The sequence below is a fragment of the Shewanella sp. SG41-3 genome (assembly GCF_014164545.1).
In the GTDB taxonomy this organism is placed as follows: Bacteria; Pseudomonadota; Gammaproteobacteria; order Enterobacterales; family Shewanellaceae; genus Shewanella; species Shewanella vesiculosa.
This window is the reverse complement of record NZ_JACJFJ010000004.1, coordinates 1-115,343: the sequence shown is the minus strand read 5'-3', so window position 1 is coordinate 115,343 and position 115,343 is coordinate 1. Positions and strand designations below refer to the sequence as shown.

The 115,343-nt window shown below is 41.3% G+C and carries 91 protein-coding genes, 1 pseudogene and 2 riboswitches (1 of these 94 running past the window's edge); of the genes and pseudogenes, 51 read left to right on the top strand and 41 right to left on the bottom strand.

Going from position 1 to position 115,343, the window contains the following annotated elements:
- On the bottom strand, positions 1–506 hold the 5' end (the start) of the coding sequence (locus H5164_RS08955; RefSeq protein WP_182755698.1) for a lipopolysaccharide assembly protein LapB. The gene continues 670 nt to the left of window position 1, outside the view; the window shows 506 of its 1,176 coding nt (coding positions 1–506); the start codon lies at positions 504–506; the stop codon falls past the left edge of the window.
- Positions 507–726: 220 nt separating this feature from the next.
- On the bottom strand, positions 727–1,719 hold the full coding sequence (locus H5164_RS08950; RefSeq protein WP_124017305.1) for a class 1 fructose-bisphosphatase: 993 nt from the start codon (positions 1,717–1,719) through the stop codon (positions 727–729).
- Between the two features lie 174 nt (positions 1,720–1,893).
- Between H5164_RS08950 and H5164_RS08945 the strand changes: the two genes are divergently transcribed.
- Positions 1,894–4,197, top strand: a complete 2,304-nt coding sequence (locus H5164_RS08945; protein ID WP_182755696.1) for a S9 family peptidase — start codon at positions 1,894–1,896, stop codon at positions 4,195–4,197.
- 95 nt (positions 4,198–4,292) lie between these two features.
- Here the strand turns inward: H5164_RS08945 and arcA are convergent, their stop codons facing one another.
- Positions 4,293–5,009, bottom strand: coding sequence for a two-component system response regulator ArcA (gene arcA, locus H5164_RS08940; protein ID WP_124017307.1), 717 nt, complete (start codon positions 5,007–5,009; stop codon positions 4,293–4,295).
- 677 nt (positions 5,010–5,686) lie between these two features.
- On the opposite strand from arcA, the gene H5164_RS08935 reads away from it, so the two are divergent.
- The 3 genes from H5164_RS08935 to H5164_RS08925 all read left to right on the top strand — a co-directional run bounded on the left by H5164_RS08935 (position 5,687) and on the right by H5164_RS08925 (position 9,224).
- Positions 5,687–6,133 (top strand): DUF3293 domain-containing protein, encoded by a 447-nt coding sequence (locus H5164_RS08935; RefSeq protein ID WP_124017308.1) that lies wholly within the window; start codon positions 5,687–5,689, stop codon positions 6,131–6,133.
- Positions 6,134–6,400: 267 nt separating this feature from the next.
- A riboswitch (Lysine riboswitch) is annotated at positions 6,401–6,575 on the top strand.
- A 134-nt stretch (positions 6,576–6,709) separates the two neighbouring features.
- Positions 6,710–8,104: a lysine-sensitive aspartokinase 3 gene (gene lysC, locus H5164_RS08930; RefSeq protein WP_124017309.1), complete on the top strand. Its 1,395-nt coding sequence runs from the start codon at positions 6,710–6,712 to the stop codon at positions 8,102–8,104.
- Between the two features lies 1 nt (position 8,105).
- Positions 8,106–9,224 (top strand): succinylglutamate desuccinylase/aspartoacylase family protein, encoded by a 1,119-nt coding sequence (locus H5164_RS08925; RefSeq protein WP_182755694.1) that lies wholly within the window; start codon positions 8,106–8,108, stop codon positions 9,222–9,224.
- Positions 9,225–9,316: 92 nt separating this feature from the next.
- Here H5164_RS08925 and H5164_RS08920 read toward each other — a convergent pair whose 3' ends face one another.
- The 10 genes from H5164_RS08920 to H5164_RS08875 form a co-directional block, all read right to left on the bottom strand.
- A complete protein-coding gene (locus H5164_RS08920; RefSeq protein ID WP_182755692.1) occupies positions 9,317–10,453 on the bottom strand; it encodes a site-2 protease family protein in 1,137 nt (378 codons plus the stop codon).
- 199 nt (positions 10,454–10,652) lie between these two features.
- Positions 10,653–11,027, bottom strand: coding sequence for a DUF4144 domain-containing protein (locus tag H5164_RS08915; RefSeq protein ID WP_124017312.1), 375 nt, complete (start codon positions 11,025–11,027; stop codon positions 10,653–10,655).
- 38 nt (positions 11,028–11,065) lie between these two features.
- Positions 11,066–12,733, bottom strand: coding sequence for a DUF342 domain-containing protein (locus H5164_RS08910; RefSeq protein WP_182755690.1), 1,668 nt, complete (start codon positions 12,731–12,733; stop codon positions 11,066–11,068).
- A 194-nt stretch (positions 12,734–12,927) separates the two neighbouring features.
- Positions 12,928–13,965 (bottom strand): class I SAM-dependent methyltransferase, encoded by a 1,038-nt coding sequence (locus H5164_RS08905; RefSeq protein ID WP_124017314.1) that lies wholly within the window; start codon positions 13,963–13,965, stop codon positions 12,928–12,930.
- Positions 13,966–14,083: 118 nt separating this feature from the next.
- Positions 14,084–15,436, bottom strand: coding sequence for an alkaline phosphatase (locus H5164_RS08900; RefSeq protein WP_182755688.1), 1,353 nt, complete (start codon positions 15,434–15,436; stop codon positions 14,084–14,086).
- Between the two features lie 8 nt (positions 15,437–15,444).
- Positions 15,445–16,398 carry a glutathione synthase gene (gene gshB / locus H5164_RS08895; protein ID WP_124017316.1) on the bottom strand — a complete coding sequence of 318 codons (954 nt, stop codon included), beginning with the start codon at positions 16,396–16,398 and terminating at the stop codon, positions 15,445–15,447.
- A 39-nt stretch (positions 16,399–16,437) separates the two neighbouring features.
- Positions 16,438–17,178, bottom strand: a complete 741-nt coding sequence (gene rsmE, locus H5164_RS08890) for a 16S rRNA (uracil(1498)-N(3))-methyltransferase (protein WP_182723391.1) — start codon at positions 17,176–17,178, stop codon at positions 16,438–16,440.
- A gap of 48 nt (positions 17,179–17,226) precedes the next feature.
- Positions 17,227–17,991 carry an endonuclease gene (locus H5164_RS08885; protein ID WP_182756072.1) on the bottom strand — a complete coding sequence of 255 codons (765 nt, stop codon included), beginning with the start codon at positions 17,989–17,991 and terminating at the stop codon, positions 17,227–17,229.
- A 74-nt stretch (positions 17,992–18,065) separates the two neighbouring features.
- Positions 18,066–18,674: a SprT family zinc-dependent metalloprotease gene (locus H5164_RS08880; protein WP_182755685.1), complete on the bottom strand. Its 609-nt coding sequence runs from the start codon at positions 18,672–18,674 to the stop codon at positions 18,066–18,068.
- A gap of 82 nt (positions 18,675–18,756) precedes the next feature.
- Entirely contained in the window at positions 18,757–19,941 is a 1,185-nt protein-coding gene (locus H5164_RS08875) for a hypothetical protein (protein ID WP_182755683.1), read from the bottom strand.
- Positions 19,942–20,531: 590 nt separating this feature from the next.
- On the opposite strand from H5164_RS08875, the gene H5164_RS08870 reads away from it, so the two are divergent.
- From H5164_RS08870 to H5164_RS08845, 6 genes are all read left to right on the top strand, one after another.
- On the top strand, positions 20,532–21,848 hold the full coding sequence (locus H5164_RS08870) for a sigma-54 dependent transcriptional regulator (protein WP_182723394.1): 1,317 nt from the start codon (positions 20,532–20,534) through the stop codon (positions 21,846–21,848).
- Positions 21,849–22,080: 232 nt separating this feature from the next.
- Complete coding sequence (locus tag H5164_RS08865; RefSeq protein ID WP_182723395.1) at positions 22,081–22,698, top strand: hypothetical protein; 618 nt, start codon at positions 22,081–22,083, stop codon at positions 22,696–22,698.
- A 25-nt stretch (positions 22,699–22,723) separates the two neighbouring features.
- Positions 22,724–23,824 carry a hypothetical protein gene (locus tag H5164_RS08860; protein ID WP_182698587.1) on the top strand — a complete coding sequence of 367 codons (1,101 nt, stop codon included), beginning with the start codon at positions 22,724–22,726 and terminating at the stop codon, positions 23,822–23,824.
- A 55-nt stretch (positions 23,825–23,879) separates the two neighbouring features.
- Positions 23,880–24,578 (top strand): C39 family peptidase, encoded by a 699-nt coding sequence (locus tag H5164_RS08855; protein WP_182723397.1) that lies wholly within the window; start codon positions 23,880–23,882, stop codon positions 24,576–24,578.
- A gap of 10 nt (positions 24,579–24,588) precedes the next feature.
- A complete protein-coding gene (locus tag H5164_RS08850; protein WP_182698589.1) occupies positions 24,589–25,302 on the top strand; it encodes a hypothetical protein in 714 nt (237 codons plus the stop codon).
- A gap of 29 nt (positions 25,303–25,331) precedes the next feature.
- Entirely contained in the window at positions 25,332–26,660 is a 1,329-nt protein-coding gene (locus tag H5164_RS08845; protein WP_220492681.1) for a transporter, read from the top strand.
- 166 nt (positions 26,661–26,826) lie between these two features.
- Here the strand turns inward: H5164_RS08845 and H5164_RS08840 are convergent, their stop codons facing one another.
- The gene (locus H5164_RS08840; RefSeq protein ID WP_124017320.1) at positions 26,827–27,738 is read right to left on the bottom strand and encodes a LysR family transcriptional regulator; all 912 of its coding nucleotides are present in this window, start codon (positions 27,736–27,738) and stop codon (positions 26,827–26,829) included.
- A gap of 129 nt (positions 27,739–27,867) precedes the next feature.
- On the opposite strand from H5164_RS08840, the gene H5164_RS08835 reads away from it, so the two are divergent.
- The 3 genes from H5164_RS08835 to fusA all read left to right on the top strand — a co-directional run bounded on the left by H5164_RS08835 (position 27,868) and on the right by fusA (position 36,516).
- Entirely contained in the window at positions 27,868–32,421 is a 4,554-nt protein-coding gene (locus H5164_RS08835) for a biotin carboxylase N-terminal domain-containing protein (RefSeq protein ID WP_124017321.1), read from the top strand.
- 157 nt (positions 32,422–32,578) lie between these two features.
- Positions 32,579–34,030 (top strand): diguanylate cyclase domain-containing protein, encoded by a 1,452-nt coding sequence (locus tag H5164_RS08830; protein ID WP_259395310.1) that lies wholly within the window; start codon positions 32,579–32,581, stop codon positions 34,028–34,030.
- Between the two features lie 392 nt (positions 34,031–34,422).
- Positions 34,423–36,516: an elongation factor G gene (fusA, locus tag H5164_RS08825; protein ID WP_124017323.1), complete on the top strand. Its 2,094-nt coding sequence runs from the start codon at positions 34,423–34,425 to the stop codon at positions 36,514–36,516.
- A 105-nt stretch (positions 36,517–36,621) separates the two neighbouring features.
- Here fusA and H5164_RS08820 read toward each other — a convergent pair whose 3' ends face one another.
- Positions 36,622–37,506, bottom strand: coding sequence for a LysR family transcriptional regulator (locus H5164_RS08820; protein WP_124017324.1), 885 nt, complete (start codon positions 37,504–37,506; stop codon positions 36,622–36,624).
- Positions 37,507–37,600: 94 nt separating this feature from the next.
- Between H5164_RS08820 and H5164_RS08815 the strand changes: the two genes are divergently transcribed.
- A complete protein-coding gene (locus tag H5164_RS08815) occupies positions 37,601–37,756 on the top strand; it encodes a hypothetical protein (protein ID WP_165870140.1) in 156 nt (51 codons plus the stop codon).
- Between the two features lie 199 nt (positions 37,757–37,955).
- On the opposite strand, the gene H5164_RS08810 is transcribed toward H5164_RS08815, so the two are convergent.
- The 5 genes from H5164_RS08810 to serA form a co-directional block, all read right to left on the bottom strand.
- Positions 37,956–39,122, bottom strand: coding sequence for a lipocalin-like domain-containing protein (locus H5164_RS08810; protein WP_259396780.1), 1,167 nt, complete (start codon positions 39,120–39,122; stop codon positions 37,956–37,958).
- On the bottom strand, positions 39,119–41,698 hold the full coding sequence (locus H5164_RS08805; protein ID WP_182755681.1) for an ABC transporter permease: 2,580 nt from the start codon (positions 41,696–41,698) through the stop codon (positions 39,119–39,121). The genes H5164_RS08810 and H5164_RS08805 overlap by 4 nt, the downstream gene beginning before the upstream one ends.
- Positions 41,699–41,701: 3 nt before the next feature.
- A complete protein-coding gene (locus H5164_RS08800; protein WP_124017326.1) occupies positions 41,702–42,406 on the bottom strand; it encodes an ABC transporter ATP-binding protein in 705 nt (234 codons plus the stop codon).
- A 147-nt stretch (positions 42,407–42,553) separates the two neighbouring features.
- Positions 42,554–43,516, bottom strand: coding sequence for a tRNA-modifying protein YgfZ (gene ygfZ, locus H5164_RS08795; protein ID WP_182755679.1), 963 nt, complete (start codon positions 43,514–43,516; stop codon positions 42,554–42,556).
- 164 nt (positions 43,517–43,680) lie between these two features.
- Positions 43,681–44,910, bottom strand: coding sequence for a phosphoglycerate dehydrogenase (gene serA, locus H5164_RS08790; RefSeq protein ID WP_124017328.1), 1,230 nt, complete (start codon positions 44,908–44,910; stop codon positions 43,681–43,683).
- Positions 44,911–45,090: 180 nt separating this feature from the next.
- Between serA and H5164_RS08785 the strand changes: the two genes are divergently transcribed.
- From H5164_RS08785 to H5164_RS08765, 5 genes are all read left to right on the top strand, one after another.
- The gene (locus H5164_RS08785) at positions 45,091–45,711 is read left to right on the top strand and encodes a DUF2238 domain-containing protein (RefSeq protein WP_124017387.1); all 621 of its coding nucleotides are present in this window, start codon (positions 45,091–45,093) and stop codon (positions 45,709–45,711) included.
- A gap of 79 nt (positions 45,712–45,790) precedes the next feature.
- Positions 45,791–45,934 (top strand): hypothetical protein, encoded by a 144-nt coding sequence (locus H5164_RS08780; protein WP_165870141.1) that lies wholly within the window; start codon positions 45,791–45,793, stop codon positions 45,932–45,934.
- Between the two features lie 259 nt (positions 45,935–46,193).
- A complete protein-coding gene (locus H5164_RS08775; protein WP_124017329.1) occupies positions 46,194–46,862 on the top strand; it encodes a response regulator transcription factor in 669 nt (222 codons plus the stop codon).
- A 144-nt stretch (positions 46,863–47,006) separates the two neighbouring features.
- Positions 47,007–47,444 carry a PaaI family thioesterase gene (locus tag H5164_RS08770; protein WP_124017330.1) on the top strand — a complete coding sequence of 146 codons (438 nt, stop codon included), beginning with the start codon at positions 47,007–47,009 and terminating at the stop codon, positions 47,442–47,444.
- A gap of 184 nt (positions 47,445–47,628) precedes the next feature.
- A complete protein-coding gene (locus H5164_RS08765; RefSeq protein ID WP_124017331.1) occupies positions 47,629–47,871 on the top strand; it encodes a YgjV family protein in 243 nt (80 codons plus the stop codon).
- 189 nt (positions 47,872–48,060) lie between these two features.
- Here H5164_RS08765 and H5164_RS08760 read toward each other — a convergent pair whose 3' ends face one another.
- Entirely contained in the window at positions 48,061–49,539 is a 1,479-nt protein-coding gene (locus H5164_RS08760; protein ID WP_182755677.1) for an inorganic triphosphatase, read from the bottom strand.
- Positions 49,540–49,775: 236 nt separating this feature from the next.
- On the opposite strand from H5164_RS08760, the gene H5164_RS08755 reads away from it, so the two are divergent.
- The 4 genes from H5164_RS08755 to putA all read left to right on the top strand — a co-directional run bounded on the left by H5164_RS08755 (position 49,776) and on the right by putA (position 56,059).
- Positions 49,776–50,456 carry a TIGR00153 family protein gene (locus H5164_RS08755; protein WP_124017333.1) on the top strand — a complete coding sequence of 227 codons (681 nt, stop codon included), beginning with the start codon at positions 49,776–49,778 and terminating at the stop codon, positions 50,454–50,456.
- Between the two features lie 25 nt (positions 50,457–50,481).
- Positions 50,482–51,750, top strand: coding sequence for an inorganic phosphate transporter (locus H5164_RS08750; RefSeq protein ID WP_182698596.1), 1,269 nt, complete (start codon positions 50,482–50,484; stop codon positions 51,748–51,750).
- A gap of 140 nt (positions 51,751–51,890) precedes the next feature.
- Positions 51,891–52,472 (top strand): TIGR04211 family SH3 domain-containing protein, encoded by a 582-nt coding sequence (locus tag H5164_RS08745; RefSeq protein ID WP_182698597.1) that lies wholly within the window; start codon positions 51,891–51,893, stop codon positions 52,470–52,472.
- Between the two features lie 392 nt (positions 52,473–52,864).
- Positions 52,865–56,059, top strand: a complete 3,195-nt coding sequence (gene putA, locus H5164_RS08740; RefSeq protein WP_182755675.1) for a bifunctional proline dehydrogenase/L-glutamate gamma-semialdehyde dehydrogenase PutA — start codon at positions 52,865–52,867, stop codon at positions 56,057–56,059.
- Positions 56,060–56,150: 91 nt separating this feature from the next.
- Here the strand turns inward: putA and H5164_RS08735 are convergent, their stop codons facing one another.
- The gene (locus H5164_RS08735) at positions 56,151–56,435 is read right to left on the bottom strand and encodes a hypothetical protein (RefSeq protein ID WP_182723404.1); all 285 of its coding nucleotides are present in this window, start codon (positions 56,433–56,435) and stop codon (positions 56,151–56,153) included.
- A 433-nt stretch (positions 56,436–56,868) separates the two neighbouring features.
- Between H5164_RS08735 and H5164_RS08730 the strand changes: the two genes are divergently transcribed.
- The 3 genes from H5164_RS08730 to H5164_RS08720 all read left to right on the top strand — a co-directional run bounded on the left by H5164_RS08730 (position 56,869) and on the right by H5164_RS08720 (position 59,836).
- Positions 56,869–58,212: a Na+/H+ antiporter NhaC family protein gene (locus tag H5164_RS08730; protein ID WP_182723405.1), complete on the top strand. Its 1,344-nt coding sequence runs from the start codon at positions 56,869–56,871 to the stop codon at positions 58,210–58,212.
- A 184-nt stretch (positions 58,213–58,396) separates the two neighbouring features.
- The gene (locus H5164_RS08725; RefSeq protein ID WP_182755673.1) at positions 58,397–59,080 is read left to right on the top strand and encodes a hypothetical protein; all 684 of its coding nucleotides are present in this window, start codon (positions 58,397–58,399) and stop codon (positions 59,078–59,080) included.
- Between the two features lie 48 nt (positions 59,081–59,128).
- Complete coding sequence (locus H5164_RS08720) at positions 59,129–59,836, top strand: 23S rRNA pseudouridine(2604) synthase RluF (RefSeq protein ID WP_182756066.1); 708 nt, start codon at positions 59,129–59,131, stop codon at positions 59,834–59,836.
- 19 nt (positions 59,837–59,855) lie between these two features.
- Here H5164_RS08720 and H5164_RS08715 read toward each other — a convergent pair whose 3' ends face one another.
- Together H5164_RS08715 and H5164_RS08710 are read right to left on the bottom strand one after the other, a co-directional pair.
- On the bottom strand, positions 59,856–62,012 hold the full coding sequence (locus H5164_RS08715) for a S46 family peptidase (RefSeq protein ID WP_182755671.1): 2,157 nt from the start codon (positions 62,010–62,012) through the stop codon (positions 59,856–59,858).
- A 204-nt stretch (positions 62,013–62,216) separates the two neighbouring features.
- On the bottom strand, positions 62,217–63,419 hold the full coding sequence (locus tag H5164_RS08710; RefSeq protein ID WP_182698603.1) for an aromatic amino acid transport family protein: 1,203 nt from the start codon (positions 63,417–63,419) through the stop codon (positions 62,217–62,219).
- A gap of 236 nt (positions 63,420–63,655) precedes the next feature.
- Positions 63,656–63,765: riboswitch (yybP-ykoY riboswitch) on the top strand.
- A gap of 98 nt (positions 63,766–63,863) precedes the next feature.
- Between H5164_RS08710 and H5164_RS08705 the strand changes: the two genes are divergently transcribed.
- The 3 genes from H5164_RS08705 (at position 63,864) to H5164_RS08695 (ending at position 66,510) form a co-directional block, all read left to right on the top strand.
- Complete coding sequence (locus H5164_RS08705) at positions 63,864–64,418, top strand: TMEM165/GDT1 family protein (protein WP_124017342.1); 555 nt, start codon at positions 63,864–63,866, stop codon at positions 64,416–64,418.
- 11 nt (positions 64,419–64,429) lie between these two features.
- Positions 64,430–65,839 (top strand): multidrug transporter subunit MdtD, encoded by a 1,410-nt coding sequence (gene mdtD, locus H5164_RS08700; protein ID WP_182755669.1) that lies wholly within the window; start codon positions 64,430–64,432, stop codon positions 65,837–65,839.
- A gap of 290 nt (positions 65,840–66,129) precedes the next feature.
- Complete coding sequence (locus H5164_RS08695) at positions 66,130–66,510, top strand: STAS/SEC14 domain-containing protein (protein ID WP_124017344.1); 381 nt, start codon at positions 66,130–66,132, stop codon at positions 66,508–66,510.
- A 131-nt stretch (positions 66,511–66,641) separates the two neighbouring features.
- Here H5164_RS08695 and H5164_RS08690 read toward each other — a convergent pair whose 3' ends face one another.
- Positions 66,642–66,836, bottom strand: coding sequence for a cytoplasmic protein (locus tag H5164_RS08690; RefSeq protein ID WP_124017345.1), 195 nt, complete (start codon positions 66,834–66,836; stop codon positions 66,642–66,644).
- Positions 66,837–67,000: 164 nt separating this feature from the next.
- Between H5164_RS08690 and H5164_RS08685 the strand changes: the two genes are divergently transcribed.
- The 6 genes from H5164_RS08685 (at position 67,001) to lysS (ending at position 74,902) form a co-directional block, all read left to right on the top strand.
- The gene (locus H5164_RS08685; protein ID WP_182755667.1) at positions 67,001–67,492 is read left to right on the top strand and encodes a MarR family winged helix-turn-helix transcriptional regulator; all 492 of its coding nucleotides are present in this window, start codon (positions 67,001–67,003) and stop codon (positions 67,490–67,492) included.
- Positions 67,482–68,618: a 23S rRNA (uracil(747)-C(5))-methyltransferase RlmC gene (gene rlmC, locus H5164_RS08680; protein ID WP_124017347.1), complete on the top strand. Its 1,137-nt coding sequence runs from the start codon at positions 67,482–67,484 to the stop codon at positions 68,616–68,618. Before H5164_RS08685 ends, rlmC begins: the two co-directional genes overlap by 11 nt.
- Before the next feature lie 322 nt (positions 68,619–68,940).
- Positions 68,941–70,092, top strand: coding sequence for a chromate efflux transporter (gene chrA / locus H5164_RS08675; RefSeq protein ID WP_182741941.1), 1,152 nt, complete (start codon positions 68,941–68,943; stop codon positions 70,090–70,092).
- A gap of 138 nt (positions 70,093–70,230) precedes the next feature.
- Positions 70,231–71,895 carry a methyl-accepting chemotaxis protein gene (locus tag H5164_RS08670; RefSeq protein ID WP_124017349.1) on the top strand — a complete coding sequence of 555 codons (1,665 nt, stop codon included), beginning with the start codon at positions 70,231–70,233 and terminating at the stop codon, positions 71,893–71,895.
- A gap of 351 nt (positions 71,896–72,246) precedes the next feature.
- A protein-coding gene (prfB, locus tag H5164_RS08665; RefSeq protein ID WP_165870142.1) for a peptide chain release factor 2 occupies positions 72,247–73,345 on the top strand; the annotation gives its coding sequence in 2 pieces (ribosomal slippage) (positions 72,247–72,321 and positions 72,323–73,345; 1,098 coding nt in all).
- Between the two features lie 54 nt (positions 73,346–73,399).
- Positions 73,400–74,902: a lysine--tRNA ligase gene (gene lysS / locus H5164_RS08660; protein ID WP_124017351.1), complete on the top strand. Its 1,503-nt coding sequence runs from the start codon at positions 73,400–73,402 to the stop codon at positions 74,900–74,902.
- 136 nt (positions 74,903–75,038) lie between these two features.
- Here the strand turns inward: lysS and H5164_RS08655 are convergent, their stop codons facing one another.
- The 4 genes from H5164_RS08655 to H5164_RS08640 all read right to left on the bottom strand — a co-directional run bounded on the left by H5164_RS08655 (position 75,039) and on the right by H5164_RS08640 (position 78,671).
- Positions 75,039–76,748 carry an FAD-dependent oxidoreductase gene (locus tag H5164_RS08655; protein ID WP_182698607.1) on the bottom strand — a complete coding sequence of 570 codons (1,710 nt, stop codon included), beginning with the start codon at positions 76,746–76,748 and terminating at the stop codon, positions 75,039–75,041.
- A 45-nt stretch (positions 76,749–76,793) separates the two neighbouring features.
- Positions 76,794–77,234, bottom strand: a complete 441-nt coding sequence (locus H5164_RS08650; RefSeq protein WP_124017353.1) for a transcriptional repressor — start codon at positions 77,232–77,234, stop codon at positions 76,794–76,796.
- A 41-nt stretch (positions 77,235–77,275) separates the two neighbouring features.
- Entirely contained in the window at positions 77,276–77,560 is a 285-nt protein-coding gene (locus H5164_RS08645) for a DUF134 domain-containing protein (RefSeq protein ID WP_124017354.1), read from the bottom strand.
- Positions 77,561–77,765: 205 nt separating this feature from the next.
- The gene (locus H5164_RS08640; protein ID WP_259395681.1) at positions 77,766–78,671 is read right to left on the bottom strand and encodes a WD40 repeat domain-containing protein; all 906 of its coding nucleotides are present in this window, start codon (positions 78,669–78,671) and stop codon (positions 77,766–77,768) included.
- A gap of 289 nt (positions 78,672–78,960) precedes the next feature.
- On the opposite strand from H5164_RS08640, the gene pyrC reads away from it, so the two are divergent.
- Entirely contained in the window at positions 78,961–79,998 is a 1,038-nt protein-coding gene (gene pyrC / locus H5164_RS08635) for a dihydroorotase (protein WP_182741946.1), read from the top strand.
- A 148-nt stretch (positions 79,999–80,146) separates the two neighbouring features.
- Here the strand turns inward: pyrC and H5164_RS08630 are convergent, their stop codons facing one another.
- The 6 genes from H5164_RS08630 to H5164_RS08605 form a co-directional block, all read right to left on the bottom strand.
- On the bottom strand, positions 80,147–83,557 hold the full coding sequence (locus H5164_RS08630) for an EAL domain-containing protein (protein WP_182755665.1): 3,411 nt from the start codon (positions 83,555–83,557) through the stop codon (positions 80,147–80,149).
- Between the two features lie 243 nt (positions 83,558–83,800).
- Positions 83,801–85,249 (bottom strand): OmpA family protein, encoded by a 1,449-nt coding sequence (locus H5164_RS08625; RefSeq protein WP_182755663.1) that lies wholly within the window; start codon positions 85,247–85,249, stop codon positions 83,801–83,803.
- Between the two features lie 237 nt (positions 85,250–85,486).
- Positions 85,487–87,301, bottom strand: coding sequence for a hypothetical protein (locus tag H5164_RS08620; protein ID WP_182755661.1), 1,815 nt, complete (start codon positions 87,299–87,301; stop codon positions 85,487–85,489).
- 147 nt (positions 87,302–87,448) lie between these two features.
- Positions 87,449–88,081, bottom strand: coding sequence for a response regulator transcription factor (locus H5164_RS08615; protein WP_182755659.1), 633 nt, complete (start codon positions 88,079–88,081; stop codon positions 87,449–87,451).
- Positions 88,082–88,437: 356 nt separating this feature from the next.
- Positions 88,438–89,319: a 23S rRNA pseudouridine(2604) synthase RluF gene (rluF, locus tag H5164_RS08610; RefSeq protein WP_182755657.1), complete on the bottom strand. Its 882-nt coding sequence runs from the start codon at positions 89,317–89,319 to the stop codon at positions 88,438–88,440.
- A gap of 132 nt (positions 89,320–89,451) precedes the next feature.
- The gene (locus tag H5164_RS08605; protein ID WP_182755655.1) at positions 89,452–90,300 is read right to left on the bottom strand and encodes a DUF72 domain-containing protein; all 849 of its coding nucleotides are present in this window, start codon (positions 90,298–90,300) and stop codon (positions 89,452–89,454) included.
- 267 nt (positions 90,301–90,567) lie between these two features.
- On the opposite strand from H5164_RS08605, the gene H5164_RS08600 reads away from it, so the two are divergent.
- On the top strand, positions 90,568–93,615 hold the full coding sequence (locus H5164_RS08600; protein ID WP_182755653.1) for a transglycosylase domain-containing protein: 3,048 nt from the start codon (positions 90,568–90,570) through the stop codon (positions 93,613–93,615).
- Between the two features lie 80 nt (positions 93,616–93,695).
- Here H5164_RS08600 and H5164_RS08595 read toward each other — a convergent pair whose 3' ends face one another.
- On the bottom strand, positions 93,696–94,136 hold the full coding sequence (locus H5164_RS08595) for a DUF3429 domain-containing protein (protein WP_124017362.1): 441 nt from the start codon (positions 94,134–94,136) through the stop codon (positions 93,696–93,698).
- A gap of 313 nt (positions 94,137–94,449) precedes the next feature.
- On the opposite strand from H5164_RS08595, the gene H5164_RS08590 reads away from it, so the two are divergent.
- The 6 genes from H5164_RS08590 to H5164_RS08565 all read left to right on the top strand — a co-directional run bounded on the left by H5164_RS08590 (position 94,450) and on the right by H5164_RS08565 (position 102,761).
- Positions 94,450–94,935, top strand: a complete 486-nt coding sequence (locus tag H5164_RS08590; RefSeq protein WP_182723418.1) for a GNAT family N-acetyltransferase — start codon at positions 94,450–94,452, stop codon at positions 94,933–94,935.
- A 461-nt stretch (positions 94,936–95,396) separates the two neighbouring features.
- Entirely contained in the window at positions 95,397–96,653 is a 1,257-nt protein-coding gene (locus tag H5164_RS08585) for a DEAD/DEAH box helicase (protein WP_182755651.1), read from the top strand.
- 227 nt (positions 96,654–96,880) lie between these two features.
- Positions 96,881–98,950 carry a PhoX family phosphatase gene (locus H5164_RS08580; protein WP_182755649.1) on the top strand — a complete coding sequence of 690 codons (2,070 nt, stop codon included), beginning with the start codon at positions 96,881–96,883 and terminating at the stop codon, positions 98,948–98,950.
- 186 nt (positions 98,951–99,136) lie between these two features.
- Positions 99,137–99,523, top strand: coding sequence for a VOC family protein (locus H5164_RS08575; protein WP_124017366.1), 387 nt, complete (start codon positions 99,137–99,139; stop codon positions 99,521–99,523).
- Positions 99,524–99,735: 212 nt separating this feature from the next.
- Entirely contained in the window at positions 99,736–102,066 is a 2,331-nt protein-coding gene (locus tag H5164_RS08570) for a TonB-dependent receptor (protein WP_404948421.1), read from the top strand.
- Between the two features lie 14 nt (positions 102,067–102,080).
- The gene (locus tag H5164_RS08565) at positions 102,081–102,761 is read left to right on the top strand and encodes a Fe2+-dependent dioxygenase (protein ID WP_182755644.1); all 681 of its coding nucleotides are present in this window, start codon (positions 102,081–102,083) and stop codon (positions 102,759–102,761) included.
- Positions 102,762–103,012: 251 nt separating this feature from the next.
- Here H5164_RS08565 and nrfD read toward each other — a convergent pair whose 3' ends face one another.
- The 4 genes from nrfD to H5164_RS08545 all read right to left on the bottom strand — a co-directional run bounded on the left by nrfD (position 103,013) and on the right by H5164_RS08545 (position 105,644).
- Positions 103,013–103,954, bottom strand: a complete 942-nt coding sequence (nrfD, locus tag H5164_RS08560) for an NrfD/PsrC family molybdoenzyme membrane anchor subunit (protein WP_182755642.1) — start codon at positions 103,952–103,954, stop codon at positions 103,013–103,015.
- Positions 103,951–104,637: a 4Fe-4S dicluster domain-containing protein gene (locus tag H5164_RS08555; protein WP_124017370.1), complete on the bottom strand. Its 687-nt coding sequence runs from the start codon at positions 104,635–104,637 to the stop codon at positions 103,951–103,953. The genes nrfD and H5164_RS08555 overlap by 4 nt, the downstream gene beginning before the upstream one ends.
- Positions 104,638–104,639: 2 nt before the next feature.
- Positions 104,640–105,104 (bottom strand): cytochrome c3 family protein, encoded by a 465-nt coding sequence (locus H5164_RS08550; RefSeq protein ID WP_182742970.1) that lies wholly within the window; start codon positions 105,102–105,104, stop codon positions 104,640–104,642.
- Positions 105,105–105,179: 75 nt separating this feature from the next.
- Complete coding sequence (locus H5164_RS08545) at positions 105,180–105,644, bottom strand: hypothetical protein (protein WP_182698618.1); 465 nt, start codon at positions 105,642–105,644, stop codon at positions 105,180–105,182.
- A gap of 489 nt (positions 105,645–106,133) precedes the next feature.
- Between H5164_RS08545 and H5164_RS08540 the strand changes: the two genes are divergently transcribed.
- From H5164_RS08540 to H5164_RS08505, 8 genes are all read left to right on the top strand, one after another.
- Positions 106,134–107,093, top strand: coding sequence for a LysR family transcriptional regulator (locus tag H5164_RS08540; protein ID WP_124017373.1), 960 nt, complete (start codon positions 106,134–106,136; stop codon positions 107,091–107,093).
- A gap of 1,060 nt (positions 107,094–108,153) precedes the next feature.
- Positions 108,154–108,993 carry an AzlC family ABC transporter permease gene (locus H5164_RS08535; RefSeq protein ID WP_310736179.1) on the top strand — a complete coding sequence of 280 codons (840 nt, stop codon included), beginning with the start codon at positions 108,154–108,156 and terminating at the stop codon, positions 108,991–108,993.
- On the top strand, positions 108,990–109,292 hold the full coding sequence (locus tag H5164_RS08530) for an AzlD domain-containing protein (protein ID WP_182755639.1): 303 nt from the start codon (positions 108,990–108,992) through the stop codon (positions 109,290–109,292). The genes H5164_RS08535 and H5164_RS08530 overlap by 4 nt, the downstream gene beginning before the upstream one ends.
- A 97-nt stretch (positions 109,293–109,389) precedes the next feature.
- Positions 109,390–110,829: a UDP-N-acetylmuramate:L-alanyl-gamma-D-glutamyl-meso-diaminopimelate ligase gene (gene mpl / locus H5164_RS08525; protein ID WP_182698619.1), complete on the top strand. Its 1,440-nt coding sequence runs from the start codon at positions 109,390–109,392 to the stop codon at positions 110,827–110,829.
- Positions 110,830–110,855: 26 nt separating this feature from the next.
- A complete protein-coding gene (locus H5164_RS08520; protein WP_124017376.1) occupies positions 110,856–111,515 on the top strand; it encodes a flavin prenyltransferase UbiX in 660 nt (219 codons plus the stop codon).
- A 7-nt stretch (positions 111,516–111,522) separates the two neighbouring features.
- Positions 111,523–112,053 (top strand): hypoxanthine phosphoribosyltransferase, encoded by a 531-nt coding sequence (gene hpt / locus H5164_RS08515; RefSeq protein ID WP_124017377.1) that lies wholly within the window; start codon positions 111,523–111,525, stop codon positions 112,051–112,053.
- Between the two features lie 67 nt (positions 112,054–112,120).
- Positions 112,121–113,056 (top strand): ABC transporter ATP-binding protein, encoded by a 936-nt coding sequence (locus H5164_RS08510; RefSeq protein WP_124017378.1) that lies wholly within the window; start codon positions 112,121–112,123, stop codon positions 113,054–113,056.
- Entirely contained in the window at positions 113,056–113,826 is a 771-nt protein-coding gene (locus H5164_RS08505; protein ID WP_124017379.1) for an ABC transporter permease, read from the top strand. Before H5164_RS08510 ends, H5164_RS08505 begins: the two co-directional genes overlap by 1 nt.
- An 83-nt stretch (positions 113,827–113,909) precedes the next feature.
- Here H5164_RS08505 and H5164_RS08500 read toward each other — a convergent pair.
- Positions 113,910–114,866, bottom strand: a pseudogene (locus tag H5164_RS08500) (integron integrase).
- Positions 114,867–115,343: the final 477 nt, after the last annotated feature.

Here is a 115,343-nt window from a genome sequence, read left to right as displayed (position 1 = left end):
TGCTGTGGATGGACCTGTTGATTAATTAACTCGGCTGCAGTGAGCAATGCTTGCTCTATGCTCGCTACATTAACGACATCACTTTCACTACTGTGTTGTTGGTGTAGTGTAAAGGCTAATTGGTATTGATTATTAGTGCCTTTAATACTTGATTCAATCACCAAGACTGCGCCAGAAATCGCCATAATTTGCTGAATATCGGCAGCTTTATCTGAGTGCTTTCTAGAGATAAGCGAGATGATATTGATAATATCCTCAGTTTGCAGCAAGGGGTAATTAACCCCTAGATTGAGTTGATGGATAAGCATATCCATCGCAGCATAGCGATTCCATTGTGGTTCAATCTTGTCTGATGTGAGGTTTACCGGGAGCACTAAAACCGTACCATTTTGTAAATATGCTGGTTTAGTTAACGTGAGATAGACATAACATCCTAGGCTGATAAGCAGTAATACTACAATAGCTGCAATATATGTCTTTTTATTCGATGAGCTGACTTGCTGCATCGCTATAGTCCATTATCAATATTGAATAAATTAACTTAGAGGTTATTTAAGTTATTGTAAAGAAATGCTTCTTTCTCTCCGTACTTAGGGGGTGAACTTAAGGTTTTATCGATGGTAAGTATCTAATACTCAGACTTAGAAGATTGATGCTGATGGACTTTGTTTACTTAGCGCCCCAGACTAAAAAACCGCCCAAAGGCGGTTTTTTTAATGGCTCAATTTAGTCGATTGATGGCTCTTCGCTGTAATCAATACCGTGGTAGCTCAAGCAAGTATCGACTTCGTTGGCGCTACCTAAAATCACCGCAACACGCTGATGAATGGCTGTTGGCTCAATATCCAATATGGTTTCGTAGCCTGTTGAAGCCTTGCCGCCCGCTTGCTCAACGAGCAATGCCATTGGGTTCGCCTCGTACATTAAGCGTAACTTAAAAGGTTTTTCAGGGTTTTTATTGTCTGTTGGGTAAGTAAAAATACCACCACGGCATAATACGCGATGCACATCACCTACCATGGCGGCAATCCAACGCATGTTAAATGATTGCTCGCGTGGACCAATTGAACCGAGTAATAAGTCGGCTATATAGGTTTGCATTGGGGCTTCCCAAAAACGTTGGTTTGACATATTAATGGCAAACTCCGCAGTGTCTGGGGTGATTTGTACGTTATCGTCGGTCAGTAAAAACTCTTGGCTGTCGGGAGCTAAAGTATAAAACTGCGTACCATTACCCGTCGTGAGTGCCATCATGGTTGATGGTCCATATAATACATAACCGGCTGCCACTTGCTTGCGACCAGCCTGTAAAAAACTTTGCTCGTTTAAGGCTCCGTCTGGTGCTGGTAATACAGAGAAAATGGTACCGACCAATGAGTTTATATCAATATTTGATGAGCCATCGAGTGGATCAAAACACACCAAATATTCTCCATTAGCACTCACTTCAACCACATAATCTTCTTCTTCAGAGGCTAAACCACGAACGTGACCGTCGGTTTTTAGCGCATCTTTAAGCATGTCATTAGTGATGACATCGAGTTTTTTCTGAGTTTCGCCTTGAATATTTTCTTGTTCTGTCGCGCCTAAAACACCGGCTAATGCACCGTGACGAACAGCAACACTAATGGCTTTTGAAGTGTCAGCTAAGGTTAACAGTAATTGTGCTAAAGACGTATTTACGGCTTGTGCGCTAAGGGTTTGTGCCAAAGTCTGCATGATTTTTCCTATGAGATTTTGCGAAGTTAAGGTCGAGGTAATTCATTCTTATCAGTTATATGCAAATCATACCCCACAATGACGCTAATTTCAGCGATTGTTATCTGGGGTTTTGGTTTTGCTGTAAATTAAGGCAGAATGTGGGCGGATTGAATTGCCCAAGGATTAATAATAATGACAATAACATGGAAGCATCATGCTTTAGCGGCAGTGTCTGCCGTACCATTCCTTTTGACCAGCGCGGTTTTTTCCGCAACAGCAACCGCTAAAGGCAGCATCATGAACTCATCGACTACCGCAACATTGACGGCGATACAAGGTAACACTACGCCACTCACTATTGAGCGTATTCATGCCTCTCCCGCATTGGCGGGTTCAAGCCCTCGTGGATTAGCACTATCCCCAGACGGCAAGCGAGTTACCTATTTATCGAGCCGAGCAGATAATCAGCATTTTTATGATTTGTGGCAAATGGATATTGCTAGCGGCAGACGTAGCATCTTGATTAATGCAGACCAATTAGAAGGGGGAGAACTGTCTGATGAGGAAAAAGCCCGCCGTGAGCGTCAACGTATTTATGGTCAAGGGATCATGGAGTATTTTTGGTCGCAAGATAGTGCAAGTATTTTAATTCCTGCCGCAGGTAAGTTGTATTTATATCATGTTGCCAATAATAAAGTCGCTGAATTAGCTACCGGAGAAGGCTTTGTTACCGATGCTCGTTTATCTCCAAAAGGTCACTTCGTGTCGTTTGTGCGCGATCAAAATTTATATGTGTTGTCGTTACAGACGCAAAAAGTGATCGCTTTAACCACCGACGGCAAAGGGCCGATAAAAAATGCCATGGCAGAGTTTGTCGCCCAGGAAGAAATGGATCGCATGACTGGTTATTGGTGGGCGCCAGACGAGTCGGCGATTGCTTTTACTCGCATTGATGAATCAGGTGTCGAGTTAGTCACTCGTAATGAAATATATGCCGAAGGGATTAAATTAACTGAACAGCGTTATCCTTATGCAGGTAAAGCCAATGTTGAGATAGCACTTGGCGTCGTGACCTTAAAAGATCGTAGTATTAACTTGATCGATTTAGGCAAACAAAAAGACATGTATTTACCTCGTGTCGATTGGTTGCCAGATAGCCAACATGTGTCATTTCAATGGCAAAGTCGCGATCAACAAACGCTCGATCTTCGCATTGCTTCGATAAGTACACCGAAACAAGCTGAAACCGTGATTGAAGAGCGCAGTAAAGCGTGGATTAACTTAAACAATGATCTGCACTTTCTAAAGCAACAAGCTGCCTTTATTTGGGGATCTGAACGTGATGGTTTTAATCATCTGTACTTATTTGACTTGCACGGTAAGCAGCTTAAACAATTAACCCAAGGTGATTGGGCTGTAGATGCACTTGAGTTTGTTGATGAAGCTACTGGGTGGGTGTATTTTTCTGGTCGTAAAGACAGTGTGGTTGAGCGTCACTTATACCGCGTTAATCTTAATGAAGGCATGGATTCAATTGAGCGAATTAGCCAAGCATCGGGTATGCATGAGGCGGTCTTTGCGGATAAAAAACCCGTTTATTTAGATTACTTTAGTAGCTTGCAGCAACCACCACAAATTAGTTTACACAACGATAGCGGCAAACAACTCGCTTGGGTTGAGCAAAATGAGATTGATAAAAATCATCCGCTTTATGATTATGCCGGATTATGGCAAATGCCTGAGTTTGGCCAACTAAGTGCTGAAGATGGTCAAGCACTCGAGTACCGATTGTTTAAACCAGTGCCTTTTGATGCCGCTAAACAGTATCCGGTTGTTGTGCGCGTATATGGTGGACCGCATGCTCAGTTAGTGGTCAACAGTTGGAGCGAAGCCGATTATTTTACTCAATATTTACTGCAGCAAGGTTATGCAGTATTTCAATTAGATAACCGTGGTTCGGCGCACCGAGGCACTCAATTTGAACATGTGATTTATCAAAACATGGGTGATGCCGAAGTGAACGATCAAAAGGTAGGTGTTGATTATCTGCGTAGCTTACCCTTTATTGATGGGGACAAGGTGGCTATTTATGGTCACAGCTACGGTGGTTACATGGCGTTAATGAGTCAGTTTAAGGCACCAGGTTATTTTAAAGCGGCGATATCGGGTGCGCCAGTAACTGATTGGCGTTTGTATGACACTCATTATACCGAGCGTTATATGGGCAACCCTGAAACTAACCAACACGGTTACGATGCCAGTAGTATTCTACCTTATGTGAAAAACTATCAGTCGGGTTTGTTGATGTATCACGGCATGGCAGATGACAACGTCTTGTTTGAAAATAGTACCCGAGTCTATAAAGCATTACAGGATGAAGGTAAATTGTTCCAAATGATGGATTATCCTGGGTCTAAGCATTCTATGCGCGGCGAGAAAGTCCGAAATCATTTATATAAAACATTAGCAGCGTTTTTAGATCAACAGTTGAAATAATCGTTTCGCTGACTATTATTTCATTTGCTAAAAAAATAAACATAAAAAAAACCAGGTGATTAACCTGGTTTTTTTATTGTGTAAACTTAACAATATTACGCTTCTAAGTCACCACAAAAACGATAGCCTTCACCGTGGATTGTTGCGATGATTTCTGGCGTATCAGGTAAGCTTTCAAAATGCTTACGGATACGACGGATTGTCACGTCAACAGTGCGGTCATGTGGCTTTAATTCACGGCCAGTCATTTTTAACAATAAGTCAGCACGGGTTAAAATCTTACCTGGGTTTTCAACAAAGTGAAGCATTGCACGGAATTCACTGCGTGGTAACTTGTAAGCTTCACCTTGTGGGTTAACCAAAGAACGGCTGTTGATTTCTAAGCTCCAGCCATTAAAGCGATAAAACTCAACAGAACCTTTTTCTTCGGTTTCTGCTGCAGCATTATTTACGCGGGTTAACAAGTTGCGAGCACGGATGGTTAATTCACGAGGATTGAATGGTTTAGTGATGTAGTCATCTGCACCAATTTCAAGTCCAAGAATTTTATCAACTTCGTTGTCACGACCCGTTAAGAAAATAAGGCCGATGTTATTAATTTCACGTAATTCACGTGCTAATAACAAGCCATTTTTACCGGGTAAGTTAATATCCATAACAACAAGATTTATCTTATTGTCTTGCATCGCTTTATGCATTTCTGCACCGTCATTGGCTTCGGTAACAACGTAACCTTCAGCTTCAAAAATACTGCGCAATGTATTACGAGTTACAGCTTCATCTTCAACAATTAAAATGTGCGGATTTTGCATGATATTTACCTGATTTTATAAAATTCGATTCTAGCCACTTTGTGCTAATAGGTTGCAAAAGCGCTTGGGCTAATGCACTAATATTCCGATATTTCTTTGGTGTTTATCTATGTCTACCCTGAATTAAACACTCTCTATAAACTCTATTTCGTAACGGTTAATGCTGGTTACTGAGTCTGCTTGCGTCTATTTATTATCATGACACTATGATGTGCGTTTGCACTTAAAGCATGATGATGTAAAAAGTGGTGTAAATTTGTTGTAACTAAGCTTACTTACTATGAATGCCATTTAGAAAGATAGTTCCTTCTATCGCAAACTTATTTAATCGTATGAATGTTTTATCAAATGTAGAACAAATTTAGTACGACTGTAAACTTTACATCAATAAATCATCACACTCTCAACAATATTTGCTGAGCTTTTGAGGTGTATGTAGCCAACTTCGCTAAAGTGATTTATTAATGAGTAGAGGGTATTGTACTCGTTTTAGGTATTTGTTAACAAATTAAATGTTAAAAAATTAATATACCAATGAAGTACATAAAAGATTAATGTTGATAACATTATAATAGTTAATGATTTTTAAATATTATTCTTGTGATCTAGATCTCAAACCTTTTAGATATTTAAGCTATCTGATAGACTATTTTTGGCTTAATTGACGAAAATTTACTATGAAAAATGTTATAGATTCATTGTGGGATGACTATCAAACAACTCATTTTTTGTTCACTCAGCGTCTTTCTGATGATTTCCCATTTGCAATTGTTACTGCTCATAACCCCCTCGGCACTAGGCTCTCTCCTAGTCAAAATCGCTTACTTGATCGCCAGCTTCAATCTAAAATCCAACAATATAATCGTCCCTATCGCGCACTAGTCGGTGCGGCACCTGATTTGTCGCATATGGAAAAGAGCTGGGCTATTTTTATTGATAAAGAACAGGCTGTTGAGCTTGGTCGCGAGTTTAATCAATATGCCATTTATTATGTTAATAGAGGTTTAATATCCTTGATTGCATGTCTTGATACCATTAAACCGGAAGTGGCTATGGGGGCGTTCAATCACCGACTGCGTTTGGTGTATGAACTGCCAGAGTGCGGTCATATCCGTGATGAGTGATAAGTTATTCAAGCAATTAAACGGTTAAACAACACATTGCACTATAAAAAGATACAATACAGTGGCAATTGTCTCGACATTTTGCGTTAATGATGTTTTTTAGCTTGATATTGGCTTTTATTTCGTAATTTAGAACAATTATATAACCGCTATTGCTGTGCCTGAATTATCAAATATTCACGATTTTTAGCAGAACTGTGTTTTTTACTGTTTTTGCTGATTGACTTGATAGGGTATTTGTTGCTATTTTCAACTCCCTCCTTAGGGAGGAACAGAAGAGGAGCGTTAACTAGGTAGTAAGTGAGAGGATGCCAGTCCAATGACCACTTATGATGGAGATTAGCGCCGAGGTATCAGTTTGTTTGGCAAACATTGATATCGGTCGTTTAGGCTGAATCCTAACGATTGTCACCTATTTTTTTGGTGGAGAGCTTCTGGTGATGATTGCTGTTTCCCTTCTATAAGGGTGCGTTATCTTAGCACCAGGCTCTTCGAACGTAGTGTGTTCGGAGCGTATATCATGTTAGTAAATCACATCTTATTTTGTTGTCTTTCGCAAACTGCGGAGGCGTCTGTATGAACCTTGCCCCAGATAATGTTGCGCCTGAGAGTCATCGCTCAGAATTAGTGGTTGCCAAATTTGGTGGCACGTCAGTGGCTGACTATGCCTCTATGAGTCGTTGTGCCGATATCGTTTTGGCGAATCCTGCTACTCGTTTGGTGGTGGTGAGCGCCTCCAGTGGTGTGACTAACTTATTAGTTGAGTTAACCCAAGCGAATGTTAATGATGAACGTCGTTTGATATTGCTTAAGCAAATCGCCAAAATTCAATATGCGATCCTAGACGAATTAGGACGTCCTCAAGACGTGGCCGCCAGCATTGATAAAATTCTCAGCCGGATGTCGGTATTAAGTGAATCGCTAGAGCTGGATCGTAGCAAAGCGGTGATGGACGAATTACTGTCGACGGGCGAGCAATGTTCTTCGATTTTATTTTCAGCCGTTATCCGTGAAAAAGGCACCGCATCCGATCATTTTGATGTACGTCAAGTGTTACGTACCGACAGTCATTTTGGCCGTGCAGAACCACAAATTGAAGCTATAGCAACATTGTCAGGTGATTTTTTACAGCCGTTACTTGCACGTTATGTCATTGTCACTCAAGGTTTCATTGGCGCAGATGACAGTGGTAAAACCACGACATTAGGCCGTGGAGGCAGTGATTATTCTGCAGCTCTACTTGCTGAAGCCCTCTGTGCTACAGCGGTTGAAATTTGGACTGATGTTGCCGGAATTTATACCACTGACCCTCGACTTGCGCCTAATGCTCGCCCTATTGCAGAAATTAGTTTTAATGAAGCGGCTGAGATGGCCACCTTCGGCGCTAAAGTATTGCATCCTGCGACCATTTTACCGGCAGTTAGACAAAAAATTCAGGTGTTTGTAGGATCCAGTAAAGCACCTGAGATGGGGGGGACTTGGATCCGTCATCAAGTGGAAGATACCCCCGTTTTTAGAGCTGTTGCATTGCGCCGCGATCAAACTTTATTGAATCTTCATAGTTTACAAATGTTGCATGCTCAAGGCTTTTTAGCAGAAACGTTTGCAACCTTAGCAAGGCATAAAATATCGGTTGATTTAATCACCACTTCTGAAGTAAACGTATCGCTAACGCTGGATAAAACGGGTTCTGATTCTAGTGGGCAAGGATTATTAAGCGAATCGTTATTACAAGAACTATCGCAGCATTGTCGTGTCAGAGTTGAAGAAAATTTAGCCTTAATCGCCATTATTGGTAATCGTATCGCCTCGACGGCGGGTATTTGTAGCCGGGTGTTTAAAGTGCTTGAAAACCATAATGTACGGATGATTTGTCAAGGTGCTAGCCCACATAATTTATGTGTGTTGGTGGCTGAATCTGAGGCGGCGCAAGTGGTTAATGCCTTACATCAAAATCTGTTTGAGTGTTGAGATGACTAAAGCAATCCAATCGTCTGTACAGGTCGGGGAGTTGGCGACAGGGCAAGCATTGACAGTGCCGCTATATTCATTCATTGGTAGTGAGAGTTCTGCGCCTAGTGTCTATATTCAGGCCAATGTTCATGGTGCAGAAGTGCAGGGCAATGCGGTAATTTATCAACTGATGACCTTGTTGGAAGGTTATCAGGTGTTAGGTAATATTACATTTGCGCCATTAGCTAATCCGCTAGGAATTAATCAGAAGAGTGGCGAGTTTACCTTAGGACGATTTGACCCTATTACAGGTGTTAATTGGAATCGAGAGTATTTTGATCACCAAGTGGATGTTCAAGCTTGGTATCGCGAACACCAACATTTAACCGATAACGCTTTGTTTCAGGCTTATCGCTCGATGTTAGTGGAAGCATGCCAAAAGCGCTTAGCGCAACCTTTTGGGATCTCAACAGGTCATCGTCTGGCGGTAAATTTACAGACCATGGCGCACCAAGCCGACATAGTGCTTGATTTACATACTGGCCCTAAATCGTGTAAACATCTTTATTGTCCTGAGTATGATATCGATGCCGCGAGATATTTTTCAATACCCTATACCCTCGTTATCCCCAATAGTTTTGGTGGCGCGATGGATGAAGCTACATTTTGTCCATGGTGGCAATTAACTCAATATGCAGCGAGCCAGGGCCGAGATTTTTCGGTACCCATGTCGGCATTTACCTTAGAGCTTGCCAGCCAAGAACGCATTGATCTTGATGACGCACTCGTGGATGCTAAAGGTATATTGGCTTATTTAAGCTATCGCGGGGTGATAGCTGAGAACGTTAGCCCAGCGAAAATGGCGCGATTTGCTTGTTATTTACGAGATTATAAAAAGTTTCATGCACCTAAAGCGGGCTTGATTGAATATTGTGCTGTAGTCGGTGAGCCATTAGCTGCAGGGCAGCCATTGGTCAACATTTTACGTATTGACCTTTATGGCACTGATCAGGCTTTTCAAGCGATTAGTTTGCCCATGGATTGCGTGCCGATTTTACATTTTGCCTCCGCCTCAGTTCACCAAGGTACTGAGTTGTATAAAGTCATGACCAAGGTATTTGCTTTACCCTCAGTATAAAAGAGATATTCAAATAAAAACGCCTGCAATATGCAGGCGTTTGTATGTGGTCAGTCATCAGACTCGGTTTTATTGGTATTCAGGCAATAGGACTAACTACCCAGAATTTGCAATGGAATAGCTAACATTTCATCGCCAGAGCCTGCAAAGTACCAAATGATGCCCACTAAACCTGCCACTGTGAGCAAATACCATATAGTAGAGAAAATCTGTCCATAGCGATCTAAAGGTAATAAGTGGCTCTGATGTCGTCCGCGCCACTCAAAGATAATCTCGACACTGCCAATCAGCAATAAAAAACCGAGTAAAGCCAAGCCTAAGCTGTAGCTAATGAAGACGCCTATGGCCGCGCCTAAAATGCAGGCGATGAGGCCAATCAAGCTGTTCATCGAAAAGCTAATGCTTTTTAATATATGTCCGCCATCGAGAGGTAAAATAGGCAATAAATTAAACAGGTTCAGCAGAGCATTAAATGCCGCTAATCCGGCAAAGAATACGTTACCTGTTATCCAATAAAGTCCGACACAGATAATCGATAAAATCAGCCCAAAAGTGGGGCCCATTATTGAAATATACACGTCTTGCCAACGGGTGTTGATCCGCTCATCGCTCAAGGCTAAACCGCCAACAAAAGGGATTAAATAGATCCCTTTGGTTTTCATGCCGAAATGTTTCATCGCTCGAATATGACCATATTCATGAAACACTAAGCAACCGATAAGGGCTAAGGCAAATTGAAATGAAAATAGCCAAGAATAGGCGGCAACACTGGCTCCTGCAAAAAGAACCTTAACTACCTTAGCGCTTTTTAGCAGTTTAAAACCTAGTGAGGCAAGGCCTACAACACTGATTTTTTGGTTTTTTACCACGGCAACTTCAGGGGTTTGACGCTCAATATCTTTAACTGTGCGTTGTCCTTGAGTAATGGACTCATCATCAATTAACAAACAATAATCAAGTTGAAATGGTTGCCAGTTAACATCGATTTCTAATCGTACTGGGAGTGGCGTGACACTTAGATTAGCGCTTATATTTTCGCTATTTTCGGTTTCAGTCGCGATAGATGTTTGCCTGGTCAGTTCAAATGAATGGATGTGAAAGGCTTGGTCGGCGGCACTGGCAGACTTTTGTGATACTAGCTGATTGTCCCAATAAAGTTGCTGCCAACCCGCAATCGAGCCTTCTAGTCGCAAACGTTTACCTAGACATTCAATATTTAGTAATTCCATTAAGGATTCTCAGGGGTTAAGAGCTGTGAGCATAGAGGGCATTTTGCCAGAGCGATGGGTGTTGCTCAATGGGGGAGGCCATTATATTGGTTAATTTTAGTTTTGACTTATTTAACAAAGGCCATCAAGGATAAGTGTTTAACTTAACCATGATGGCGTCAATGAGTAGGCGGTAAAGGTCTTATTTAGGAGAGCGGGTTTAATAGAGCTGCTCTAACTCAGCTACAGTCGCGATACCTTGTTCAATGGTGGTAAAGATAATTTTTGAGCTGCAGCAATGGCCTTGAAATTGGCCATACTGACGAACAAGAGGCAATAGTTGTAATACACTCATATCATCACCGAGCTTGAGCAACGAAGGCAGCTCTGCCACGCAGCTATTCACTGATGCGAGCTGTTGCGATTGTGTTTGAATACCATAGACATGACCTACACTATCGATAAGTTTATCGTTAGCATCAAGGGTAAATTGATTTGCACAAATAAAGCTTAACCAATCTTGATGATTAACTAGGTACATTAACTCATCATCTTGATCAAACTTGAGTATTGCAGGCCAATGTACTGGTTGCATAGTGTATATTTCTACCTATATTTGCTGTGTTGAATTCGCTAGCGATTGCTGTAATCGAATGATATTTCTTGATTGACGTTTTTGGCAATGCACGGACCATGTTCACGTTGGGTGCGATTAAATGCATTGCCAATGTGGATCTCGACGTTGATGAATATGTGTTTTTCAGCTTGAATAACATAATTATTGTAATAGTTTTCAACTTCATTAAGGTGTTGTGTGTATTCAACTTCTTCTTTAATACGTTCTGCATCTATCTGGTTTTTTTGCTCGAGCATCATTTTAACTTGTTCAATCATGCCAGCATCACTTTGCCATTCTGCTTTAGGCGGTAGTTTACGCAATCTCGCCTCTAATTCTAAGCTCGCGACAACCATGCCTTTGATACTGTCATCTAATTCTTTAAGCTCTTGCTTTAACTCACCTTGATGCATAGCACAAAACAGTTCGGTTTTAGTACTGGCCGTAGCGCCAAATGCAATAGCCCTAATCCCTTTAGCAGCAGTGGCAATGCCGCCGACCAAGTCGCCTCGTTTTCCTTGAGCATCGCTGACCGTTATAGTGTCACCAGATGTCGAATGACTGTGAAGCAACTGCTTAGTGACTAAAATATTACCCAGCGCTTCTAGTTGTGAATATTGTACAAATTGGGCACAAATTTGTCCGGTAGCTTTAATTTTAGTACTCAGTTCATGCTCTTTAATCAAGCGACCAATGACACCTTTACTGACAATCACATCGCCTTGAGCTTCAATAGTGGCAGACTCAACAAAGCCCATCACGGTGACATCACCACTGGCTTTAACTTCCATACCTTCGTGCACATCACCAGTAATTAATATACTGCCTTTAAAATTAACGTGGCCACAGCGAACATCAACATCTTTAATTTGCAGAATGTCGTCAACTTGCATGCCAGTACGGTTTTCCACTGGCTGACCAGGAACTGTGGCGATGAGTTGGTTGGGATCTTGAGGATGAAAGCTCGCGCCAGTGCCGGGCTCCATGGATTTATCTTTACCTGGAATTTGTTGCAGTACATCACCGTGGATATTAAACCCCGGAGTCCCTGTCGTTAATGGCGTTTTAATCATTAATACATCGTTGGGTTTGACGGTAATCAGTGAGCCTAAATCACGCATATCAACAGAGCCGTCTTCGCGTTCTTGTGGTTGCAATAGACGCTCGCGAGCTAAGGCAACTTTACGGGTTAATATTGCATCTTCGCCATTAACGGCTACCTTACCTGAGGCTATGATCCCCTCACAGGTTTCACCTGGGGGCAATATCGATAAACGCTGTATCAATGCCATAATCTTAGGTTTGCTGAGTCCCATTTTGATTTTTTGAGTTTTCAGGGTATTGAGTATGTCTGGTAGGGTGATATCTTTGCCGCCCCAAGCTGAAGTGATTTTCATGCTTGCTTGCATTTTATCGTCACTGACACTGATGCTCACAGAGCCATCTTTGCGCTCGGCAATCGTAAAAAAGAGTTCGTGTCCGCCAGGCGTTTGGCCACAAAGTGCATTGACTTCAGATACGGCTTTATTAATCGCGGGGATAATCGGAAATAACATCGTAAAATCAGCCTGTGTCAGCAAGGCATTAATATCATCCTCCGACACGGGGCCATGGGTATTGGGAATTATACGTAATTCCGCTTTGCTTTTATCTGCACTTAATGCGACGAGTGATGGCGTTAACATAACATCCTTTATTTTTATTTTTATATTCGGTCATTAGACGCCAGTACCATACCAACGAAACAAAGCCGAAAATGTGCGTTATTTTGCCTTTTCGTTAATTTAGCTGATATTTAGCTGTAATTCCAGCCGTAATGAGCTTTGCTGCCCATGAACTAAGCCAGTTGAGGTGAGATTTGGCGGGCTTTTAGGAGGGATTAACCTTGATGGGAATATAGCTTATATTTATTGTTTTCAGCTAACACTTCTACTTTGCCAAAATGAGTCGCAATAGTCTCTGAATAAGGTAAGTGGCGATTAGCGACAATTTGCCATATGCCTTTGCTGGTTAGTCGAGTTGCGCTTTGTTGGACAAATTGTGTGGCGATATCTGTAGTGTTGGTTAACCCATCATGAAACGGTGGGTTGGAGATAATACCGTCAAATTTACCGACAATTTGATTGAATCCGTCTGAAGGGTAAATTTTTGCGCGCATATTATTGGCTGCAAGGGTTAATTCGCATGAGAGTAGTGCCATCGCATTGATATCAATACATTCAATAGTTAGCGTCGGGTTAGCTTTGAGTAACGCCGCTGTAATGACCCCTGCACCACAACCAAAGTCGAGAACTCTGCCGTGTAAATTTTCTGGTAAATGCGACAGTAATAATTCAGTGCCCTGATCGAGACGTTTTTCGCTAAATACACCAACAAGATTACAAATCTGTAATTGCCCTTGCGGAGTCTCTAGTGAGTACTGGCTTACCCAATCACTAAGGGTTAATGCTGGCGCTGCTTGGGTTAAATAACTGACATACACTAGACAATGGCGGGCATTATCTTGTTTGATTGGTGGCGAGTAATAATCAGGTGTGAGCTTAGCAATCGACTTTATTCCCCCTTTATTTTCACCGACAATGATCAGCTGGCCATCAATAGATAAATGCTGCGCAGCTAGTTGCAGTAAATAGCCCATTAACGGTTTAGCTTTGGGAAAATAAATAATCACACTATCAAATTTTGAACTTGCGAGTGAATCAGGTAATTGATGACCAAAATAGCACTGTAATTTGTCATTGGTACAAGAGGACAATATCAGGTGATGATTAAAATCCAACGCTAGGGCGGTAACATGATGAGCAAACTCAAGACATTGATGTGCAAAAGTATCAGCTTCATAATTAAGCACTAACACATTTTGCTTTTCAAAATAGTGGCTGTTTCTGATTAAGGCTTGAGAAGGATTTGTTAACACGTCAGTTGCTCATAATGCTAGTGATAAGGTAAACACGCTGATATTAACACAATCCCCGCTGATAAGGGCGGGGATTGTGTGGGTCATCGTCGTTCGGCATTGATTAAGGTATTTATCTCTATTGTGGTAATAGGCTAAACATTTTAGTCGCGATATCAATGTTGTCTTGATGGCCGCTAAACAACCTTGCGCCAGGGCCTGCAGCGAATACTTGAACATCCATCGCGGTATGTCCGCCAGTTGTCCAACCGGTATTAGACTGAATATCAATTAATTTACGCAGTGCGACAGACAGTGGTTCGTTACCTTGCATGCGAGCTGCTTGTAATTGGCTGTATTGTGCGTCGCTTGGAGTAAAACCCAAAAGTGTTGCGGTTAAAGGCTGCCAGTTATCTTCGGCAATCGCGCGCGTAGCAATTGCATCTGGGCTGGCTTTAACCTTATGTAGCACCTGTGGATTCCACTCATATTTGTCATTTGCGCCAATAGATAACCCACCAGTATTATGATCGGCTGTTACCACCATAAGTGTGTTTTTACTTTGACGAACAAATTGTTCAACCACTTCAATTGCTGAAGCAAATTCATCCATTTCACCCATGGCCGTAGCAATATCGTTACTGTGGCCAGCCCAATCAATTAAGCTACCCTCTACTAATAACACAAACCCTTGGTTATTTTGTGACAGTAAATCTAGGGCTTTCTGGGTCATATGACTCAGGTTATGCGCTTGGTTATCGTTAATTACCCAAGGTAACTGGACATCAGCAAATAGCCCTAATACTTTTGGTTGAGTAACCGATTCAAGCTGGGCGAATTCAGTAATGTGTTGATAACCTTTAGCGTTAAACTGCTCAAGTAGTGTTGGGGTGAAATATTGCTGACCCCCACCAAGAATCACATCTGCATCTGAGCTTAAATAAGCCTCTGCAATATCAATATAATTTCGACGGCTTTCATTATGAGTCAGAAATGCCGCTGGTGTTGCATGGTTGACTTGCGAGGTGACAGCTACGCCAGTTGATAAACCTAATGTTTTGGCTTTTTCCATTAAGGTGGTCAGCGGACGTTTTTCGGTATCAACGGCAATGGCTCCATTATAACTTTTAATCCCTGTTGATAACGCAGTTGCTGATGCCGCTGAATCGGTAACATAACCGCTTACAGAGGCTGGGTAGGTGCTTGCCATCCCCACAAGTAAACGATCAAAAACCGTTTGTTCAATCTCTTCGGTCTCAGGATTATCTTTGTAATAACGGTAGGCTGTGGTGTACGCCGGTCCCATACCATCGCCAATCATAATGATAATATTTTTCGGTCTTGATGGACCGACCGTTGGCACATTATTGCTTACGGCGCTGTCTACAGTAGGGGACACTATGACTTCATCAGCCATTGCTCCAGTTATAATCAGGCTAGATACCAATATTAATCTGCTGACTATTTTTGTGTAGATAGATAAATAATGCATGAATAATCCTATTTTTGCTGGCTTATACGGGCTTCGATGGCATCCATGAGCATACCAGTAATGCTAACGTCAAATGCTGCTTCGATTTCTTTAATGCAGGTTGGGCTAGTCACATTGATTTCAGTTAATTTATCGCCGATGACGTCTAAGCCGACAAAAATAAGGCCACGTTTTTTCAATTCTGGACCAATTGCCCGAGCAATTTTCCAATCACTTTCAGATAATGGTTGAGCCACGCCACTGCCGCCAGCTGCTAGGTTGCCGCGAGTTTCACCTTTCATCGGAATACGCGCTAGTGCATAAGGTACTGGTTCACCGTCAACCACTAAAATACGCTTATCGCCTTGGGTGATTTCTGGGATAAATGCCTGAGCCATTGCGTATTGTTGACCATAACTGGTTAAGGTTTCGATAATCACTCCCACGTTAGGATCATCTTTTTTCACACGGAAAATCGAGGTGCCACCCATGCCATCTAAGGGTTTTAAAATGATGTCTTGTTTTAGCTGGTGGAAAGCTCGGATACGTTTAGCATCACGAGTCACAATAGTGTCTGGGGTAAACTCAGAAAACCATGCGGTAAACAATTTTTCATTGGCATCGCGTAAGCTTTGTGGTTTGTTAACGATTAATACGCCTTCTTCTTCTGCACGTTCAAGCATATAAGTGGCATAGATAAATTCAGTATCGAACGGTGGATCTTTACGCATTAAAATAACATCAAGTTCTGCTAGCGGAGTATCGACGGACTCGCCTAAGGTAAACCATTGACTAGCATCTTGCTTAACTGATAATTCACGCATGTTGGCCATGGCTTTGCCGTTGACCATAGCAAGATCATGCATTTCCATGTAGAACAATTGGTAGCCTCTTGCTTGCGCTTCTAATAACATCGCGAAGCTCGAGTCTTTTTTGATATTAATGTCGCTAATAGGGTCCATAACAATGCCGAGCTTAATCATGTGTGTATCCTTAATAATGTGCAGAGAGGTATCGGTATGTTAACCAATATCGCCAAATTTAACTTGTAATGCCGTAATGGCAGTCAATGATGCAGTTTCTGTACGCAGCACCCTAGGGCCTAATAAAATATCGGTAAAATGCTGGGTTTCTGTCATGGCAATTTCTTCGTCAGATAAACCGCCTTCTGGGCCAATGAGTAATCTTACTCTTTGATGTTGGCCGTCTAACTGTAAGCCATTAATGCCATGTGAAGCTCTTGGATGCAAATTCAGTTTTAATGCTTCAGTGGGTTCTGCACACCACTGTGCCAATGTCATTGCCGGGCGAACAATAGGTACGATACTGCGGCCAGATTGTTCACAAGCACTGACCACAATTTTTTGCCATTGCTGCAGTTTTTTCTCTAAACGCTCACCACTCAGTTTGACACCACAACGATCGGAAAATAACGGCGTAATCGTGGTTACGCCAAGCTCAACCGATTTTTGAACGGTAAATTCCATGCGGTCACCACGTGAAATCACCTGGCCTAAGTGTAAGTTTAATGGCGATTCACTGTGGTTTTTTTCACAACTCAATAGCGTGACAGTGATAGATTTCTTACTGGTTTCAATAATCTCGGCTAAGTAATCATTACCGTCACCATTAAACAAACTGATGTGATCGCCCATTCCCATTCGCAATACTCGGCCGATATGAGCAACACCATCTTCATCTAATTGAAGTGTTTGCCCTTGCTGTAAATTGTCTTGGGGCTGAAAAATGCGTGGGACTCTCATCAGTGTTGACCTTATTTAATCAATTGTTCAAGGTAGCTTGATCGCCAATTATCGAACTAAGCCGTTATTTTGGCATTGTTTGAATACAAAATCATTATGATTACCTTGGTTAGCTGCGATTAAGCTGTCGCGTTGACATTCTGTGGTGCTAACCGGTTGAATTTTGTTCCATGCATTAAACAATTTTTGTTGGCTACTGCTGATTTGTAGACCATAGGTTTGTTGCATATAAAGATAAGTTCGAGCGATCGGCCCTCTTGCACCTTTTGGTGGCTGCACTTTACGGCCTTTAAAGTCGACAATCATCTCGCATTGTCCGTACTGATCTGCTTTGCCGCCCCAATCACTAAACCTAAAGTTACTGCGGTCGCCATTGACCTCACCGACAGCAGGTACAAGGTTATGTAAATCGGCTTCCATTTTTTTAAATTGCGGGTTGTTTTTACCACAATTTTTACGTCCGCCATCTTGCCAACATTGCAGTTGATGACCAAATTCCCAGGCGGGGACTATGTGTTCCCATTCGATACGGTTGGCTCTAATAATTTGTTTTCTAACCAGATAGCCACAGCTAGCATGATCCGCCTGCCATAATTTACCTGCTATGGCGATATCACAGCCGCAATAGAAGGTGTTGAGTGGCAAGTGTTGCTGATAGATCTTTTTGGCAATGGTTTTGGCTTTACCGAAACTACTGGGGTGTTCTGCCGCAATAAGTGTTGATGAAAAAATGCCGCACAGTAGCGACACCCCAAATAACCAAGAATGAGTGGATGATAAGCGCAAAATAAACCCTAAAATTAACAAAAACATCATTACAGCGCAGGCTTAGCCTGTCATTTGGGCAGATGTTAAGCCATCGAATGCGATGACGCAATTGATAATATTTAAGGAGAAAAAGGGCTTAATGTTTGTTGGCAGCGGCGACAGCGATATTGAGTTTGGCCGCGGACAATTCTGTTATGACGTCTTATGGTTAAGTGGATGCTGCCACAGGCGCAAAAATATTCGAATTGTTGGCCACTGACAGACTGAGTATTGAGTTGGTGAGTGGTCTTGGGGGCAATATTAAATGTTGTCAGCATAACGCTTTGCCATTCTTTACCATGAGGTTTTACTTTACCAAACAGATGAAAACACACTAAATGGCTAATTTCATGTGGCACAACTTCGTTAATAAAAATATCGGGGTTTTCTGCCAGTAACACCGGGTTAAAGCGTAATTTATTCGCTTGTAAATGCGCTGTGCCGGCGCTTTTTCCACGTAAGCTGAAATGCACACAAGGACGGGGAAATTTGCGTTTGAAATGCAGCTCGGCTAACTGGTAATCGGCTTCTACTTTGGCCAAGATCTGCAGTTGTAAGGGGTTACTAACGCTCGTGTTTAGTGGTTGCTTGGTGCGAGGGCGCGCTGATAATGAAGATTCCTTAGTATGGATATCTTGTGTTAACGCTTGGTGCGCGCGTTGGCTGATATTAAAAATACTTTTAAACATTTTGGGTAGCTTCACTTGCTTGAATGATTAACGAAAGATTCAGGCAAGTAAAGTATTGGCCTGTTAATTTAGTGTATCGATATTATAGTGTGCTCGCTGCCGCAGCTATCATGGCTCGTATTTGCTCAACAATGTCTGATTCTACTTGCGAGTCGTAACCTTTAATGCGTGGAGTATGAATGTGTCCTACCGGTAAATTCAAGTTAAATTGATCTCGAAGTAAAATACTGCGATAGGATATTTCGTTAGATAAATAGCCACCACCAGAGCCTTCTACAGAAATTTCATTTTGTAATTCAGCCAGTGATGATGCTTTAAATTGGCCCCGAGATAAGCTGCTAACTTGATTGTTATCATTAACACTCCAGTGACCTTTTACCGCTGCCATCGCCTCTACAGGTAATGAGAATTGCACAAACTCAGGACCATTTAATATCCCATCGTTTGAGGTGCCACCGTTAAATAGCGGCGCTTTTGGATTGGTGCGACTTGCTCCAGTTAATACATTTAAATTATCTGGCGCCTCTGCACTGCGGTTACGTCCAGGAAAGCGTTCAATATCAAAATTATCACGACCCATGCTAATGGTAAATACCATGTCAACACTGTTCTCTCGATAAAACGGTGTCAGTAACGATTCGATAATACCATTATCAAAATCACTAAATCTCACTGGGATCATCACAGTTTCAATCTGTACTTTTTTTCCATTAACTTCAAAATGATAACCGTCGAGAGCTAAAGCTGCTAAACCTGACGGATTACTTTGGCCGATATCCTTATCAAGGAAAAAAGGATCAAAACCAGTGACCAAGATATTAATTTGGCTGTCGGAAGAAAATTCAATATCACTAAAGCCACGGGAGGATTTCTCCACCGCTTTGACCAAAATCTCGCGTTGCCAGTCGGCAAGATTAAATCCTGCTTTGTCTTGTTTTAAGACCTTACGCATGCTTAATCGACTCCAGTACAAGGAGCGATCATCACTATGTCCAGACTGAACATCCCTAACAGCTTGTTGCCATAATCTACGCCCTTGATGGGCTGCCATTTCTGTCACCGCTAATTCATCGGTGGATTGAGCTAACTTGACCTCCAAGGTATCACTAATGGCTTGATAACGATTAACCACCTGAGGTAGGGTTTGTTCCGCCTTTAATACGCGAATTTCTTCAACATTTTTGGGGAGTTGTCCTGCGTTAACTGCAGCAGATAAGGTGACTAGTGCCAATGAACTTAACATTATACAAGCATTGTATTTAATCATGACGGTTCCTTTAGGACTCCTAGATATCTATCTTTAGGTTGCGTTTAACGACTTTACTGCCCGTGAGACGGACTAACGATTAGTCTAGGTTATATTTATAACACAGTTGTTTAGGTGGTTTAAGAGCACGGTTAACTCTTGTGCACGAGTAAGCTGTTTTTGAGCGCCGATTTATGTGGATATTTGGGGTAATAGTTAAATGTTGCATATATGTCAATTTAATTACTGCTTTTTGTATACTATTAACACTTCTGTACCATACTATGGTCATAAGAAAGATGTAGCTGAGATAACAGATACATTAAAGTTAGTCATCATTACGATCAATCTGGGGTGATTAGTCGATAAAAAGATGATTAAAACGTACAAAGTGTGGTTCTGAGTGGGTATCCATATTGAATCCAATAATGATACTGCTCATGAGTAACTACATTACTTAACTTATGTATTAAGTTACCGATGATATAAACGATTAACATGTCAGCAGGGTTTATATTCAAGTAATATTGTCCGGTTATATCTATAGATAAGATGCACGGGCTAGCCTTGTGTTAGCCCTTTTGTGATTTCTTTATCGAAAGGATATCAACATGAAAACGTTACTCATAGCAGGTTTTCAGTGTAAGGAGCTAAATGAAGTACTTTCTCGATTAGATTTTAAGCTGCATTACATTGATAAGTATGATCAAAATAATATACCTAATAATTGTGCCCTATGCTTAATCGATCTTCGAAAAGGAAATATTGAAAATGAAATCAGCCACTTAGTTAAAAGTTTGGTCCCCAAGATCCATATTATTGTACTGATCAATAAATCACAACTCGAAATAAAAAATATTACTACCTTCATTGCGCAATATGCCTGGGATTTTTGCACGAGTCCAATCGATCCAGAAAGGTTAGAAAAGTGTCTAGGTCATGGCATCGGCTTGTCTAAATTAAAACAGCAGCATCATGCGCCAAAGCTTGAGCAAACTGGCAAAGAAACTGAGCCATCAGTGTACCAATCAGACGTCATGCAACAGTTATTTCGTCAAGTTGAGCGAGTTGCACCAACAGATATTCCAGTGCTTATTCGTGGTGAATCAGGCACAGGTAAAGAATTAGTCGCCACTAAGTTACATCAATTATCTTCCAGAAAAGATAGACCTCTTATTACCGTTAATTGTGGTGCTATGGCGGCAGGTTTAATTCAGTCAGACTTATTTGGTCATGAAAAAGGTGCTTTTACAGGAGCAACAAGTAACCGGAAAGGCAAAATTGCATTGGCTGATGGCGGTACATTATTATTAGATGAAATAGGTGATTTACCCGCGGAATTACAAGTCAATTTATTGCGTTTTTTACAAGAGGGTTTGTACGACTCTGTGGGTGGCGGTAAATCTCAATCGGCTGACGTGCGTATTTTAGCGGCGACTCATGTTGATTTAGAAAGTGCTATTGATAAAGGTCGTTTTAGGTTAGATCTCTATTATCGCTTGAATGGCATAACCATTAACACCCCAAGATTAGAAGAAAGGCGTGATGATATCATCGGTCTAGCTAATCGATTCATTCGAATGTATTCGAATGAATATGGACTGGTGGCGAAGCCATTATCGCAATCTGCATGCCACGCATTATTAAACTATTCATGGCCAGGCAATGTCCGCGAGTTAATTAATCGTGTTCGTCGTGCTGTGGTACTGTGCGACATGCCGCAGATCAGTGCACAAAACCTAGAGTTAGCTAATATTGATAAAAAGCGTCACATCGCGCTCTCGCTTAAAACCTTAAAAGACAATGCCGAAAAACAAGCCTTACAACAGGCCATTCTTATTGCTGATGGCCAAGTTGAGCTTGCAGCAAGTTATTTAGATATTTCAAGGGCTACCTTTTATAGACTCATGGATAAACATGATTTATAGCTGATTTAATTTGGTTTAATTTAGCCATCCGTATAGTTCGCTTATCGAGTCTTAACATTAAGATTAAGTCTAAAAATATAATTAATTTTTATATCAATAACCTAGCTATTTTCATTCTTAACTTTAAGAATATCTCTGTATTAAAAAAACACTATCTATTTGAAAATTATTAACTTTCAAATTTGGCATAAGGGTTGCTATATCCTTATATCAGGTATGGAAGGAACATCTTATGGATATCATTAGCAAATCACATTACGACATATTGCAATTGTCATTAATACGAGGAATACAGCTCAGTGTATTATTGCTGGTTGCCCCCTCTTACGCTGATGATTCCACTGTTATTGGTTCGCATGTGATGCAAGGTGCTGGTCGAGCAAGTATCAATCAAGCGGCTGGCGATTTTAATATTCAGTCTAACAGTCATGTATTAGGCCAGCGTACATCGATCCAAACGATTAATTACAGTTTATTACCTCAACCAACATCATTGTCAGAATCCAATAAACAACTTACTGCAAGAATAGACAGCCAAGCTTTCGCTCAGTTTCAAGGCTTAGCAAGTATTAATCAAGTCAGCGGTGAGCAAAACATACAAGCTAACATCGGCAGCATTGCCATCGATTCGAGCCTAGCAACCATAGTGGGCCAGGGATTGAATGATGAAGCGTTAACTCAAGTGACGAGCCAAATGGCACCGTCATCTTATCAATTATCATACTATCAAGCCGACATCGCGCCAGACAGTTTTTTGGATGCGCAGGGCGTGATGCAGGTAAATCAGATTTCTGGTGACAATAATGTTGCCATTAACCAGTTCTCGTTGCAGTTACCAAGCGGGAATTAATAATCATCGATCGGAGGAATGGAAGATGAAAAAACTCACTCTAGTGCTAAGTATTGCAGCAATAATGAGTAGTTCTGCATATGCAAATGGACCAGGAAATGGACCAGGAAATGGAAATGGAATGAATGATTCAGACAGTAGTGTTGAATTAACTAAAAAAGTAGATGTATCTAAAGACCTTGAATATAAAGGTAAAGTGGCCATTGAAGGCACTATAACTGCTAATGGGTTAGGCATGGCTGTAGTTGAAAACGTGCAGGAAACTAGCGCGAATATGGTTGAAAATTACTATCACGATAATGACGCTAAGATATCCGGCAGTGCATTTGAAAATGCCAGCGGTAACATTGGTGTTAACCAAGCAGCAGGTGATTTTAATGCTCAAAGTAATTCTGCTGCGTTAGCCTCTATTGATGCCGGTTTTGCTTTTGGTTCTGGTGATGCTGAAATCTTTAGTACTCAGGTGGGTGGCTTCAATGGTGTGTGGAATGAAGCATCAACTAACACATCAACCATTAATGGCGCGTCATTCATGAATGCCACGGGTAATATTGGTGTCAACGTTGCTGCTGGTAACAATAATATTCAGGCGAATAATATGGCCGCGTCTTCATACAATGGTCGTCTAGGTGAAGCAAGCGTGTCTAATGTGCAAAATACTGGACATAACGGCACGATGAATATTGGGGTTGTTCAGGATAACGTTGAATATGTTGATGTTAATCTAGCGTTAAACGCCAATGGCGGATATGAAGGTACATCAGCACTTAATGATGCTTACTATCCAGAAGTTATTCTTGAAGGTAATGGTTCTCACGATGTCCCACCTGGAACCGTTGTGGGACACATTGACTTTGATACTGAGAATCCAACTGGTGCCGAAGTGATGACCTTTGATGAAGAAGGTGATTTAGCGCTTAATGGTACTGTGAGTGGTCAATTACCTTTCTTCGTGCAAACTGTACTGCAGAAGTCTAATAACTCTTCATTATTAGCTGGAACAGCCTTCCAAAATGCCTCGGGTAATATTGGGGTTAACTTGGCAAGTGGCACAGGTAACTTACAGTCAAACAATTTAGCCTTGACCAGTATTACCGGAGCAGCAGAAATTATCTCTGGTGAATAAAACTAAATTGATCATTATGAATAAGGCAGGGGGGTAAGCCCCCCTGATTCATCTTATGCGCAACATTAGCCAATTGATTATCTCTGTATTGATCATTTTCAGCTTTACTCACTACAATTATGCCGCCGAGATCCCATTAACGGGTGTTGTGCCTGGCATGGGAACTTATACAAAATCTATTCAGAGTATACGTGAGCGAAAATTTGAACATGTTATAGAGCAAAAAACCGACTTTTCGTGCGGTGCGGCTAGTTTAGCTAGTCTGTTGAAATATGCCTATGACCGTCAAGATATTAGTGAACAAAAAGTGTTGATTGGCATGTTAGAGCATGCTGATTTGACTCTGGTTCAAGAGCAAGGATTTTCACTGCTTAATATGAAACGGTATCTACAATCTCAAGAATTAAGAGGGCGGGGATATAAAATCGGTGAAGCTGAAATATCCTTGCTCAAAATACCTGCCATTGTGTTACTCAATGATGGTGGTTATAGCCATTTTGTGGTGTTTCGTCGCCAGGATGGTGGAAACGTCTATTTAGGCGATCCAGCATTAGGTAATCGGATTATGACAATGGCTGAGTTTACTCAAAAGTGGAATGGGGTTGTATTTGTGGTTATTGGGCAAGAATATCGACGCGATAATCCATTACTGCATCCAAGAGCAAAACTAACGTTTAAGACACTCGATCCGCTCTCACCTATGACGGATGCTGAGTTACTTGAATTTGGTTTTTCATATTCAGATATGCTTTAAGGAGGAAGATATGAAACTAAGCATGATGCTATTACTGGCTATCGCAGCACCTGTGATGGCCAGCTCGCCTTCATTGACGGTATTTCAGCACAGCCAAGTTCTGACAGACTTTGAATTGGAATCAATGAAAGGTAAATACACTAACAACGGACAGGATTATTACTTTGGCTTGCAGATGCAAACACAGTTTATTCAAGATAATGGCGTCCAACAGCAAGTGGGAATGCAAATTGAGTTTACTCAAGTCAACAATCAGCCTTCTGTTAATATTACTATCAGTGATCCTAATGCCATTAGTAGTAATAATGGGTTTCAGTTGGATGCTTTGGGGCAAACAGCAGGGTTACAACAACGAATTCAAATCGCTGGGAGTGAAAATTTAGCGATAAATGAATTGGATATGGCTCAGGGGCGATTAACACCGCTAGTGCAAGGAATTAATGTTACCGTCGGTACAACGCTTGTAAGCAACAATGGCAATACCACGTTTTCAGCCAATGGTAACACAGTTGGCTATCAGGTCGAACTGGCTTCGGGCAGAGCAAGTCAAGGAATTAGCTATCAAAATGGCAATGGACAGTTAGTTCAGAGCATTTTTATTGATGGGCTTAGCCATGGAGTAATAAACCAGTCTACACTAAGATATGAGGGTATGCCTGTTGGACCAATTGAGTCAAATATACTTGGTAGGCAAATCAGTGATTTAACCACACTAGGATTTTAATTCATTTTGTACAAGCCAAGGATGTATTTATGAATAATAAATGGACCTCAGCTGTTGCAGTGATACTGCCAGGAATATTGGCAGTACCTGCGTATTCTGCAGATACAGATCCTCAACCAGCTTTAGAATCAACCTTATCTGAACAAGATATTGCAGTACTTAAACAAAAACTGATTCAGTTGAATCAACAAATTAAATTACAACAACAGACCATTAATCAGATGGCTCAACAGGTGCTCAAACAAGAGGCTTTAAACAGACAAGCCAGCACGAAAGATGTTACCTCAACACAGCAACCAGTCTCTGCATCAACACCGTCATCTGCACCACCATCAGTCGAGCGACAAAAAGCTCAATCAAGCCAGCAAGCTGCAATCGCCAGTGACGCTGCAGAGCGAAAAAAAGCGCCAGACAGAGCAAGAAGTACTGACGATGTATTGCAAGAAGCACATAATGTCTTTTCTCGGAAATTTACCGTAGAGCCCTCATTTACCTATAGTTACTACAGTCGAAAAGATCTTATTCTTAGAGGTTTTTTAGCCCTTGATGCTATTTTTTTGGGTAACTTAAACCTAGACCGTATTCGCACTAATACAACACGATTGGATCTCACCACTCGCTATACGCTAAATGACAACTGGCAATTCGAGCTCAGTTTGCCGTATCTGTATCGTTGGACTCAGTATGATTCGGTGGGTGAAGGCAACTCTAGTCAACGATATGAAACTGCCGATATTAGTGGTGGTCAAATTGGTGATGTCAGTGGCGCGGTTTATTACCGAATAAATGCAGAATCAGTTGATTGGCCTGACTGGGTGTGGAATGTCAGAGTTCGCGCGCCAACGGGAAAAGATCCTTTTGGGATCCCACTCGAAACATCTGATACCGGTAATTTGACGTATCCGACTGAAATGGCAACGGGCTCTGGTGTTTGGGGAGCATCTACAGGGTTTAGTTTAGCAAAAACCTTTGATCCAGCGATTGTATTTTTCAATTTAAATTACGGTGTTAGCTTTACAGAGGCGTTTGATGACCTATCAGGTTCGCCAGGATTAAGCCCTGGTGAAATTGATTTAGGTAATTATCTGGATTACAGCGTGGGATTGGCTTTTGCTGTTTCTGAACGCATGAGTTTGAGTATGAGCTTTAATCAGCGCTTCTACAGTAAAACAAAACAAAGACCAGAAGGTGGAGAATGGGAGAAAATACCTCGTACTGACACCAATACTGCAAGCTTGGGCATTGGGGCTACGTTAGCCTTATCACCTAATTTGTCGATGGTGACATCAATTGGTAGCGGATTAACAGAAGACTCACCAGACTATCAAATTAGTTTGCGATTCCCTTATCGATTTTAGTGTTAGTCACAAAGTTTCGCATTATGCGTCTCTAAAACGAGATAACCTCAAACGGCTAGTTTAGTCCATTTGAGGTTATTTATTCAGTTAATCGCCCTGCTGTTGGGGCTAAATCATATCAGTAATAATCAAGAGTTGCTGGCGACATGTTTTTAAATATATAACTTTAACTCATCATTGAATGTAATGATTCTTGGCTGGTATATCGTTTGGTGAAGAAGTCTAAAAAAGCACTAATGTTACTGGCTAGCTGACGGCGACTTGAATAGACCCCATAGACTTTAAAGGGTTCCATTGGCCATTCTTGTAAAATTGGCACTAAGCTTCCGGTTGCAAGCTCTTGTTTACAACTCGTGTTCGACAGCATAGCAATACCATAATCATCTAACGCTAAACGTTTGACCATGCTGGCGCTGTTCACTCGCACTTTACGTTTGAAGGTCGCCATTATCTTACGGCTGCCTTTGCCTAAAGCCCAAATGGGTGCCGACAAGGTGGTGCCGAGTAAAATACCATTGTGCTGAGTTAATTCTTGTGGCGTGGCAGGGCTACTGAATTTTTTAATGTAACCCGGACTTGCGACCAAAATAGGCTGGCGTTCAAATAATAACCTGGCCACAAGATCTGATGACTGCAGCGGCCCATATTTTATGGCGATATCGTAACCTTCACCGACTAGGCCAACATCGTTGTCGGTAAATTGAATATCCAGTTCTATATTAGGATAAAGTCGCATAAAACTTGAGCATAAATGACCAATGACATCTTGTGAAAATGACACCGGAATGGCGATGCGTAATGCGCCCGAAATATCATTATGGGTGTTTTCTATTGTTGCTTTAGCCGCTTCAATTTCATGACTAATAGAATCACAGTGCTGAAAAAATAATGCTCCAACTTGAGTCAGGCTTAAATTTCGGGTGTCTCGTTGCAGTAACCGCACTCCGAGTTGTTCTTCTAATTGGGCAACTTTACGACTAATGGTTGATTTAGGTTGTCCGATCTCTCGTGCTGCCTGAGAGAATCCTTTTGCTCTAACAACGGCTGCAAACAGCATCATACCGTTCAAATCGGGCATTCAAACCTCACTGTCTCATTTATGGAACAAAGCGTCCAAGCTAGTTTATATGGTAATTTACCCATTAACAAAGTTATATTTACAAGCTAAAAAAAATTTTCAGAGGCTATATAAGCAGAGGATCTAAGGATGACCAGCAAAAAGCAGCCCGCTAACAAGACTCAAGCACTATCGGCTGACCCACTTTTTTTACAAGCTGAACACTTGGCTAAAGACTTTTCATTATTTCCTGCTCATAACAAGCAGAGTTTATCTGAAGAAGTGAAAGGGCTATTAACAGAAGATGCGATTCAATCAAACTTGAAAAGTTTGGCATCTCTAGACGTTGACGGTTACGTCAATAAAGTTATCCAACCAACCTTGGATAAAACCCGCCCGGGTGCGAAGCGTATGATCGCTGACTTAAAAGGCAAGATTATTGCCGAAAGTCACATCGGACCGTTTTATCGTGCTGAAGTGGAACTTAACTTTGGCACGCGTACTCGCCGTATTGGTTTTATCGCGCAGGAACGAACTACCGCCAATGGCGCATGGATGCCAGAGCATCATCTTGCAGCCTGTAAAGCGATTCGCCATTTCGCCGAATTGTCTATGCCTATTGTATATCTTATTGATACTCCTGGTGCTGATGCTGGCGAAATTGCCAATAGTCAAAACCAAGCGCATACCATTTCTAAAGCGATTGCTGAAAGTGCCAATGTTGATGTGCCGACAGTCGGTATTGTGATTGGTGCAGGTTACTCAGGTGGTGCTATTCCATTAGCGGCAGCTAATATTTTATTGTCTGTACGAGACGGTATTTTTAACACTATCCAGCCACAAGGTTTGCAAAGCATTGCACGTAAGTACAACTTGTCATGGCAGGAATGTGCTAAGTCTGTTGGCGTTTCTCCAGAAGAGTTATATACCGCAGGCTGTATTGACGGCATTATCGATTTCACTCCATCAGATAAAGATGAGCGTCAGCATAATTTCCGTCGTGCGATTATCAGTGCTATTGAAGCTGTTGAACGTGCAGCAATGAATTTTGTGCGTGAATCTACCGATTTAAAAGATCATTACGATCGTAGTTTGCAGCGTTTTTTAGCGCCGTCGGCTAATTTACTGACGCTTGAAAATAATACTCGCTTGTCTGTCGCCAATAACCCGACCATGTACCACAATATTTTTGGTAGTGCATATCGTTATTTACGTTATTTGACCTTGCGTAGCCGTATTCATTCAATCTCACAAGAACAGTATGGTCGCTTATCAAAAGTGAGCGTGCCAGAAGGTGACTTGTTAGCGCGCATTAAGCAAGAGCAGGAACGCGTGTTCCAAGCGTGGTTAACCAACCCAGATAAGTTAGTTTATGATGAAGAACTGAATAAGCTTTGGGGTACCTTTAGCGCTAAACGTAAAGATATTTCTGCCGAGCGTAACGTCATTACTCGTTTTATTTTGGGTGAACCAAAAGAGAACTATAAAAAAGCGCGTAAAGCGTTGTTATTTAACATTGGTTGGTCGTTATACCATCGTTGGAAAAGTAATGCTGCTAACAACTTCAATGGCTTAATTAAACATTTAGAGTCATTGCCTAAGTCTACAACACAAGCGCCGTGGCCTGAGCTTAGCCAACTTACTGTGTTAGATATTGTGGTTAATGATGAATTACGTGCAGACTTTATTTGGCAGTGTCATAACGTGCTTATTTTTAATGCGTTATATGACAATGTTGTAGGTAGCTTGGCGTCAATTTCGAAAGAAGCCATGATGTCAAAAAGCTTATCTCGCGAGTCGGTGGATAAGTTACTGCACAAATCTATTGATAACGCATTATCGACAAGTGACAAAGCTAACGACAAGAGTAAGTTCTATAAGTGGTTAAAATACTTCATGGATCAATCGAATCGTGCAGAATTGTTAACGCGTGTAGAGCAATGGAAGAGTGTCGGTTTCCCTCAGTTAAACGATTCTTTATTTGTTATTTTGACGTACTTCTTCGAACGTTTATTGCCTGAATATTTCGACAGTGAAGACGATCATGACAAATATACCGGCACCATTAACCCTGTGCGTATTGGCCGTCGTAAGGATTTCTGGAACCGCTTAACCATGGGTTACCAAGACTTACTGATCCTAAAAGTGCTTCGTGAAGAGAAAAAACAAGGCAAGATGGCATGGGAAAATATCATCAAACAATTCTTTAATAAGTTTGATGAAATTGATGCCGACAAAATGTCAGCTAACATGCTTAACTTCCCAGGTTTCCGTTTATCGATTGAAGACGCTATTGATAAAAAGATCCGTCCTTGCGGTTTAATTACCGGTCTAGCTGATTTTAATAATAACGGCAGTAAGTTACGTGTTGGTGTTGCGGTTTCAAATACCGCATTCCAAGCCGGTGCATTTGATATGGCCAGTGCTGAAAAATTCAGTTCGCTACTCATCGAATGTGCCAAGCGCAAACTTCCGGTTATTTGTTTCATCAGTTCTGGTGGCATGCAAACCAAAGAAGGCGCGGCGGCATTGTTTTCAATGGCGGTTGTGAATGACCGTATTACACGCTTTATTCGTGATAACGAATTACCGGTATTAATGTTTGGTTTTGGTGATTGTACGGGTGGTGCTCAAGCCAGTTTCGTGACTCATCCGTTAGTACAGACTTACTATTTGTCTGGCACCAACATGCCGTTTGCTGGCCAAATGGTGGTACCTGCGTACTTACCATCAACAGCAACACTGTCTAACTATTTGTCTAAAGTGCCAGGTGCCATGACTGGGTTAGTTCATAATCCATTTAGTGACACCTTAGACACTCAGTTGTCGGGTATTGATCCACTCATGCCATTACCGACAATGAAGATCGAAGACGTGATCAGTAAAGCATTGTCGACGCTAGTGCCTGAAGTGATTGAGTTAGAGGACGTCATTGTCCAAAATGATCCTCGTGCACTGATGAAGCCTATTCATAAAGTGTTGGTACATGCTCGTGGTTGTACGGCGGTTAAATTGATCCGTAAAGCTCACGACAACAATATTAATGTGGTGTTGGTGGCTTCAGATCCTGACATGACATCTGTTCCAGCAGATATGCTGAAAGATACAGATAAGCTTGTATGTATTGGTGGTAATACTTCAGATGAAAGTTACCTTAATGCCTACTCAGTCTTGAAAGTCGCTGAATATGAAAATGTTGACGCGTTACATCCTGGTATCGGTTTCTTATCAGAAAGTCCGCAGTTTGCAGCATTGTGTGTCAACAATGGGGTTAACTTTGTTGGTCCTAGTGTGCATTCAATGACCACAATGGGTAACAAGTCTAATGCTATCCACACTTCTCAATCGCAAAATGTGCCAGTTGTGCCTGGTAGTCATGGTATTTTGACTAACGCAGAGCAAGCCGTAAACGTAGCATCTGAGATTGGTTATCCTGTGCTGCTAAAAGCGGTACAAGGTGGTGGTGGTAAAGGTATTCAGGTTGTGAAACGTCCTGAAGACATGATTGGTTTGTTCCAAAAAACCGCCACCGAAGCTGCTGCTGCATTTGGCAATGGTGATTTGTATTTAGAAAAATACGTTACCTCATTACGTCATATTGAAGTGCAGTTACTGCGTGACAAGTTTGGTAATACCAAAGTATTGGGTATTCGTGACTGTTCAGTACAGCGCAATAACCAAAAAGTAATCGAAGAATCAGGTTCAACTATGTTGCCTGAAGAGCTTAAGCAACGTGTGATGGAATATACACGTGCGTTAGGCGAAGTAACCGATTATATGGGCGCAGGGACTGTTGAGTTTATCTATAACCTAGATGCTAACGAAGTGTACTTCATGGAAATGAATACACGTCTGCAAGTTGAGCATCCGGTGACAGAAGCGACATCAGGTATCGATATTGTTAGCGCGCAGTTTGATATTGCTGCTGGCCGTTCAATTGAAAAGCTTGAGCCTGTTGACCAAGGTTACGCCATGGAAGTGCGCGTAACGGCGGAAAAAGCAGCGCTTGATAGCCATGGTATTCTGCAGCTTATTCCGAATCCAGGTAAAATCACTGAATGTGTATTGCCTCAGCGTGATGATGTTGAAATTATTTCGATTGCCGCTGCTGGCAAAGAAGTATCGCCATACTATGATAGTTTGATCGCCCAGATCATTATACGTGGTACTGACCGTGCCGACGTTGTATCTAAAATGTATGCGTACCTCGATAGCGTAGTGATTAAAGGTATTGCGACTAACATTCCATTGTTAAAGCTTATCCTTAAAGATCCAACCTTCAACGAAGGGGTATATGACACTAACTACTTGCCACGTTTAATGGCTGAGTTAGATATACCTGCACTGATTGCAGAAATGGAAGCGGCAGCAGAAGCGATTGAGGTTGATACTGAATCATTACGTGTTGGTGAAAGTAACGAGCTGAAGGTTATGGCTCAGGGGGCTGGTATTTTCTATACCTCTCCAGCACCGGGTGAAGCTGACTTTGTAAAAGAAGGTGACATTGTTACTGTTGAACAGACATTGGCATTGATGGAAGCAATGAAGATGTTCTCGCAACTGACGTTAGCGGGCTTTAATCGTCAAACGGGTGTGTTATATCCTGAAGACCAACAGTATCGCATTGAACGTATTCTCAATAGCAATGGCCAGCAAGTTTCACAAGGCGACTTACTATTTGTGATCTCACCAGTCGAAGCTTAATACCTATAATTGTTCAGTAAATGAAATACCCGCCATTTGGCGGGTATTTTTTTGTCATATTTGGGTATGTTGTCATACACTCAATAGCGTATACACTTCTTTTTCGACCATTTTCTTGAGTCATAATGGGTGGAGCATACTATTGAGAAGGTTGAGTTTGCCTGAAATATCTAGCGTGTTATTGGTCATGCTGTTGATATTGATTAATCTGTTCAACACTAAGCATGCCAGCGCTTCTGTGCTCGAAGTGCAGCCTTTAATCGACTCACAAAGCCGTAATATCGTCCGCTATTGTGTTGATCCCGATTGGTTACCTTACGAAGCTATCGTCGATGGTCGTCATACTGGTGTTTCCTCTGACTATTTAGCCTTATTAACAAAGTATACCGGTTTAACTTTTATGTTAGTCCCGACAACCTCTTGGAGGCAGAGTTTAGAATTACTCAAACAAGGTCGATGTGAGTTAACCCCTATTTTAAATCAAACGCCAAAGCGCGACCAATATCTCTACTTTAGTGAGGTCTTTTTTAAATCGCCAAATGTACTGGTGTCGTTGAAGTCGCAACCCTTTCTACAAGGTTTTGAAAATATCGGCGACCGCTTATTGGCCATCCCCAAAGATTATCGCTTAGTCGAGTACATCCAACAGTATTACCCCAATATCAATACTATATTGACTAATAGTGAGCGCCAAGGGTTGGAAAAAGTCGCGAATGGTGAGGCTGATGTATTTGTTGGATCAATGTTTTCTGTTAATGCATATATTCAACAACAGGGTTTAACCTCGCTTAAAATAGCGGGTTGGGGAGGGCCTGAAGATGAATTACGCATGGGGGTTATTCACGCAAAGCAAGATTTATTGCCACAGATTAATGCAGGATTGGCAAAAATCACCCAAGCCGATCATATTGCAATTTATAAGAAATGGCACAATATTACCGTGATCGAAGACATTGATTATAGCCTAGTGATCCCTGTGCTAACGGCATTAGGGACATTTATTTTATTTCTCCTGTACCGCACAATATCAATCGGTAAGTACAATGTTCATTTAGAGGCAAACAATAAACAGTTACAGCAATTACAATTACAACTTGAGCAAAAAAATAGTGATTTAGACTTTTTGGCTCAACACGATCCACTAACAAAATTGTATAATCGTCAATACTTCAACCAAACATTTCTCGATACTAGACAAGCTCCTACTGAGCAAAATCACCATAATAATATTGGCTTAATCATTATAGATATCGACTTTTTCAAAGCAATAAACGACAAGCATGGACACGCTATTGGTGACAAAATATTGGTCCAGGTTGCCCAAGTGCTGCAAACTTCAGTGAGAGAGCGTGACGTTGTCGCCAGATGGGGCGGTGAAGAGTTTGTCATCGTTTGCCAGCATGTGCAGTTGATCAATGCCCAAGAGCTATGCCAAAGAATTACCGATGAACTCACTCATTTTCATTTTTACAACGATATCAAAGTGACTTGCAGCTACGGGATTGCTCTGCTGGGTGAGGGTGAACCCATAGAGGCGTGCTTTGAACGTGCCGATGCTGCGTTGTTCAAAGCTAAACAGTCAGGACGTAATCAATATTGTAGTGCGTAGATAAAAACCTCATCTTGATTGATGTTTACGCCTCTAAACCAATTCATTATGTAGATTAATAAATGCTTGCTCGATATGGCACAATGTTCAATAGCGACATTATTGGGGGCTAAAAAGGCTAATTTACCCATTTAAGCTAAAATTTAACATTTTAAGGTGAAATAAGCCTAAAGACTAAAAAATAAACTATTATTTTTTAGTCTTTTGTTTTATATGGTATTAATGGCTTTTAATGCGGTTTTTTTTGCTAAAAGTAAATAAATATTGCAACAGCTATTTGCGCCCAGCAAGGTTCCAATTTACAATATGCGCCTTAATAACCTGATGTGCGGTGTGTCGGTTTTTTTTCGCATGCTCCGTCTACTTCTTAAACTAATCATTAAAGTTGAATCATGACCGAATTATCCAAATACAGAAACATTGGTATCTTCGCTCACGTTGACGCGGGTAAAACCACGACCACCGAGCGTATCCTTAAGCTAACCGGTAAGATCCACAAGATCGGTGAAGTACATGATGGTGAATCAACCACTGACTTCATGGAACAGGAAGCTGAGCGCGGTATTACCATTCAGTCAGCAGCAGTAAGCTGTTTCTGGAATGATCACCGTTTCAACGTTATTGATACTCCAGGCCACGTTGACTTCACTGTTGAAGTATATCGTTCGCTTAAAGTACTTGACGGCGGTATCGGTGTATTCTGTGGTTCAGGCGGTGTAGAGCCTCAGTCAGAAACAAACTGGCGTTATGCTAACGATTCTGAAGTTGCGCGTATCATCTTCGTAAACAAGTTAGACCGTATGGGTGCTGACTTCTTACGTGTTGTTAAGCAAACTAAAGACGTTTTAGCAGCTAACCCATTGGTAATGGTTTTACCAATCGGTATCGAAGACGAATTCTGTGGTGTTGTTGACCTACTAACTCGTAAAGCGCACATTTGGGATGATTCTGGTTTACCAGAAAACTTCGAAATTACTGATGTGCCAGCTGACATGGTTGACTTAGTTGAAGAATACCGTGAAATGCTAATCGAAACTGCTCTTGAGCAAGACGATGACCTACTAGAAGCTTATATGGAAGGTGTTCAACCATCTATAGAAGACGTTAAGCGTTGTATCCGTGCGGGTACTCGTACAATGGCTGTGTTCCCAACATATTGTGGTAGCGCATTCAAAAACAAAGGTATGCAGTTATTACTTGATGCCGTTGTTGATTTCTTACCAGATCCAGTTGAAGTTGATCCACAACCGCTAACTGACGAAGAAGGTAACGAAAATGGCGAATTCGCAATCGTTGATGTTGATGCTCCGTTTAAAGCATTAGCGTTCAAGATTATGGATGACCGTTTTGGTGCATTAACATTCGTACGTGTTTATTCTGGCCGTTTGAAAAAGGGTGACACCATCCTTAACTCATTCACTGGTAAATCTGAGCGTGTTGGCCGCATGGTTGAAATGTATGCTAACGAACGTATCGAAATTGAATCAGCCCAAGCGGGTGATATTATCGCTATCGTTGGTATGAAGAACGTGCAAACTGGTCACACTTTATGTGATCCTAAGCACCCTTGTACACTAGAAGCCATGGTATTCCCTGAGCCAGTTATCTCTATCTCTGTAACGCCAAAAGATAAAGGCGGCAGCGAGAAAATGGGTATCGCTATCGGTAAAATGATTGCAGAAGATCCATCTTTCCGTGTAGAGACTGACATTGATTCTGGTGAAACCATCCTTAAAGGTATGGGTGAACTTCACTTAGACATTAAGGTTGATATTCTTAAGCGTACTTACGGCGTTGACCTAATTGTAGGCGAGCCTCAAGTTGCTTACCGTGAAACTATCACTAAAGAAATTGAAGATAGCTACACGCACAAGAAACAGTCTGGTGGTTCTGGTCAGTTTGGTAAAATTGATTACACTATTCGCCCTGGCGAGCAAAACACTGGTTTCACTTTCACTTCTAAAGTGGTTGGTGGTAACGTACCTAAAGAATTCTGGCCTGCTGTTGAGAAAGGTTTCAAGAGCATGATGAACACAGGTACTATCGCAGGTTTCCCTGTGTTAGACGTTGAACTTGTGCTTCAAGACGGTGCTTTCCACGCAGTTGACTCGTCAGCTATCGCGTTCGAAATCGCTGCTAAAGGCGCATTCCGTCAATCTATGCCTAAAGCCGGTGCACAACTTCTTGAGCCTATCATGAACGTTGACGTATTCAGCCCAGATGACAACGTTGGTGACGTAATTGGTGACCTTAACCGTCGTCGCGGTATGATCAAAGATCAAAACGCTGGTGTTACAGGTGTTCGTATTAAAGCTGAAGTACCGTTATCAGAAATGTTCGGTTATATCGGTTCACTACGTACAATGACTTCAGGCCGTGGTCAATTCTCTATGGAATTTGCTCATTACAGCCCATGTCCAAACAGTGTTTCTGAGAAAGTTGTTGCTCAAGTTAAAGAGCGTAAGGCTGCTGAAGCTAAGAAGTAATTCTAGTTTCGATTTGCCCATAAAAACCGTTGCCTAGGCAGCGGTTTTTTTATGCTTGTTTTATGCTGTTAACAGCATATAAAAACCCTGACAGCATTTACCACATTATTGATGGCCATCTCTACTGAGGGTTAAGAGTGCTTGAGCCGGCGGAGTTAATGGCAGGTTCTCTCGCCATATCAAGGCTAAATCCCAGGTCATGGCAGGTTGCATTGGTTTAAATATCAGTTTGCTACTGGTTAGCCGTTGGCAAATGGGTTCGGGTAAAATTGCGACGCCCAAGTTAGCTTCAACCATTGCCGCTAAAAAATCCCACTGACCCGTTCTAAAAGCAATATTAAGTTGTACACCAACTTTACGGCTTAAACGATTAATTAACTTGGCTAATGAAAAATCTTCGTTGTAAAGAATGAAGGGGTAAGATTCAAAGTCTTGCCAGCGTATTTCCGCTTTGCTAGCCAGAGGGTGCCCTTCTGGTAAGCAGGCAAGTAAAGGGTATTTAGTTAGCGCTTGGTTCGCTAACTCTATCTTATGCGTTGTAGGCAGCGCCGTGAAGGCAATATCTAGACTGTTGTTCAGCAGTGCTTGCTCACAACCAAATCCGCCATACTCGTTCATTTGTAATTCGATTCCGGGGTATTTTTGTCGATACTCGGTCAACAAAGGCGTGATTAAACTGCTCATCATCGGGCAGACTCCAAGTCGTAATCGTCCAGACTTTAAGCCGCTAAGGTTGCTAATCCCTTCTTGAAGTCGATGCCAGTGACCCAAAATCTCCCGCGCACTTTGTTCAAACAATTGTCCTGCTTGGGTTAATTCTACTGTTTGATTATTTCTTATAAGCAACTGCTCACCAATATTTTCCTCTAAACGTTGAATGGTTTTGGTCAGTGTCGGTTGGGTCATAAAGCACTTTTGTGCCGCACGGGTAAAGTTTTCGGTTTCAACTATGGTGAGAAAAATCTGTAAGCTCTTGATTGGGATGTTCATGCTTAAATGGAATCCACTTCATGGTAATTATTCATTTTACCTATGAACCTTAAAGGATTACTTTGAACTCCTTAGCAAAAACGGAGGAATAACAATGAAATCTACTTCAAGTTTATGGGTTAGCGCATTATGGCAAGCAGCGATGCCAGTAGAGCATGATGAGATTGAATCATCGAAGACATCAAAAGCAACAGCCGTAAACAACGAGCAAGTTGTTCAGCAAAGATCTCAACCAATAATCCCAGCTTAAGCTGGGTTTATTTTTTAATCAGGCCTTAGAGTATTACTCTATCAGATGTGAATATTACTGTTTTAATTAGCTCTATATTGTTAGTCAATATTGTCAGTTACGGTTTTATGACCCATGCAGCTAACCAAATGGCAAGATAACTGATATACAACTTATGCAGATAGTAGTGACATTATTTTTGCTATAAATGCTCACAGTATTAGCGATAGCCGGTCAACTCCATATAGCCTTTACCCTTGTGACTGCCGCTAATGGTGATGGGTCCTTCCCAATATGAGGTTGATACCAGCATGTCACTGTTAGGATTTAATGCGTCAGTGGTGACATCAATGCCCTCACTGTCAATCCGAAGATGCCAAGCAATAGGGTGTTTGCCTAATGCAGTTTGTTGCCACTGCGTTGGCTCCATTGAGATGTCACCGGGATTATCTTGGCTGTTGATATTACGCCCACTGCCATCGGCAAACATTCTTCTGCCACTGTAGAAGTGATCCGTATCATCTTGCCCGCGAAGCCTAAACATCATTAGCGTTGAGTCATCATCTAAACGCAGTGAAAACCAGTCCCAACCTTGCTGAGCCTTCGTTAGAAATTGCGAACTCCACTCTCGATCAAGCCAGGCTTTACCAGTTACTTGCTCAGTCACTCCATGGCGGGTTATCTCTCCAGTGACGTCAATAAAAGGCTGACTATAGTAGTAAGATGCCACACTTTTATCGGCGCTTTTACTGCTATAACCTTGCTCACCTTGTAATTGCAGCGGTTGTTGACTACTGAGTTGTAATTGATACTTAAATTGCTCACCTGCGACGGTTAATGTAGCTGGCAATAGTTGTTCTGATTGACTTAACCATTGCCAGTTTTGCAAATGAACCTCAAATGGTTGTGGCTCCACACCTGCAAGTTGAGGATGGCCGCGAGACCATTTTTCGGCGATTAAGTGTTCACTTTTGGTGGTCACTGCGGCATGGGCCATGTAAAGCTGATTAGTTATCCAGTCATTTTCTTTAAGTGTAATCGTACTTGTCTGTGGTCTCAGGCCGATGCGAAATTGAGTCCACTGTACGCCAATGTCTTCACCGGTTGTGGTAGTGAGGTTAGCGGTTAAATACCACCACTCAATTTTAAAGTCATTGTGAGCTAAATGGTCTTGTGGAAATTGTAATACTTTACCTTTAACAACGTCGCTATAGCCTTCAGCAGATGTTGATGACATGCTGCTAATGGTTGACTCTTTTTCTGCGGTGTCTTGTGCTGGTGAACAAGCCGTTAACACTAGGCCGATTACAAAAATCGTTAATATAGCCATACTGTGTGGCATTTTAAAGGCTGCTTTGGGCACTATAGTTGATATAAAAGAGATCATAATGCTTCCTGTTGTAGGCTCGATATGAGTGGTCTTCGAGTCTGCCAATACAAGGGTAAACATACCGCGAATAAACAACTCACTATCGCAATGACCACCACTTGAAAATAAGCCGCCCAATCCCATACCATAGCAATACTCCAGCCAAATGCTTGCAAGGTCACCTTGTGAATTAACAAATAACCCAGTAATGCGCCTGTGGGTAATGCAACCAAGCAGGTCAATAGCACAATGAATAACATTTGCACTAATACCATTATACGCAATTGATTGCGGCTAACACCTAGGGCATACAAGCGTGCTAATGGTGCTTGCCTTGCTTGTGTTAGCATCATGCAGGCACTGAATAAGCCGATAGCCGCCACCAGTAAGGTCAAACTATTCAGTACCACAGTAATAGAGAATGTTTTATTGAATATGGTAATCGCTTCGGTTTTTATCCGCTGCTGGCTGTACATATAAGCGGAAGACAGATTGATTTTCTGGCTAATGCTATCTTGTAGTGGAGTAATATCGCCTTGGTACGATACTGCTAGACTAATCGGTTTAGCTGGTAATTGAGATTGTTGCCATAAAGACTGGGTAATAATCGCCTCGCCTTGAGGGTTACCATAATCGTAATAAATTCCACCAACAGTTAATGTGTGCTGATTAAGTTGTGATAACTGAATTTTATCGCCGATATCGAGTTGATATTTTATCGATAAGGGTTCACTGATCATCACATAATGGCCTTGGGTGAACTCAGGCCAAAAGTCATCCGCAGTGATTTTAAAGACGGTTGTTTCTGTCAACGACAGATGATCGCGACTGACTAGATCGATAGGCACTTGTGTTTGTGGTGTTTCAATCCGATTAAGATTGCTATCGATAGTCCATTGATCATAAATGGCTTCAACTTTGGGATCGTTATTTAATAATAAGATTAAAGCATCTATCTGATTTGGGTTAGGTCTTATGTATAAGTCGGCATGTAAGCGGGCATCGAGCCATTTTTTTAGGGTGATTTCAAAGCTACCGACTAAAGTGTTCATGGCAATGTTGGCGCACAGTGCTAACAACATAGCCATCATGGCCAAGGCAAGCGGAGCAATTATCTCTTTGGTTTCTGCAATCACATATTGCCAAAGTCCTTTAGGCATAAATGGGCTGAGTAAGTTAACCGCCCAATGCAGGCATTGTGGTAATAGCAATGGAATAGCCACTGAGATAATACCCAATAATACCAAGCTATGGCGATACTGCTCGGTAAAGGCAAATCCGACAGTACAAATGAGTAACAGCAACACTGCGATGACAAATTGGCGCCAATGAATAATATTGAATTGTTGGTTTTGTGGCTGTTTTTGGGCCCCTTGGGCTAATGGTGTTTTGATAAGGCTAATTAGCATTGGGATACAGGCTGCAAATGCCGCAGACAAGGTTAGTATCAATGCTTGTACAAACCATTGCCATTGCCAAATTCCGGGTAATAACTTTGCGCCATAAAGCTGTTCAAGCGTTATCGCAACCATAGGTTGCAACCACTGCGACAACTGTAAGCCACCAATAAAGCCTAATATACAGCCGACAAACACTAAACATATTATTTCAAGGCTTAAGGCAAACATCACAGTACGCCTATCTATACCTTGCTGCATGATTTGCACCAGCAGTTTTTGACGCTTCATTAAACTGTAGCGCACGCCGTTGTAAGCAATAAATAATCCGACCACAAATGCTAGCATGCTCATGGCATCAAGATTAAGGTGAAAACTCGCCGTGAGGGCGGTAAGCGATTCACCTTCACTGGTTCGAGTGGTGAAAGTTAGCTTACTGGTGTCAATACCTGCTTGAGTTAGGGTGTCGGTTAACCGAGCGATGAGTTGCTCATCTGACTCAGGCGCTGTTGCATTAGGATCTGCTGGCTTTGAGTCAAATACCGCAATATAACTGAGCTTTCCCTGCATATTCAGTAACGGTTGGGCTAAAGATATATCGGCAAGAATAGCGGTTCCAAGTCCCCAGTTATCATCAATGGCGATGATCTCAACAGGGACCTTATTCAGTACTAAGCGGTCAGTTTTGCGGCTGAGATTGTCAAGGCGATCACGCTGGCTTAGCGACATTAATACCTTGGCTTGGCCGCTGAGCAATTCGGCAAGGGGAATATTGGTTGACGTTATCGCGGCAGAGGAGTGAGAGTCAGTATTTTGCTGTTTGCGGCTGCTGATTGCCGCAATAATATCGCTACTGTTGACGCGCCAAAGCCGGCCTTGTTCATCTGTTGCTATACCTTCAATACTCGCGATGGTGTTGAATCCGCCATTAGCCAATGCAAAGTATACCGACTCATCAATGCTGCTTTCTGTGCGGTGGCTAATGGATAAGCGTGCTTGTTGGCTGAGTAGCTCGGAGACATTGCCGTAGCTTTGTTTAGCATTTTCATTGGTGGCATTAACCCCAATAAGCAAAGTCACTGCCAGCATAATGCCCAGTAAAATGGCACTTGCTTGCAGTGGCGCATGACGATAATGACTAACAAATAAGCGCAAACATAATCTTAAGCGACTAATTGATGAGGAGTCGGTCATCATTGTCTATCCCTGCAGCTTTTTATTTGTAGGGTTAACTACTATTTGCTGATTTTCAACATGCCAACGGTGTTGCATAAACGCTGCACACTCCTCGCTGTGGGTAACCATCAAAATGCAGCAGTTTGCTTGTTGAGCTAATTCAGTGAGTAGTTGCATTACCTGCATTCCAGCGTGTTGATCGAGGTTACCTGTCGGCTCATCAGCTAAAATCAATTGTGGTTTGTGAGCTAATGCTCTCGCAATGGCGACCCGTTGTTGTTGCCCACCAGAGAGATTTTCAATATTACGCTCCAGTAATGGGGTTAAGCCGAGTTGATGGCATAACTCATCACACCAAGGGCTCCAAGTTAATTGGTTGAGCGCCAGTGAGAATTGAATATTGTCACGGACATTTAATGGTGTCAGTAAGTTAAAATGTTGAAATATCACTCCAAGCGACCGACGTCGATACTGGCTCCATTGCTTATCTTGCCATTGTGTTACTGAGAGCATGTTATCGCCTTGACGAATTAACATGTCGCCATTGTCGATAGTTTCAAAGCCACCAATGATATTCAGTAAAGTGCTTTTGCCGCTACCACTAGGGCCTGTTAATGCAATTGTTTGACCTTGTTGCAGTGTCAGGCTCACTTGCTGCAACACGGGATGAAATGACTCGCCATCGCGAAACCCTTTACTAATATTTTCTAAGGTAACGATGCTTGTCATAATTGCTCCATAACGAATTAGCTTTGATAAACGTAATGCATTGACTGTGTCATATGATGACCAATATACGCGATAAAATCTGTTTATGTCTAAACATAAAAAAAGCGAGCCAATGGCTCGCTTAGTGACAATAAAACATTGAATTAGTTAAGCATCGACTAATGAATATGGTAATTCAATAATGGATAACTGTGAGCTTTCATCGTTAGCAATACGCAGTTGAGCATTGTTTTCAGTATCATTGGGCAGTACAGCCGTCAGAAGTACTTTGTCGCCATATTGGACACATTCAATGATATTGCCTCCCCGGCGAAAACCGTCTTCAAGGGCGATTTCTAACTGGGTGTCAGTAGTGATGTTTAGGCTACTGGTGCCAGATAGAATATACAACGCACGCTTATTACCACCGCGGTATTTCATTCTGGCAATGGTTTCTTGGCCCATGTAACAGCCTTTGGTAAAGCTGATGCCATTGATGGCTTGTAGATTACACATTTGCGCTACGTACTGGCCTGAGTGGGCGGCATCTATGTTGGGGTAACCAGCTTTTATCTCTAACGCTTGCCATGCTGTGGCATCAAATAATGTTTGGCCTGATTGGCTAATGATAGCCTCTGCGGTAGCGCGTTTTACAATGGCAATAAAACGTTCGCCATCACGAATGATCGCCCCTTGGTCGACGAGATTAAGCGCTTGCGACGCCTCACCAAAATATTGCGTAACAAAGGCTTGTGCTTCTGGGCCAGCAATACCGATTATGTGGTAATCATCGCTCACATTAGCCAACTCAGCTTTACTGAATACCGCGTATTTTTGTAAGTGGGGTAAATCTAACAATAGTGCGCTTTTTGGCAGTAACATAAACAAGCTGTCGGCTATTGCAAACGTACGAAAGCTAGCAAGCATTTTGCCTTTAGGGTCACAATGTGCGCCCCATTTCCATTCATTTTCACCTAGTGAAGTGATGTCAGTGGTGACTTGGCCGTGAATAAAGCTGCGCCCTTGCTCGCCGGTGATTTCAATTAATCCCATGTGAGTCAAACTTGATAGCATTAATGCAGGAGAAGTGGCGATGAAATCCCAATCGGGTTGATTTACTGAAATGGTCATAACTATCCCTAAGCTGAGAATAAGACGGTATGGTTGGAGTGTAACGGAATAATACAATGCTCAACAGGGGGCAAGGTTTTAAAAACCAATAAAAAAAGCTACCTTGTTACCAAGATAGCTTTCTAGAAGCTCATTAACCTAAGCTAATCGCTTTCTAAGTAAGCTTAAAACAATACTCGAGCACGAATAGTGCCTTCAATTGATTTAAGTTCTACTAATGCTTCTTCAGCTTGATCTGAATCGACTTCCATTACCACATAGCCGATTTCAGCAGTGGTTTGTAAGTACTGTGCGGCAATGTTAATGCCTTTTTCAGAAAAGGCTTGGTTGATTTTGATCAACACGCCAGGACGATTTTGGTGAATGTGCAATAAGCGTGAAGTACCGCTATGCTGTGCCAAAGATACTTCAGGGAAGTTAACTGCCGATAAGGTCGAACCGTTATCTGAGTATTTCACTAATTTACCAGCCACTTCAATACCAATATTCTCTTGTGCTTCAGCGGTACTGCCGCCAATGTGTGGTGTCAGTAATACGTTGTCTAAACCACGTAACGGTGACACAAACTCATCATCATTTGATTTTGGCTCTACCGGGAACACGTCAATTGCTGCACCTGCAATCTGCTCCGATTTTAGCGCTTGGGCTAAATCGTCAATATCAACCACGGTACCGCGTGAGGCGTTAATAAAGAAACTGCCTTGACGCATTTGGGCAAATTCAGCTTTAGCGAACATGTCTTTGGTTTGCGGCGTTTCAGGTACATGCAGGCTGACAACATCAGCTTGGGCCAATAACTGTTCCATAGAGTGAACTTGTGAGGCATTACCCAGTGGTAATTTGTCTTCAATATCAAAGAAAATTACTCTCATGCCAAGGGTTTCAGCCAAAATACCTAGCTGAGTACCAATATGACCGTAACCAATTACACCTAAGGTTTTGCCACGGACTTCAACACTACCATTAGCACTCTTTAACCAACCGCCACGATGCGACATTGCATTGCGCTGTGGAATGCCGCGCATGAGCATGATGATTTCGCCAATGACTAGTTCTGCAACACTACGAGTGTTAGAGAATGGGGCGTTGAATACCGGGATACCCAATTTTTCGGCGGCGGCTAAATCGACTTGATTGGTGCCAATACAAAAACAGCCAATCGCAACCAGCTTTTCTGCATGGTGCAATACTTCAGCGGTAAGCTGAGTACGGGAACGTAATCCAACAAAGTGAGCATCTTTGATCGATTCAAGTAAAGCCTCTTCGCCGAGCGACGCTTTATGGTATTCAATGTTGGAATAACCTGCTCGTTCTAGAACATCAACCGCAGTTTGGTGGACGCCTTCCAACAGCAGGATTTTGATCTTATCCTTGTCAAGCGAGTGTTTCGCCATGATATGGGTACCCTCTTATCATTAAATGATGCTTATGCTAATGAATTAGCCAATAGTTATGCTATAAATGCGGACTTCCGACGCAATGCCAAAGTAGCACTTTTTTTAAGGCTTGTGGAGGGCTAGATGGCTGAAGTAATATCTTTAATTGAGAACAATATCGCAGATGAGGAATTGAGGATGCAAAAACGCGTGATTTGGATGGCAATCTACCTATTGGTATTGTTTTGGTCTGTCAGTAATCCCAAAGATATGTTCACTTGGTGGCTAGAGGCTATCCCCGCATTAATTGCCTTACCTATTTTATTTTTTAGTCGTAAGAGCTTTCCGCTGACCACGTTAGCTTATGCCCTTATTTTAGTGCATTGCTGTGTATTATTTGTGGGTGCGCGTTATACCTATGCCGAAGTGCCATTATTTGACTGGTTAGCCCAAGTTATGGGTAGCGAACGCAATAACTACGATAAAGTTGGCCATTTTGCCCAAGGTTTTATCCCTGTGATATTGGCGCGAGAAATATTTATCCGCAAGCAGGTCATGCAAATAGGCGCATGGTGCCAGTTTTTGGCCGTTTGTTTTGTATTGGCTTTTTCGGCATTTTACGAGCTAATCGAGTGGTGGGTCGCCGCAGCTTCAGGTGAAAATGCTGAAGCCTTTTTAGGTACTCAAGGGTATGTCTGGGATACCCAATCAGATATGTTCTTAGCCTTAATTGGTGGTATTTGTGGTGTATTGCTGCTTTCACCGCTTCATAATAAACAAATAGCCGCCAAAATGGCCCTTAATAATAAGTCGATATAAGTGAGTTAGCTGATTTAGGTACCTAAGTGCAGTGATTGCAATAAGTCGATTAGTTCGCTGTGCTTAGGGTTAATTACAGATGTTAAGCCAATATAACGTATCTGCTTATCCGGGTTACATTAGTGTTCAAAGCGATACAACATCAGGCAAATTAATTATTCATACCTTAGACTTACGCCATGGCCATAAATACGAGAAAATACTGACTATCCTTGCCATATAACAGGTCTTTGATGAGAGTAATCTTTGATTAACAATAAGCGATTAACCGTGATTGGTTCAGTGTTAAGTGAGCAGTTTTGCACTTTAAATTCAATAAATAGTCACTTATAAAAATGTGCTAATAGAGTGAAACAAAAGTAAACAATAGGCTTTGCCTAGTACTTAAGGCTAGTAAACCAGCTTCATTTACGTATAGTATATAATCTCAGGATGTGCTCAAGGTATGTTGAGCAATAACATACTTTTCAGGGAGAAGAGTGATGAGTTCAAATATCGATGAATTGGTGTTTTTACACCAAATCGCAGCACCTTGCCATTTAGCTATTTTGGCTGAGTCTATCGGGTTGAAAACTCGAATAGTCAAACATGCCGCTGAGCTTGAGTTAGAAAAAAAATCCAATAAATTTTATCTTGTTTCACAAAAAGGTGCCGCATTAGACAGCAAAGGTATTCCTTTGTTGGTGTCGCGTTTAGTGGAGCATGTTCCTGTTGCGTTATATCAAGTTGAACGTGGCTCGCTCGATCAAGAAGCGGCATTACTCCTCGGCGTTCGTGGTTTATTGTACAGTGACCAGCGCATGGATTTAATGCTGACGGGTTTACGTAAAATGGTGGCAGATGAATTATGGTATGACCGGCCATTGATCAGTAAAATCTTTAGACGTTTAGTTCAGAAACTTGATACCAGTGCTGAAATCCCTTCCGATACCGTTGCCATTCTACAAAGATTAACCAATCGAGAAAGAACCATTATTCAGCTTGTTTCCAGTGGTGCTCGCAATAAAGAAATCGCCCAGCGTTTGTGTATTAGTGAACATACCGTTAAAGCACATATTTCGTCTATTTTCCGTAAAACAGAATCTCGCAACCGAGTTGAATTGTTACGTTGGGCACAAACCTATCAAAGTCATAGTGAATTAGTCAGCTAATATGCTGATGGATTCATAGAGTGATTAAAATAGGAGCTTAGGCTCCTATTTTATCGGTCAGGTTTCTCGATAGTGTTATCTTTTAAAAGCTTACGCTAATAAGTACACTGGGCTTTCTGATAACGATAATAATGGATGTTAACAATGAGTATTTGGTTTAAGGCTGTTACTTTAGAAGATTGTGCTCGTTTAGATGCTGGGATGCATGAAAAGGGCACCTTAATGCAAACATTAGGCATTAAAATTACTGAGATTGGCGATGATTACATGGTTGCGACTATGCCCGCTAATCCAGCAGTGCATAATCCATTAGGCATTGTTCATGGTGGCGCGAATGTAGCGTTAGCAGAAACGGTTGCCAGCTATGCAGCTAATTTTGTGGTCGACTTTACCCGCTACTATTGTGTTGGCCAAGAAATTAACGCTAATCATTTAAAAGCATCACGCAATGGCGAATTAACCGCAACAACAAAACCAATACACATAGGCAAGCGCAGTTCTGTATGGGAAATATTAATCCACAATAGCGCGGGTCAACTGTGCTGTATTTCAAGAATGACAGCAGCTGTGGTCGAGCGATAGACTATAATAGGTTGAAGATGATTATTTGATTAGCCTTGATGATCCCGAGTTGCGCTGATGAGATATTGAGTTAAATATTAAGCCATCCCGCATAATTCACTGCGCTAAAATCGGATCTATTTTGTTGCTTAAGCGTGTTAGTGGTCATATGAGGTTATGCAGAATATTACCATAAGGAAAATCCATGGACAGTATCAATATCTGGGAATGGGTCGGTTACTTAGCCTCGGTCGTTGTGGCGATTTCGCTGATGATGGCCAACATTAAAAAACTTCGCTGGTGGAACTTGATTGGTGCTGGTCTATTTGTGGCTTATGGTTTAGCGATAGACGCAATTCCAGTGGCGTTAGTGAACTTTTTTATTGTACTCATTGATGCATATTATTTGCTTAAGTTATACCGCGAGCCGACACCTCCGGCTGAATAGTTAACCTCATTTAGTTAACTTCATGGTGGTCATTAATCTGTTTACTACTAAAGCCAAAATGAATATTTTGGCTTTTTTTGTTGAATGGGTTCTGACTTGAATTTTGGCCTATTTCATCAATCATCAATCTTCAATCATCAATAATGCTTAATCGATGATTGATGTTAGCCGTTGTTATAAGGTTTTAGTTTACCAGTAGATAGGTACTTTTAAGGCGCTTTTACGTGACTGCTCCATTGCAAACAATAAACTGGTTTCTTTATTGTCTAGCCAGGTGTCAATATCAAGTTGATGTAGCTCACTAAGCAGTCTTAATATTTTGTATGCAGACAGAGTACTAATTCCTAATGCTAAGTCTTGCCAAGGCAAGCGAAATGCCTCGCGTTTTTTCGCTGGGTATATTTCGCCATAAGCAAATCCCACTAAGATGCTTTCATCAAGAGCATCTGCCACATCTTGATAGTCTTCGCTGCTCATTGCTGATGTTATAGGCATTAATTTGCCAATACGTTTCCATGAGGCTTGCTGCAATTTGTTGGCAAATAGGTCTAATTCTGGCTCTTGACTGAATTGATGTTGACCATTTTCAGTGGTTAATAACAAATCGACTAGCGCTAATTGTAATTGGCCATACTCGGCGTGTTGCCATATCGAGGCTAGCTGGGTTGAAATTGCGTTAATATGGTTTTCGAGTTGCTGGCAAACAACAGCTTTATTGCTGATATTGGCAAGCATATTGGCATCATCTTGCAGCAATAAACAACAGCTTTGCAATGGACCCACAAATTCTAGCGCACGTTCAAGGTGATCAAATAATGGACTAATGTGCTGATCCAGTAATCCAAATTGATTTAAGGTGAGTCTGAGTAAGCGCACGCAGCGGCGTAATTCCCCCCACAATACTGACTGTCGCTCCACATCATTAGTGACAGTTACTAATATATTTTCAATAAGTTGCCAGCGCTCTAGGGCTGTTTCTAATATGGCGCTTAAGGCTTGGGGGACATTATTGTTTTTTGGCAAACAGACGTGATCAATCGATTCGATTGAGAAAGGTTTTGACTTACCCGCGAGTTGATAGCCACGCTGAGCTTTACTGGCTTTGCCAAGACGAAAGGGAACTGACTTAGCCACTTCACGTGCCAATTGGATTAAGGCTGAAGTATCACCAGCAAGTAATTCGAATTCGAGTTCGCAAATGGGGTCAATTTTATGTTGCGCAATAATCTCACCCACATCTAAAGCAACTTCAATCAAAGTGTCATTGAGATAGATATGCCAAGTTTGGCGTTCAAAATTAGTTTCAAAAATGCATTTTAGTGATCTTGATACACTGTCGAGATCATTTCCTACTGGCCATATTTCTGCTGGAAAAAGTGACAGAACCGGCATTTTTTGATTTATGCTGACATTATATTCAGGACGAGAATGGATCCCTCCTACCACTCTGCCTGCTGTTTTTATAGTCTGTTCGAGTTGGTTGTCAAACCCTCTTACTCGTAAGCCCATATCCCAACGACGCAGTTGTAAATCGTCGGTATCAAAATATCCGTTGGTGAGTTTCTTCTGCCCTTGTGGGGTTGAATTTGGATATTCATTCAATATTTTTTTCAAAAAATCATGGTGTTGTGATTGAATGAATAGTTTTAACTCTATTTCTGCGTCCATTGACTTTATATTTGCCTTGTCATTAAATATTCACTAATGCGTCATGTTATCTTCATAATGTCACATTGCTGTAATAAAAATCTCTTAGGATAGCGTTGCTCGCATCATATATACTAAGCAACGATAACAGAGAAACTGTTGTACGAAATTAAAAAACACAGTTTCATTATGTGGACGCTTGGGTTAACATGCGCCCGCTTTTTCCAAACTGGAATTTATTAAATAGGTAAACGGCAATGCCAGTAAACTCTATTTTAGGTGTGTTTGCAAAATCACCTCTTAAGCCTTTAGAACAGCATATCGACAAAGTACATGAGTGTGCATCACTTCTTGTTCCTTTCTTTGACGCAACCAACTCAGGTGACTGGGATGAAGCGGTAAAGATACGCAAACAAATTAGTTTGTTGGAAAAAGATGCTGACTCACTTAAACGTGAAATTCGCCTAACACTTCCTGGTGGATTGTTCATGCCTGTTGAGCGTACCGACTTGCTTGAGTTATTAACTCAACAGGACAAAATCGCTAACAAAGCAAAAGATATCTCTGGCCGTATTATCGGTCGTGAATTAGTCCTTCCTCAGCCAATGCAAGCTGCCTTTGGCGCTTATCTAAAACGTTGTTTAGATGCAGTATCGCTTGCAAAACGTGCTATTAACGAGCTCGATGACTTACTCGAAACCGGTTTCCGTGGTCGTGAAGTTGAGTTAGTTGCCAAAATGATTAATGAATTAGATCTTATCGAAGAAGATTCAGATGATTTACAAATTCAAGTGCGTCGTCAGTTATATGCATTAGAATCTGAATTGAATCCTATCGATGTGATGTTCATGTATAAAATTATCGAATGGGTAGGAGGTTTAGCAGATATTGCTGAGCGTGTCGGTTCCCGCCTAGAGCTAATGCTAGCTCGTAACTAATCACAAAGGTTATCAAGGAAACAACATGGTTGATGTATTAGTCACCAACGGCCCTATGCTCATTATGATAGCGGCGGCATTTGGATTTTTGATGGCATGGGGTATTGGTGCAAACGACGTAGCCAATGCAATGGGAACCTCTGTAGGTTCTAATGCCATTACTATTAAACAAGCGATCATTATTGCAATGATCTTTGAGTTCGCCGGTGCTTTTTTAGCCGGTGGTGAAGTCACGAGTACAATTCGAAAAGGTATTATCGACGCAAGTTATTTTACTGATGTACCTGAATTATTGGTATACGGCATGATTGCCTCATTACTTGCTGCGGGTATTTGGTTAGTCGTAGCGTCAGCGTTAGGCTGGCCTGTATCGACAACTCACTCAATTATTGGTGCTATTGTCGGTTTCGCCGCGGTAGGCGTCAGTGCTGATGCTGTTGAATGGGGTAAAGTTGTCGGTATCGTTGGCTCTTGGGTTGTGACACCGGCCATTTCGGGTTTTATTGCTTTTATTATTTTCCAAAGTGTACAAAAGCTGATTTTTAACACCGATGATCCGTTAGCGAGTGCTAAGCGTTATGTGCCTTTTTACATGGCCCTTGCAGGTTTTGTGATGTCACTTGTGACTATCACTAAAGGCTTGTCGCATGTAGGGATAAACTTTTCAACAATTGAAGCGTATGTGCTAGCAACAGCTGTTGCTGCATTAGTCGGTTTTCTAGGTAAAATGGCGATTAGTCGTTTAAAAATGAGCGACAAAGCTGACCTAAAAACCCAGTATGGTAATGTTGAAAAAGTGTTCGCTATTTTAATGGTAGTGACTGCATGTTGTATGGCATTTGCTCATGGTTCTAACGATGTTGCCAATGCGATTGGTCCTTTAGCTGCGGTTGTTTCTGTGGTTGAAAGTGGCGGCGTTATTGGTGCTAAAGCCGTTCTAGCATGGTGGATTTTACCACTGGGTGCTGTTGGTATTGTTATGGGCTTGGCGATTTTTGGTCAACGTGTAATGCAAACCATAGGTAAAAATATTACTCATTTAACTCCAAGTCGTGGTTTTGCTGCTGAATTAGCGGCAGCATCGACGGTTGTGATTGCTTCTGGTACTGGCTTACCTATTTCAACAACGCAAACTTTAGTGGGTGCCGTGTTGGGTGTGGGTATGGCTCGTGGTATCGCAGCCATCAATATTGGTGTGGTGCGTAACATCGTGGTGTCTTGGGTTATTACCCTGCCAGCAGGTGCAGCGCTGTCTATTGTGTTCTTCTTTATTATTAAAAATATCTTTAGTTAATATAACGAAGACGCCATGCAGTATTAGCAAAAATGTGAATGCTGAATGTATTTAAGAAGGAAGTCGTATGACTTCCTTCTTGCATTCAGAGCATTTAATAAATAGCATGACGATAAGTTTTCTGAGTTTGGATAAATACCGTGTTAAGAGTACTTTCAATTCTTATATTTTTACTGGCGCCAAATGGCGTATTTGCAGCCCAAGGGCCAACGCGCTTCATTTCTGATGATGTGTTTACCTATATCCACGGTGGACCGGGTACTGAATTTCGTATTATCGGCAGTGTTGAAGCGGGCCAACCTATTACTTTATTAGGTGATACCCAAGGTGACTTCACTCAAATTATCGACCATAAAGGTCGTGAAGGTTGGGTATTAACCAGTTTAGTAACCGATCAGCCTAGTTTTCGTGAACGTTTTCCAGAGATGGAAGCGCAACTAAAACAAGCTAATGAGCAATTAAATAATATTACGCAAAATACTGAAAGTACCGAAGAGTATTTAACGCTGGCGAACGCAAAGGTGACTGAGTTAAGCGCTGAGTTAGCCAAAGCGATTGAAGAGCGGGATGTCGCTAAGTCAGAAGTAAAGCAAGTAGCTGATAATCAACGTTACTACATGTGGCAACAAGGTGGATTAATAGCAGGTATCGGGGCTTTAATCGGTATTGTATTGGTATATTTGCCTCGTCCGCAGCGCCGTCAAAAAAGTCGCTGGATGTAATGTCTCCAATAATCATCAGATTGTCATGGATAAGATGACAACACTTGTGTGATAAATTTGATTGCTAAAAAAGGCCAACGATTCAAACGTTGGCCTTTTTTTATGGTGTTTTTTGTCGATAAAATTTATTCATATTTAGTTAGGTTTATTTTTATTTAATGATTGTTTAACAACTGCTTAGTTAGTTTTTGTTGTTTCTATAACACATTTTTTTCATTCATTTCAGTGAACATAATCAAACAATCATTAGCAAGTATTTAACTAGAGTGTCCAAGTTCACATTTTGAATGTATAATCGCCGAAAATTAGATCGTACATTGTATACAAAATAAATAATTCGTGAATACAGTGTCCATTCAATAACGATAATAACCATCCTTAACCTGACCTAGATGGAAGCGAATACTATGTTCAAAGCGAGTGAAGTACTGGGCGGTTGCTATGACAATGCCACTCTTGAGGAACTGTTTACTGCAGTGACCAACAACTATATTGTCGATGAAGATCAATACCTGTCTGAATTAATTAAGCTTGTGCCTTCGTCTGAACAAGATATTGAACAAGTCACACGCCGTGCCCATGAACTCGTCAGTAAAGTTCGTCAGTTTGAGAAGAAAGGCCTTATGGTTGGTATTGATGCATTTTTGCAGCAATACAGCTTAGAAACGAAAGAAGGCATTATCTTAATGTGCTTGGCAGAAGCCTTGTTGCGTATTCCTGATGCAGAAACTGCCGATGCGCTTATTCAAGACAAGTTATCTGGTGCCAAGTGGGATGAACATCTTAATCGAAGTGGTTCGTTATTGGTTAACGCCTCAACATGGGGCTTAATGTTAACCGGTAAACTGGTTAAGTTAGATCGCAATACTGATGGTTCGCCAAGTCACATACTCAAACGTCTCGTTAATCGTGTTGGTGAGCCAATGATCCGTCAAGCTATGCTAGCGGCGATGAAGATCATGGGTAAGCAGTTTGTGTTAGGGCGCGATGTTAAAGAAGCCCTTAAAAACAGCGAAGCTAAACGTAAGTTAGGTTATACCCACAGTTATGACATGCTTGGTGAAGCTGCGTTAACGGCCACTGATGCGCTCAAGTACTTTATGGATTATAGCAACGCTATTGATGATTTAGGTGCACAGCAATATGACGTTGGCAACGCTCCAAGACCGACAATTTCTATTAAATTGTCAGCATTGCATCCTCGTTATGAAGTCGCTAATGAAGACCGCGTATTAACAGAACTATACGACTCGGTAGTTAAATTAATTGTCCAAGCCCGCGCCTTGAATATCGGTATTTCTATTGATGCAGAAGAAGTTGACCGCCTTGAGCTGTCGTTAAAGTTGTTTAAGCAACTTTATCAGTCAGAAGCTGCCAAAGGTTGGGGGTTACTGGGCATTGTGGTTCAAGCGTATTCTAAGCGTTGTTTACCTGTGTTGTGTTGGTTAACACGTCTTGCTAAAGATCAAGGTGATGAAATTCCACTTCGCTTGGTTAAAGGTGCTTACTGGGATAGCGAGCTTAAATGGGCCCAACAAGCTGGCGAAGCGGGTTACCCACTGTACACCCGTAAAGCGGGCACTGATGTGTCTTATTTAGCCTGTGCACGCTATTTGTTGTCTGATGCCACTCGCGGTGCTATTTATCCACAATTTGCCACCCATAATGCGCAAACCGTCGCTAGCATTGATGCTATGGCGGGCGATCGCTTATACGAATTTCAACGTTTACACGGTATGGGCCAAGAGCTATACGACACTATGTTAGCTGAAAGCGGTGCTAAGGCTGTGCGTATTTATGCCCCCATTGGCGCTCATAAAGATTTACTGCCGTATTTAGTCCGTCGCTTACTAGAAAATGGTGCCAATACCTCATTTGTGCATAAACTTGTTGACCCTAATACGCCAATTGAGAGTTTAGTGGTTCATCCACTGGTGACATTATTGGGCTACAAGAGCTTAGCGAATCGTAAAATTGTTCAACCAGCTGATATTTTTGGTGCAGAACGTAAAAACTCTAAAGGATTAAACATGAACATTATTTCTGAGTCAGAGCCATTTTTTGCTGCACTAGACACATTTAGCGATACCCAGTGGACCGCAGGCCCGCTGGTCAATGGCAAAACCTTAACCGGCGAACTGCAAACTGTGGTCAGCCCATACGACACCTCATTAACGGTAGGTACTGTTGCTTTTGCTGATGCTAATGCCATTGAGCAAGCCATTGCGAGTGCTGATGCTGCTTTTGGTGGTTGGGCTCGTACTGCGGTTGAAACGCGTGCCAATGCACTGCAAAAGTTGGCCGATTTACTCGAAGAAAATCGCGAAGAACTGATTGTGTTATGTACTCGTGAAGCGGGTAAGAGTATTCAAGACGGTATTGATGAAGTTCGCGAAGCCGTCGATTTTTGTCGTTACTACGCTGTCCAAGCTAAGAAAATGATGGCCCAGCCAGAATTGCTTCCAGGCCCAACAGGTGAGTTAAACGAACTGTTTTTACAAGGTCGCGGGATTTTTGTGTGTATCAGCCCATGGAACTTCCCACTCGCTATTTTCTTAGGCCAAGTCTCTGCAGCCCTTGCTGCAGGTAATACGGTTATTGCCAAGCCTGCAGAGCAAACCTGTTTAATCGGTTATCGCGCAGTGCAACTGGCACATCAAGCCGGTATTCCTACCGAAGTGTTGCAATTCCTTCCAGGAACTGGCGCTGTGGTTGGTTCTGCAATCACTGCTGATGAACGTATTGGCGGTGTGTGTTTTACTGGTTCCACTGGCACGGCTAAATTGATTAACCGTACCTTGGCTAATCGCGATGGTGCAATTATTCCATTGATTGCTGAAACTGGCGGTCAAAATGCCATGGTAGTTGATTCAACCTCACAACCAGAGCAAGTGGTAAATGATGTTGTATCGTCATCATTTACCAGTGCAGGTCAGCGTTGTTCGGCATTACGAGTATTGTTTTTGCAAGAAGATATTGCCGATCGCGTCATTGAAGTGATGAAAGGTGCGATGGAGCAGTTAGTCATTGGCAACCCAAGTTCTGTGAAAACAGACGTAGGCCCAGTGATTGACGCGACGGCCAAAGCTAACTTGGATGCTCATATTGATCATATTAGCCAAGTAGGTAAGTTGATAAATAAACTTGAGTTACCTGCTGGTACTGAAAAGGGCCATTTTGTTGCGCCGACAGCGGTTGAAATCAATTCGATAAAAATGCTTGAAAAAGAGCATTTTGGACCGATTTTGCATGTTATCCGTTATAAAGCGGCTGATTTAGGCAAAGTGATTGATGAAATCAATAGTACCGGATTTGGCTTAACCTTGGGGATCCATAGCCGTAACGAAGGCCATGCGTTAAACCTTGCTGATAAAGTCAATGTGGGTAATGTGTATATTAACCGCAACCAAATTGGCGCCGTTGTTGGTGTGCAGCCATTTGGTGGTCAAGGATTATCGGGTACAGGCCCTAAAGCTGGTGGTCCACATTACTTAACCCGTTTTGTAACTGAAAAAACTCGTACCAATAACATTACCGCAATTGGCGGCAATGCGACGTTATTATCATTAGGTGATACTGACGAATAACGGAGTGAGTTACTCAAGTTGACTAAGCCCACTTCTCGTGGGCTTTTTGTTATTATGCCGCCTCGGGTTTTGTTAACTTGTTTGCGGTTATTTACTCTTGGATTGGAATATTATTGCGTTTTAAACCACGACTGACATTGCTACACAATTTACCAAAGCGACTGATATCACCAAATGAAGGCGTTATGCCTTGGTTAATCGCTGATTCCCAGTAGGTGAGTTCCGCATCAACAAGCTCCAATAGTTTTTTTGGGCAACCAACACAGGTATTGGCTGGACCACAACGAAAGATATCAGCTGAATCTAATGGAAAAGTCTGTTTTACTTGGGCAATGAGTTGCTTCATCGCGCTGATCCTATCGGGTTTGTGCTGCATATTTCACCTATGATGATGAAGTCGCGGCTGTTATCGCTAGCCGGTAACTTGATGATTTACAGTCATGGAATAGGTCAATTAATCGTTCAGTGAGAACTTTCACAATAACAAATCAGCCAAAGGGCAATATTAACGTAAATCAATTTTTTGCTGTAAAAATAGCGATTAATCGATAAATTGATTATGTTTATGTAAAATATTTGTAGCATTTTTTGAGGTTTAGAATAAAAAACGCTCCGGAAGCAAAGAAGTCTAGACGTCTAGATTGACAGTGGTGAAGAGTTCTCTTATTCTTGGCACAACTTGTTATGATGCGACTGCAATATTTAGCAGCATTCACTGTGTTGTTAAATAATCACCGATGACCGAGATTGAGTCGTACTCGCTTTTCTCATCCGACAATCCCAATTCGTTAAGATAAAGAGAGATCACTTTGACTAAAGCTACTTCATCAGCCACCACGGAGCCAAATAGCCCCGCATCGTTTGTGGCATTATTACCATTATTTTTGTTTTTAGGATTATTCATTGGCGCTGGCTTATATTTTCAAAGTCAGGGTATTGATTATGCGTTCTACCAATTACCCAGTGTGATTGCTATTTTACCTGCCATTGTATTGGCAATATTGTTATCAAAACAGCGCATCAATAATGCGATAGAAACCTTTATTGAAGGGATTGGCCACAGCAATATTATTGCTATGTGTTTAATTTATTTATTAGCGGGGGCTTTTGCTGCAGTGGCTAAAGCCACTGGTGGTGTTGATGCTACTGTTGCACTTGGCTTATCGTTTATTCCATCTAATCTATTGCTACCGGGCTTTTTCGTTATTGCCGCTTTTATTGCAACCTCGATGGGCACATCGATGGGCACGATTGCTGCGGTTGCTCCTGTGGCATTAGGCGTGGCTGATCAAGCGCAAATTGATTATGCCTTAATGGCGGGGGCAGTCATGTCGGGCGCATTATTTGGTGACAATTTATCGATTATTTCTGATACCACGATTGCGGCAACGCGTACTCAAGGTTGTGAAATGAAAGACAAGTTCCGAGAGAATTTAGTGTTTTCGATCCCAGCGTCGATCCTCACCTTGATTGCTTTTTCATTTGTTGGTCAGGGCCAAGCAGATATTGCAGCTCAGGACATTGAAATCTTAAAAGTATTACCGTATTTAACCATTCTGGTGTTGGCTGTGGCCGGGTTAAACGTATTTGTCGTCTTGTCCCTCGGAATAGTATTAGCCGGCGTGACAGGCGTGCTGAGCTCTGATTATAGTGTTATCCAATTTGGTAATGATATTTACACTGGCTTTACTAATATGCAGGAAATTTTTATTCTGTCGATGCTAGTGGGTGGCTTAGCGGCATTAATGCAGCAACAAGGTGGATTAATCTTTGTCAGTAACCAAATTGAAGCCTTAATCCGTCGTTTTTCTAAAGCTAATGGTGAAGCATCAAGCCGAGCGGCAGAGCTAGGAATGGCTGCTATTGTTGCCGCGACGAACACTTGCGTGGCTAACAATACCGTGTCGATTGTGGTAACGGGTGATATTGCTAAAGAGCTTGCTGAAAAACATGGCGTTTCGCCAAAACGCGCGGCGAGTATCTTAGATATTTTTGCCTGTATCATTCAGGGATTAATCCCCCATGGTGCCCAAGCATTATTAATTGCCTCGGTGTTTACCATTAGTCCATTAGTGGCAGTTTCTAATGCTTGGTACTGTATGATTTTGGCCGTTATTGCTGTGATTATCGTGATTTTTCGTAAACGAGTCTAATCGGCTATACGCTCAATAATCCACTGGTTTCATTGGCTCAAGCAAGTAAACGTCAGCTATGGAGTCGACAATGCCCAATCTTAAACGATTGGGCATTGTTTTATGGGGCTATTGATTATCGGCTTTTACTTTTGTACTTTACGCGTTAATATCCCGCACCCATTTTTTGTATAAGTATCGAACAGTGACAAGTAGAGTCCGTAATTATGATTTACATCTAGTGATTGTATTTATGTCATTGGCGGCGGCAGTTATCGGCTCTTTTGGTGTCGCAAGTGCGCTCATTGCTAAAGTGGATAGCATCAGCATAGAGATGTTAATGATCCGCCCTGACGCCCTTGGAAACTATATGAATTCATCGTTTGCTGTGGTGTTTAATTTATCACTGCTAGCCAGTGGTTCATGTTTCTTACTGGCGATGGTCGCTGTGTTTAATATTTTCCCTGATTTAATCAGCCGTTATATCGCTGTTCTTGGTGGTGTGGTGGGGATCAGTATTGTATTAATGGGTGTATTTCCGATTAACTTTTTAGAGTTACATCGCAAGGTGTCGACGCTTTATTTACTCAGCTCTCTGGTATTGCACAGTATTTGCTTAGTGGATTATTTCAAACCAGGCAGCACGATGACCAAACGAATGCTTACCTTGAGCATTATTTCCTTATGTAGTGGCTTTGTATTGCTGATGCTGCTTGATTGGAGTCAGCTTGATTTTAGCGAGTGTTCAGCCGATTTTCCTCAATATTGTGTGGTGTCCTTAACCATGTGGTCATTAACCCAGGCAAATATTTTATGGTGTGTTTGCTTAGGATTAAGCTTGCTAAAAACCATTAGAACGCAACAAAATAACCTGTATAAATTAATCTAATCCCGTTTATTACTGAGTATTATTACTTGAGCATCGTTTATGACATCAATGCGACTAAGCCACTATTTAGCTGTGTGTGGTGTGGCTTCAAGACGCCAAGCCGCACGACTGATTGACAGTGGCCGAGTGAGCGTTAATCATCAATTAGCCCAGCATAGCGATCGAGTCAAACTGTCTGAAGCGGTAACGGTTTTGGTTGATGGCCAACCGATTTTGCCGGTGCAACCCAAACAGTATTTTATCTATCATAAACCTGTTGGGATTGATTGCCGCTTATTAGCCGATGATCCCCATAGCTTACTGCATGTGTTGCCCGAATCGCCAAGGTTATATCCCGCTGGGCGTTTGGATAAAGATTCTCGCGGATTATTATTACTCACCAATGATGGTCAATTAACTCAAGCATTAATGCATCCTGATTTTTATCATCCGAAGACCTATGTTGTTCAAGTGAATAAACCTATTAAGCCAGAATTTTTACTGATGATGGCTCAAGGGGTGCAATATGGCGATGTGCACACACGACCTTGTGATATTAGAGCATTGAGCCCTGCAGCGGATGAAGACAGATTTAACATAGTCTTAACCCAAGGGCTAAATCGACAAATACGCCGTATGTGTCAGGCACTAGGCTATAAGGTAATAGATTTAATTCGCACCCAGTTACTGGATGTGTGTCTTGATGATCTAGCAGAAAAAACAATGCGGCCATTAACGGCCGCAGAGTTATTGAGTCTTCAACGCTCAGTAAACTGAGCATAGGGTGAAATGGTCATTATTTAACAATGTCCATTTCAGCTAATAAGTTGTCAGCATTATCTAAATACTGCATGACCCAAAGCATATAACGACTATCTACTTGGATTGAACGGTTGGTTTGTGGATCATATCCCCAGTCACCAATGATACTCTCGTACACGCCGTCAAACAGTAAACCGACCAATTCGGCGCGGCCATTTAAGGTCGGAGAACCTGAATTACCGCCAGTAGTGTCTAAGGTTGACAAGAAATTAACCGGCACAGAGTCAATCGCTTTAACATAATAGTCGCCGTATTGTTTTTGCTTAATTAGCTCAAGCTCTTTAGCTGGCGCATCAAATGGATCTATACCCGTGTCTTTAGCCAAAATACCTTCTAAACGCGTAAACGGCACCGCAACTAATCCATCCTGTGGCGAGTAACCTTTCACATTGCCGACAGTCACACGTAGGCTTGAGTTCGCATCAGCATACACAGGTTTACCTTGCTCGCGGTTATAGGCAATGATCGCATCCATATACTGTGGACGCACTTTCATTAATTGACCTTCTAACTGCTTTTGCTGTTTTTCTCGCGCCATATCGGCGTCAAAGGTTTGTACCGCAAACTGAATGAATGGGTCATTTGAGGCGGTAAAGTCTGCAACCGATTTATTCATCCATGCTAAGCGAGTCGCTTTGTCATTTAGCTTGGTATTGGCGTACATATTGTCGAGTGTTTTGGCCAATGCTTTAGCGTCAAACTTATCGCTAATACCAAAGGCTTTGTCTAACGATGCTAAACGTTGTTTTGCAGGTAGTGCCGCATAGCGGGTAAGTAAGTCTGCAAGAAGTGCTTTATCTACACTGGCTGCATAACGGCGATCAATTCGCTCCATGCTTGAGGTAAAGTTAGTCATATCGCGGTCTTGGTAACCTGGTTCACGTTCCATATCCGCTAAGGTTTTTTCATGGGCTAAGCGATATAAATTACGCGCAGTGGTCACCATAGTGGTGTAACCAATATAGCCTAGCAACATATCACGCTGCTGATCTTGTTGGCTCTTAGCGACCAGTTTTTCTAAGCTTGATAAGGTTTCGCCATATTGTTGCTGGCGTTTTTTGTCTTGGTTAATCCAGTTAGCTAAATCAGTTTCAACTTTTACGCGCTCAGCAAGCATGGATGATTTACCATAAAACTCAATCATAGAGGTAAAGTTTTTAGCATAATTTGCTAAGCCAGCAATTAAGCTTTCGTATTTAATTCGCTCATCGCTGCCCTCTGCTGCAGTCTGTTTGATGATATCAATCATGCTTTCTTGCAGCTCTTTACCTTGCGGATAAGCCCAGCCAAATTGATTTTTAACTTCATCTGCAGTGCGATATCGATTTGTACGGCCAGGGTAGCCCGCAACCATGACGAAATCGCCATCACTAACGCCTTTAGCTGATACTTTTAAAAAGCTTTTTGGCTCATAGGGAACGTTATCTTTACTGAAATCAGCAGGCTTACCATCTTTTGATACGTAAGCACGATAAAACGAAAAGTCACCGGTATGACGTGGCCACATCCAGTTATCGATATCGCCACCGTATTTACCCACGCTCGCGGCTGGGTTGTAGGCTAAACGCACATCGCGTATTTCTAACTGTTTAACCAAATAATATTCTAGGCCACCATGGAAACTATAAACTTGGCAACGGTAACCATCTTCTTTTTCACATTCAGCAACTAAGGTTTTTTCTTGTAGCTCAATACCCTTATAAAAGTCATTGCCTACTTTATCCATTTGGCCAGCGGTAATTTTATCGGTTACCTTAGTTACGGCTTCGGTAACGAAAATACGAGACCCCGGTGTAGCAGGTAATTCTTCGGCATAGGTTTTTGCTAAGAAGCCATCTTTAAGCAAGTTTGTTTCAGGAGTTGAATTGTACTGAATTGCGCCATAAGCACAGTGGTGGTTGGTGACCACTAAGCCCTTAGGCGATACAAATGAAGCGGTACAACCACCAAGGCTGATCACGGCATTCATTGGAAACTCAGTCAATTTAGAAATTGAATCAGCGCTGATCTCTAAGCCTTTTGCTTTAAGCTCATCAGCCATTGCGGGAAGTTGATGTGGCTGCCACATCCCTTCATCTGCCGACGCGCCAAAGCTGGCTGCAATAGCGACAGTTAATAACCATTTTTTCATTATATAATTCCGTTTAGGGTTTAGCGTGCGATGAATATTATTGCTGTTGTCTCTAATTTTTTGCTTAATTCTTGTTTCATCATGGCTAATGTTGGTAGTCCATAAAACAAAAAAGTCAGGCTAAGCCTGACTTTAACAAATGTTTAACCATCTTAAAAGCGTTTGAAAAACTCGCTTACAAATCCGGTTAATCAGTTAGTTCATTTAGGTTAATGCCACTATTAACTGAGCAATAACAATTAATATACCGAGTAAACCTGCGACAACAAGCCCTAAAGTACCACCAGAGACTTGATAACCGCCCAATTGCTGTGAGCGTTGTTTTAATGCCATTGCAATGGGCAAGAAGATGATCATCACTACCAATGGGATAGCAGCAAAACCAAGGACTTTAAAAAAGCCGTCGGGGTAATAAAGCGCGCACAATAGAGGTGGTATAAAGGTCATTAACCAGGTTTTTGCACGTCCAGCAGCATCGTCGTTGGCTCGCGTGAGCTCGGCTATGTAATCGAACAAGCTCATGGTGACACCTAAAAATGAAGTAATTAATGCGAGGTTAGCAAATAAATCAATAGCTTGGCTGATAATTTGTGATTGGGCTAAGCTTTGTAAGGCGGTAACAAGTTTAGGTAATGAACCTCCAAAGCTATGTACTGTTTCACCACCTAAAGAGCCTAAGGTCACTAATAACCATAGAATGTAACAAATCAGCGGAATGGTTGAGCCAATTAAGAGCACTTTTCTAAGAGAAACGGCATTGCCTTCTAAGTAGCGCACAATGGTAGCAATACACACATGGAAACCAAATGAGGTGAACACCACAGGAATAGCCGCTAACCATAATTGCTGCAGCGCAGTGCCTGAAGCGACTTCGGTTGAATAATTATTTAATGCACTGATTAGGTTAACGTCGGGTAATAGAAATGCCACCACAATGACCAGTAACACCACCATAGAAGTAAACAAAATACGTGATACTTTATCAATCCATTTTACGCCAATGGCAATTAATCCGCCAAAAATAACCGTAAACAGTATGACTGCCACTTGGTTGCTCATGTTTATGCCAATGGGCTGTAAACGGGTTTCTAATAGCGACGACCCTCCCATCAAATACACCATAGTCAGAGCGAACAATAAGCTGAGAAAAGAACCTCCTTGGATTAGCTGGCCGACTTTACCCAGGGTTTTACCGGTAATGGCATGAACATTATCGCCGATACCAGAGTGAAGATTAATTTCTAGCATCAATAATGAGGTATAAGCGGATAGGCCCCAAATGACCACGAGTAAAATTAATGCTGGGATTATGCCTAATGCCGCTGTTGCTAATGGCAGCGCAAGCATGCCACCCCCAATTGCAGTCCCTGCTACAATCGAAATAGAGCCTAAAGTTTTAAAATTCACCGAAAACGTCCTGTCTAATTATTATTTTATTTGTGTCGGACATTAGCAGAAGGGTGACAGAGCAGGCAAGGATCTTTGATGGTTATAGGCTAACAGCTGCGTTTATAAACAATTAGTCAACATTTAGCTAAACGGTTTTACACTATGATTTTGCAATAGCGTATCATTACGTCAGTACTGCGTTAAGCTCTTTACTGTATCAATGCGTTGATTAAATCTGATCATAAGCTATAATGCCCATCGTTTTAGGGGAGTAGCTAACCTAAGCATATCGACACGATATGATTAGGAGTAAGTGTCAACATACTTGGCCTCATGCCATGGTACTTACGGCAAAATTATTGATGTTAATGATTTCGCCATGCAAGACCTAAGCACTGTCACTGCATCAAGGGGTATGCGGCGGTCTGTGCTTAGTCGTCATTTACCCCTAGGATTATCACATTGGAAGCTTTATTTGCCTCAACCTTTACTGTTGCTATTGCTGAAATCGGCGACAAAACTCAATTATTGGCTTTACTACTCGCTGTCAGATTCAGTAATAAAACGGCTATCATATTAGGCATTCTACTTGCCACCTTATTAAACCATTTTCTTGCTGCATGGATTGGTCAATGGGCCATTGCTTGGATTGATCCTCAATGGGCCACCTATTTGGTAGCCGGTTCATTTTTTGCCATTGCTTTATGGGTGCTCATACCCGATAAAATGGATGACGATGATAACCGTTTTTATAAATTAGGTGCTTTTACTGCGACGTTTATTTTGTTTTTTATCGCCGAAATTGGTGACAAAACACAAATTGCTACTGTTGTCTTAGCGGCAAAATATCAATCATTAACCTGGGTTGTTATCGGCACCACATTGGGTATGCTGATTGCTAATGTCCCTGTGGTATTGGCAGGTCATTTTAGTGCGAACAAACTACCAATGAAGCTTATTCATCGCGGTTGTGCCGTGCTATTTGCACTGCTTGGTGTCGCGACACTCATGTGGTAAATGGAGGTTCAATGCCCGATAGTCGACTGCTTGATGCACAAACTGCTCGAGGATTACCTTGGGTGGTTGCCATTGCTTTTTTTATGCAGTCGCTTGACGGGACAATCCTCAATACCGCTTTACCCGCAATGGCCAATGACTTAAACGAAGATCCGCTGCGCATGCAAGGCGTCATTATCGCTTACATGCTCACGGTTGCTCTGTTGATCCCCGCTTCCGGTTGGATTGCAGATCGCTTTGGTACTAAGAAAATCTTCTTTGGTGCCATCCTATTGTTTAGTTTTGGTTCATTGCTTTGTGCATTGTCGCATTCGTTGGACATGTTAATTGGCGCTAGAGTCATTCAGGGCTTGGGTGGTGCGTTAATGCTGCCCGTTGGTCGGCTAGTTGTGCTGCGGGCGTACCCGCGTTCTGAGTTAGTGCGGATCATGGGCTTTATCACCATCCCCGGTTTACTCGGTCCTTTAATTGGTCCAGTGATGGGCGGTTGGATGGTGCAATATCTCACTTGGCATTGGATCTTTTTGATTAACTTACCTGTCGGCATTGTGGGGTGTTATGCGGTTTGGAGGTTTATTCCTGACCTTCGTGGTAAGGAAAGGTCGCGTTTCGATACCCTGGGCTTTTTGTTGTTTGGTGCGGCGATGTTGTTGATTACCGTTGCTATGGAAGGATTAGGTGAACTGCATCTGCCACACTTGCGAGTGATGTTGCTGTTGTTTGGTGGTATGGCATGCTTAATTGCCTATTGGCTTCGAGCTGGGCGAATTGTTCAGCCACTGTTTTCACCATTATTGTTCCAAACCAGAACATTTGCTATCGGTCTGTTTGGTAATCTGTTTGCTCGTTTGGGCAGTGGTGCATTGCCTTTTTTGGTGCCATTGTTGCTGCAAGTCGCTTTGGGTTATTCACCATCTCAGGCGGGAATGAGTATGCTGCCATTGGCTGCTGCGGCGATAATGGCCAAATCGGTGGCTCGTCCCATTATTGAACGTTTAGGTTATCGATTTGTATTAACCGCTAATACACTGGCTCTGGGATTGATGCTGGCTAGCATAGGCTTAGTTAACGAGCACACCCCTTATTGGTTGTTACTGGGCATGTTGGCCTTCATGGGCGCGATTAACTCATTGCAGTTTACCGCAATGAATGCCGTGACTTTAATCGATCTTGATGATGCTAGTGCCAGTAGCGGTAACAGCCTATTGTCGGTAGTCGGGCAATTATCATTAAGTTTGGGAGTTGCCTGTGCTGGTGCTTTACTCGGTGGTTTTAGTGCCAATATTGGTAGCGATAACGCCGCGACAGTACTCGGGGCGTTCCAGCTCACTTTTGTGACAGTCGGGGTGATGACTATGTTAGCCGCCGTGATTTTTTCGCAGTTATCTAAAGACGATGGCCGTTTGATAAGCGATTCATAATGGTACATCATCTTGCCATTTTCTGATAAAAGTCTTTATTTTCAATCTATTGTTGTTTAATTAAATCGTCCTGTGATTCGCATTGAATTTGTTATTTATAACGTGGTTTTGTCACCCAAATCATGCTCTATACATGATGCTTTTTGACATTAATTACCATCACTCTGTTTGTTTTTTGTGCAGCCCTGCACATACTTAATTTTATAATTGCTTAAAATGTAAGCATGCATAAGCGTTGTTGATAGGCGTGTGCAGTTAAATGTGTAATCGCATGTTAAAGGAGCCACGATATGGATATGAAGAAACATGGTTTATCAATAGGCATAAACCGAATTGAAAATGTGTTTTTTGTGACATTAAAAGCAACGGGCACACTAACCCACGAAGACTATCTCGTCATTACCCCTATGTTAGAAGGGGCTTTAAGCCAAGTTAATCAACCTAAAGTGAGTTTATTTCTCGACGCCACTGAGCTTGAGGGCTGGGATTTACGCGCTGCTTGGGATGATTTGTCACTGGGATTAAAGCACAAATCTGAGTTTGAAAGAGTGGCTATTTGGGGCAATAAAAATTGGCAAGAATGGGCGGCCAAAATCGGTAGTTGGTTTATCGCGGGCGAGATTAAATATTTCGAAGATGAAGATGACGCATTGAAATGGCTGCGTTACTAAATTCGCATCGCAGGTATAAGCCAATCTTTAGTCGCGACTATTGATGAGCTTCTTGTGCAGTGTGTCGTTCGTAAAAAAGCCCTAGGAATATAAAAAATATTCACTAGGGTTTTTAGGACGCTACAAATAAATTATGCAGTTGTATTAATATTATGGCCACTGTTGCCTACGGGTTGCGGCGCTGGTGCTAGTGCAGCTTCGATGAGTTGCAATGCCATTTGCCCTTCAGCTTTTTGCTGATCTTTAGCCATAACGGCAACTTTCAAGCTGTTGCCTGAATCAATCGTTGTAGGCATTGAAGAAGGTGAGTTAATGCTAAGTGACATGATTAACCTTAATATAAAAAACCAATGGTATAAGTATAACGGCCGAAAACCCAAAGACTTGATTATTTTTTATCAAAAATAACGCGAGATGCCTTTTTTGATTATAGGTTGTGCACAACCAATGTTATGATTAACCCATATTAGTGGTTAGTGGAGTTTGACCTATGTCTAGTAAAGTGCTTAATGAATCTCAATTACCTTCAGTGCAAAACCCGCTAGCACTTGAAAACCAAGTGTGTTTTTCGTTGTATAGTGCGACTAATGCAATGATCCGCGCCTATCGGCCATTGTTAGATGAGTTATCACTAACTTATCCGCAATATTTAGTGATGATGGTGTTGTGGAAAGAGCCAGGAATTAGTGTCAAAACCTTAGGTGAAAAATTACACCTTGATTCTGGAACCTTAACGCCCTTGTTAAAACGCCTAGAAAGCAAAGGTTTAGTGAGCCGTGGTCGCAGTGAATTAGATGAACGTGTGCGTGTTCTACATGTTACTGAGCAAGGCCAACAATTATATCAACAAGCCTTGAGTATTCCTGAGCAAATGCGCTGTAAAGTGGGTGGCACTATTGAGGACTTACAGCAACTCAAACAACTGTGTGATCACGCTTTTATGATGTTAAATTCTGGAGAGGAAAACAGCTGTGAAATGTGACTATTTTGAGCGTGGCGATTGTTTGTCATGCCGCAATATTCAACTGCCAATGGTTGAGCAAGTAAATGTAAAACAGCAAAAATTAACGGATTTGTTTCGTGACATGTCGGTTAAACAATGGTTTTCACCGATATTAAGTGCAGAATCTGGCTTTCGTAATAAAGCCAAAATGGTGGTATTAGGTGCCGCTCATGAGCCTATTTTAGGATTGGTTAATCCACAAGGGGAGCCGATCAGCTTATGTGATTGTTCGTTATACCCTAAAGATATGCAATTGTTATTACACCGTTTAGAGCGATTTGTGCAGCAAGCGGGTGTGCCTCCTTATCGAGTCGATAAGGCCAAAGGTGAGCTCAAATTTATTTTGCTGACTCGTAGTCAAAGTAGTGGCCAGTTTATGCTGCGTTTTGTTTTGCGTAGCGATAACGCGATCGCGCGAATTGAACGAGAATTACCGCAGTTACTGCAAGAATTTCCTCAAATTACCTTAGTGTCGGCTAATATTCAGCCGATTCATATGGCTATTTTAGAAGGTGAAAGAGAAATCTTTTTAACCGAAACTACGCGCTTAGAAGAACAACTGAATCATGTGCCGTTATTTATTCGGCCAAAAAGCTTTTTTCAAACAAATCCTGACGTTGCGGCGCAGTTGTATCAGATTGCAAGGGAGTGGGTTACTGAGTTTACACCTAACTATATTTGGGACTTATTCTGTGGTGTCGGCGGTTTTGGGTTGCATTGTGCTGATCATCAAATTCGCTTAACGGGTATAGAGATTGAATCAGAAGCAATAGAATGTGCCATCTTGTCAGCCAGCAAACTTGGGCTGACACAAGTGGATTTTAGTGCTCTTGATTCAACCCATTTTGCACAAGGGCAATCAGCTGAAGTCAAACCCGATCTTATTATTGTTAACCCACCGCGGCGAGGATTAGGTAAAACCTTATGCGATTCTTTGAGCGAGTTTGCGCCCAAAGCCATTGTGTATTCTAGCTGTAATCCACACACCTTAATGACAGATTTAGCCTGTATTACGGGTTATGAAATTACCAAAGTACAAATGTTTGATATGTTTCCTCATACGGATCATTTTGAGGTATTGGTTATGTTAGAGCTGCTGCAATAGGCCGAGTTAATCTCAACGTTAAGTTGATATAAAGCATGTAAGCCACGCTCAGAATATTTGAGGCATTTCATCGCAAGCTGGTGGTTTTTATTGCTGACAAGTTGAGGTAATACGATTTAGCCGAATAATGGATTATTTGATAAATGTTTATTTTCTCCAACTAAGCTTTGTGGCACTACACGATGACTCTACCTAACGAGAAAATATAAGTTGCTGATAAATATTAGTATTATGTATGGTGATGGGGGCATTTTTTTATTGTCATAAAAATGCCATCTCATTGTCATAGCATTGTTAATCACTATAAAAAGGTATTCGGACAATGTGGCAAATATTTACTCGCTTTTTAGCATTAGGTCTAATCAGTTTTGGCGGCCCTGCAGCGCATATAGGCTACTTCAGAAAAGTCTTTGTTGACGATCAGCAATGGTTAGACAGTAAACAGTACTCAAGCTTTGTTGCCCTAAGTCAGTTTATGCCGGGGCCAGGTTCCAGTCAGGTTGGTTTTGCAATTGGTTATCATCGTGGTGGTCTATTAGGTGGTCTTGCTGCCTTTTTAGGTTTTACCTTACCGTCTTTTTTATTGATGTTTTTATTTGCCGTTACCAGTGCACAATGGCTCGAGTTGACTGCTGTTGCGGGTGCCATCCATGGTTTAAAACTACTCGCTGTCGTGGTTGTTGCTGAAGCAACTTTGTCAATGTTCACCCAATTCTGTCAACGAAAAACCGCTAAAATACTTATGGCAGCAACAGCTGTTGCCATCATTTTAATGCCGTCATTATTAATGCAAATTGGGGTGTTAATTGTGGCAGCGATTGTTGGAGTCATGTTGATGACTCGAGGCGACAGTATTACGCCAGACAACCCTCCGATAGAGCTTAATTATGTTTGGTTAGGGCTATTTATTACAGTAATAGTGGCATCGTTATATTTTATTAATCAACCAGATAGCCTAGGACAAATTTTTGCACAATTCTTCCAAGTCGGTAGTTTAGTCTTTGGTGGCGGACATGTGGTTTTACCCTTACTTGAAACCAGTGTTGGCGAATACATTACTGCCGATCGTTTTCTTAGCGGTTATGCGCTTGCACAAGCCATCCCTGGGCCCATGTTTACTCTAGCTACTTTCTTAGGCGCTGATTTATGGTTAGAGTCACCTATTTTAGGGGCGATAGTTGCCACTCTGGCAATTTTTCTTCCTGGATTTTTACTGATGCTGGTGGGGTTAAAAAGCTGGCATAGCATTAGCCAACGTCCTGCAATTGCGGGTGCGTTAGCAGGTGTCAATGCTGCCGTTGTGGGATTATTGCTGGCAGCACTTTATCAGCCAGTATTCACCAGTGCGGTCATCATGCCGCAGGACATGGCATTAGTGATTATTGGTTTTAGTGTATTAAAAGTCTTTAAGCCAAGCCTTGTATGGTTAGTCATAGGATTTGCTGCAATGGGTAGTGGGTTGTCTATGTTGTAAAACGGTTATTATATTGTACGTTTTGCGATAGGCCGCACTTTTTTGAGTAGTCATAGTTTGTTAATGTAACCATTTATAATAAATAGACTATTATATTTGTAGACTATTATCTTAAAAGACCTTCAAAAGGCTACCACTATGCTGAGATCTTCATTACGCAATAAACTATTGGGGTTATCGTTAATTCCGCTAACGTTGATCCTCACAGTATTACTGAGCATTTTTTACGTTAACGAAGGTGCATCGCTGAAAAGAGATATTGATAATTTTCGCAGTGAATTAATTTCAGAACGCAAAAATCAACTTAAAGAATCTGTTCAGATTGCCCAGGGAGTCGTTGAATATGAACTCTCTTTGGGTGATAAAGGTAATGTTAATGCGGCATTACGAGACTTACGTTTTGGCACAGCAGGGTATTTTTTTATCTATGATGATGCGGGGATGAATATTTTTCATCCGACTATGCCTGAACTTGAAGGCCAAAACAAAATTGACATGGCCGATCCCAATGGCACTAAAATTATTGTTGGGCTATTAGATGCCGCTAAATCCGGGAGCGGTAATTTTTCTTATTATTACAAAAAGCCTGGTAGAGAACAGTTAGTCGAAAAACTCGGTTTCGCGGTAATGGTCCCCAATACCCATTGGATGTTAGGCTCTGGCGCTTACATTGATGATATTGAAGAGTCTATTGCGGCTTATGAAACCTATAAAACTGAAGAGATGAATCAAAAAGCATTCTTATTTTTATTAATTGCTTTGGGTTTAACAGGGATAACTGCTTTTGCTGTAGTCATTATGGCCCATAGAATGGTGGTGCCTATCCAAAATATGGCTAGCTCATTAAATGATATCGCCAAAGGTGAGGGTGATTTAACTAAACGTCTTGAGATAACAAGCATTGATGAGATCGGCCAGTTAGGCAGTGCTTTTAACCTGTTCATTGACAAGTTACAGAATATTATTGGTGATGTAGCGGGGGCGACTGATAGGGTTAAACATGCAGCGCAAAGCATTAGTGGTCAAACAGTGTCAATGACTGAGCAGCTTTATAATCATAACAATGAAATTGATCAGGTTGTGACCGCGATTACTGAAATGTCTGCGACCGCTCATGATGTGGCTCATAATACTAATATGGTTGCTGAAGCAACACATGCGGCTTCTGATAACGTCGGAAAAGCGCAAGACTGTGTCGATACATCATTAACTGAAGTGTCTAATTTGATGACCCAAATTGACAATGCCGCCGCCAATGTGAAGTCATTAAGTGAGCAGTCGAAAAAGATTAACTCAGTGCTGAGTGTGATCGGTGGAATTGCAGAGCAAACCAATTTACTGGCACTTAATGCGGCCATTGAAGCTGCCCGAGCTGGCGAGCAAGGTCGAGGCTTTGCTGTGGTTGCTGATGAAGTCAGAAATTTAGCCAGTCGCACTCAAACCAGTACCGTCGAAATTAATGAAATGCTGTCTGAGCTGCATAAGTTAGTCACCAAAGCGGTACAAGCCATGGAACAGAGCCAAGCCAGTTGTTTAAGTTCAGTTGAGTCTTCTAGGGCCATTTCTGAAAGTTTAGGCGCTGTTACCTCATCAGTGACCAGCATTAATGACATGAGTACTCAAATAGCTACAGCAGCTACCGAACAAAGCTCAGTAACCGAAGAAATTAATCGTAATATTAATTCAGTGCAAGAGATTGTGAATACGCTATTAGCGGCCAGTCAAGATGCTTCTGATATGAGCAAAACGGTGGCCAATGAAGGCTCGACGCTTTCTAAGTTAGTCGGTCAATTTAAAATATAATAGTGACTGTTATTGGGTTGGAAAATGAACCTTAAGGGTTCATTTTTTTTCGTCATAATCTGAAGTGTTTTTTCACTATTATGGGTATTTTTTAGCATTATCAGTCAGCCATTCCTAGGCTTAATTCTTAACCGAATCCTTATTCAATCTTTTGTGGAAGTTGTTATACAACAATATGGCGTACATTTAGTCGTTACACTCACGGTTATGGTTTTTCTGATATTGATTCAGTGAAATATATTCGTCATTTGTTTATTAATAATCATCCTTCCGGTCTAGGTTTAGCGCCTATCATGAGGTAAAATGCGCCGTTGCACCTTTTGTTAACTGCTAAATTTAAGTTGAATATTCATGTTTGAAGTTAATCCGGTAAAATTCAAAATTAAAGAGCTCGCTGAACGTACTGAGCTACTTCGGGGGTATCTTTGACTACGCTGCCAAAAGTGAGCGCTTAGAAGAAGTCAGTCGCGAGCTAGAAAGCCCAGAAGTGTGGAATGAGCCTGAACGTGCGCAAGCATTAGGTAAAGAGCGCGCTGCGTTGGTTGTCGTGGTCAAAACCATTGATGATATGGACTCAGGTCTTGAAGATATCGAAGGGTTACTTGAACTTGCCATTGAAGAAGATGACGAAGAAACCTTTAACGATGCAGCTGCAGAACTTGAGGTGTTAGACACTCGTCTAGCCGATCTCGAATTTCGCCGCATGTTTTCTGGTAAGAGTGATGCGTCAAACTGTTACTTGGATATTCAATCTGGTTCGGGCGGCACTGAAGCGCAAGATTGGGCCAACATGGTGCTGCGCATGTACTTACGCTGGGGCGATGCACATGGTTTTAGCCCCGAGTTAATGGAAGTCACCGACGGTGATGTGGCCGGTATTAAAGGTGCTACGATTAAGTTCACTGGTGAGTATGCTTTTGGATGGATGCGAACTGAAACGGGTGTCCACCGTTTAGTGCGTAAATCACCTTTTGATTCATCTGGCAAACGCCATACTTCTTTTTGCTCTGTTTTCGTTTATCCAGAAATTGATGATGATATTGAGATCGATATTAATCCATCCGATTTACGTATCGACACTTATCGTGCATCAGGCGCGGGTGGTCAACACGTCAACAAAACAGATTCTGCGATACGTATTACGCATTTGCCAACCAACACTGTGGTGCAATGTCAAAACGATCGCTCGCAACATAAAAACCGCGATTCTGCCTTTAAACAGTTAAAGGCGAAGTTGTATGAGTTAGAAATGCATAAACAAAATGCCGATAAGCAAGCTGCTGAAGATGCAAAATCAGATATCGGTTGGGGCAGTCAAATTCGTTCTTATGTATTAGACGACGCCCGTATTAAAGATTTACGTACAGGGATTGAGAACCGCAACACTCAATCAGTGCTGGATGGTGATTTAGATAAGTTTATTGAAGCCAGCCTAAAATCAGGACTTTAATTAAATTAACTTTTTCCGCCATGTAAGTGTGGCGAGTAAACGCGAGAATATAACATGACTGAACACGTACAAGATGAAAACAAACTGATTGCTGAACGTCGCGCTAAATTAGAGCACATCCGCACCAGTTGTCCTGCTAATGCGCATCCAAATACATGGCAACGTAGCCATAAAGCGGCTGAGTTACAGGCGCAATATGGTGAGCAGACCAAAGAAGCGTTAGAAGAACTCGCTTTTCAAACCAGCATTGCAGGCCGTGTTATGGCTAAGCGTGGTCCATTTTTAGTGATTCAAGACGTGTCTGGTCGTATTCAAGCTTATGCTGGTAAGCCAGTCCAAGGCGATTTAAAAGAGCGTTATCAAGGTTTAGACATCGGTGATATTGTTGGTGTTAAAGGTCAGCTGCATTTATCTGGCAAGGGCGACTTGTACGTTAATATGGAAGAGTATCAATTACTGACCAAAGCATTGCGTCCGTTACCTGAGAAATTCCACGGTTTAACCGACCAAGAAACTCGCTATCGCCAGCGCTATGTTGACTTGATCGTTAACGAAGACTCGCGCAACGCGTTCATTATGCGCTCTAAAGTGGTTTCTGCCATTCGTAACTTCATGATCAAAAAAGAGTTCATGGAAGTTGAAACCCCAATGATGCACGTTATTCCTGGTGGTGCTTCTGCACGTCCATTTGTGACTCATCACAATGCATTAGACATGGCCATGTACTTACGTATTGCGCCAGAGCTATATCTTAAGCGTTTAGTGGTCGGTGGTTTTGAGCGCGTATTCGAAATTAACCGTAACTTCCGTAACGAAGGTTTGTCACCACGTCATAACCCAGAGTTCACTATGATGGAATTCTATATGGCGTATGCTGATTACAAAGACTTAATGGACTTAACTGAAGAAATGCTCAGTTCAATCGCCATTGAGTTAACGGGTAGTGCGCAAATGCCATACGGCGAGCACACAGTAGATTTTGGTGGCCCCTATGCACGTTTAAGCATGTTAGAAGCTATTCAAAAGTACAACCCTGACAATGCGACTATTCAAGCGATGACTTACGAGCAAGTGAAAGACGTAGAGTTTATGCGCGACTTAGCATCGAGCCTAGGCATCAAGCTAGAGAAATTCTGGACCTGTGGTCAGTTATTAGAAGAGATTTTCGGTGAAACCGCTGAAACTAAGCTGATGCAACCAACGTTCATTACTGGTTACCCTGCGGATATTTCGCCTTTAGCACGCCGTAATGATAACAATGACTTCATCACCGACCGTTTTGAATTTTTCATTGGTGGCCGCGAAGTGGCAAACGGCTTTAGCGAGCTGAACGATGCTGAAGATCAAGACAACCGCTTTAAAGCGCAAGTTGATGCTAAAGATGCAGGCGATGACGAAGCAATGTTCTATGACGCTGACTACATCACCGCACTTGAGCACGGTTTACCGCCAACAGCGGGTCAAGGTATTGGTATCGATCGTTTAGTGATGCTATTCACTAACACTCATACTATCCGCGACGTGATTTTATTCCCAGCGATGCGCCCACAAGCGTAATTGTACTTGTCGGCTAGCCGTCGAGTTAGTCGCCTAACAATAAAAAAGTAAAAACCAGCCAATAGGCTGGTTTTTGTTTTATCACTTACAGAATAAGCACACTAGCTGAGGTATTTATTTAAGCGTTTTATATGGACTAAAAATGCGCATTAACCATTTGGTAGGTCTTATAGCCGCCGCTGAGATTGCGTACTTTAAAACCATGCTGGACTAGCATGCAATAGGCAACGTGCCCGCGTAAACCGACTTGGCAGAACACCAGTAATTCTTTGTCTTTTGGGAGCTCATTGAGTCGATCTCGAAGTTCTGGTAGCGGAATATTTATCGCTCCCTCAATTGCGCCCACCGCAGTTAATTCACCAGGATTTCGCACATCGACAATCATTTGTGTTGCAGTCAAGTGATGTAGATCTTGAACATGACAAACAGCTTCATCACCCAATAATACATTGGCAGCGACCATGCCTGCTTGGTTAACCACATCTCGTGCAGAACCAAAAGGAGGCGCGTAAGTCAGTTCAAGGTCGGCTAAATCATACACTGTCATGCCCGCACGTTGTGCCACGGCCAATACGTCTATACGCTTATCCACGCCATCAATTCCCGCGGCCTGAGCGCCTAAAATACGGCCAGAATCAGGACAAAATAATAATTTTAAGGTAATAGGATGCGCCCCAGGATAATAACTGGCATGACTGGCAGTGTGCACATAGATTTTTTCATAAGGAATAGCTTGCTTGAGTAAACTTTTTTCATTTAATCCAGTAGAGGATATGGCCATATCAAAAAGCTTACAGATAGCTGTGCCTTGAGTCGCACGATATAATTTCTTCCCCCCGAGCATGTTATCTGCGGCTAATCTGCCTTGGCGGTTTGCAGGCCCTGCAAGTGGGATCAGTGTCGGCTTACCAGTCACAAAATCAGCTGTTTCGATAGCATCACCAACAGCATAAATATCAGCATCAGAGGTTTGCATCCCAGCATCAACCGCAATACCACCCAGCGGCCCCAATACTAAACCGCACTCAGAGGCCAAGCGAGTTTCTGGTTTTACACCAATGGCGAGAATGACTAAATCTGTTGCTAAGCTATTGTTATCTGTTAAGTCTAATGTCAAATGGTAATGGGGAGAGACAGGTTTATCGTAGTTATCAGTATTATCGGCTTCAGAGAGTTTTATAGGGCAATCATTGACAGCGGCCAAGCCTGTTTTTAAGCGTAAATCAACCCCGTTATCGACAAGCTTTTGATGCATCATATTGGCCATTTCAATATCTACTGGCCCCATTACCTGGTCAGCAAGTTCGAGCAAGCTCACTTCTAATCCGAGATGGCGTAACGCTTCTACCATTTCTAAACCAATAAAACCTCCACCCACCACAGTTGCGTGTTTAGGTTTATGCAGTAAAAGGGTAGATAACACTTTATCCATATCAGGAATATTACGTAGACTATGAACAAAATGATGATTAATGCCACTGATTGGAGGCTTAATCGGGGATGCACCTGGACTGAGTAATAGTTTATCGTAAGACTCTAGATATGTTTCATTAGTAATAAGGTTACGTACGTTAAGTTGCTTTGCTTGTCTGTCGATAGCAATTACTTCGTTAAATACACGCACATCAATATTGAAACGTGACTTGAAGCTTTCTGGTGTTTGCAGTAATAGTGAGTCGCGCGATTCGATTTCGCCGCTTATATGGTATGGCAAACCGCAGTTGGCAAATGAAACAAACTCGCCACGCTCTAGCATGATGATTTCAGCCGTTTCAGATACCCGTCTTGCTCTTGCTGCTGCAGATGCACCACCGGCAACACCACCAATAATGACTATTTTAGTCATAGCTGTCTCCAAGAAAAAATTGATTAATAATGAAGTGACTATTTATTAGGTTTTCTGTTTATCTGATTTTTTGTCAAGTGCATGTTGGCAATTAAAGCAATAACCATACATATTGAGGCTATGGTGATGAATACTCATACCGTGATGCTCTGCCGCTAACCCTAAGCGCAGCTCAATCAAGGGATCGATAAAATCAATTAACTTACCGCAAGTTAAGCAAAGTAAATGATCATGGCGGGGCTTATTATTGAGTTCATAAACGGCACTTTCAGATTCAAATAGTCGTCTAACAACGAGGCCAGCCCGCTCAAAATGGGTCATAATTCGATATACAGAATTAAGGCCAATTGCTTCTCCCCGAGCATTTAACCCCTGATAGATATTTTCTACTGTGAAATGCTGCTCATCGACTTGAGTTAAAAACTCAAGTAACTTACATCTTTGTGTGGTTATTTTGAGGCCAGAGTCTTTTAATACTGCTTGCATTAGACTTACCTAAACACGCCAATGCGTGTTACCAGTGTTTACTATTTAGTTGATATATTTGTCATCAACGCTTTGCCATAAATAAGGCTATCAACCACTTTATATCGAGCTCCTTTCACTAAGTTAGCCAAGGTTTGGCGGGATATTCCCATCGACTTAGCGGCTTCTTGCTGCTGCATGCCTAGCAAGTCAACTAAGCGCAAAGCTTCAATTTCATCTTCTGCAAGTGGAACCTGCTCTAATTGCACCATAGGAATACCATTAGGCTTAAAGCAAATATTGGCTAATTGACCACATATGGTTCGGGGGATTTTGGGTCTTGCCATTTAGCACCTCATTTATAGCATATGCTATATATACTGAGTTTAGTTTGTACATGCAAGATTATTGTTTATGTCGATTTAACATATAAACAGATCTTTGAACTCACCAGCAAAATTTAATTTTATACGAGGTTTATTGCATCATAGTGCTAGCCAAAATAACAACAATATTGCTACTTATTATTGATAATTCCAAGTCAATACTCACTCATAAACTCCAAGTTTCAAGCGCGCCGTCTGAGCTTAGGGTTAATAATTTTCCATTGGTTTGTAGCACCATTGAAAATACGGTTGTACCAGCGTTATAAGCGGTAATGTCCCAATGAGAAAGCTCTTTTCCTGAGTCGACATCCCAATAGATAACACTTTGTTTTGAGGTTGCGGTAATTAGGTTTTTACCATGGTTAATGAATAACGCCTGTCGAAAATAGCGGTAACGTTCAAGGTAATCAAGTTGGCTAATGGGTTGCGTGGTTTGAGTATCGATAATGACATTATTATCGAGGGCATCAGCAATGAACAAGCGTCGATTGGCTTCATCAAAACTCACGCTAGTGATCTGCTGCGGGCGAGAAAAGCTGCTTATTAATTCACCGCTATACGTGGCCCAAATGTGTGCATCGCCATCAATCCCAGTCGATAGGACTTGTTGTTCAAAATTGGATAGCTCAACATGATTAACGGCAGCGCTATGTTGTTTAAATAATGACATTGTCATGCTGCTCCTTTGGATCACAGTAATTGAGCCATCATTCATCCCCACCAAAATAGTACTGCCTGTTTGGCTCAGAGCAAGGCTCGAAATACTGGCATCAGGATTGAAACCCTGAGCGAACCAACGTATGTCTAACTTTCCTGTGTTAAGGTTAAAGATAGATATTTGGTGTTTACTGGCCGTCGCAAGGTAATGTTTATTCGCTGACAACGCCACGAGGTAATTGGTTTCATCAAAGTCATCGTCAGACCATTGCTGCAATAATTTGCCAGTCGCAACTTGCCATATCGATAATGTACGGCTTCTGCTTAATGTCACTGCTATGCTGGCATCGCTTGATAGTACGCCATCAATGAGCGTCTCATTAACCAGCCGCTGCAGATGATCAGGCGTTTTCATTACCACCATTTTGTCGCAGCCAGAAATCGCTATTATCGCCATGATACTGGCGATAATAAGGCATGTATTAAGCAGGAATTTTGATCCGATATTAGTTAACAATGTCATCTCTTTATAAAAAACGTCCTTTTAACATAATAGCATAGCGACATATTCCTAGATCTATTCGTCAACATAGGCTGATTTTTTGATATAGAAAAGTCTGCGTTCAAATTATGCATCTATTAAGAAAATCCGAATTCAGGCACAATAACAGCTAACAATATGTTATTTAAGCCAAGGAACCCACATGACGCAAATTACCTTAACCGCTCCCGATGATTGGCATCTTCATTTTCGAGATGGGGACATGTTAGGTGAGACGGTTCCGGCTACAGCTAGATTATTTAAACGCGCCATTGTGATGCCGAATTTAGTTCCACCAGTGACGACAGCTGCTATGGCTATGGCTTATAAGGAGCGTATCTTAGCCGCTCGTCCAAGTGGAAGTGACTTTAAGCCATTAATGACGCTATTTTTAACCAATAATACCAGCGCTCAAGACATTATTGATGCGAAAGCGGCAGGTGTTGTAGCTTGCAAATTATACCCTGCTGGGGCGACAACCAACTCCGATGCCGCAGTTAAAGCATTAGATGAGTTATTCCCAATATTTGAGGTGATGGCACAGCAAGGTATGTTATTACTGGTGCATGGCGAAGTGACCGAATCGCATATTGATATTTTTGATCGTGAAAAGTTATTTATCGATCGCTACTTATCGCGTATTGTCGAAGCTATTCCTAGCCTTAAAGTCGTGTTTGAGCATATCACCACAAAAGAGGCGGCTGAATTTGTTGCTGGTGCTTCTGCTAATGTTGCCGCAACCATTACACCACAGCATTTATTGTTAAACCGTAACGATATGTTAGTAGGTGGTATTCGTCCGCATAACTTTTGTTTACCCGTATTAAAACGCAACATTCACCAGCATGCTTTGCAAGCTGCGGTAGCGTCAGGGTCAAGTAAGTTCTTTTTAGGCACCGATTCAGCACCACATGAAAAACACCGCAAAGAGTCTGCTTGTGGCTGCGCAGGCTGTTACAGTGCCTGGAGTGCGTTAGAACTATATGCTCAAGTATTTGATAACTTGGGTGTCTTAGATAAGCTCGAAGGTTTTGCCAGCTTACATGGCGCAGACTTTTATGGTTTGCCACGTAATACAGGTACCGTAACGTTAGTCAAACAAGAATGGACAGTACCAGAAGAGATTATTTTACCTAACGGTAGCCCTATCGTGCCATTTTTTGCTGGCCAAACGGTCAATTGGAAAGTGAAAACCGCTTAATTTAATCACTAAGCTAGCCAGATAATTAACGCAGCATGCTGTTTATTATCGTGAGTAATTAAGTGGAAATAGCTTAATTGTCGAATCGAATTATTAATGCCTGTCAGCGAGCTGACAGGCATTTTTGATTTTTGCATGATTAAACATGTTATTGATCAGCTGATTTTACCTGTGTTTGTAGCAGTTCTTCAAATTCAGCTCTAGGTAATGGCTTACTGAATAAGTAGCCCTGACCATAATCACATTTTAATGAACGTAGCAGATGATACTGTTCTTCAGTTTCTATACCTTCAGCAACAACCTTTAAGTTAAGTCCATGTCCCATGGCGATCGCTGCCCCGACAAGTTCCAGATCGCCAGGATCAACGGTAATATCATTAATAAAGCTTTTATCTACTTTTAAGGTGTCAAACGGATAACTACGCAGATAACTGAGTGACGAATATCCAGTACCAAAATCATCCATCGAGATGCTGACACCAATATCATTTATGCTGGTTAAGTTACTATTGATAATCGGGTCACCATTAAGTAATACTCCTTCGGTGATTTCAAGTTCTACACAACTGACGTGGATCTGGTGTTTCTCAAGCTGCATTTTAAGCATATCAATAAAGGTATTTTCCCTAAATTGCTTAGGGGAAACATTGATCGCAATTTTAAATTGAGGCTGAAACTGTTGCTGCCATTTTTTCGTGGCATTAAATGCAATATCAATAACATATTGACCGATAGGGATGATCAGTCCGGTTTGTTCCGCAATAGGAATGAATTCATCTGGTGTTACTTGGCCGAGTAATGCATTTTTCCAGCGTAAAAGCGCCTCAGCACCAATAATTTTACGACTTTTTATTTCTACAAGTGGCTGAAAGTAAACCTCGAATTCTTTTCGTTTTAGAGCATTACGTAATTGCTCTTCAACTCTTAGACGTCGATTTATATCCTGGTCCATTTGGTGGGTATAGAAATTATAGGTATTTCTACCGCGGTCCTTTGAATAATACATGGCAGAATCTGCCTGTCTAAGTAGCTCTTTAGGATCTTCGCTGTTATGCGGATAAAGAGCTATACCAATACTGACGGTAGACACTAACTCACGATTGTTGAGCACAAAAGGTTGGTAAAATCGTTTGAGCATTTTAGTGGCAATAACTTCAACTTCAGCGGGCGAGTTAATATTGCCCAATATAATGATAAACTCATCGCCGCCTAACCTACCTACGAGATCATTATTTGAGATCGTGTTTTTTAATCGAGCAGCGGCTTGGACTAATAGTTCATCACCAATAGAGTGGCCCAAGGAATCATTCACTTTTTTAAAATCGTCTAAATCTAAAAATAATACCGCGACATTATTTTGGCTTCGAAACGCATCTTTGAGCATTTGCGATAATCTCTCGAGTGAGAGTAGTCTGTTGGGCAAGCCTGTTAAGCTATCGTAGTGAGCCTGTTGAATTATTCGCTCTTCTTGCAGCTTATATTGAGTCACATCCTGTTTTAGAGCTAAATAATGTTTAGCGACGCCAACGTTATCAAAAATAGGTGCGATATGTGCGTGTTCCCAAAAAATATCGCCATTTTTCTTTTTATTTTGCAGTTCACCTTGCCACGCATCCCCTCTAGAAATGGTATCCCATAATTCCTTATAAAGTGACTTAGGGGTTAATCCTGACTTCAATATACTGGCATCCTGACCAATAACGTCACTGGCGCTATAGCCTGAAATCCTTTCAAATGCACTATTAACATATTCAATTTTGCTGTCGATATTAGTTAATATCATTGATATGGGGCTTTGCTCTATTGCTTGTGACAGAGTGAGAGCTTGTTCTTCTGCCTTTTTTTGGGCGCTTAAATCGATATCGATGCAGTACATTTCTGCTTCGTTGTCGGCATTGTTCATTAATGCATGAGATGAATAAACGGCAACATTGCTGCCATCAGCATGCCTTAGAAGTAATTCTTCCGCAGGGATCGGGATACCATCATTTATCCACGCGTTAACATTATTTATCACATGCTCCCGATATGGCAGAGGAATAATGAGATCTTCTAGTTTTTTACCCATGGCCTGTTCTTTGGTATAGCCATACAGTTTTTCACTGGCATGATTCCAAAAAATGACCGAGCGATCTTTATCATAGCCTTGGACGGATATTGCGGGGATTTTTTCAAAAATTTGTCTGAATTTAGATTCACTGCGTAATAGCTTTTGTTCGGCATTAATACGTTCTGATATGTCTCTAACAAAACAGAAAAACATTCCTTCATCACTATCCCAAAAGCTAATATTCACCTCAACATGAAATAAATGGCCTTGTTTATGTCGATGAAGCGAAGTGAAGTGTAAACGTTTTTTTCGCTTAGCTCTGTCGATATTTTCATCAGAAAATTGATGCTGGTTACTGGTTTCAATTTGGTTAATGGGCATGTTTATTAGCTCTTTCATGCTGTAACCGGTCATATTTACAAAGCTTTGATTTGCTTCAATGATATTGCCTTCAAGTGAGGTGATTAAAAAGCCATCTTGGGCAGTACTAATAATGTTGCGGTAAGTTGTTTCACTGCGACGTAATTGTTTTTCAATGTGTTTTCGATAGGCGAGATCTCGTCCAACCCCAACAATGCCGTTAATGTGTCCTAATGAGTCTGTAAAAGGTGTTTTCTGGGTGCTAAATATGTGTGCAATACCATCAGATGTTGTAATCCATTCTTCATTTCTCCATGGTTGTTTTTTCTGTAAAACAAAACGGTCTGCTTCGATAAACTTATTTGTTTGTTGCTCATCAAAGAGGTCACTATCTTTATGATATTTAATTTGTTCAGGTTTGAGTTTTAATAGTTCAGCAAATGCTTTATTACAGCCTAAATAGATCCCATCGATCGATTTATAGAAAATAATATCGGGAATGCCATCAATGATACTTTGTAATAGGTTTTTTTCGGTTTCAAGAAGGGATTTATTATGCTGCAGTTCTTGTGCTAATTGCTGTCTTTGCTGATGCTGTTTTAACAGTAATCCTAATAGCATGGAGCCACAGGTATACACTGTAAGTATGGTAGGGCTGATAGTGAGGATGATGTCGTATTTATCTGCAACAGGTATTAATAATACATTGAATAACGCGGCTAATTCTACTACCAGGCTCATTAGTAGTAAGTTTTTCCAGTTTATCTGCTTGTTTGATGATTGAATCCAGTATCGCCAACCTAAGCCAATGGCAGAACTGATGAAAATAATTAATGTACCAGCAAATACCCCCGCACCACCTTGATAAATACGAAACCATGCAGCGAGTAAAGAGCCAATCAATGTCGGAATAAAACCAAAAAACAGACCACTTAAACTCAATAAAATCCAGCGAGCATCAAAAAAAATTCCTTGACGAAATTCCCAAGGATTGATCATTAAACTCACCGTAATCATGCCGATAAAAATGCCACTTAAGACATCTTTATATTTTGGGGAAACGATGTTTTGTAGCGTAATTGCATCATAAATAACCACAAGAGCCAGTAATAACACGGCGTTGCTCATCAAACTGAAAAAACTATCCATTGCTTCTCCGCACAAAATCGCATTGCCTTGTTTTACTTTAGTCCAAATCTACCAATAAAAAAAATATCTACTTAATATGATTATCTTTCCTAACGTGCTTCTGCACCGTATTAATATGCTGAGTAATAATGTCTATAAATGTATTTGTATCAATGGATGAGAAATGCAAAGAGCAAAAAGGTAGCCAAGACTACCTTTTTGGGGGAACTTACAATTGTTTACTATGTAAGGTTTATATGTCGGTTATTTATTGTCAGAGCGTATCACCAACTCAACGCGGCGATTTTGCTTTTGGCCATTTTCATCAAGGTTATTTGCTATAGGTGAGTACTCACCCACTCCTTTAGCTTCAACTTGTTGTGCAGAAATAGAGAACTGTTTGATCAACCGGGTTTTAATCGCCGTCGCACGTTTTTCTGACAAGGTTTGGTTATAAGCTTGCGAGCCTTGATCGTCTGAATGTCCTACCACATAAAACAGTTGTTTAGGGTGTGTTTGTAGGTATTGAGCGACCACTTCTACAATTGGATAAGCTTCTGGTAATAGTTCATCACTGTCATATTTAAACAACAAACCGTCTAGCGCCACATGGCCTGTTTTGGCTATTTCATCGGTTAATCCCTGCAAATCAATACCTACACGATTATTGTTTAATGTAGTTTCTTCAATGATTCGGACTTCTGCTGCAAGATTGCCAACAAAGCCAATTACATACACCATTACGTACACATTTCCTTCCGGTCTTTCTAACTTATACAATCGATAAAATTGGCTGTCGTCACGGCCATTGGACATCAGTAATTTTAAAGCGTTATACATTTCTGTTTTTCGACCACATAGCTCACCTGTACAAGCATAAACTTCATTAAAGCCAAGCTTAGTTAATGCGTTTTGGTAATTAGCATTAATCTCGTATTCAGAATAAGTTCGAGGTAAGTTATAGCCAATATCTGTGATTTTACCGTCTAATTTTAGCGTCTCAAGTTTGTTACCATTCTTACCCACTAATACGGCAATTTGCCCAAAGGAATGGGTGGTATACTCATCGATATATGCGCCAGGTATACGAGTCAACATTGGGTGATCAGCTGAGTTTTTTTCATCTTTGTTGCTATTGTCTGTTACTGCTATTTCACTCACCTCTTGTGATAAATAACCTTGATTAGTGGTGACTAAATCTAGCGGCTCATCGATTACTTCGATAATATCGATCTCTACGCTGGTGGCGCGCTGCCAACCCGCCGCATATATGGACACATATACTTGTTTTTTAGGAAGGGTGATATAGGCAGTAATTAACGAGGGTGAACTTTTTGAAATTGTATATAGCGGTTTTATAAATTTGGCTAATTTCTCCTCACTACCACAACTTTCTTGCTCGCATTCAAAGAGGATACTGGCATTTAATGCCTTGAGCTGGTTTTTATAGTTATTGATTAAATGGGCAGGTGTATAAGACGGCGGCAATTCATAGTTAGTTCTAATCAGTTTACCTTTCACTTCTTTGGAAAGAATTTTTTTGTCTTCAATTGACGTTATCAATTGTACTGGTGTGAAATGCCGAAGTTCATTCTTTACTTCTTTTACGTCTTTAGGCTCAGAAAACAATTCTTGTGTTGTCGTCGAGTAGGCATTCATCGCTGGCATAGTCGTCATGATGACGGCAAATGATATAAGCACGGGTTTTAACATATCAACTCCCTGTTGAAATAAAGTATCCAATAATATTAAGAAAGAACCTTAAACGTGCCCATAAGATATTCAAACATCATCAGGGTGTAAATGAATTGCGATTAGAATTACAGATTGATTATTATTTTTGATGTTTGTTTTTATATTAAACATTCAAAAGGATGTTTTTCTGCGGAATGAATAAATCCCCATAAGCTAACGCTATGGGGATTTTTCATTAATATCAGTCTGCTACCTTTATTGACCGAAAATCAATGGATTAACTTGGTCGTAAAGGTGTTGATACAAGGTTTGGGTAAACCCTGCGTTGTTATCAAACGTTACCGAGACATTATTTGCTGTAGACGCTTGCATTGCTTTATTGAGTTCAACTTTAATCAGTTGTTGATTATCAAGTACAAAGTAGTCTGGATACACGTATTGTTGTGCAGAGCCTTCGACGATTTCTGCAACTTCAATTAATAACTGATCACTTGGGCTATTGCTTTTAGTCATTTGAAAACGTTGTTCAATACTGCCGTCACTATCAAGTAGTGCAATAGTTTGATTTTCTTCATCGATGCGAATGTTATCAGGAAAATAAAACTTAAATAAGATTTCCGCCATAATAGTAGTAGAGAGCGTTTCTTCAGTCACAGAGCTTGATAGCTCATAAGTTTCATAATCATCAACGACACGACACATTACGTCTGCGGATTGAGTCACGGTTAATCGGTATAGAGTATCAGGCCAGGTTAATGTATCTAACTTTAATATTTCTGGGGCCATATTTAAAACCGATTGCCAATAATCACTCGTATTAGCGTTAGTCACTTTATCGATATCAATAGTAATAGGTACATACGTACCAGAGTATACAGTGTTGTAGGTATTACCAGTAATTGTGGGTTCAATTATTGGACCATTATCTTCGGTATACCAGCGTTTATCTGTTTTATTCCAGCACTCTGTTATTATTTCATTTCCCTCATCTAATGAAGCTTCAAAAGCTAGCGCCTGATTAGGTTGAACCGCAACCCAAGAGAGTGTTTTGGTATTGTCGGCATTTTGTATTGAAAACGCATTCATATCAGCCGACATGGTCAGTGATAATGTATTGGTAAAGCCTTTTTCGTTGATGATATTACCCAGCACAATATCCCAATCGTTTTGGGACAAAATACGTGAATCAATAGGTAACTCTGTAAACCCTAATGCGATCGCAGCGTCACTAAACAGTATGTTGGCTGCGAGAGTATATATATCAGTTGAGAAAAACTCTTCTGCTGAAAGGCCGCTGGCGCTTAGTTTTTGCCAAAGTTCCAAATATGTAGCTGCCAGAATTTTCTCTGCTGCAATTAAGTTGGGTATTTGGGTTGCAATGACTTGCTGTAAATAGGCAATTGCGTACTCGAGGCGGGTAAAGCTTGTTTTAGCCGATGCGTCAGCAGAAACAGAATATAAGCTTGCTGCATCTAATTGATATAAGATTGCTAATAAAGCATCTAACTCAGTCGATAGCTGATCAATTTCGCTGTCAGACAAACTTTGATTTTTCATCTCTATTACACGAGAGAGTTTAATATGTGTCAGGTTGTTAATCGCACCATTGTATTGTGGACTAGCGATTAATGTGCCTTTCCCTGCATTACTAACGATAGCTTTTGGCGCAGAACGCTTGGTTGGATTTTTAATATTCAGCGCCAAAGAGCGTGCTTGAATTGCTTGAGTTGCCGTTGCTGCTTCCCAATTAGCCACTAAATAATAATCTGGTGTTTCGACTTCACTTTTCCAGTCTATTTGGTAGTTACCGTCAACATCTGTAATCGTAAAAGGTTCATCATTATCACAGGCCAAGTTTTGGTTTAAATCGGCACAAACAGTCGCACCAGATAATGCACCTTGATATACCGCGAGACCAGTTGCTTGGTGATTGTATTCTGATACAGGCGGCGTAGTTGGTGTGCCAGAGTCTGGTTGAGTTATTCCGGTATTAGTATCATCGTCAGATGAACCGCAACCGATTAAGAGTGCGCCAGAGATCAATATGGCTAATATGCTTTTATGGTGCATTAATGTGTCCTTACATTATGGATGAAGTGTTGTTAAAACAATGAAAATATCTAATGTTAAATATTAAGTGAGCCTAACAATGTATCGTTTAATTGATACATTGTTAGGCGCACTTTTTAAGTATTAACTGGAGTATTAAATAGGGGATCAGCCAGCAGCGAAGGCAAATAATTGGCCGCGGTTTTTTATCTTGGTTTTTTTATAAATATTTTGGACGTGCATTTTGACTGTGTTAACCGAAATGTTGAGCTCTTTGGCCATTTCTTCGTTGGTTAATCCATGCAGTATGAGTGACAAGACTTGTTGTTCTTTTTTGGTGGTGACCGCAAGTATTTTGGCGCGATTACCTGATGATGGAATACGCTTTCTTTGCAAGATATATTTGGATACCGCTTTGGGATGGAAGCTGATTTCTCCATCTTGTACTTTTTTGATACTTTGTATTTGGTGGGCGATATCGTCATCGACACTGATTGCGCCATGAAATCCTGATGAAATAAGAATGACTTCTAATTCCACATTTAATGCAGGACAAAATGCTATATGCAAATCATTTTTAAATAATTCGACGCATAAATAGCCAATATCTTGTAATGGATTTTCAAGATAATGAACCATAATATTGGTGTCATTTTCCAGACTAGACGCGTTGGATAATTCTGATAATGCATCACTAGCACTAGTCGGAATTAAGTTAAATTGGATCAGATTCGCAAGGTGCTGAAATTGCCCATGAAGAAGGACAGGGAAATCTACAATTAGAAGGTTATTGCTGAACATGTCACATTCCTTGTTTAAAAACACAGCGTCCTGTTGCTGTCATCTATCAGTCTTTATCGTAATAAAGCGGGTAAAATTCTAGCATATCTAACATAAATAAAAAAACCATTCTGTATTAATTTTGATCAACATTATGCATATCAAATAGTTATCTCTATAAATACATAATCAAACACTAAGTGCTTATATTAATTGTTTTTTATATGAAACTGGCTTTTTTAAATTTGGTACAATATCAATTCTACAGCATTACAACCTCTTTGAATACTGTAAAATGATTAATTTACAGACTGAAGATATCTTAAGTGATATGTCATTTATGCTGTAGTAAATGTGAGTTTTGCAAGCCCTTGAGTTTAGCGTTTCGGTTTTCTTGAGTGGCTAACTTTACCTTTGTTTGCTGTCGGCTTTTTAGGCTTAGCTCCTCTATTTTGCATAAAATGCTCAGGGCCTTCAATTTTATCTCGTAAGCTTTGGGCGGGCTTTTTCTTGGCTTTTTTTGGGGCGTTTTTGACCTCTGACGAGGAATGCTCAATTAATTTCATTAAGGTACTGAGTTCTTGCTCATCTAAATCGCGCCATTCTCCCACTGGCAACCCTTTAAGCGACACGTTCATAATCGATTGGCGTTCAAGTTTAGTGACTTCAAAGTTGAAGTGTTCACACATCCTGCGGATCTGACGATTAAGGCCTTGGACTAATATAATTTTAAATACAAATGTTGAAACTTGTTCAACTTTGCACTTTTTAGTGATGACCCCTAGCATGGGCACACCCGCTCGCATTCCTTGTAAAAAGGCTTCTGTGATAGGTTTATTTACGGTGACCACATATTCTTTGTCGTGATTATTACCGGCTCGGAGGATTTTATTAACTAAATCACCATTGCTGGTAAGAAAAATTAATCCTTGCGAATCTTTGTCTAAACGACCAATTGGAAATACACGTTCGCTGTGGTTAACAAAATCGACAATGTTATCACGCTCGGAGTTTTCAGTAGTGCTCACAATACCCACAGGTTTGTTGAGTGCAATAAACACTAAGTCCGCTTCATCTCGAGGGGCGATATCATGGCCATTCACTTTTACTTTATCGCCGAATTCGACACCGTCACCAATTTTGGCACGCTTACCATTGATAAATACATTACCTTGTTCAATATAGCGGTCTGCTTCACGACGTGAGCAAATACCACTCTCACTAATGTACTTATTTAGACGGGTTGCAGATTCACTCATAGTGGTTCCTTTAACAATATAAACGGGCGGTATGGCTAAGCTAGATCGGCGCAAATAATATCATAAAATACAGTATTCTGTTCACCGCTATTTGTGCCTTAGTATGCTGTTGGTGTTGGATAAAAGTGAATGTTACAAATCAAAGCCCATTTGCGTTGTGCTGTGCCGATGTTGCGGTAATAAATTAATATCTGGCAGCGGCGATGCACTGTGTGTTAGCTGCTGTTGGAGTAAGCGGTATAAATCTACCGCAAGTTGCGGTGCCGCATGATTATCTGGAGTGTGGACAAATAAATAAGGCTGCTTACCTTGAGCTATCCAAAGTGGTAACTGTTTAAGCCAGTTTTGGAAAAAATGTACGTTGGCTTCATCTTGTGGGTGACCAATAAAGCGCACCACTGGATTGTTGGCGGTAGCAATAGCGTGTACAGGTACTCGGGGCTTTTTTTTATGGGCATCAATGACGGCAGGTGTAGTTGGTGCGGCGGCAAAAACCGGCCGAGTGTCCATAATAATTCGATTACAATGATGGGTGATAAGCAAACGGTTTAATGCTTGTTCCGCTTCTCCTTTAGCAAAAAAAGCACTGTTACGTACCTCTACGCCATAAGTTAACCCTTGAGGAACTTGAGCTAAAAATTGTGCTAATTGCGGTAACGATTGCGGCCCAAAGCTGGCGGGAAGTTGGATTTTCCATATCCCAGTGCGAGTAATCAGAGGTTCCATGACGTTGAAAAAATGTTTCAAGGCAGGACCTGTATGTTGTAGCTGTAATTCGTGCGTAATCTGCTTGGGCAGTTTAAAGGTAAAACTAAAATTGTCATGGGTTGCTGCGTACCAATTTTGCACGTTTTGTAACGATGGTATGGCATAAAAAGTGGTGTTGCCTTCGACACTATTAAATATTTCTGCATAGCGTGCTAGCCGGTGAGCTTGGCTATTACCGTAGATAGTTTGTTGCCACTGATTTTGTGACCACATGGCCAAACCTAGTCGCAATGGTGGATAGTGTGTGTGCGATATGTTGTTATCCAAAACAATCCTTAGACTTGATAAATGCTTCTTGTGCCAAAACAGCGATATTGTGGTAATAAACGTTTAAAAAACAATATTTAGTTATTTTGTCTATATCTAATGGCTTTACCCATCTGATAAAATTAACACAATATACATCCGCGATGTGTTTAACATATCAACGACAAATAAAATGGTGCGTTATTGTGATCTTATGCGTTAGATGGAGAGTTCGTGTCTAGTCCAAATACAGACAGTCAGTTTGACAATTATCGGCCTAAAACGTCTCCCGCCAAACCGCTACCGGTTCGTCGCAGTAAAGCGGGTTGGCTGTTGATAGTGTTATTATTAGCAACCGCTTATCTGGTCGAGTTTGAGGTAAGAACATCGTATTATCAATCTTATTTTTTGCACCAATATGCCAGTAAGTTAACCTACAAAACCCGAGATTATCGCAGTGATGCGGTCATCTATCCGCAATATGGTCCGTTTGATGAGCGCCATGGTTACAGTCAATTACCGAAGAAAATTGCTCGATTAATTGAGCGCAATTACCAAATTATTCAGCAAGTCGCGTTTTCGCCGATGTTGATGGATTATACCCAAAAAGGTTTTTTCCCGGCGTATCATGAAAAAGCCCAATCAGGGTTAAGTATAAAAGATTGTCGTGACATGACGGTATTCGACTTCTTGTACCCTAAACGTGTTTATCGAGATCAAGATAAAATTCCAGATCAAGTGGTTAACACTTTGTTGTTTATTGAAAATCGAGAAATGTTAAGCCCTGAAGCTAACTATAATCCTGTCGTTGATTGGCCTCGATTTGTGTTGGCTGCAGCAAGCCAGGTTGCGGATATTTTTGGTGCTGATATGTCTAAAGCTGGTGGTAGTACCTTAGCCACCCAAATTGAAAAATTTAGGCATTCAAATCATGGCTTAACCTTAAGTATCAAAGACAAATTATTGCAAATTGGTTCGGCCATTGTACGAGTTTATCAGCAAGGCGAGAGCACCGTTGGCGCTCGGCATCGCATAGTACAAGATTATCTCAACACAGTACCGTTATCATCGGCTCCCGGTTTTGGTGAAGTCCATGGTATTGGGGATGGTTTATGGGCTTGGTTTAAAACTGATTTTAATCAGGCCAACCAATTACTATTGAGCCGTCATACACCACAAAATGGTGCTCAGCGTGGCGAGGTGTTTCGTCAAATCGTGGCACTGATGATCGCCCAACGTCGGCCGTCATATTACTTACGCCAAGGTCATGATGATTTAGAGTCGCTTGTAGACAGTTATTTGCGTTTATTGGGTGGCGATGGCTTGATTGAAACGCAATTGATGGTGTCTGCTCTTGAGCAAAAACTAACATTTAATAATAGTAAGTTGGCAGTCACTAACTTGCCTAGCAATAAAGGGGTTAATGCAGTAAGAATCCGCACCGCGGGCATGCTCGACTTAAGTTTGTTTGATCTTGATCGCTACGACTTATCGATTAAGAGTACATTTCATGGCGACTTACAGCAGCAAGTTAGTGATTACTTACGCAGCTTAGCTTTTGAGCCAAATGCACAGCGCATAGGATTATTGGGAGAACGTCTACTGTCGGTACCGCAGTTAGACAAAGTGCTCTACAGTTTTACTTTATATGAAAGCACCGATAGTGCTAATCGCGTCCGCATTCAAACCGACAGCATTGATCAGCCGTTTGATATTAATGAGGGCAGTAAATTAGAGTTAGGTTCGACAGCGAAACTGCGAGTACTAGCCACATATTTAGATATTATTGCAGAGTTACAACAGCGATTTTCAGCCATGACAGTGGTTGATTTACGCCAAGTGGATGTGGAGCGCAAAGACAAAATTACCCGTTGGGTGGTCGATTATTTAATTACCACCCGTGACCGTAATTTAACCCGGATGTTAGATGCCGCTCTTCAGCGCGAATATTCGGCCTCACCAGAAGAACGATTCTTCACTGGCGGCGGTTTGCATGTATTTAACAATTTTAATAAGAAAGAAGACAGCCGCGTACCAACCTTATATCAAGCGTTACAAGAATCGATAAACTTACCCTTTGTGCGCTTAATGCAAGATATTGTTAATTACAGCAGTAGTTATAACAGTGAAGGCAGTGTGTCACAGTTACTGCGTAATGATAAAGATCCTCGTCGAGAAGAATACCTCAAAGCATTTGCTAAACGGGAAGGCAGTTCGTTTGTAAAACGTTTTTATCGTAAGTATCGTCACTTAACGCCAGAACAGCGTCTTGATATGTTTTTTGATGGTATTCAGCAACAGGAACAAAAGCTAACTGCCGTTTATCGTTATTTAAAACCCTATGACGGGGTCCGTGAATTAACAGCCTTTTTAACTGAGCGTTTACCGAGCAAAACGTTTACCGATAAACAAATTAATCTGTTATACAGCAAGTACGGCGAAGAAAAGTTTAATTTAGCTGATCAAGGTTATATTGCTCGGGTTCATCCATTGGAGCTGTGGGTGTTACGTTATTTAAATGACTACCCACAAACCGAATTGACCCAAGTATTAGATGACGCGCAACCACAATTACAAGAAGTGTATCGTTGGTTGTTTAGAACTCGCCATCAAAATGCACGTGATGTTCGAATTCAAGTGATGCTAGAAGTCGAAGCATTTTTAAGTATTCATCAGCGCTGGGTGAGAATGGGTTATCCATTTGATTATATGGTGCCATCATTAGGCTCGGCTTTAGGGAGCTCCGGTGATAGGCCTGCAGCCTTGGCGGAGCTAATGGGTATTATTCAAAATGATGGCTATCGTTATCCCACTGTGAGAATTGACCAATTACAGTTTGCAGAAAATACGCCCTATGAAGTGACATTGGCTAATAACAAGCAAACAGTATCCAGAGTGATGCATCAAGAAGTCGCTCGGGCCCTTAAACGGGCGTTGGCTAATGTGGTTGAAAATGGAACTGCCAGAAGGCTTAAAGGCAGCTTGCTAGATAGCAACGGCCAACCTGTGGTTATGGGCGGTAAAACCGGGACTGGTGATAACCGTATTGCGACTGAAATTCGTAATGGTCGTAAAGTGTCTTCAACGGCAATAAACCGTACTGCGACATTTGTGTTTTATTTGGGCGATCATCATTTCGGAACTCTAACGGCGTTTGTGCCAGGAGAGAAGGCCGACGATTTCAGCTTTACTTCCGCACTGCCATTACAAGTGCTTAAAGGTATGATGCCTATTTTAGCGCCAATGATAAATCAAACTGAGCAGTGTCAAACTGGCTTATAGTGGGTTTATTAGGTGTCTTTGAGTCAGCTAGAAAAAAGCTCATGCGATTAAGCATGAGCTTTTTAATTAATTCAATGGCATTAAACACTAAAGAGGCTCAGCATCACCACAATATGACATACTACCGCGACACTGGTTAATATTGTGCGTAATGTGATATAGCTGGTGGTGGTTGATAATTGTTTAGCTTTAAATTCAACATAGAGTAAGTACAGATAACCACTAACGAGCAGAATAAGTGCGGACAATACAAAGGGGGTTAATAGTGCAATCCAGCATCCAAGAGCGATTATGTTACTAATAATCAGTAATTTGGCTATATTGTCATCTAAGGTTAATATGACTGCCTTGCCCCAAAGTGTACCGGCAACAAAGCTTAAAATTACAGCACTATAGCTAACAAACCCTAACATAGTCATTTCGGGTGCTAATAGGCTATGATTGAATGCCAATACACTGAGAATAATAAAAGGTAATAGGCCTGCAAAGCCTAACCATTGCCATGTTTTAATGCTGTTCATCCTGTGTTCCTTAAATGCATGTTGATACGACAACTCATCGTCATAGTGCGTCGATGAATAAACATAACCTCAGCGCTGGATAATAAACGGTTATCAAATTACCCTTTGAGCCACTATCTACCCTGTATCGACTTATAATAGGCAAGTTATTGATGTGTCAATATGCCTTGTTAGTGCAATACGCGGCCAGTTTGTTATTACAAACTTGAAATAAAACCGTTTTTTAACGATTTATCCCATCTCTTATTCAGAGTTGAGGTTATCTATAATATAAATGATCTTGGTGACACAACATAGAAAAGGCGAACCCGAAATGAATATTTCTCTTCATCCCATTACTGAAGCAGATTTAGATATATTGTTTGAATTTGAGAACGACCCTATTGCGAATAAAATGGCTGATTTTCCAGCGCGTAAACGCAAGGCTTTTAATGCACATTGGCAGCAAAAAATATTGGCCAATGAGAAAGCCACCGCCCAAGGTATTTGGCTAGATGATGTGCTAGTGGGTAATGTTCTATCATGGATCAATACCGACCCGGCAGCAAAATCTGATCCTCAAATGCGTTTAGTTGGCTATTGGATTGGCCGTGAATATTGGGGCCAAGGTATTGCTACCAAAGCGTTAGAAATGTTTTTAAAGCAATTTATATCGACCCCTGTATTTGCTTACATCGATAAGCAAAACCAAGCGTCACTAGCACTAGCGTATTCAAATGGATTTTTCGACGTCACCGCCCAATATCCCAAGCTAATTAGCAAAGATAATTTACGTTTATTTAGGCGTGGTAATGTTTAATATGCTAGCAGTTTAATACTTATCACCTGATCCACCGCTTCAACTGCCACTTATTAGCGTGCTTTTTGGCAGTATTTTCAGCCTGAGATGTTTTAGTCTCTGTTGCATCAGTGTCATTGATTTTAGATGCTACATTGTTAACCAGTTCAGTTTGCTTGGCAGGCTTGAAAATACCGCTCATTAGCAAGAAGTCCACCGTTTCGCGAGCTCATGGCAACATTTAGTGAAAACATCGTTGTAATGAATAAAGCTGCTGATTATTTTAATGTCTTCAGCTGTATATGTCAGATTCATTTAACTCAGTATTTTCTGTCACAATAGGTTCATTGTACTGAAGATGTGTTCAGCATCGTATCAAACGGCTAGTTTCATTAACCACAATCCATATAATCAAAACATAGAGCCTTTGTTTTCACCAGAATGAGCGTGATAAACTGCGCATCCACCTGTTTGGAGTTTTTATGTCTTTTGCAGATTTGTCGCTACATCCCATCTTGATCGATCGTTTAGTTGAACTTAATTATCAGCAGCCTACACCGATCCAGTTACGTGCTATTCCGATTATTTTAAGCGGTAAAGATGTGATGGCGGGGGCACAAACTGGCACGGGAAAAACGGCCGCTTTTGCTTTGCCTTTACTGCACCACATTTTAAGCAAGCGCACAGTACCAACAACACCAGAAACCCCCAATACAAAGGCCGTCATTAGCTGTTTAGTATTAGTACCAACGCGTGAACTGGCCCAACAGGTTCAGTCGAGTATCGAGCAATATGCTAAAGGCAGTGATATTGGCTGTGTGATGGTTTATGGCGGGGTGAGTATTGGTGCGCAAATACAACAGTTAGCCGCAGGTACTGATATTTTAGTGGCAACACCAGGGCGTTTATTGGACTTATTACGTAAGCGCGCATTGTCGTTGTCGCAGTTAACTCATTTAGTATTTGATGAAGCTGATCGCATGTTGGACATGGGTTTTAAAGATGAAATAGTCGAAGTACTTAAGCGTTTACCAAGTGCCCGGCAAACTCTGTTGTTTTCAGCCACGTTAGATGACCGTATGCTCAGTTTTAGTCGCCGTTTATTACGATCGCCACAAGTGATTGAAGTGGCCCAACGCAATGTTACAGCCAGCAGTATTGTTGAGCGGGTATTTAATGTTGATGCCAAACGAAAGTGCGCCATCTTGTGTCATTTAATTGCCCAAGAAGGTTGGCAACAAAGCTTAATATTTTGTCGCACCAAACAAGGCGCCGACGCACTGGTAAAGCAAATGAAACAAGCGGGAGTTGCAGCAGAAGCATTTCACGCAGACTTATCACAAGCGGTGCGCGAGCAAGTATTGGCCGCCTTTAAAGCCGGCGATGTCACCGCATTAGTTGCCACTGATGTTGCGGCCAGAGGACTCGATATTAACGAATTAAATTATGTAGTTAATATGGAATTGCCGTTTCAAGTTGAAGATTATGTCCACCGTATCGGCCGAACAGGCAGGGCCGGTAAGCCAGGGCAAGCCATTACTTTACTCAGTGTTGATGACGAGCCGTTATTGATCAAACTTGAAGTTTTTTTAGATCGACGTTTGCCACAACAATGGTTGGCTGGATTTGAGCCTGATCTTGATGTGATCGCTCCGCTAACCCGTAAAACCACTAAGTCTTCATTAAAACAACAAGCGCGTAAAAAGGCATTGGCAGCATCTCACGGTAAAAAGCGTTAAAAATCTATTTTATTCGCTGGATCGTGATGTGTTATTTACCCGCCTATTTAATATTAAAATGAGTATCTGAATATCATCACATTTGGCGGTGTGGTGATTGTCTTTTTATTGCCACATTTTTGTCATCCAGTTTGTACCTTGTTGTCACATTAGACGCTTATCTTAACTGACAAATAATTATACCTACATTTAATCAGTTATTTTCAGAGCATATCTAAGGACTATTTATGAGCAAGGCGACATTTGATCCAACTCGTTTTAACAACAGCAAAAATACACCTTTCAATGAAGTGATGGAAAATCATTTATCGCGTCGTAATTTTGTTAAGCGTGGTTTAGGCCTTAGTGCGATGACTGCGTTTGGTGGGTTCGGGTTAAGTGCTTGTGGTTCTGATAATAATTCTGCAGCAGAAACGCCAACAACGCCTACCGCACCAGTTACGCCAACTCCACCGCTTAAAAGCTCAGCAGTATTAGGTTTTGAATCTATTGCGGGTTCTAAAACTGATGCAGTAGCAATTCCTGCAGGGTATTCAGCTTATGTATTAGCACCTTGGGGAACGCCGTTAAATACCAAAGCAGCAGCCTGGAAAGCCGATGGCAGCAATACCGCGGTAGATCAAGAAAACTCAGTTGGGATGCACCATGATGGCATGCATTTCTTTCCGCTTAACGATGCCGCAGATGATGGTTTATTGTGTATCAACCACGAATACATAGATGAAGATGCTCTGCATCCAAATGGTCCGACGTATAGCACTGATGGCAAACGCACAGTAATTGATGAAATACGTAAAGAAATCAATGCTCATGGTGTTTCTGTTGTACGAATTAAATTAGTTAGCGGTATTTGGCAAGTGGTTGAAAATGACCGCCACAACCGCCGTTTTACAGCTGCAACTGTGATGGATATAGCAGGGCCATTAGCGTACAGCTCATACCTTGAAACCCGCTATTCACCAGATGGTAGCCAAACGCGCGGTACGTTAAATAACTGTGGTAATGGTTATACGCCTTGGGGAACTTACTTAACGTGTGAAGAAAACTGGCCTGGTTACTTTGTTAATAACGGCACCTTAACGGAAGATCAAACCCGCATTGGTATTTCAACATCTGATACTCGTTATGGTTGGACCCATTTAGCTGGTGATGACGAGGAGCGTTTAGATGAATTTTCTCGTTTTGATATAACGCCAACAGGTTCAAGTGCCACAAACGATTATCGTAACGAAGCTAATGGTTATGGTTATATTGTTGAAATTGATCCATACAATCCCAATTCTCGTGCGATTAAGCGCACTGCATTAGGTCGCTTCCGCCATGAAGGTTGTGTGTTTGGTAAGCTTGAAGAAGGCAAACCAATCTCATTTTATTCAGGCCACGATTCACGTTTTGAATATTTGTATAAGTTTGTTTCTGATGCTCCATGGGATCCTGCAGATGCAAATAGCACTAATCGCCTAACTGTAGGCGACAAATACATGAATGCTGGGACTTTATATGCAGCTAAGTTCAGTGAAGATGGCATCGGTGAATGGTTACCATTGACATTAGATGGCATGACGACTGACGGCAAAACTCTTGCAAACAGCTTTGATTCACTCGAAGCCATTATCATCAATACAGCTGGCGCAGCTGACTTAGTGGGCGCAACACCAATGGATCGTCCAGAGTGGACAACCGTAGATCCATTTACTGGTACTGTATATTTAACCTTAACGAACAACAATAAACGTACCGACAGCACCAACCCTGCTAACCCACGATTAAATAACAACTTTGGTCATATTATCCGTTGGGATGATGGTGAGACTGCAACAGAGTTTACTTGGGATATCTTTGTGTTTGGTTCACCAGCTGATGGTGATGCCGAGACCAACTTATCTGGCTTAACGGATTTAAACCAGTTTGCTAGCCCAGATGGTTTATCGTTCGACCAGCGCGGTATTTTGTGGGTACAAACTGATAATGGAGCCTCGGAAGTCACCGAAGAAACCAACGATCAAATGTTGGCAATTGTGCCATCAAGCATGCTTGATGCCGATGGTAAACAACAAGTGTTGACCGCAGACAACCAAACTCAGCTTAAGCGTTTCTTTGTTGGCCCTAATGGCTGTGAGGTTACTGGTTTTGCGATTACGCCAGATTATAAAACGGTATTTGCTAATATTCAGCATCCTGGCAACTGGCCATATTCAGACAAAGCTGACGAAATAACACCTGCAGGGATTACAGTACGTCCACGTGCGGCGACTGTGATGATCCGTAAAAACGATGGTGGTGAAGTGGGTATCTAGTCTGAGTGATTATCGTTAAAGATAATCGATTAGATTTAGACTGATTTCTGACTGCTTTTCAAGTAGATAAAAATCCTGATAGACTTATGCTATCAGGATTTTTTTTACCTTTATACTATTGATAATTCATTTTATTAAGTGTTTAGTTTAAAAGGTTTTTTTAAGAATAGGTTTATAAGGACAACCATGCTAAATGGAATTCATCACGTCGCGATTATTTGTGCCGATTACCCACGCTCAAAAGCGTTTTACAGCCAAATATTAGGCTTAAAAGTTATTGCGGAACATTATCGCCAAGCACGTGATTCTTACAAACTCGATTTAAGTTTGCCCGATGGCAGTCAAATTGAGCTGTTTTCATTTAATGGCGCACCGCCAAGACCCAGTTATCCAGAGGCTCAAGGTTTGCGCCATTTAGCGTTCAAAGTTGATGACATCGATGTTGTAGTTACTCATTTGCAGCAGAATAATATTTCGGTTGAGCCTGTACGTATTGACGAATATACCGGCAAACAATATACCTTTTTTAGCGATCCAGATGGACTTCCGTTAGAGCTTTATCAAGTCAGTTAACTTATTTCGACCAGACCGCTCTTTCTGAGCGGTATTCAAACGGTTACTAATAACGCCTACCTGTGTGTTTATTTCTATATTTTGTTAATTAAATCGCACTCCGCACGAATCTTTACATAAATGATAATGATTTGTATTTGCGATCTTTGTTTCATTTATGTAAAGTGCAGCACATAAATGAAATTTAGTTAATGCTTATTAATAACAGGATGATGTTAAACATGAAGTCTAATAATTACAGTAAGTTATCATTAGGTGCTCAAGCGGTAGCTGCAGCATTAGTATTCAGTAGCCCAGCGCTATACGCTGCAGATACTAAAAATGAAACTTGCGATAAGGATATATTGGCGAAATGTAAACCAGCGCAAACGGACGAATCTATAGAGCGAATTCGTGTTCATGGCGTGCAAAACTCGGTTTACATGTTTAATAACTCTGCCGATAAACGTCGGATGGCTGCACTTGTCGATACGCCGCAAGTGATTACCGTGTTAACTCAAGATCAAATTCAAGAGTCAGGTAATACTGATTTAAAAGATATTTTATCAGCCCAAGCTGGTGTGACCCTTGGTACCGGTGAAAACGGTAATGCGTTCGGTGATCGCTATATTATTCGTGGCCACGAAGCACGTAGTGACGTGTTTGTTGATGGACTTCGCGATCCTGGCATGACCACTCGTGAAAGTTTTGCTACCGAGCGTGTTGAAATAACCAAAGGTCCTAGTTCAACATTTGCTGGCCGTGGTTCATCAGGCGGTGCCATTAACAGTGTGACTAAAAAAGCCTCAGTAGCTTACGATTTTGGCCGCGTCGATCTTGGTGTTGGCACTGACGATCATACTCGTTTAACGGTTGACTATAACTTACCGATATCTGAAAAAGTGGCAGTGCGTCTTAACGGATTAACGGCTGAAGAAGACAAGCCCGGTCGCGAAGGTATTACGAGTGAACGTCAAGGTGTGCAGTTATCAGGTGTGTACGAAGCCACCGATGCATTGTCATTTACTGCCGACGGTTACTACCTAGACGCGAAAGATGTACCAGATTTAGGCAGTTATTTTGATCGTGAAACCCGTGAACCGATCAAAGATATTCCTGTGTACGCTCAAGATGGTGACTTTTTAAATTCAAAAGTATCCACGTTCACCTTACGTACCGAATATGAGTTAAATGACAGCATTACTTTGTACAATGCGACACGTGTTGGTCATACCGAAAACGGCTACATTACAACAGGTATGGGCGGCTCGACGCGTGCAGCTACCGATCCAACAGCACCTGGTGCTAGCACTCTAACGTTGAGTACTCATCAAGGTAATCAAGATGTTGATTATGTCAGTACTCAGTTCAATCTATTTTGGAATACCCAAGCACTTGGTTTTAATCACAAGTTAGTATTTGGCCTTGAATATACAGATGAAAATGTCGACAACGGCGTATATAGCATCACCAACAACAATCAGGGTAATTGTTTAACCAATGGTCGCGGTGGCGTATCAGAGTCATATTGTATTATTGATGGTAACGGAAATGCTGTCGATAATATTGGCCAATTAATGAATCGCAGCTATGTTGATGGTGGCTCAGATGCTGTATACGACATCGAAACCGTATCGGCATACGTAATGGATACGGTCGAATTAACCGATCAGCTAGCCTTGTTCTTTGGTTTTAGACAAGACAGCTTTGATTACAGTAACGACACAACGGGTCGTGGTGGAGAAGTGGATTATGCCTATTCAGATACCATGTACAACGGTAATATTGGCTTAGTTTATGACTTATCTGAAGATGCTAATATTTACGCTAATTACAGTACTGCCACTAACATCAATGGCGGGGAGTCTGACTTAGGGGCTAACTGCGGTTATGGTGGTATTTGTGGTACGCCAGATCAGGCAACTGAAGCTGACGCTGAATTGGTTGAAAACTTGGAGCTTGGTACCAAGTGGATGTTGTTCGGCGACAAAATGATGTTTTCGGCATCGATTTTCCAAATCACGAAAAGTGATGTAATGGAAAGTGTTGGCGACAGCTACTCAACTTTGGGGACACTTAATACAGGTAAAAACCGCGTTAAAGGTATCGAGTTTGGTATGGTCGGCAATATTACTGACAAACTCAGCATACAATTCTCGGCAGCTAAAATGGATTCAGAAATTTTAGAGTCTTACAATCCAGCTAACATTGGTTTAGTACTGAGTAATTTTGCAGACGAAAGCGCTTATTTACAGCTGCGTTATGAGCTAACAGAGTCATTCGTATTTGGTGGTAGTTACACTTATCAAAGTGAAATGTATGGTGGACAACCAGACACTGCTGCAGGATATGATAGCGACAATAGCCGTTACAGCATTGTGGTACCTAACTATCAAGTAGTTGATTTATTTGCCAGTTACAATGCCTCCGAGGATTTAACTTTCCGTATAAACGTGGGCAACATACTCAATGAAGAATACTGGACTGCAGCTTATCGTTCTGGCTCATTTATGTACTTAGGTGATGCCCGTAATGCTAAATTATCGATGACATATGAGTTTTAATTAAAGGTGTTTGCATGATTGTTATTGAACAAATTCTCTCGAAACAAGACGTCAGCGCTTATCGTCAGCAATTGGCTGAATGTCCGTGGGGCGACGGTCGTAAAACCGCAATGGGGATGGCGGCGTCGGTTAAAAATAACAATCAAGCAGATGCACAACACGCTAATGTGCGCCAACTCGCTAATCAGCTACTGGCACGTATTGGCGAAACGCCTAAAATTGTATCGGCGGCGTTACCGCACAAGATATTTCCGCCGTGCTTTAATCGTTATAGCGAAACCGAAGAGTATGGCTATCATGTTGATGCAGCCATTATGCGTATCCCTAATACCGCAGAAGTCATCCGCAGTGATGTATCAATGACGGTATTTTTGAGTGAACCCGAAGAGTATGACGGTGGTGAGTTAGTTATTGCCACCGAATTTGGCCAGCAACACATTAAATTACCGGCAGGATACGCTGTAGTATATCCGTCGAGTAGTTTGCATAAAGTGACTGCGGTAACTCGAGGGCAGCGGATTGCAGCTATTACATGGATGCAAAGTATGGTTGCCGATATGACTTTACGTCAAACCTTATATCAGCTCGATCAAAGCATTCAAAATTTGATTAAAGCTGAACATACCGATCGTGCTGAATTAGATAACTTGCATAATGTGTATCATAATTTAATTAGACAATTTACTCAGCTGTAATTGAAAATACTCATATCGGATCTAAGGGGTAGGGAGTATTGCGAAGCTTAAATGACTGAGCTATATGACTGAGTTTGAACGACGCTGTTTTAATCACTCTGTTCTAATGATTGCTGATGTTCACTTGGTCGAAAATAGTTAGGCGGTAATGGCAAGTGATGAAATAGGTGTAACGCCAAGCGAGTTAGTCTCTGTTAGATATACGGTGACAGTACGGTTGCTAATGCGTGCTATCACCGTTAAAAGTGCGACTAGTTTACTACCATTTGACCAGTGTAAAGGATGAAGTTACGCAACAATATAACCCCCAATAAACTTAAGCATGCCGTTCCGGCAACATAGGCAAACTTGCGTTTTGAAGTGGCGGTCATAAATAAGTTCATCGCTAATGGGGCCGATAATCCTAATCCCATAATCCCAAACCAAAATATAAAGCCCCAAAAACCTACTCCGACAGCATTGAATGCCGCCACCTTGCTTTGGCCACCACTGAAGACTAAACCCAGGAAGAAGGTGAACATAAGTAGTATCTCGCCTAAAATCAGTGGGATCTCTATTTTATGAATGAAACGAACTTCTGCACCATTGGGGTTGCCTTTGAGTAACACACCACCTAATAACGTTGCCGCAGCACCTGAAGATAAGCCTGAAACCAAAAACAGCAAAGGTAACACGCCAGTATTCCACATAGGGAAGTGAGGTTGAGCGGATAATAAAAAGCCGGTATAGGCACCTAACGATACACAGAAGATAACTAGTAAGCCGGTTATACCTGCTTCATAATGCGCGATAATGCGTGTTAGCTTACAAACAATCGAAAAACGTTGTTCACAAAAATCATCAATGATTTTTCTGAATGTAATTACAATCCAGGCATACATAAATACTTGATAAAGCATTAATATAAGCACACCCATCGACATTACCGATGTAGGGTTGTAAAACACTAGGATCTTCCAAAAGTCCAAAGGTTTGGTTAAATCTAATACCAACACCCCCAATCCTGCTACCACGGAAATTGCCGCAATAATACACGCAGCGATAATAAATCCAGACTGATGTGCTTTATCCTTTAGGCAAAAATGTTTCAATAAAACAGAGAAGAACATGGCGCCTGCGGATACCCCCGCTAAAAAGAGGTATATTGCAATGGGCCAGTGCCAAACCAAGGTATCAAAATGAAAAGCACTCATAATATAATCTCCCCTAGTTTCGCTTTAATACGAAATATTTTAGGCCGGGTACCTAAACGTTGCTTAAAGCGCTCAGTCGGATTAGCCTTCAATAGTGCAACCAGTTCGGACTCGGGATCTTTAAGATTGCCAAACACTAATGCTTTTGTCGGACATATTTCTACACAGGCAGGTTGTTTACCGTGTTTGAGATTCGTTTCGCGGCAAAAATCACATTTGTCGGCAGCTTTAGTCACAGGATTAATAAAGCGTACTTCATAAGGGCAGGCTGCAATACAGTATTGGCAACCGACACATTTATCTGCATTGACTGCAACAATACCGGTTTCTTTATTAATAAAGGCGGCACCGGTGGGACAAACAGAAACGCAGGGTGCCTCTTCGCAATGCTCGCAAGAATGCCGAGAGAAATGATAAAATTGATTAGGGTATTCTCCAAATGGTCCAGTTCTTTCAATGCTTAGTCGTGTAACGCCTTCGGGGACATGATTCACTTCTCGACATGCTTCAACACAGGCATTACAGCCAATGCATTTGGTTTCATCATGTAACAAAGCGTACTTTATGTTGTTTATATCGGCTTCCATTTCTGCATTGGCATTTTTGCCACTGAGTGGATATACCGACACGCCTGCAACCAATGCACAGGTGCTTTTAAGAAAATGCCTTCTTGAGTTTTCCATGATTACTTACCTCGCACCGAGTGACAGTTTTGGCATTTATTGCTGCGCTCTGAGGCACTTAACCCCAACATCGGATCTAATTTAGGGTGCAATTGATGACAAGATGTACAGCTGGTTTTTTGCGCATGTACGTTATGTGTCCATTCAGCGTCAGCTAACTTTGTTGGCGTATGACATTTAAGGCATACAGCATTTTTAGCAGTAATAGGGATGTCATTGTCCGAAGAAAACATCATCAAATCATTAGGTTTTCTAGGATGATTGCCTTTTTCACCATGGCAAGAGCTACAACTCATGTTTAATGAGTCATGGCTATGATATCCCTGCATTGCTCCATTTCGTTTATGGCATTTCATGCATGAATCATTGTTAATTTTGCCAGTAAGTTCATCGCTGAGAGCGCCTTGGCTAAGAAACAGTGATAGCAATCCTATGCCGAGTGGCAATAGCCATTTATTCACGGACATAATGAATCCTCGCGATCAGAATTTAAAAAGATAAAATATCGAGTGAAAACAGCTTGTCGTCACCCGATAAGGTCTTCATACAGGTAGGGATAGTTTTAACATTTGCATGTCACAAGGTTTGCCTCGAGCCATTTCAACTAATTTAATGTTGAATTTTTCGAACAAACTTTTTGAGTTAGCATCATCTTGATTACTAAAATCAGAGATAACTAACTTCACTTCTGACGAATCATGGTCAATGACGACATAATCGAGTCGTGTATGATTTTCGGCAGCAGTTTGTGAATCCATTTCAAACACGGTATCGATTGGAACGTTACAACAAACGTCATATTTTTCGCCAATCATGGTTTTTAGTGATTTTAAAAAGTCAAAACTTTGAGTATCAAAAAGCATTTTTTTAAATTTTACTGTGTGGTCCTCTGTATTAGTTTTGAAGAACTTTATACAAGTCATAATGAAAACAACTAATATAAATGGAACAACGATAAATAAAACTGAGTATATAAATACATAACTTAAAAAGACTGAAGTGAACATACCAACCTCCAAACACTTATTGTTTTATTAACTGTACGTCGTCGACGTACGATTAATACTATCCTTGTATTTTCATTTTTAATTGATCGTAATCAATTAAATGAGGTGATTATTATTTATTTGATTGTAGTTATGATTTGGATCTTATTGTTATTTTTAGCATGTTAAATTAAGAAAAGTATTTATTTAACTATATTAATATTTAAGTTTACAATAGAGTTTTTTAAAATGCTGAATTGAATATTGCAGAAGTTGAAATGCTCATTTTGACATTTTTCTTTATAATTTTTGTGCAAGCTTAATCGTCACCTCGGTAGTAATCATACTTAAGCTATTTCCTCTTTAAAGTGTTTTTGTAAAATGAGTTGTTTTTGATAACTGATTTTTATGATCTGGATTAAGTAATCATCAAATACTTAAAATAAAGTTATGAAATATTATATAAATCGATAATATGATATGTTAAATACCTCTAAGGGAGTATCTGTGATGAAGAAGATTGACTTAGATAAATTAGACTTATTAACACTTTCTATATTAGTAAGTTTGTACGAAAACAAATCGGCTACTCATGTGTCTAGAATACTGGATGTACCAGCATCAAAGATTAGTCGTTGTTTACATTCAGCAAGATTGCTATTCGGTGATGAGCTTTTTATTAGACGTAAATATGGATTGGTACCGAACGATTATGCAGGGAGGATCTATCCTATTGCAAAAGAAATTGTGGACTGTGCTAAAAATTTCAATCGGCTGAATAGTACCTCATTACCACATAGTCGACATTTTGAATTAGTGATGCCAGGAATGATTGCTCATGCTTACCCACGTGCATTAATGAATTCAATTAAAGAGCATCATAAAGATATTCATATCAATGTGAACAATTGGGATAAACATGCTCTAGAAAGCGTTTCTAACGATCCTAATAGTATTGTCTTGTGTGGCTGTAAAAGCCCTGAGGAAATTCATTGCTTTGATCAAAAGTTACACGTTGAAGTGCTTGCCGAAATGGGGTCACAGTACTTGTTAAGTTGTAAAAATCATCGCATTTTAAAGCAAGAAATCACTTTAGAAAGTATTGCCGAGTATCCATACATCAATACGCTTATGGGAGCCCAAGCGCCAATAATCAATCCGTTTCAAGAGTATTGTCAACTCAACAATCTACCTCTTGAAACTGAAATGACTATTACAAATGTATCTTCTTTATTTGATTACCTTTCTGATTGTAAGTCGTTGGCATTAACACCTTACAAGGCCGTTTACGACATGGTAGATGAGGAGTCAGGTTTACATGCTTGTCAGATATCTGAATACGAAGTGAATCGTCTTTTTAACGTTGTAGAACCATTAAAGTTAGTATTGGTGACGCATCCCAATGCAGATAATGAAGATGCTACTTGGTTAAAACAGCAGATACGCGAGTTAACCAGTGAGCTTGTTTAACAATAAAGTCGATGCAGATGTTGTTTTAGTTATATGGGCATTATAAATATATGTTTTGATGTGAACTTGGGTGTTGTATCTAGACCTTAGTATGAGTTTTCTTGATAGTTTTACTTCTTAATGCTTATTGAGTAAAAATTGGCTTTGGTGTAGGCGGTTATTGGTATTTTTTAATAGATGATATTTTCAATCACATTGTTCACGATAACCTAGGTTGCTTTGTTAGTTATTTAATCCAACATGTGTTTTTCACTTTTCGATTTATATACTCGAATTTAATACGTATCGGAATTACATTTAATGTAATTCCTTTTTGTGTATATTTTTTACTTGTTTAAAATTCGTTCATGCGAGACTTTTAGTTAATTGCATAAATGTATAATTTGGCGTTTGATTTTCTCGATACTAAATTTGAATATAAAATATATGTTTTTTTGCAACTTAGAAGTGCAAAACGTTTTTGGGTAATATCGTCGCGACTAATACTATTTGATAAATGTAAATGATGAATATAAAAATCTACATACTATATTTAATGTCTTTTATAGTAAAAAATATGAGGTGAGTCATTTTATCATAAACGTTACTTAAGGCTGAGCTAATGTAGTGGTGTGATAATTACCGCTTAAAAACAGGTTAAATCAGTATTAAAGCATCAATTACTTGCCACCAATCTTGGAAATTTGTTAGCAATCTTCTTTTGTCGTCATTTGTTTTTGTAAGTAATTGATTTTAATTTAAATATTGGTTTTTATTGCTTGGTTGTGGTTAAGCTTGTGGTTGCACATGAGTGCCTGCGTTAGTGAGTTGGGTATTGCTGCATTTAGCATTTAACACCTATGCTACATACTATGTTTTGAACCAGTGAATAACGCTCATACTTGTATATTTCATCGAGCGATTAATCACAGCTAAAAACGTTATAGATCAACTGATACCCTGGTAAGATTCATGATCATATTTCAAGGGCTTTACTAACTTATTCACGTTAAGCTAATCTTCTTGTTTCCTATCAAGCTGTATTTGAGGGAATAACAATATCAGTCAATAAGGATATAACGTGGACACCCTTGAGTTAACTTCTGTTACCCCCAGCAAAACTAAATCGTTTTTAGCTGGTGCGCTTGCCGTTATGCCGCTGACGATTGCGGTGATCCCTTGGGGGATACTCGCCGGATCGTTTGCACTGGAAGTGGGCCTAACGCCAGTTGAAAGCCAAGCGATGTCTGCAATTATCTTTGCGGGTAGTGCCCAGTTGGTTGCACTCGGTATGATAAAAGCCGGTATTGGTATTAGCAGTATCTTGATCACCACCTTACTGATCACCTCTCGACATTTGCTGTATGCCATGGCGATGCGCACTCATATAAGCCCTTTACCCCTTAAATGGCGTTTAGGCTTAGGTTTTTTACTCACAGATGAACTGTTTGCTATCGCCAATCAAGCTCATAAAGGCGACTCGCCAGCGCAACATCAGTTTGATCGCTGGTATGCTTTGGGCGGCGGCTTAACCTTTTATCTTGGTTGGAATATTGCTACTTTGCTTGGCATTGTCGCAGGGCAGTCTATCGACAACTTAGGCGAACTCGGACTCGACTTTGCCATCGCTGCCACCTTTATCGCCATCGTAGTCCCCACAGTAAAAAAGCCATCAATATTAGTGTGTGTCCTGGTGTCGCTTACCTTAGCTGTCGTGTGCGCAGTATTTGCGATTCAAGCCGGGCTATTAATTGCGGCAATATCGGGCATGGCAGCAGGCATGACTTACGCCAAATTGACTAACGAAGACGCTGTGGTTTCGGCTAGAGTTGATTCGAGTAACATTGATTCTGCTATCGCTAATTCGAATACCGCTGAATCTACTTCTTCAGTGACCGCAAATAAGGATCACAAGCTATGATCTGGCTGATTATTTTCTCCATGGCGGCAGTGGTGTTTATTAGTCGACACTTGTTGTTAGAACCTAAATTGCCTATTCGCTTAAGTAAAAATACTTTAACGTTTTTAAGCTATTCAGCCCCAGCGGTATTAACCGCTATCTTAGCGCCAATTGTGTTTGTGCCCGAAGGCCAACTTGCTATTAGTGTATATAACCCCTATTTAACTTGTGCTCTGGTGGCCACAGTGCTGGCTTACGTTACCCGCAACACCTTACTCACAACCGTACTCAGTATGGGACTGTTTTTTATTTTGTATTAGCAACAGACCCTAGATTAATTTCAATCATTGTTAACTGACATTCTGTTGCGCAATAGATTAGAATAACCGCCATATTACGGACCAATTAGAGTTGAATATGCACGTACACATATTAGGTATTTGTGGCACTTTTATGGGCGGTTTAGCCCTACTAGCCCGCGCAATGGGCCACAAAGTAACCGGCAGTGATGCTAACGTTTACCCGCCGATGAGCACCCAGCTTGAGCAACAAGGTATTGAGCTAATCCAAGGTTTTGATCCCATTCAATTAGGCAAAGAAGGCGATAATCAACCAGATTTAGTGGTTATTGGTAATGCCATGAGTCGCGGTAATCCATGTGTAGAAGCGGTATTAAACCGTGGTATTAAATACACTTCTGGGCCGCAGTTTTTGTCTGAACATATTTTGCAAGACCGTTGGGTGTTGGCGGTAGCGGGTACTCACGGCAAAACCTCTACCTCCAGCATGCTCGCGTGGGTTTTAGAGTACTGCGGCTACGAGCCGGGATTTTTAATTGGTGGCGTGCCGCAAAACTTTGGCGTGTCAGCCCGTTTAGGTAACTCAGTGTTTTTTGTGGTTGAAGCCGACGAATACGACAGTGCCTTTTTTGATAAACGCTCTAAGTTTGTGCATTACCATCCACGCACGTTAGTGATCAATAATCTTGAATTTGATCATGCCGATATTTTTGCCGATCTCGCAGCCATTCAACGTCAATTTAATCATGTTATCCGCACTGTGCCGGGCGAAGGTAAGGTTATTTGGCCTAGCGATGTTGAAGCTGTGCAGCAAGTGATTGATATGGGCTGTTGGAGCGAACAAGAAATTTATTCTAAATCGCCAACCTTAGCCACAGATATAGCTAATCATTCAGAGAGTCCTTTAGCAAGCCAAGGTGAACCAAGTGCTTGGCAGTCGCGTACTATTGCCGACGACGGCCATGTGTTTGAAGTGCTGTTTAAGGGGGAGTCACAAGGGATATTACACTGGGCATTGATAGGTCAGCACAATATCGAAAACGCAATTATGGCTATCGCTGCGGCACGTCATGTTGGCGTAGCACCAAGCCATGCTATTGAGGCATTGACACAGTTCAGTCCACCTAAGCGTCGTTTAGAATTATTGGCTACCGTTAATGGGGTGTCTGTGTATGACGATTTTGCTCATCATCCAACCGCTATTGCCACCACCTTACAAGGGCTAAGGGCCAAAGTGGCTTCCAGTGATCATGCTAATGGCAAGATTATTGTAGTGCTAGAGCCGCGATCGAACACCATGAAAAGCGGTGTACATAAAGATACGCTGGCCAATTCGATGGTATTGGCTGATGTTGGCTACTTATATCAAGCGGACAATATTGGTTGGGACATTCATGCCAGTATGGCTAATGCGCCACTTCCTGTGACTGTGTTTAACAATATAGAAGACATTATTAACACAGTAGCCACCACCGCCAATAAAGGTGATACCGTGGTCATTATGAGTAATGGTGGCTTTAATGGTATTCACCAGAAAATAATTAAGGCTCTAGCGTAACGGCTTTAGCCGATAGAGGGTACAACATGGCCTATGCCAAAAAAGCCAAAGCAATTAGTCTCGCCTGGACCGGCGCATCTGGCGCACCATATGGCATTAAGTTGCTTGAATGCTTGCTCGCGGCTGATTACCAAGTTTTTTTAATGGTATCCAGCGCAGCACGTGTGGTGTTAGCCACCGAGCATGGGTTACAACTGAGCGCAAATCCAGATAAAGCCAAGGCTCAATTACTTGAGCAACTGCATAATTCTGATGAGCCATTAAAAGGCGAATTAGTGGTGTTAGGTAAAGATGAATGGTTTTCGCCGCCAGCATCAGGCAGTGCGGCACCAAAACAAATGGTGATTTGTCCGTGTTCAACCGGCACATTAGCTGCTGTCGCCACTGGAATGAGTAATAATTTGCTCGAAAGAGCAGCAGACGTAGTATTAAAAGAGCGTGGGCAGTTAATCCTTGTTCCGCGTGAAACTCCTTTTAGTGCCATACACTTAGAGCATATGTTAAGCCTTACACGCAATGGTGCGACCATCATGCCAGCGGCACCAGGTTTTTATCATAATCCCAAATCGGTTCAAGATCTGGTAAACTTCATGGTTTCCCGAATACTTGATCATTTGGGTATTGAACACGACTTAACGAGTCGCTGGGGATACGGACGTACTCAGTCACACGACATCGACAATTGAGAGATTTATGAAGCACACCATTGAAATGATGATTTCTGAGCAAGAAATCAATAAAACTTTAGACCAGTTAGCTGAACGCATTAATGCTCATTACGCTGACAGTGAACGCTTATTAATGGTTGGCCTATTAAAAGGTTCTGTAGTGTTTATGGCCGATTTATGTCGCCGCATCAAAGGCCATGTTGAAATCGACTTTATGGCAGTATCAAGTTATGGTAATTCAACCACTAGCTCACGCGACGTTAAAGTGCTTAAAGACGTGCAGTCTGATATCTCTGGCCGTGACGTGTTAATTGTTGAAGACTTAATCGACTCAGGCAACACCTTAAATAAAGTGCGCGAGATGTTACTACTGCGCGAACCAAAAAGTTTAGCGCTTTGTACCTTATTAGATAAGCCAGAACGCCGCGAGGTTGATGTACACGTCGACTTTATTGGTATCACAATTCCTGACGAGTTTATTGTCGGTTACGGTATCGACTACGCAGAGCAATACCGCAACTTGCCTTATATCGCTAAAGTTGTACCACTGGATTAAGCAAACATAATTTATAAACTCCCGCCGATGTGGGAGTTTTTTTTCATTGTAAGTTGAGGATTTCAATATGGCCGATAACGCCAATGCATTGGTGATCGATAACCTTAAAAAAACCTATAAAGGCGGTGTAGAAGCCGTTAAGTCAATTAGTTTGACGGTAAAGCAAGGTGACTTCTTTGCTTTGCTTGGCCCCAATGGTGCAGGTAAATCTACCACCATCGGCATTATCAGCTCATTGGTGCAGAAAACCGCTGGCACGGTTTCGGTATTTGGTTTCGATATAGATAAAGATCTCGAACATGCCAAGTTATGTATCGGGTTAGTACCGCAAGAATTTAATTTTAACCAGTTTGAAACCGTGCAACAAATTGTGGTTAACCAAGCGGGTTACTACGGCGTGCCAAAAGCCGTAGCATTACAACGTGCTGAAAAATATCTCACCCAACTTGATTTATGGCAAAAACGCCATGCTCAAGCGCGCGAACTGTCTGGTGGCATGAAACGCCGTTTAATGATTGCGCGTGCGTTAATGCACGAACCTAAATTACTAATATTAGATGAGCCAACAGCAGGCGTCGACATTGAACTTCGTCGTTCAATGTGGGAGTTTTTAAAGCAAATTAACAAACAAGGTGTGACGATTATTTTAACCACACACTACCTTGAAGAAGCCGAAATGCTGTGTCGCACCATTGGTATTATCGATACCGGTTTGCTGGTGGAATGCACCACCATGAAGGCTTTATTGAGCAAGCTAGATGTTGAAACCTTTATTTTCGATTTACGTCATGATCTCGATGTTGCCCCTCAGTTAACCAATATGAATTGCCGCTTAACTGATGCACATACTTTAGAAGTCGATGTGGCCAAATCGAATAACATTAATGAGTTATTTACTCAGTTTACTTCAGCCAATATCGAAGTCTTGTCGATGCGCAATAAAGCCAACCGTCTAGAAGAATTGTTTGTAGAGCTGGTAGAGAAAGCCAAGGAGTCAAAATAATGAAAAGTCTGTATTTTGTGGCTTTTAAAAGTATTTTAACCAAAGAAATTAATCGCTTCACCCGTATTTGGATCCAAACACTAGTGCCGCCAGCCATTACCATGACGTTATATTTTTTAATTTTTGGTAACTTAGTTGGTAGCCGCATCGGTGAAATGGGCGGCGTGACCTACATGGAGTTTATCGCTCCTGGTTTAATCATGATGTCGGTGATCACCAGCTCATACTCTAATGTGGCCTCATCGTTTTACAGCGCCAAGTTTCAACGCAACATTGAAGAAATCATGGTGGCTCCAGTACCGCATTACGTGATGATAGCTGGTTATGTCGGCGGCGGTGTCGCCCGTGGGTTATGCGTGGGCCTAATTGTGACCACAGTGGCGATGTTGTTTGTTGATATCTCCTTACATCATGTTGGCTTGGTCGTTATCACCATGTTTTTAACCTCAGTGTTATTCTCACTCGGTGGCTTGATTAATGCCGTGTTTGCCAAAAGCTTTGACGATATCAGTATTATCCCGACCTTTATTCTTACGCCACTCACCTACTTAGGCGGTGTATTTTACTCGTTATCATTATTGCCACCTTTTTGGCAAGGTGTATCGGGTTTAAATCCTGTGGTATACATGATTAACGTATTCCGCTACGGATTTTTAGGTTTTGCCGACCTCAGTGTACCGTTATCTATCGCCATCATGGTTGGCTTTTGCGTCAGCTTGTGGGCAGTAGCTTACTATTTGATTTCGCGCGGAATTGGTTTGCGTAGCTAAGTCTCATAGGCGGTAAGCCGCAGCCAAAGCGGTTGTTATCATCTCAGTGTAAAAGGGCTCATAAGAGTCCTTTTTTATGGGCGTTATCTATCTATTGGGCTGGTAGTATGACTAAAGCGAGAACCTATAACATGAGTATACAGTTCAGTCGTTTTAAGATATGAATGGCCTAATAGTTCTTGAACATTACGAATATTGGTACCATTTTGCAGTAGTTGAGTCGCAAACGTATGCCTAAAGGTATGTGCTTTTACTTGCTTCGGTATTTAGCTGATTAATACTGCTTTGCGCAATTGTTTTCTAAATGTTGTTTCGTGAATATGATGACGACAAATATAGCCATCATATGGATGTGTACAGCGTGTCGATGAGGGGAAAACATACTGCCAAGATAAATCTTTAGCGGCATTACCATATTTGCGTAATAGTGCAGGTGGCAAAGATGCTAACCCATATCCTTCATTTAAATCTTGCTGGTGGCACGCTTTTACGATACTAAATTGGTTATCCAAAGAATGGCTTAAGGATTTTGGCAATAATGTATAACGGTCTTTTTTACCTTTGCCTCTAAAAATAAATAACGTATTATTCTCTATGTTTACATCTTTAATTCTTAGCTTTAATACCTCATTTATTCGTAATCCTCCACCATATAGAAGTGATGCCATTAACCAATATTGGCCAGAAAGGTGGCTAATAATGTTTGTAGCCTCCTCGTGGGTTAGCACTGTCGGTATGGACTGCTCCCGCTTAGTAAACGAATAACGTAAATCCGATATCTCTCTTCGAATAATATGTTTATATACATAAATAATTGCGCATAAAGCTTGGTTTTGTGTTGCAGCACTTACCTGCCGATTGACTGCTAAGTGATTTAAGAAACGCTCAATTTCGGTATTACCCATGTCTTGAGGATGTTTTTTGTCATTGAAAAGGATAAATTGCTTTATCCAATATAAATATACTTTCTCTGTTTTGATACTGTAACGACGAGTGCGAAGTTCGGTACGAATTGACTCGAGAAATGGTGATGTTGACATATCAACTCCTTTTGATTCAAACTGACATTATAACTGTATGTATATACAGTTATAATTCATTCTTGTAAAAATGCCAGTTTTGTTCTCGTTATGTAATCGCAAAAATTCTCGGTTTTACCTAAAGGACAATGCTATCCAATTGAATTAGCTTATTTTGTTAAAAAATCGGATCCATATGACGAGCCATATCATTCTCGGTTATCTAAATTCTCGTTTTTTCCTAGACTAAAAGGTGATTGATTTGGGTTGTTTAAGCTGATAAGTTACTAAAATTATTAATAATTAAAGTAGTATGGATGTTGAGTTTTGGTGAGCTTTTCAGGATGTTTATCGGAATTCTCGCTAATACGCTGTTATGTTGCACGATGAAAATTAAACAGATTGCCATTGCCACAATTTTGCATTTTATAACTCTCGTTATTTTCGGGTTTCTGAGTTTAGGTGCAACTATGGGGCTTGGATTTAAAGATGAGTTAA

Bases quoted from the DNA above. Each gene is read 5' to 3' on its own strand.
- arcA (WP_124017307.1), bottom strand. From the start codon at position 5,009: ATGCAAAATCCGCACATTTTAATTGTTGAAGATGAAGCTGTAACTCGT.
- H5164_RS08695 (WP_124017344.1), top strand. From the start codon at position 66,130: ATGGATATGAAGAAACATGGTTTATCAATAGGCATAAACCGAATTGAA.
- rluF (WP_182755657.1), bottom strand. From the start codon at position 89,319: ATGAGTGAATCTGCAACCCGTCTAAATAAGTACATTAGTGAGAGTGGT.
- H5164_RS08820 (WP_124017324.1), bottom strand. From the start codon at position 37,506: ATGAACATCCCAATCAAGAGCTTACAGATTTTTCTCACCATAGTTGAA.
- H5164_RS08595 (WP_124017362.1), bottom strand. From the start codon at position 94,136: ATGAACAGCATTAAAACATGGCAATGGTTAGGCTTTGCAGGCCTATTA.
- H5164_RS08880 (WP_182755685.1), bottom strand. From the start codon at position 18,674: ATGTTTAAAAGTATTTTTAATATCAGCCAACGCGCGCACCAAGCGTTA.
- H5164_RS08925 (WP_182755694.1), top strand. From the start codon at position 8,106: ATGACTAAAGCAATCCAATCGTCTGTACAGGTCGGGGAGTTGGCGACA.
- H5164_RS08565 (WP_182755644.1), top strand. From the start codon at position 102,081: ATGATTGTTATTGAACAAATTCTCTCGAAACAAGACGTCAGCGCTTAT.
- H5164_RS08885 (WP_182756072.1), bottom strand. From the start codon at position 17,991: ATGTTTTTGTTAATTTTAGGGTTTATTTTGCGCTTATCATCCACTCAT.
- H5164_RS08690 (WP_124017345.1), bottom strand. From the start codon at position 66,836: ATGTCACTTAGCATTAACTCACCTTCTTCAATGCCTACAACGATTGAT.
- H5164_RS08530 (WP_182755639.1), top strand. From the start codon at position 108,990: ATGATCTGGCTGATTATTTTCTCCATGGCGGCAGTGGTGTTTATTAGT.
- H5164_RS08540 (WP_124017373.1), top strand. From the start codon at position 106,134: ATGAAGAAGATTGACTTAGATAAATTAGACTTATTAACACTTTCTATA.
- H5164_RS08810 (WP_259396780.1), bottom strand. From the start codon at position 39,122: ATGATCTCTTTTATATCAACTATAGTGCCCAAAGCAGCCTTTAAAATG.
- fusA (WP_124017323.1), top strand. From the start codon at position 34,423: ATGACCGAATTATCCAAATACAGAAACATTGGTATCTTCGCTCACGTT.
- mpl (WP_182698619.1), top strand. From the start codon at position 109,390: ATGCACGTACACATATTAGGTATTTGTGGCACTTTTATGGGCGGTTTA.
- H5164_RS08915 (WP_124017312.1), bottom strand. From the start codon at position 11,027: ATGCAACCAGTACATTGGCCTGCAATACTCAAGTTTGATCAAGATGAT.
- H5164_RS08545 (WP_182698618.1), bottom strand. From the start codon at position 105,644: ATGTTCACTTCAGTCTTTTTAAGTTATGTATTTATATACTCAGTTTTA.
- H5164_RS08860 (WP_182698587.1), top strand. From the start codon at position 22,724: ATGAAAAAACTCACTCTAGTGCTAAGTATTGCAGCAATAATGAGTAGT.
- H5164_RS08685 (WP_182755667.1), top strand. From the start codon at position 67,001: ATGTCTAGTAAAGTGCTTAATGAATCTCAATTACCTTCAGTGCAAAAC.
- H5164_RS08510 (WP_124017378.1), top strand. From the start codon at position 112,121: ATGGCCGATAACGCCAATGCATTGGTGATCGATAACCTTAAAAAAACC.
- H5164_RS08520 (WP_124017376.1), top strand. From the start codon at position 110,856: ATGGCCTATGCCAAAAAAGCCAAAGCAATTAGTCTCGCCTGGACCGGC.
- H5164_RS08640 (WP_259395681.1), bottom strand. From the start codon at position 78,671: ATGAAAACGCCTGATCATCTGCAGCGGCTGGTTAATGAGACGCTCATT.
- H5164_RS08585 (WP_182755651.1), top strand. From the start codon at position 95,397: ATGTCTTTTGCAGATTTGTCGCTACATCCCATCTTGATCGATCGTTTA.
- gshB (WP_124017316.1), bottom strand. From the start codon at position 16,398: ATGATTAAGCTCGGCATTGTTATGGACCCTATTAGCGACATTAATATC.
- H5164_RS08615 (WP_182755659.1), bottom strand. From the start codon at position 88,081: ATGTTCAGCAATAACCTTCTAATTGTAGATTTCCCTGTCCTTCTTCAT.
- H5164_RS08900 (WP_182755688.1), bottom strand. From the start codon at position 15,436: ATGCATTATTTATCTATCTACACAAAAATAGTCAGCAGATTAATATTG.
- H5164_RS08850 (WP_182698589.1), top strand. From the start codon at position 24,589: ATGAAACTAAGCATGATGCTATTACTGGCTATCGCAGCACCTGTGATG.
- H5164_RS08950 (WP_124017305.1), bottom strand. From the start codon at position 1,719: ATGCAGACTTTGGCACAAACCCTTAGCGCACAAGCCGTAAATACGTCT.
- mdtD (WP_182755669.1), top strand. From the start codon at position 64,430: ATGCCCGATAGTCGACTGCTTGATGCACAAACTGCTCGAGGATTACCT.
- H5164_RS08570 (WP_404948421.1), top strand. From the start codon at position 99,736: ATGTTAAACATGAAGTCTAATAATTACAGTAAGTTATCATTAGGTGCT.
- H5164_RS08945 (WP_182755696.1), top strand. From the start codon at position 1,894: ATGACAATAACATGGAAGCATCATGCTTTAGCGGCAGTGTCTGCCGTA.
- H5164_RS08780 (WP_165870141.1), top strand. From the start codon at position 45,791: ATGTTAAGCCAATATAACGTATCTGCTTATCCGGGTTACATTAGTGTT.
- H5164_RS08505 (WP_124017379.1), top strand. From the start codon at position 113,056: ATGAAAAGTCTGTATTTTGTGGCTTTTAAAAGTATTTTAACCAAAGAA.
- chrA (WP_182741941.1), top strand. From the start codon at position 68,941: ATGTGGCAAATATTTACTCGCTTTTTAGCATTAGGTCTAATCAGTTTT.
- H5164_RS08720 (WP_182756066.1), top strand. From the start codon at position 59,129: ATGCGACTAAGCCACTATTTAGCTGTGTGTGGTGTGGCTTCAAGACGC.
- H5164_RS08550 (WP_182742970.1), bottom strand. From the start codon at position 105,104: ATGTCCGTGAATAAATGGCTATTGCCACTCGGCATAGGATTGCTATCA.
- H5164_RS08800 (WP_124017326.1), bottom strand. From the start codon at position 42,406: ATGACAAGCATCGTTACCTTAGAAAATATTAGTAAAGGGTTTCGCGAT.
- H5164_RS08920 (WP_182755692.1), bottom strand. From the start codon at position 10,453: ATGGAATTACTAAATATTGAATGTCTAGGTAAACGTTTGCGACTAGAA.
- H5164_RS08575 (WP_124017366.1), top strand. From the start codon at position 99,137: ATGCTAAATGGAATTCATCACGTCGCGATTATTTGTGCCGATTACCCA.
- H5164_RS08555 (WP_124017370.1), bottom strand. From the start codon at position 104,637: ATGGAAAACTCAAGAAGGCATTTTCTTAAAAGCACCTGTGCATTGGTT.
- H5164_RS08855 (WP_182723397.1), top strand. From the start codon at position 23,880: ATGCGCAACATTAGCCAATTGATTATCTCTGTATTGATCATTTTCAGC.
- H5164_RS08645 (WP_124017354.1), bottom strand. From the start codon at position 77,560: ATGGCAAGACCCAAAATCCCCCGAACCATATGTGGTCAATTAGCCAAT.
- H5164_RS08655 (WP_182698607.1), bottom strand. From the start codon at position 76,748: ATGACTAAAATAGTCATTATTGGTGGTGTTGCCGGTGGTGCATCTGCA.
- H5164_RS08605 (WP_182755655.1), bottom strand. From the start codon at position 90,300: ATGTGGTCACAAAATCAGTGGCAACAAACTATCTACGGTAATAGCCAA.
- H5164_RS08630 (WP_182755665.1), bottom strand. From the start codon at position 83,557: ATGGATAGTTTTTTCAGTTTGATGAGCAACGCCGTGTTATTACTGGCT.
- H5164_RS08760 (WP_182755677.1), bottom strand. From the start codon at position 49,539: ATGGACGCAGAAATAGAGTTAAAACTATTCATTCAATCACAACACCAT.
- H5164_RS08935 (WP_124017308.1), top strand. From the start codon at position 5,687: ATGAAAAATGTTATAGATTCATTGTGGGATGACTATCAAACAACTCAT.
- serA (WP_124017328.1), bottom strand. From the start codon at position 44,910: ATGGCGAAACACTCGCTTGACAAGGATAAGATCAAAATCCTGCTGTTG.
- H5164_RS08735 (WP_182723404.1), bottom strand. From the start codon at position 56,435: ATGCAGCACAAACCCGATAGGATCAGCGCGATGAAGCAACTCATTGCC.
- H5164_RS08865 (WP_182723395.1), top strand. From the start codon at position 22,081: ATGGATATCATTAGCAAATCACATTACGACATATTGCAATTGTCATTA.
- H5164_RS08785 (WP_124017387.1), top strand. From the start codon at position 45,091: ATGCAAAAACGCGTGATTTGGATGGCAATCTACCTATTGGTATTGTTT.
- lysC (WP_124017309.1), top strand. From the start codon at position 6,710: ATGAACCTTGCCCCAGATAATGTTGCGCCTGAGAGTCATCGCTCAGAA.
- H5164_RS08805 (WP_182755681.1), bottom strand. From the start codon at position 41,698: ATGATGACCGACTCCTCATCAATTAGTCGCTTAAGATTATGTTTGCGC.
- H5164_RS08625 (WP_182755663.1), bottom strand. From the start codon at position 85,249: ATGTTAAAACCCGTGCTTATATCATTTGCCGTCATCATGACGACTATG.
- H5164_RS08620 (WP_182755661.1), bottom strand. From the start codon at position 87,301: ATGCACCATAAAAGCATATTAGCCATATTGATCTCTGGCGCACTCTTA.
- H5164_RS08870 (WP_182723394.1), top strand. From the start codon at position 20,532: ATGAAAACGTTACTCATAGCAGGTTTTCAGTGTAAGGAGCTAAATGAA.
- H5164_RS08750 (WP_182698596.1), top strand. From the start codon at position 50,482: ATGGTTGATGTATTAGTCACCAACGGCCCTATGCTCATTATGATAGCG.
- H5164_RS08650 (WP_124017353.1), bottom strand. From the start codon at position 77,234: ATGCAAGCAGTATTAAAAGACTCTGGCCTCAAAATAACCACACAAAGA.
- H5164_RS08580 (WP_182755649.1), top strand. From the start codon at position 96,881: ATGAGCAAGGCGACATTTGATCCAACTCGTTTTAACAACAGCAAAAAT.
- hpt (WP_124017377.1), top strand. From the start codon at position 111,523: ATGAAGCACACCATTGAAATGATGATTTCTGAGCAAGAAATCAATAAA.
- H5164_RS08875 (WP_182755683.1), bottom strand. From the start codon at position 19,941: ATGATTAAATACAATGCTTGTATAATGTTAAGTTCATTGGCACTAGTC.
- H5164_RS08840 (WP_124017320.1), bottom strand. From the start codon at position 27,738: ATGCCCGATTTGAACGGTATGATGCTGTTTGCAGCCGTTGTTAGAGCA.
- H5164_RS08770 (WP_124017330.1), top strand. From the start codon at position 47,007: ATGAGTATTTGGTTTAAGGCTGTTACTTTAGAAGATTGTGCTCGTTTA.
- H5164_RS08815 (WP_165870140.1), top strand. From the start codon at position 37,601: ATGAAATCTACTTCAAGTTTATGGGTTAGCGCATTATGGCAAGCAGCG.
- putA (WP_182755675.1), top strand. From the start codon at position 52,865: ATGGAAGCGAATACTATGTTCAAAGCGAGTGAAGTACTGGGCGGTTGC.
- H5164_RS08775 (WP_124017329.1), top strand. From the start codon at position 46,194: ATGAGTTCAAATATCGATGAATTGGTGTTTTTACACCAAATCGCAGCA.
- H5164_RS08590 (WP_182723418.1), top strand. From the start codon at position 94,450: ATGAATATTTCTCTTCATCCCATTACTGAAGCAGATTTAGATATATTG.
- nrfD (WP_182755642.1), bottom strand. From the start codon at position 103,954: ATGAGTGCTTTTCATTTTGATACCTTGGTTTGGCACTGGCCCATTGCA.
- lysS (WP_124017351.1), top strand. From the start codon at position 73,400: ATGACTGAACACGTACAAGATGAAAACAAACTGATTGCTGAACGTCGC.
- H5164_RS08845 (WP_220492681.1), top strand. From the start codon at position 25,332: ATGAATAATAAATGGACCTCAGCTGTTGCAGTGATACTGCCAGGAATA.
- pyrC (WP_182741946.1), top strand. From the start codon at position 78,961: ATGACGCAAATTACCTTAACCGCTCCCGATGATTGGCATCTTCATTTT.
- H5164_RS08910 (WP_182755690.1), bottom strand. From the start codon at position 12,733: ATGTTAACGCCATCACTCGTCGCATTAAGTGCAGATAAAAGCAAAGCG.
- H5164_RS08715 (WP_182755671.1), bottom strand. From the start codon at position 62,012: ATGAAAAAATGGTTATTAACTGTCGCTATTGCAGCCAGCTTTGGCGCG.
- H5164_RS08765 (WP_124017331.1), top strand. From the start codon at position 47,629: ATGGACAGTATCAATATCTGGGAATGGGTCGGTTACTTAGCCTCGGTC.
- H5164_RS08670 (WP_124017349.1), top strand. From the start codon at position 70,231: ATGCTGAGATCTTCATTACGCAATAAACTATTGGGGTTATCGTTAATT.
- H5164_RS08835 (WP_124017321.1), top strand. From the start codon at position 27,868: ATGACCAGCAAAAAGCAGCCCGCTAACAAGACTCAAGCACTATCGGCT.
- rsmE (WP_182723391.1), bottom strand. From the start codon at position 17,178: ATGAGAGTCCCACGCATTTTTCAGCCCCAAGACAATTTACAGCAAGGG.
- H5164_RS08755 (WP_124017333.1), top strand. From the start codon at position 49,776: ATGCCAGTAAACTCTATTTTAGGTGTGTTTGCAAAATCACCTCTTAAG.
- ygfZ (WP_182755679.1), bottom strand. From the start codon at position 43,516: ATGACCATTTCAGTAAATCAACCCGATTGGGATTTCATCGCCACTTCT.